The 115,343-nt window shown below is 37.3% G+C and carries 96 protein-coding genes and 3 tRNA genes (2 of these 99 cut by a window edge); 40 read left to right on the forward strand and 59 right to left on the reverse strand.

All coding sequences use genetic code 11. The features are described 5' to 3' along the window. A protein-coding gene (purU, locus tag AADJ06_RS09760; RefSeq protein ID WP_341226256.1) for a formyltetrahydrofolate deformylase crosses the window boundary here: on the reverse strand, nt 1-713 show its 5' portion. 127 nt of this gene lie to the left of the window's left edge; only the first 713 of its 840 coding nucleotides appear in the window; its start codon is at nt 711-713; its stop codon lies beyond the left edge, outside the window. Nucleotides 714-921: 208 nt separating this feature from the next. Between purU and AADJ06_RS09765 the strand changes: the two genes are divergently transcribed. Continuing rightward, the gene (locus tag AADJ06_RS09765; RefSeq protein WP_341226257.1) at nt 922-2,334 is read left to right on the forward strand and encodes a tetratricopeptide repeat protein; all 1,413 of its coding nucleotides are present in this window, start codon (nt 922-924) and stop codon (nt 2,332-2,334) included. Nucleotide 2,335: 1 nt separating this feature from the next. Here the strand turns inward: AADJ06_RS09765 and AADJ06_RS09770 are convergent, their stop codons facing one another. Then, the gene (locus AADJ06_RS09770; protein WP_341226258.1) at nt 2,336-4,369 is read right to left on the reverse strand and encodes a tetratricopeptide repeat protein; all 2,034 of its coding nucleotides are present in this window, start codon (nt 4,367-4,369) and stop codon (nt 2,336-2,338) included. Between the two features lie 191 nt (nt 4,370-4,560). Here AADJ06_RS09770 and AADJ06_RS09775 point away from each other — a divergent pair, with 191 nt between their 5' ends. Genes AADJ06_RS09775 through AADJ06_RS09795 form a run of 5 tightly spaced genes read left to right on the forward strand, consistent with a single transcriptional unit; the run spans nt 4,561 to nt 11,263 of the window. Next, complete coding sequence (locus AADJ06_RS09775; protein ID WP_341226259.1) at nt 4,561-6,276, forward strand: tetratricopeptide repeat protein; 1,716 nt, start codon at nt 4,561-4,563, stop codon at nt 6,274-6,276. Between the two features lie 9 nt (nt 6,277-6,285). Further along, on the forward strand, nt 6,286-7,104 hold the full coding sequence (locus AADJ06_RS09780; RefSeq protein WP_341226260.1) for a DUF4292 domain-containing protein: 819 nt from the start codon (nt 6,286-6,288) through the stop codon (nt 7,102-7,104). 40 nt (nt 7,105-7,144) lie between these two features. Continuing rightward, nucleotides 7,145-8,329, forward strand: a complete 1,185-nt coding sequence (locus AADJ06_RS09785; protein WP_341226261.1) for a peptidoglycan DD-metalloendopeptidase family protein — start codon at nt 7,145-7,147, stop codon at nt 8,327-8,329. Between the two features lie 57 nt (nt 8,330-8,386). Continuing rightward, on the forward strand, nt 8,387-9,205 hold the full coding sequence (gene panB, locus AADJ06_RS09790) for a 3-methyl-2-oxobutanoate hydroxymethyltransferase (RefSeq protein WP_341226262.1): 819 nt from the start codon (nt 8,387-8,389) through the stop codon (nt 9,203-9,205). Between the two features lie 36 nt (nt 9,206-9,241). Then, entirely contained in the window at nt 9,242-11,263 is a 2,022-nt protein-coding gene (locus AADJ06_RS09795; RefSeq protein ID WP_341226263.1) for a ComEC/Rec2 family competence protein, read from the forward strand. Here the strand turns inward: AADJ06_RS09795 and AADJ06_RS09800 are convergent. Next, entirely contained in the window at nt 11,260-11,811 is a 552-nt protein-coding gene (locus AADJ06_RS09800) for a cob(I)yrinic acid a,c-diamide adenosyltransferase (RefSeq protein ID WP_341226264.1), read from the reverse strand. The genes AADJ06_RS09795 and AADJ06_RS09800 overlap by 4 nt on opposite strands. A gap of 79 nt (nt 11,812-11,890) precedes the next feature. On the opposite strand from AADJ06_RS09800, the gene AADJ06_RS09805 reads away from it, so the two are divergent. Continuing rightward, the gene (locus tag AADJ06_RS09805) at nt 11,891-12,388 is read left to right on the forward strand and encodes a hypothetical protein (protein ID WP_341226265.1); all 498 of its coding nucleotides are present in this window, start codon (nt 11,891-11,893) and stop codon (nt 12,386-12,388) included. Further along, nucleotides 12,385-13,602 carry an S-adenosylmethionine:tRNA ribosyltransferase-isomerase gene (locus AADJ06_RS09810; protein WP_341226266.1) on the forward strand — a complete coding sequence of 406 codons (1,218 nt, stop codon included), beginning with the start codon at nt 12,385-12,387 and terminating at the stop codon, nt 13,600-13,602. Before AADJ06_RS09805 ends, AADJ06_RS09810 begins: the two co-directional genes overlap by 4 nt. Here the strand turns inward: AADJ06_RS09810 and AADJ06_RS09815 are convergent. Next, nucleotides 13,589-14,617: a LacI family DNA-binding transcriptional regulator gene (locus AADJ06_RS09815; protein WP_341226267.1), complete on the reverse strand. Its 1,029-nt coding sequence runs from the start codon at nt 14,615-14,617 to the stop codon at nt 13,589-13,591. The genes AADJ06_RS09810 and AADJ06_RS09815 overlap by 14 nt on opposite strands. 209 nt (nt 14,618-14,826) lie before the next feature. On the opposite strand from AADJ06_RS09815, the gene uxuA reads away from it, so the two are divergent. The 4 genes from uxuA (at nt 14,827) to AADJ06_RS09835 (ending at nt 20,050) form a co-directional block, all read left to right on the forward strand. After that, nucleotides 14,827-16,026 (forward strand): mannonate dehydratase, encoded by a 1,200-nt coding sequence (uxuA, locus tag AADJ06_RS09820; RefSeq protein ID WP_341226268.1) that lies wholly within the window; start codon nt 14,827-14,829, stop codon nt 16,024-16,026. Between the two features lie 11 nt (nt 16,027-16,037). Beyond that, a complete protein-coding gene (locus tag AADJ06_RS09825; protein ID WP_341226269.1) occupies nt 16,038-18,122 on the forward strand; it encodes an alpha-glucuronidase family glycosyl hydrolase in 2,085 nt (694 codons plus the stop codon). A 46-nt stretch (nt 18,123-18,168) separates the two neighbouring features. Then, on the forward strand, nt 18,169-18,924 hold the full coding sequence (locus AADJ06_RS09830; RefSeq protein ID WP_341226270.1) for a glucose 1-dehydrogenase: 756 nt from the start codon (nt 18,169-18,171) through the stop codon (nt 18,922-18,924). Between the two features lie 187 nt (nt 18,925-19,111). Further along, a complete protein-coding gene (locus tag AADJ06_RS09835) occupies nt 19,112-20,050 on the forward strand; it encodes a mechanosensitive ion channel (protein WP_341226271.1) in 939 nt (312 codons plus the stop codon). A gap of 102 nt (nt 20,051-20,152) precedes the next feature. Here the strand turns inward: AADJ06_RS09835 and AADJ06_RS09840 are convergent, their stop codons facing one another. The 5 genes from AADJ06_RS09840 to AADJ06_RS09860 form a co-directional block, all read right to left on the reverse strand. Beyond that, the gene (locus AADJ06_RS09840; protein WP_341226272.1) at nt 20,153-20,677 is read right to left on the reverse strand and encodes a YceI family protein; all 525 of its coding nucleotides are present in this window, start codon (nt 20,675-20,677) and stop codon (nt 20,153-20,155) included. 108 nt (nt 20,678-20,785) lie between these two features. Continuing rightward, nucleotides 20,786-21,433: a hypothetical protein gene (locus AADJ06_RS09845; protein ID WP_341226273.1), complete on the reverse strand. Its 648-nt coding sequence runs from the start codon at nt 21,431-21,433 to the stop codon at nt 20,786-20,788. 55 nt (nt 21,434-21,488) lie between these two features. Beyond that, a complete protein-coding gene (locus tag AADJ06_RS09850) occupies nt 21,489-22,595 on the reverse strand; it encodes a helix-turn-helix domain-containing protein (protein WP_341226274.1) in 1,107 nt (368 codons plus the stop codon). A 15-nt stretch (nt 22,596-22,610) separates the two neighbouring features. Next, complete coding sequence (locus tag AADJ06_RS09855) at nt 22,611-23,921, reverse strand: DEAD/DEAH box helicase (protein WP_341226275.1); 1,311 nt, start codon at nt 23,919-23,921, stop codon at nt 22,611-22,613. A 66-nt stretch (nt 23,922-23,987) separates the two neighbouring features. Next, nucleotides 23,988-24,971: a N(4)-(beta-N-acetylglucosaminyl)-L-asparaginase gene (locus AADJ06_RS09860; RefSeq protein WP_341226763.1), complete on the reverse strand. Its 984-nt coding sequence runs from the start codon at nt 24,969-24,971 to the stop codon at nt 23,988-23,990. A gap of 165 nt (nt 24,972-25,136) precedes the next feature. Here AADJ06_RS09860 and purH point away from each other — a divergent pair, with 165 nt between their 5' ends. Further along, on the forward strand, nt 25,137-26,651 hold the full coding sequence (gene purH, locus AADJ06_RS09865) for a bifunctional phosphoribosylaminoimidazolecarboxamide formyltransferase/IMP cyclohydrolase (RefSeq protein ID WP_341226276.1): 1,515 nt from the start codon (nt 25,137-25,139) through the stop codon (nt 26,649-26,651). Between the two features lie 73 nt (nt 26,652-26,724). Further along, nucleotides 26,725-28,119: an MBL fold metallo-hydrolase gene (locus tag AADJ06_RS09870; RefSeq protein ID WP_341226277.1), complete on the forward strand. Its 1,395-nt coding sequence runs from the start codon at nt 26,725-26,727 to the stop codon at nt 28,117-28,119. A 41-nt stretch (nt 28,120-28,160) separates the two neighbouring features. Here the strand turns inward: AADJ06_RS09870 and AADJ06_RS09875 are convergent, their stop codons facing one another. Together AADJ06_RS09875 and AADJ06_RS09880 are read right to left on the reverse strand one after the other, a co-directional pair. Next, nucleotides 28,161-28,907, reverse strand: a complete 747-nt coding sequence (locus tag AADJ06_RS09875; RefSeq protein WP_341226278.1) for an ATP-binding cassette domain-containing protein — start codon at nt 28,905-28,907, stop codon at nt 28,161-28,163. Between the two features lie 6 nt (nt 28,908-28,913). Then, a complete protein-coding gene (locus AADJ06_RS09880) occupies nt 28,914-29,648 on the reverse strand; it encodes an ABC transporter permease (RefSeq protein WP_341226279.1) in 735 nt (244 codons plus the stop codon). A gap of 82 nt (nt 29,649-29,730) precedes the next feature. On the opposite strand from AADJ06_RS09880, the gene AADJ06_RS09885 reads away from it, so the two are divergent. From AADJ06_RS09885 to AADJ06_RS09905, 5 genes are all read left to right on the forward strand, one after another. Further along, complete coding sequence (locus tag AADJ06_RS09885) at nt 29,731-30,435, forward strand: SDR family NAD(P)-dependent oxidoreductase (protein WP_341226280.1); 705 nt, start codon at nt 29,731-29,733, stop codon at nt 30,433-30,435. 89 nt (nt 30,436-30,524) lie between these two features. Further along, nucleotides 30,525-30,986, forward strand: a complete 462-nt coding sequence (locus AADJ06_RS09890) for a DUF5606 domain-containing protein (RefSeq protein WP_341226281.1) — start codon at nt 30,525-30,527, stop codon at nt 30,984-30,986. A 117-nt stretch (nt 30,987-31,103) separates the two neighbouring features. Beyond that, nucleotides 31,104-32,039, forward strand: coding sequence for a hypothetical protein (locus AADJ06_RS09895; protein ID WP_341226282.1), 936 nt, complete (start codon nt 31,104-31,106; stop codon nt 32,037-32,039). 1 nt (nt 32,040) lies between these two features. After that, nucleotides 32,041-33,000 (forward strand): quinolinate synthase NadA, encoded by a 960-nt coding sequence (nadA, locus tag AADJ06_RS09900; RefSeq protein ID WP_341226283.1) that lies wholly within the window; start codon nt 32,041-32,043, stop codon nt 32,998-33,000. 164 nt (nt 33,001-33,164) lie between these two features. Then, a complete protein-coding gene (locus tag AADJ06_RS09905) occupies nt 33,165-34,808 on the forward strand; it encodes a S41 family peptidase (RefSeq protein ID WP_341226284.1) in 1,644 nt (547 codons plus the stop codon). Between the two features lie 2 nt (nt 34,809-34,810). Here AADJ06_RS09905 and AADJ06_RS09910 read toward each other — a convergent pair whose 3' ends face one another. The 4 genes from AADJ06_RS09910 to rseP form a co-directional block, all read right to left on the reverse strand. Then, entirely contained in the window at nt 34,811-35,260 is a 450-nt protein-coding gene (locus tag AADJ06_RS09910) for a hypothetical protein (RefSeq protein WP_341226285.1), read from the reverse strand. Nucleotides 35,261-35,281: 21 nt separating this feature from the next. Continuing rightward, complete coding sequence (locus AADJ06_RS09915; protein ID WP_341226286.1) at nt 35,282-35,749, reverse strand: MarR family transcriptional regulator; 468 nt, start codon at nt 35,747-35,749, stop codon at nt 35,282-35,284. Between the two features lie 81 nt (nt 35,750-35,830). Beyond that, complete coding sequence (locus AADJ06_RS09920) at nt 35,831-36,328, reverse strand: DUF6702 family protein (RefSeq protein ID WP_341226287.1); 498 nt, start codon at nt 36,326-36,328, stop codon at nt 35,831-35,833. Between the two features lies 1 nt (nt 36,329). Beyond that, complete coding sequence (rseP, locus tag AADJ06_RS09925; protein WP_341226288.1) at nt 36,330-37,676, reverse strand: RIP metalloprotease RseP; 1,347 nt, start codon at nt 37,674-37,676, stop codon at nt 36,330-36,332. A gap of 274 nt (nt 37,677-37,950) precedes the next feature. On the opposite strand from rseP, the gene AADJ06_RS09930 reads away from it, so the two are divergent. Both AADJ06_RS09930 and AADJ06_RS09935 read left to right on the forward strand, forming a co-directional pair. Beyond that, nucleotides 37,951-38,916 carry a YpdA family putative bacillithiol disulfide reductase gene (locus tag AADJ06_RS09930; RefSeq protein ID WP_341226289.1) on the forward strand — a complete coding sequence of 322 codons (966 nt, stop codon included), beginning with the start codon at nt 37,951-37,953 and terminating at the stop codon, nt 38,914-38,916. A gap of 30 nt (nt 38,917-38,946) precedes the next feature. After that, nucleotides 38,947-39,645 carry a ribonuclease H-like domain-containing protein gene (locus tag AADJ06_RS09935; RefSeq protein ID WP_341226290.1) on the forward strand — a complete coding sequence of 233 codons (699 nt, stop codon included), beginning with the start codon at nt 38,947-38,949 and terminating at the stop codon, nt 39,643-39,645. 245 nt (nt 39,646-39,890) lie between these two features. On the opposite strand, the gene ilvA is transcribed toward AADJ06_RS09935, so the two are convergent. The 5 genes from ilvA to ilvD all read right to left on the reverse strand — a co-directional run bounded on the left by ilvA (nt 39,891) and on the right by ilvD (nt 46,376). Further along, nucleotides 39,891-41,138, reverse strand: coding sequence for a threonine ammonia-lyase IlvA (gene ilvA / locus AADJ06_RS09940; RefSeq protein WP_341226291.1), 1,248 nt, complete (start codon nt 41,136-41,138; stop codon nt 39,891-39,893). Between the two features lie 100 nt (nt 41,139-41,238). Next, a complete protein-coding gene (ilvC, locus tag AADJ06_RS09945; RefSeq protein ID WP_341226292.1) occupies nt 41,239-42,282 on the reverse strand; it encodes a ketol-acid reductoisomerase in 1,044 nt (347 codons plus the stop codon). A 111-nt stretch (nt 42,283-42,393) separates the two neighbouring features. Further along, nucleotides 42,394-42,930, reverse strand: coding sequence for an acetolactate synthase small subunit (ilvN, locus tag AADJ06_RS09950; RefSeq protein WP_341226293.1), 537 nt, complete (start codon nt 42,928-42,930; stop codon nt 42,394-42,396). After that, nucleotides 42,930-44,669 (reverse strand): biosynthetic-type acetolactate synthase large subunit, encoded by a 1,740-nt coding sequence (gene ilvB, locus AADJ06_RS09955; RefSeq protein WP_341226294.1) that lies wholly within the window; start codon nt 44,667-44,669, stop codon nt 42,930-42,932. The genes ilvN and ilvB overlap by 1 nt, the downstream gene beginning before the upstream one ends. A 21-nt stretch (nt 44,670-44,690) precedes the next feature. Then, a complete protein-coding gene (gene ilvD, locus AADJ06_RS09960) occupies nt 44,691-46,376 on the reverse strand; it encodes a dihydroxy-acid dehydratase (RefSeq protein WP_341226295.1) in 1,686 nt (561 codons plus the stop codon). 197 nt (nt 46,377-46,573) lie between these two features. Between ilvD and AADJ06_RS09965 the strand changes: the two genes are divergently transcribed. Next, on the forward strand, nt 46,574-47,764 hold the full coding sequence (locus AADJ06_RS09965; protein WP_341226296.1) for a dipeptidase: 1,191 nt from the start codon (nt 46,574-46,576) through the stop codon (nt 47,762-47,764). Nucleotides 47,765-47,823: 59 nt separating this feature from the next. Here AADJ06_RS09965 and AADJ06_RS09970 read toward each other — a convergent pair whose 3' ends face one another. From AADJ06_RS09970 to AADJ06_RS09980, 3 genes are all read right to left on the reverse strand, one after another. Beyond that, on the reverse strand, nt 47,824-48,636 hold the full coding sequence (locus AADJ06_RS09970; protein ID WP_341226297.1) for an SDR family oxidoreductase: 813 nt from the start codon (nt 48,634-48,636) through the stop codon (nt 47,824-47,826). A 46-nt stretch (nt 48,637-48,682) separates the two neighbouring features. Next, nucleotides 48,683-50,587 carry a sialate O-acetylesterase gene (locus AADJ06_RS09975; protein WP_341226298.1) on the reverse strand — a complete coding sequence of 635 codons (1,905 nt, stop codon included), beginning with the start codon at nt 50,585-50,587 and terminating at the stop codon, nt 48,683-48,685. A 128-nt stretch (nt 50,588-50,715) separates the two neighbouring features. Continuing rightward, nucleotides 50,716-50,789: transfer RNA gene (locus tag AADJ06_RS09980), tRNA-His, on the reverse strand. Between the two features lie 149 nt (nt 50,790-50,938). Here AADJ06_RS09980 and AADJ06_RS09985 point away from each other — a divergent pair. From AADJ06_RS09985 to AADJ06_RS10025, 9 genes are all read left to right on the forward strand, one after another. Then, on the forward strand, nt 50,939-51,715 hold the full coding sequence (locus AADJ06_RS09985; protein WP_341226299.1) for a glucose 1-dehydrogenase: 777 nt from the start codon (nt 50,939-50,941) through the stop codon (nt 51,713-51,715). Between the two features lie 14 nt (nt 51,716-51,729). Next, nucleotides 51,730-52,587, forward strand: a complete 858-nt coding sequence (locus AADJ06_RS09990; protein WP_341226300.1) for a fumarylacetoacetate hydrolase family protein — start codon at nt 51,730-51,732, stop codon at nt 52,585-52,587. Nucleotides 52,588-52,770: 183 nt separating this feature from the next. Beyond that, nucleotides 52,771-54,678 carry a mucoidy inhibitor MuiA family protein gene (locus AADJ06_RS09995; RefSeq protein WP_341226301.1) on the forward strand — a complete coding sequence of 636 codons (1,908 nt, stop codon included), beginning with the start codon at nt 52,771-52,773 and terminating at the stop codon, nt 54,676-54,678. Nucleotides 54,679-54,680: 2 nt separating this feature from the next. Then, on the forward strand, nt 54,681-55,886 hold the full coding sequence (locus AADJ06_RS10000; RefSeq protein ID WP_341226302.1) for a DUF2130 domain-containing protein: 1,206 nt from the start codon (nt 54,681-54,683) through the stop codon (nt 55,884-55,886). A 139-nt stretch (nt 55,887-56,025) separates the two neighbouring features. Beyond that, a complete protein-coding gene (locus AADJ06_RS10005) occupies nt 56,026-57,495 on the forward strand; it encodes a S41 family peptidase (RefSeq protein ID WP_341226303.1) in 1,470 nt (489 codons plus the stop codon). Beyond that, nucleotides 57,496-58,545 (forward strand): energy transducer TonB, encoded by a 1,050-nt coding sequence (locus AADJ06_RS10010; RefSeq protein ID WP_341226304.1) that lies wholly within the window; start codon nt 57,496-57,498, stop codon nt 58,543-58,545. Between the two features lie 56 nt (nt 58,546-58,601). After that, complete coding sequence (locus tag AADJ06_RS10015; RefSeq protein ID WP_341226305.1) at nt 58,602-59,291, forward strand: glycosyltransferase family 2 protein; 690 nt, start codon at nt 58,602-58,604, stop codon at nt 59,289-59,291. 1 nt (nt 59,292) lies between these two features. Next, complete coding sequence (locus AADJ06_RS10020; RefSeq protein ID WP_341226306.1) at nt 59,293-60,744, forward strand: cellulose synthase family protein; 1,452 nt, start codon at nt 59,293-59,295, stop codon at nt 60,742-60,744. 6 nt (nt 60,745-60,750) lie between these two features. Next, entirely contained in the window at nt 60,751-61,329 is a 579-nt protein-coding gene (locus tag AADJ06_RS10025; RefSeq protein WP_341226307.1) for a hypothetical protein, read from the forward strand. Here the strand turns inward: AADJ06_RS10025 and AADJ06_RS10030 are convergent. From AADJ06_RS10030 to hisIE, 3 genes are read right to left on the reverse strand one after another with little or no spacing between them, the layout of a single operon-like run. Beyond that, complete coding sequence (locus AADJ06_RS10030) at nt 61,304-61,687, reverse strand: hypothetical protein (protein ID WP_341226308.1); 384 nt, start codon at nt 61,685-61,687, stop codon at nt 61,304-61,306. The genes AADJ06_RS10025 and AADJ06_RS10030 overlap by 26 nt on opposite strands. After that, a complete protein-coding gene (locus AADJ06_RS10035; RefSeq protein WP_341226309.1) occupies nt 61,684-62,022 on the reverse strand; it encodes a phage holin family protein in 339 nt (112 codons plus the stop codon). The genes AADJ06_RS10030 and AADJ06_RS10035 overlap by 4 nt, the downstream gene beginning before the upstream one ends. A 7-nt stretch (nt 62,023-62,029) precedes the next feature. Further along, the gene (hisIE, locus tag AADJ06_RS10040; RefSeq protein ID WP_341226310.1) at nt 62,030-62,632 is read right to left on the reverse strand and encodes a bifunctional phosphoribosyl-AMP cyclohydrolase/phosphoribosyl-ATP diphosphatase HisIE; all 603 of its coding nucleotides are present in this window, start codon (nt 62,630-62,632) and stop codon (nt 62,030-62,032) included. Between the two features lie 113 nt (nt 62,633-62,745). Here hisIE and AADJ06_RS10045 point away from each other — a divergent pair. From AADJ06_RS10045 to AADJ06_RS10060, 4 genes are all read left to right on the forward strand, one after another. Continuing rightward, nucleotides 62,746-62,818 (forward strand) — tRNA-Gly (locus AADJ06_RS10045). A gap of 53 nt (nt 62,819-62,871) precedes the next feature. Then, a tRNA-Leu gene (locus AADJ06_RS10050) sits at nt 62,872-62,957 on the forward strand. Nucleotides 62,958-63,496: 539 nt separating this feature from the next. Continuing rightward, nucleotides 63,497-64,729, forward strand: coding sequence for an MFS transporter (locus AADJ06_RS10055; RefSeq protein WP_341226311.1), 1,233 nt, complete (start codon nt 63,497-63,499; stop codon nt 64,727-64,729). A 16-nt stretch (nt 64,730-64,745) separates the two neighbouring features. Continuing rightward, nucleotides 64,746-65,906 carry a mandelate racemase/muconate lactonizing enzyme family protein gene (locus AADJ06_RS10060; protein ID WP_341226312.1) on the forward strand — a complete coding sequence of 387 codons (1,161 nt, stop codon included), beginning with the start codon at nt 64,746-64,748 and terminating at the stop codon, nt 65,904-65,906. Between the two features lie 61 nt (nt 65,907-65,967). On the opposite strand, the gene AADJ06_RS10065 is transcribed toward AADJ06_RS10060, so the two are convergent. The 9 genes from AADJ06_RS10065 to AADJ06_RS10105 all read right to left on the reverse strand — a co-directional run bounded on the left by AADJ06_RS10065 (nt 65,968) and on the right by AADJ06_RS10105 (nt 77,821). Further along, nucleotides 65,968-66,960, reverse strand: a complete 993-nt coding sequence (locus AADJ06_RS10065; RefSeq protein WP_341226313.1) for an L-rhamnose/proton symporter RhaT — start codon at nt 66,958-66,960, stop codon at nt 65,968-65,970. Between the two features lie 30 nt (nt 66,961-66,990). Further along, entirely contained in the window at nt 66,991-68,019 is a 1,029-nt protein-coding gene (locus tag AADJ06_RS10070; RefSeq protein WP_341226314.1) for an aldose epimerase family protein, read from the reverse strand. 67 nt (nt 68,020-68,086) lie between these two features. Continuing rightward, entirely contained in the window at nt 68,087-69,676 is a 1,590-nt protein-coding gene (locus tag AADJ06_RS10075; RefSeq protein WP_341226315.1) for a DUF4038 domain-containing protein, read from the reverse strand. Between the two features lie 21 nt (nt 69,677-69,697). Then, the gene (locus tag AADJ06_RS10080) at nt 69,698-70,792 is read right to left on the reverse strand and encodes a mandelate racemase/muconate lactonizing enzyme family protein (RefSeq protein ID WP_341226316.1); all 1,095 of its coding nucleotides are present in this window, start codon (nt 70,790-70,792) and stop codon (nt 69,698-69,700) included. A 6-nt stretch (nt 70,793-70,798) separates the two neighbouring features. After that, entirely contained in the window at nt 70,799-72,244 is a 1,446-nt protein-coding gene (gene aldA, locus AADJ06_RS10085; protein ID WP_341226317.1) for an aldehyde dehydrogenase, read from the reverse strand. Nucleotides 72,245-72,257: 13 nt separating this feature from the next. Continuing rightward, complete coding sequence (locus AADJ06_RS10090; protein WP_341226318.1) at nt 72,258-74,771, reverse strand: sugar-binding domain-containing protein; 2,514 nt, start codon at nt 74,769-74,771, stop codon at nt 72,258-72,260. Nucleotides 74,772-74,786: 15 nt separating this feature from the next. Then, nucleotides 74,787-75,551, reverse strand: coding sequence for an SDR family NAD(P)-dependent oxidoreductase (locus AADJ06_RS10095; RefSeq protein ID WP_341226764.1), 765 nt, complete (start codon nt 75,549-75,551; stop codon nt 74,787-74,789). Nucleotides 75,552-75,571: 20 nt separating this feature from the next. After that, nucleotides 75,572-76,588 carry an alcohol dehydrogenase catalytic domain-containing protein gene (locus AADJ06_RS10100; protein ID WP_341226319.1) on the reverse strand — a complete coding sequence of 339 codons (1,017 nt, stop codon included), beginning with the start codon at nt 76,586-76,588 and terminating at the stop codon, nt 75,572-75,574. An 18-nt stretch (nt 76,589-76,606) separates the two neighbouring features. Then, nucleotides 76,607-77,821: a family 43 glycosylhydrolase gene (locus AADJ06_RS10105; RefSeq protein ID WP_341226320.1), complete on the reverse strand. Its 1,215-nt coding sequence runs from the start codon at nt 77,819-77,821 to the stop codon at nt 76,607-76,609. A 520-nt stretch (nt 77,822-78,341) separates the two neighbouring features. On the opposite strand from AADJ06_RS10105, the gene AADJ06_RS10110 reads away from it, so the two are divergent. Next, nucleotides 78,342-79,961 carry a hypothetical protein gene (locus AADJ06_RS10110; protein WP_341226321.1) on the forward strand — a complete coding sequence of 540 codons (1,620 nt, stop codon included), beginning with the start codon at nt 78,342-78,344 and terminating at the stop codon, nt 79,959-79,961. Here AADJ06_RS10110 and AADJ06_RS10115 read toward each other — a convergent pair. From AADJ06_RS10115 to argC, 7 genes are all read right to left on the reverse strand, one after another. Next, complete coding sequence (locus AADJ06_RS10115; RefSeq protein ID WP_341226322.1) at nt 79,958-81,427, reverse strand: alpha-L-fucosidase; 1,470 nt, start codon at nt 81,425-81,427, stop codon at nt 79,958-79,960. The two genes, AADJ06_RS10110 and AADJ06_RS10115, sit on opposite strands and share 4 nt — an antisense overlap. A 130-nt stretch (nt 81,428-81,557) precedes the next feature. After that, the gene (locus AADJ06_RS10120; RefSeq protein ID WP_341226323.1) at nt 81,558-82,673 is read right to left on the reverse strand and encodes a bifunctional 2-methylcitrate synthase/citrate synthase; all 1,116 of its coding nucleotides are present in this window, start codon (nt 82,671-82,673) and stop codon (nt 81,558-81,560) included. Nucleotides 82,674-82,759: 86 nt separating this feature from the next. Then, on the reverse strand, nt 82,760-83,656 hold the full coding sequence (gene prpB, locus AADJ06_RS10125) for a methylisocitrate lyase (RefSeq protein ID WP_341226324.1): 897 nt from the start codon (nt 83,654-83,656) through the stop codon (nt 82,760-82,762). Beyond that, nucleotides 83,653-85,161, reverse strand: coding sequence for an MmgE/PrpD family protein (locus AADJ06_RS10130; protein WP_341226325.1), 1,509 nt, complete (start codon nt 85,159-85,161; stop codon nt 83,653-83,655). Before AADJ06_RS10130 ends, prpB begins: the two co-directional genes overlap by 4 nt. 125 nt (nt 85,162-85,286) lie before the next feature. Beyond that, on the reverse strand, nt 85,287-86,954 hold the full coding sequence (locus AADJ06_RS10135) for a carboxylesterase family protein (protein ID WP_341226326.1): 1,668 nt from the start codon (nt 86,952-86,954) through the stop codon (nt 85,287-85,289). Between the two features lie 173 nt (nt 86,955-87,127). Further along, complete coding sequence (locus AADJ06_RS10140) at nt 87,128-88,255, reverse strand: aspartate aminotransferase family protein (RefSeq protein ID WP_341226327.1); 1,128 nt, start codon at nt 88,253-88,255, stop codon at nt 87,128-87,130. Nucleotides 88,256-88,280: 25 nt separating this feature from the next. Beyond that, nucleotides 88,281-89,249 (reverse strand): N-acetyl-gamma-glutamyl-phosphate reductase, encoded by a 969-nt coding sequence (gene argC / locus AADJ06_RS10145; RefSeq protein WP_341226328.1) that lies wholly within the window; start codon nt 89,247-89,249, stop codon nt 88,281-88,283. A gap of 223 nt (nt 89,250-89,472) precedes the next feature. On the opposite strand from argC, the gene lgt reads away from it, so the two are divergent. Further along, the gene (gene lgt, locus AADJ06_RS10150; RefSeq protein ID WP_341226329.1) at nt 89,473-90,303 is read left to right on the forward strand and encodes a prolipoprotein diacylglyceryl transferase; all 831 of its coding nucleotides are present in this window, start codon (nt 89,473-89,475) and stop codon (nt 90,301-90,303) included. A 69-nt stretch (nt 90,304-90,372) separates the two neighbouring features. On the opposite strand, the gene AADJ06_RS10155 is transcribed toward lgt, so the two are convergent. From AADJ06_RS10155 to AADJ06_RS10215, 13 genes are all read right to left on the reverse strand, one after another. Further along, nucleotides 90,373-91,719: an NAD(P)/FAD-dependent oxidoreductase gene (locus AADJ06_RS10155; protein WP_341226330.1), complete on the reverse strand. Its 1,347-nt coding sequence runs from the start codon at nt 91,717-91,719 to the stop codon at nt 90,373-90,375. A 2-nt stretch (nt 91,720-91,721) separates the two neighbouring features. Further along, on the reverse strand, nt 91,722-92,834 hold the full coding sequence (locus tag AADJ06_RS10160; protein ID WP_341226331.1) for an aromatic ring-hydroxylating dioxygenase subunit alpha: 1,113 nt from the start codon (nt 92,832-92,834) through the stop codon (nt 91,722-91,724). 36 nt (nt 92,835-92,870) lie between these two features. Continuing rightward, a complete protein-coding gene (locus AADJ06_RS10165; protein WP_341226332.1) occupies nt 92,871-93,857 on the reverse strand; it encodes a glycosyltransferase in 987 nt (328 codons plus the stop codon). Between the two features lie 6 nt (nt 93,858-93,863). Further along, nucleotides 93,864-94,496, reverse strand: a complete 633-nt coding sequence (locus AADJ06_RS10170; protein WP_341226333.1) for a hypothetical protein — start codon at nt 94,494-94,496, stop codon at nt 93,864-93,866. A 12-nt stretch (nt 94,497-94,508) separates the two neighbouring features. Further along, nucleotides 94,509-95,483, reverse strand: a complete 975-nt coding sequence (locus AADJ06_RS10175; RefSeq protein WP_341226334.1) for a ketoacyl-ACP synthase III — start codon at nt 95,481-95,483, stop codon at nt 94,509-94,511. 2 nt (nt 95,484-95,485) lie between these two features. Further along, nucleotides 95,486-96,541 (reverse strand): ketoacyl-ACP synthase III, encoded by a 1,056-nt coding sequence (locus AADJ06_RS10180; protein WP_341226335.1) that lies wholly within the window; start codon nt 96,539-96,541, stop codon nt 95,486-95,488. Between the two features lie 3 nt (nt 96,542-96,544). After that, nucleotides 96,545-96,775 (reverse strand): acyl carrier protein, encoded by a 231-nt coding sequence (locus tag AADJ06_RS10185; RefSeq protein WP_341226336.1) that lies wholly within the window; start codon nt 96,773-96,775, stop codon nt 96,545-96,547. 82 nt (nt 96,776-96,857) lie between these two features. Beyond that, a complete protein-coding gene (locus tag AADJ06_RS10190) occupies nt 96,858-98,852 on the reverse strand; it encodes a glycosyltransferase family 39 protein (RefSeq protein WP_341226337.1) in 1,995 nt (664 codons plus the stop codon). An 18-nt stretch (nt 98,853-98,870) separates the two neighbouring features. Continuing rightward, nucleotides 98,871-100,148: a DUF349 domain-containing protein gene (locus tag AADJ06_RS10195; protein WP_341226338.1), complete on the reverse strand. Its 1,278-nt coding sequence runs from the start codon at nt 100,146-100,148 to the stop codon at nt 98,871-98,873. A gap of 138 nt (nt 100,149-100,286) precedes the next feature. Beyond that, on the reverse strand, nt 100,287-101,855 hold the full coding sequence (locus tag AADJ06_RS10200) for an alanine/glycine:cation symporter family protein (protein WP_341226339.1): 1,569 nt from the start codon (nt 101,853-101,855) through the stop codon (nt 100,287-100,289). Between the two features lie 321 nt (nt 101,856-102,176). Then, the gene (locus AADJ06_RS10205; RefSeq protein ID WP_341226340.1) at nt 102,177-103,199 is read right to left on the reverse strand and encodes a type IX secretion system membrane protein PorP/SprF; all 1,023 of its coding nucleotides are present in this window, start codon (nt 103,197-103,199) and stop codon (nt 102,177-102,179) included. A 170-nt stretch (nt 103,200-103,369) separates the two neighbouring features. Then, complete coding sequence (gene gmd, locus AADJ06_RS10210) at nt 103,370-104,467, reverse strand: GDP-mannose 4,6-dehydratase (RefSeq protein WP_341226341.1); 1,098 nt, start codon at nt 104,465-104,467, stop codon at nt 103,370-103,372. 6 nt (nt 104,468-104,473) lie between these two features. Further along, nucleotides 104,474-105,010 carry a hypothetical protein gene (locus AADJ06_RS10215; protein WP_341226342.1) on the reverse strand — a complete coding sequence of 179 codons (537 nt, stop codon included), beginning with the start codon at nt 105,008-105,010 and terminating at the stop codon, nt 104,474-104,476. A gap of 202 nt (nt 105,011-105,212) precedes the next feature. Between AADJ06_RS10215 and AADJ06_RS10220 the strand changes: the two genes are divergently transcribed. The 3 genes from AADJ06_RS10220 (at nt 105,213) to AADJ06_RS10230 (ending at nt 110,322) form a co-directional block, all read left to right on the forward strand. Continuing rightward, nucleotides 105,213-106,667, forward strand: coding sequence for a capsule assembly Wzi family protein (locus AADJ06_RS10220; RefSeq protein WP_341226343.1), 1,455 nt, complete (start codon nt 105,213-105,215; stop codon nt 106,665-106,667). Between the two features lie 92 nt (nt 106,668-106,759). Next, nucleotides 106,760-108,808, forward strand: coding sequence for a gliding motility-associated C-terminal domain-containing protein (locus AADJ06_RS10225; RefSeq protein WP_341226344.1), 2,049 nt, complete (start codon nt 106,760-106,762; stop codon nt 108,806-108,808). A 98-nt stretch (nt 108,809-108,906) separates the two neighbouring features. Further along, the gene (locus AADJ06_RS10230) at nt 108,907-110,322 is read left to right on the forward strand and encodes a capsule assembly Wzi family protein (RefSeq protein ID WP_341226345.1); all 1,416 of its coding nucleotides are present in this window, start codon (nt 108,907-108,909) and stop codon (nt 110,320-110,322) included. Here AADJ06_RS10230 and AADJ06_RS10235 read toward each other — a convergent pair. The 4 genes from AADJ06_RS10235 to AADJ06_RS10250 form a co-directional block, all read right to left on the reverse strand. After that, nucleotides 110,300-112,228, reverse strand: a complete 1,929-nt coding sequence (locus AADJ06_RS10235; RefSeq protein WP_341226346.1) for a nucleoside-diphosphate sugar epimerase/dehydratase — start codon at nt 112,226-112,228, stop codon at nt 110,300-110,302. The genes AADJ06_RS10230 and AADJ06_RS10235 overlap by 23 nt on opposite strands. Nucleotides 112,229-112,297: 69 nt before the next feature. Further along, nucleotides 112,298-113,251, reverse strand: a complete 954-nt coding sequence (locus AADJ06_RS10240) for a UDP-GlcNAc--UDP-phosphate GlcNAc-1-phosphate transferase (protein ID WP_341226347.1) — start codon at nt 113,249-113,251, stop codon at nt 112,298-112,300. Further along, entirely contained in the window at nt 113,248-114,183 is a 936-nt protein-coding gene (locus AADJ06_RS10245) for an NAD-dependent epimerase/dehydratase family protein (protein ID WP_341226348.1), read from the reverse strand. Before AADJ06_RS10245 ends, AADJ06_RS10240 begins: the two co-directional genes overlap by 4 nt. A gap of 58 nt (nt 114,184-114,241) precedes the next feature. Beyond that, on the reverse strand, nt 114,242-115,343 hold the 3' portion of the coding sequence (locus AADJ06_RS10250; RefSeq protein ID WP_341226349.1) for a hypothetical protein. 188 nt of this gene lie beyond the right edge of the window; only the last 1,102 of its 1,290 coding nucleotides appear in the window; its start codon lies off the right edge, out of view; its stop codon occupies nt 114,242-114,244.

A 115,343-nucleotide genomic window follows, 5' to 3' on the forward strand; every position in this document is an offset into this window, starting at 1 on the left:
TGGTCAACCTTTTTCACGTCTTGGGCAATGATAGGTCCTTCGTCCAAATTGTTATTGACAAAATGAGCTGTAGCTCCAATAATCTTAACACCTCGGTCAAAAGCCTGCTTGTATGGATTTGCTCCGATAAATGCTGGTAAAAAAGAATGATGAATATTGACAATCTTATTTGAAAACTTGGCCACAAAGTAAGGTGTCAAAATCCGCATGTATTTTGCCAAAACAAGATATTCTGGTTTATAACAATTTACCACCTTCATAATTTCCAACTCATGGTCTTCTCTTGAGAGCCCTACATGACTCACATGATGAAAAGGAATGTCAAATTTGTCAACAAAAGGCTTAAGGCTGTCGTAATTACTAATCACCGCCAGGATATTAGCGTTCAACTCGCCAAAGTGATAGCGTGTAAGTAAATCAGAAAGGCAATGATGCTCTTTGGTACACAGAATAACAATATCCTTTTTCTTTTTAGGATTTAACCGGAACTTGATTTCTTCATTTGGCACCCTTTTTCTCAAGTCAGGAATAACTCTTTCAGTGTCAAAACCTTCCTCACTTTCAAACTCCGTTCTCATAAAAAACTGCCCCGCAGGACTCACATACTCATCTTGATTGATAATGTTGCACTCGTTTTTATAAAGAACTTTTGTCACGTGATAAACCAAACCTTTTGAGTCTGGTCCTTCCATTAAAAGGATATTTCTAGTCATTTTCTATTGCCAAAGGCTAATTTTATGCGAAACAAATAGATGGCACTACCATCAAGCAAATTATATGAACTTTATTTTTAGATATTTGTGTTTAAAGTTTCACATAAATAGCAAAAAGTTACATTTCCTTAAAATTAATTGTGATGCTAGAATAATTAATTTTAATTTCATGTTAAACAGGAAAACCCAGAAACCTTTAAGCCTATAAATGAATATTGAATTTAACGATAATTTTGATGAAGTAGGAGACAAAGGCATTAACCAAACCGCAAAGAAATTTGAGGCCATGGTTCTTAATGACGAGTCACACTACCTAAACGAAGATACTTACGAATCACTATCTGAGTTTTACATAGAAAAGTCTGATTGGGTTTTGGCTAAAAAAGCGTGTCAACTAGGCTTAAATCAATATCCTTATTCTTTAGAGCTCCTTTTAAACAGAACCCAACTTCATGTTAATGAACTAGAATATGAAGAGGGTATAGAGCTTTTGGAGAAGGCAGCCACTTTTTTTCCTGCTGATACAGAAATACTGTATATGAAAGGGGTGATATTTAATTTGATGGGCGAGCACAAAACCGCTCTTGAATTACTAGAAAGAGCCTTGCTTCTTTCTGATCAAAAAGATGACATTCACTTTCAGTTAGCACAAACTTTTCAAAATATTGGCGAATTTCAAAAGGCCGTATTTCATTATAAAGAGGCCATAAAGCTGGGCTACGACAATGAAATAGCATACTTAGAGCTTATTTATAACTTGGAATACTTGAATGTTTTAGAAGCAAGTATTCCGTATTTCAAAAATTTAACCGACGAGAAGCCATATTCTCATTATGCTTGGTATTGCCTTGGCCTAGCCTATAGCAGACTAAAAAAATACCCAGACGCTATAAGAGCTTTTGATTTTTCCGTAGTTATAAAAGAAGACTTTGCCAGTGGATGGTTTAACCTTGGACATAATTACATGAATGAGGAAAACTATGAAAAAGCAAAAGAGTCTTACGAAAAAACATTAAGCCTAGAAAAGCCGTCTGCAGAAGTATTGACTTATTTAGCCTCTAGTTTAGAAAAACTTGGTGACTTTTTAGGAGCTTTTCAAAATTTCAAAAAAGCGACAGAAATAGAAGAAAATTGGGAAGAGGCCTGGTATGGAATGGCATCGGTGCTTTTTGAGCAGAAAAAATGGATGGAAGCTATTCATTTTGCAAAAAAAGCAACCAAAATAAATGAAACAAATAGTGACTATTGGCTTATTCAAGGTGATATAGAAGCTCAACTAGGAAATGTAGCTTCAAGCATTGAAGCCTATAATCGTGCCGCTAGCATTGACCCCGAAAACATAGACATATGGTTAAACTGGTCCCTACTATATTTTGATCAAAAAGAGTATCATAAAGCCTTTGAAATTATCTATAACGCCATAGAAGAAGTTCCTGACGAAGCCGACCTTTACTACAGAGCTACCGTTTATTTAGTATATGATGGTACCTATAATGAGGCCTATAAATACCTTCAAGATGGTTTGAATTTAGACTTTGATGCTCACGAGCAGATCTATCCCTTCTTTCCAAACTTAAAGACACAAAAAGCTCTTTTCAGAATTATTGAACAATATAAATAAGCTAGAATGAAATACCATTCTGCGTTAATATATCGATAGCTTCCTGCTTACCTTTTTTTGCCGCCTTTTTATACCATTCTATGGCATCATTTATTAAACCACGGTTAGCGTGGTTAATTCCTATATTATACTCATAATCGCCACTAGGGTCCAACTCAGCAGCCTTTGCCCAATATGCCAAAGCTTCATCATTCCTACCTGTTTCGGCCAAACTTAAACCAATATTTTTATAGGCCACTAAAAAATCAGGTGCTTTCTTAATCAAAGCCTCCAATTCCTCTATCTCCTTCGTAAGGTTTCCTTCTTGTCTATAGCTAAAAGAATGATTTAGCAATAAATCAAGATTATCAGGGTTTTCTAAAATCAATTTATCATAAAGTACCCTAGCCTCTTCCCCTCTTCCTACAGAAGAAAGAATAGAACCATAAGTATGCATATATTCAAAATTATCAGGTTCAGCTTCTGCCGCTAGTTTCGCATACTGATAAGCCTCTTCATTTCTGTCAGTTTTGCTCAGAATCAAAGCCATTAACCAATCCGTTCTAGTTTTAACCGGCATGTAATTATAAGCTCGCTGTATATAAGGTAAGGCTAAATCATACTGCCCTTCGTCAATATACATAGAGCCAATGGTTCGACAAACGTCGGCATTCTTAAAACCATTATTATCTGCCTGTGTTAGGTATTGCTTTGCCAGTGTAAAGTCTTTCTCCCCTAAATGGTACCAACCAATATTACTAAGTACCATGGCATCTTGTGGGTAAACTTTTTCAGCCGGCTTAAATAGTGTGTAACCATTTTTCCAATGGGGCACTTGAACAAAAGTCAATACAGCATAAATACCCAAAAGGCCATAACTTATGTATTTCCAAGAAACGCCTTTTGCTATTTTATTTCCGAGAAATAAGCTTATCAAAAAGAGTGGCCCAATAGAAGATAAATAATAGTATCTATCAGCCACTATGGCACTTCCTACTGGTAAAATCTGTAAAACGGTAGAAATAGCAATAGTGAAGAATGCTACTGCCCACCAAACTCTTTTATCTTTTCTTCCTAAAAAATACATCACACCTAAGAAGACAGGAAGAGCGGCTGCCGCCAAATTGAAAATACCGGGGATAGCTCCGTTTGATTTTCCAGGATAAGGATAAAAAGGTAATAGATTATACGGAATCAATGTTTTAACCCAATAGAAAAGAAAAGAATAACAAGCTATTCTTGCTCGTTCTGAAACCGTGTATGCAGCCGAAATAACTGATGTGGCATCTGCCCCTGCATCTTTCTGTGCAGTGGTGGCTATATAAGCAAAAGATAAAGTGATTATGAAGTATGGAATCTTATCCAACAAGTTTTTTATTGACAGCTTTTTACCCAAAAACCACCAATCGGTGATGATTAATAAAGCCGGCAGAACTACTGCCATTCCTTTTGATAAACATGACAAAACAAAAAACAAGAGCGAAAGACCATATTGAAGTTTGTTCTTTTCGGCATCGTACTTCAAATAAGTCCATATGGAAAGAAGTAGGAAGAGTGTATAAAGCACATCTTTCCTCTCTGCCGCCCAAGCAACTGACTCTACGTGCATAGGGTGTAAAGCAAAGAAACCTGCCGTTAAAAGTGCTACCCAAGTATTCTTATTCAACTTCTTAATAAGAAGATAAACCAAAAAACTATTTAAGCCATGAAGCCATAGGTTATTAAAGTGGTAAAGCCAGGGGCTTTCCCCAACTAGTGCGTACTCTATAGCCAAAGAGAGCATAGTTAAAGGATGAAAGTTACCAACATGAAAGCCCGTCAAAAGAGCATTAAGGTCAAATGTTTTAACCGCCTCATTAAGGGTAATATAAGGGTCATCATCCCAAACCAAGCCATTTGACCAAATTTGAGCATATGACAAAAAGATTCCACCTATCAAAATAAGTAAAACCCACTTTTGATCAATTTCAAAACTAGCCTGCTCAACTGGTACTGAACTTACTTCCTTTTTAGCTTCTGAAGCCTTTTTATTCTTTTGATACCTATTTTTTGCCATCTAAACGCTGTCTTCAACAAATTGTAATTATTACAAATTTGTATAAAAATGTGACATTTCCATCCTTCCATGCCCTATAAAATCATATTTTGGCTAATTGTAACAAAATGAGGTACTTTGCGTTCTGATTTGGCAGTACTATTGCAAAGCTTTAAAAAGCTTCTGCTAACTCACTAAAAACGAAATCTTTAATGTTAAAAAGGCTTTTCTTTCTTGCTTCAATACTTACTCCTTTTATGTCTTTAGCCCAAGATATAACAGAAGATGTGGTAAAAAACGACGAAGACATTTCGGCTGAAGCCTCTTTCATAGAAGGTATGAAAGAATACATTGCCGAAAACTATGCTAAATCGGCTAATATATTTGAAGGCGTCATTAAGAAGCACACACCCACGGCAGGAATGTATCACATGCTTAGCAAAGCCTACCTCCAACTAAACAACTTGAATGACGCATCTGTAGCTGCAAAAGAGACGCTAAACCTAGAAAAAGATAACACCTACTATCAAACGTTTTATGCAGATATACTAACGCAACTTTTAGACTATGACGGTGCCATTGATTTATACAAAAAGGTAATCCGAAAAAACCCTTTAGACATAGCTACTTATATTCTTTTAAGTGAAATTTATATAGTACAAGAGGAGTATGATGATGCCATAAAGCTTTACAATCAGGTTGAGAAAAACATTGGCTCTGACGAAGAAATATCTCACAGGAAGCAAATGCTCTATTTGAGGCAAAACAAGGTAGATGAAGCCATAAAAGAAGGTGATAGACTTATGGAAAGTCAACCATTAGACCCTGAATATGTTTTAAACCAAGCTCAGATAATGATTGGCAATCAGAAATTACCTGATGCCGAAAAGCTACTTTTAAACCACCTTAAAAACGACCCAAACTTAGCTGAAGGCCACGTACTATTGGCTGATATTTATAGACGCTTTGGAGACATTAATGCCTGTCACGAACAATTGGAACTTGCCTTTGAGAATCCATCATTAGAATCTGAGATAAAACTTAAAGTGCTTGGCTCTTTTATAAAATTAGTAGAAGAAAAACCAGATACCGAAAGTATCAATAATGCTATTTCCTTAACGCAAGACCTAATTGACATTGACCCTAAATTGGCTGGAGCCTATGTTTTCATGGGTGATCTACTTATGAAAAAGGGTAGACTGGAAGAGGCTAGAGAAAATTATGTTAAGTCTACAGAGTTTGACAAGTCTGTTTTTGAAGTTTGGTTAGCCATAGTAGAATTAGACACTAAAACAGAAAATCTACAAAACTTAGTAAAAGATGCAGGAAAAGCAGCGGAATACTTCCCGAATCAAGCATTTTTCTGGTATCACTTTGGGTATGGAAACGTTTTAATTAAAGATTACGAAGAAGCTATTTATGCACTAGAAGAGGCTAGAAACCTCTCCTTTGACAAGCCTGAGCTCTTAAAACATATCTTATCTTTATTAGGAGATTCTTATAACGCCACCAAGCAATACACTGATTCAGAAAGAGCCTATGAGGAGGCACTGAAAATGGATCCTGAGTACTTACCCGTTTTAAACAACTATAGTTATTTCTTGGCTTTAAGAAACAAAAACCTCCCGAAAGCCCAAGAAATGTCTAAAAGGCTCGTAAGTCTTTCTCCTTCCAATGTCGATTATTTGGACACCAGAGCTTGGGTTTTATTTAGAGCCGAAAACTACCTACACGCTAAAGAAGTCATTGAAAGTGCTGTGATTTATGCCAAAGATGTCAACGGAACTGTCTTAGAACATTACGGAGATATTTTGTACAAACTAGGAGACAAACCTCAAGCCTTAGAGCAATGGAAAAAAGCCAAACTATTAGGTGAAAACAGCAAAACGATTGACCAAAAAATTTCAGAACAGAAATACATAGAATAATCCTTTTTCATGGCCCTTAAGTTAGTTCGCCTTCTAATTCTCTTTTGCCTTCTATTTGTACAGTTTTCCTGCAAGCGAAGTAAAATTCAAAAATCCATTGCAGAATTACCAAAATCAGATATTGCTGGAATTGACTCTACTTTAATAGCTCCCAGTGTTTCAGATTTAGTAATTCAAGAGTCCGATTTTCAATATCTTAAACTTAAGAGTAAAATTGATTTCCAATCTGAAAACCTATCACAATCTTTCCCTGCCAATATTCATATCAAAAAAGATAGTGTCATTTGGATTTCTGTTTCTGTGGGAATAGAAGCCGCTAGATGCCTAATAACACAAGACTCTATTCAGTTTTTAGATAGAATCAATCGTAAATATTACGAACTAAGCATCACAGAGCTAAGTGAACAGTTCAATTTTGACTTTAACTTTAGTATTTTACAATCGCTACTCATAGGTAACCTGCCTTTTAACAAACGAGACAAAGACCAAGTGATTTTAAATAGTTTGTACACCAGCTTGTTTCAACAAGCAAGGAATATTAAAATTGAGAACCAAATTGATAACGTTAGTCATAAACTAACTACTGTTCTTGCTGAGGATTTAGGAGGCAAAAGTAAGCTTGGCGTTTCATACTCTGACTTTTTTCAAGAAGTAAACGGTGGTGTGGTGCCTCATGCAATCTTTGCAAAAATTGATGTTTATAGAGGAGATATCATAAAAACTTCCACACTTGACTTCAAACATACTAAATTTGAATTCTTAGATAGCGAACTCCGCTTTCCTTACGCCATTCCTAAAAGTTATCAGAAGGGTGTAATAGTCTTTTAAAAGGAACTACATTCTTTAAAAATTAGCTTTAATTTTGAATATGAATTTCAATCTCAAAAAGGCAGCCCTCTTTATCACATTTTTATGTGTAGGCTTCTCTGTTTTGGGTCAAAAGTCAAGAGAACAGTTAGAACAAGAAAAAAAGGCTAACCTTGAAAACATCAAGCGAGCAGAAAGGGTTTTAAACCAAACTAGCTCTAAGAAGAAGGCCTCACTAGGGAAAGTAAAAGCACTAAATACCCAAATAATAAATCAGCAAAAGCAGATTGACCTTTTCTCTGAAGACATTAACCTTATCAATACAGAAATTAGTGAGTTAGAGCTGGCAAATGCTGAGCTTCAAAAGAAACTATCCGCATTAAAAAAGGAGTATGCCGAAATGCTTTATATAGCTTCCAAATCAAGTGGAAAGCTAAATAAACTAAGCTTTCTTTTTTCTGCAAGGTCATTTAATGACCTTATTATGCGATATAAATACCTGGAACAATACACTGATAACCGGAAAATTCAGGTGGCTCAAATAAATACTGTTTCGGAAACTCTTGCAACTAGGCAAAAGGATTTGTCACAAAAAAAAGTGCAGAAACAGAGTGTTTTAACCCAAAAGAAAGGTGAAACCAATAAATTGTCTTCTCTAAAAAGAGAACAGTCATTAACGGTAGCCCAATTAGCAAAACAAGAAAAGCAAATTAGGAAAGAGATTCAGGACACTAAAAAGTCTATTAAGAGGTTAGATAATTTGATATCTTCTATCATTAGAAAGTCTTCAAATAGTAATGTCACTAAAAATGAAGCTGTAGTAAATACAGCTTTGTCCGCCTCATTTCAAAACAACAAGAAAAGACTTCCTTGGCCTGTTCAAAATGGCTTTATCTCCGATAAATTTGGTGTTAAAAACCATCCCCTTTTGAAGAATATCAAAATTGACAATAATGGTGTAGATATTCAAACTTCACCAAACGCAAGAGTCAGTTCCGTTTTTGACGGGATAGTACTAGATATCTCTCAAATCCCTGGTTTAAACAATGTCATTGCCATTCAGCACGGCGACTACTATACCGTTTATGCCAACTTAAAGTCTGTAAGTGTAAAACTTCAGGACAAAGTAATAGCAGGGCAGCTGATAGGAATAGCAGGTCAAAAGGATGGTGAATACGAAATCAACTTCCAAGTTTGGCAGCAATTCACTAAAATGAATCCTGAGCTTTGGCTAGCTAGAAAATAGCTCGATTTGGAAAGCACAAAAAAAACTTCAATCTTCAATAATAATTAAAGCATAATCATGTCTGTACATTCCGATATTAAGAGAGTCACCACCAACATTCTTCGCAACATGAAAGACAATGGTGACAAGATTGCTTGTTTAACAGCATATGATTACTCTATGGCTGCATTAGTAGATGCCGCTGGCATTGAACTTATTCTTGTGGGCGATTCAGCTTCCAATGTAATGGCAGGCCATGAAACCACCCTTCCTATCACACTAGACCAAATGATTTACCATGCTCAAGGTGTGATACGTGCCGTAAAAAGGGCTCTAGTGGTGGTTGACTTACCTTTTGGTAGTTATCAAGGAAACTCCACGCAGGCTTTAAAGTCGGCCATCAAGATTATGAAAGAATCTGGAGCACATGCCGTAAAAATGGAAGGTGGCAAAGAAATAGAAGAGTCGATAACCCGCGTATTAAGTGCTGGAATTCCCGTAATGGGTCATTTAGGCTTAACACCACAGTCTATTTATAAATTTGGAACTTACACAGTAAGAGCAAAAGAAGAGGAAGAGGCCGACTTACTAAAGTCAAATGCTAAACTTTTAAACGACTTAGGTTGCTTTGGTGTAGTTCTTGAAAAAATACCAAGAGGCTTGGCTGAAGAAGTAACTGCTTCTATAGAAATCCCAACCATTGGGATTGGTGCAGGAAGTGGCTGCGACGGTCAAATCTTGGTAATTCATGATATGCTTGGTATAAATAAAGACTTTAGTCCGCGTTTTTTAAGACGTTATGCCGACCTACATAAAGAAATGACAAATGCTTTTACAGGCTATATAAAAGATGTAAAATCGGGAGACTTTCCGAACGAAAAGGAGAGTTATGGCTAGTGGTGGCTAAACTCCGCACACCAAAATAAAAACCAAATGGAACTTAGAGCCTATCCATATTTACGCTTAGTTCTCTTTCTAATTATTGGAATATACGCTTACGAATATCAATTCTTAAGCGAAACAGTTTTTCTATTAATTGCAGCCACTGCCGCTGTTTTTTTCACACTTGGATATTTCTTCACCAAAGCTAATATCCTTCAAAGCCTAGGAATCTATACTCTTCTATTCTGCCTTGGATTTGGGGCGGCTCAAGTCAGCAGAGAAAAACAATCTAAAGACTCCTTAAGTGAATTGGATAGCTACATGGTCAGAGTTAACGGTGCCGTTGAAACAAAACCCAAATCTTTTAAAGCAATTGCCGAAGTTTTAAAAACAAAAAATGACAGTATTTGGAAACAATCAAAAGGAGAAGTTTTACTGTATTTCACTAAAGAATTAGACAAACCAAAATACGGCGACATTTACCTTATCAATAATTCACCACGAGAAATAGAAGGGCCTAAAAACCCATTTGAGTTTAATTACAAAACCTTTCAGAACAGAAGAGGTATCCAATCACACCATTTCCTTAGAAAAGACGATTTCATTAAACTAGGCCATAAAGCTAAATACCCAATTCTAGCATGGTCTTATAAACTGAATGAACAATGCGGCAACATTCTTAATCAAAAACTGAACAGTAAAGCTGGTTTAGCTGTGGCGGAAGCTATGTTGTTAGGAACCAAAGACGAATTAGATAACGAAACCAGGGACGCCTACGCTACAGCAGGGGCTGTTCATATCTTAGCTGTTTCTGGTTTGCATGTTGGAATATTGATGTTGATGCTTAATTTCCTTTTCAGTCCTTTAAAAAGAAAGCCTATACTCTTTGGAATACTTACAGTCACGTTACTTTGGGCATATGCTGTTTTCACAGGTCTATCTCCAAGTGTAACTAGAGCTACATTAATGTTCAGTCTGTTTCAACTTGGAACAATGTTTAAAAGAGACAAAAACAGTATAAATGTTTTGGCCGGCTCCGCCTTCTTACTTTTATTGTTTAAACCCTTCTGGCTTTTTGAAGTTGGATTTCAATTGTCCTATCTGGCCATTTTTGGAATTATCTATTTATTCCCATATCTGAATAAACTCTACGAACCCAAAAACTGGCTTTTAGCTAAACTTTGGCAAATAAGTATAGTCTCGATTGCAGCCCAATTATTTACTTTCCCTCTAAGTATTTACTATTTTCACCAATTCCCAAACTATTTCCTTTTAACTAATCCTATAGTAACTGTCATGAGTTTCGCAGTACTTTTTGTAGGTATTCTTAGCTTAATTCTTACCGCCGCCCCTCTTATCTCAGATATACTTTACTGGATACTGAACTTTGTTTTAGACCTTTTGAATAAATGCATTTTTCTAATTTCTTCTCTTCCTGAATCCAAAGCTCTCGGCTTTTCTATTTCTCAAGTGGAAGTGGTTCTACTTTATTCATTCTTATTCTGTGTCATTTTGTTTTTCTTAAAAAAGGATATAAAATTCTTTTTAGCCGCGTTTATCCTGCTAGCTGGTCTATCCTTCTGGAACATTTCAGAAGACCTTAACCAAAGCAAGCAAAAGGCTTTAACCTATCATTTCATTCCTAAATCATCGGGAGTTAGTATTATTCAGGCAAAGTCCGCAGTGTTTTTAACAGACTCCACCACCGCCAACAATCCGAGAGCATATGACTTTCACCTTAAAAACTATTACGACAACAAAGGAATTCAAGACTATAAGATCGTCAGTCCTGAAAAGGAGAACACAAGCTACACTTTTGAAGTAGCTGGTTCTAAAAACCTTTGGATAAGGAAGTTTTATCGCGGCAAAGTAAGTGAGGAATTCAATAGGATATTGGTGTCAAATAACGCTGTTTACGATCTCGAAAAACAATTTAACACCTATCCTAAGCAAATAATCCTAGATGATTCTAACTCGAAATACCGAATAAGCAAACTCAAAAACCAAGCAGATTCTTTAGGAATTAACTTAATCTCACTTTATGAAAGTGGCGGAACCACTTTCAACTACTAAACCCGTGGAATCCATTTAACCTCCTCGGCATCTTCTTCTTTGCCGATGAGCCTAGACAAGACAAACAGATAATCAGAAAGCCTGTTTAAATACTTAATAAGAATAAAGTCTAAGCCAGCTTCATCATGAAGCCTGATAGCACATCTTTCAGCCCTTCTGCAGACAGTCCTAGCTAAATGAGCATAAGAAACGTTAATAGCACCACCCGGCAACACAAAATGTCTTAAACTTGGCAAATTCTCATTCATGGAGTCCATTTCCTTTTCTAAAAGTTCAATATCATCCTCAATAAGGTCAGGGAGTTTTTTGGTTCTCCCCTCTGGAATTGAAGCCAATTCTGCCCCTATGGTAAAAAGTCTATCTTGAATTTCTTTCAAAAGAGCCCTTCGTTCCATATTTTTCGAAACATCTCTCAGTAAACCAATCCAGGAATTTAATTCATCAACGCTTCCATAAGCCTCAATTCTTAATTCTCCCTTACTGATTCGCTCTCCACCAATTAAGCCGGTGGTACCATTATCACCAGTTTTAGTATAAATCTTTGACATAATTATTTTTAGAAATAATGCAGGGCTAAATTTGCACTCAATTTAATACTACCACAAGAAATTTAGGTATTTATATATTATGTACACCGTTATTTTCAATTACTGGAGAAGGGCCGCTTTTTTATTTCTACTTGGGCTTTTGCTCTTTTGCTACGTAGGTTTCCCAGACTCCATAGCATATAAACACAATGGAGTGGGTAGGCCAATTGGCTTTATCGATAAACAAAACTTCTTCTATTTATCGGTAGGAGTAATTGTTGGACTAAACTTTGTTTTCGGTCTTGTCAAATCTCAGTTTGAAAAAATAGACTTTCGAAAATTATTCCCAAACAGTCCTTGGGGAGCAAGCCAAGAATACCTTAAAAGCTTACTTTCTGGATGGTTTAATGCCATTCTTGCCTTTATAAATACCTATTTGGTTTTTGTTTTAATGGGCCTTAAAAGTATAAATATGGAAGTAGAACAAAATCTCGATAGAGATTATAGCTGGTTTTTAATCATTGGAGCTATCGTTCTAATTGGTTTAATTTTCTCTGTTCCTTTAAAAATCTTGTTTTCTAAACCTCCTAAGAATTGAAAATTCCTTCAGAAATACGAATAGAAGACTTCAATTATCCGCTTCCTGATTCTCAAATAGCGAAGTATCCACTTAGCCCTAGAGACTCATCTAAATTACTTGTTTATAAAAACAATCAAATAAGAAGTAAAGCCTTTTCCTCTCTCTCAGAAGAGCTCCCAAAGAACGCCCATTTGGTTTTTAACAATACTAAGGTTATTCCCGCTCGTTTATTTTTCAGAAAGCAAACTGGAGCCTTAATTGAGATTTTCCTTTTAGAACCAATTTTGCCAAGTAAAGTCATTTCCCAAGTAATGGAGTCTTCAGATTCCACGACCTGGAAAACGATGATTGGGAATAAAAAGAAATGGAAAGATGAAGTATTAAGCCTTGCTATTCCAATTGAAAATGGAACGAGCTTAAATGTCAAAGCAGAACTTGTAAATAGAGAAGAAAACACCGTTTCCTTCAAATGGACTGGTAATATTAGTTTCGCAGAGCTCGTCAAAGTATTTGGAGAAATACCCCTTCCACCCTACCTGAATAGAAAAACAGAAGAAGTAGATAAAGAAACCTATCAAACCGTTTATTCGGAATCTGACGGTGCAGTGGCAGCACCTACCGCTGGGCTTCATTTTACAGACAATACTTTTAAACGCTTGAAAGAGCAAGGAATAAAAACTTCCTTTATAACTCTTCATGTAGGAGCTGGCACCTTCCAGCCAGTTAAAACCGAAAATGCTCTGGAACATCATATGCATTCCGAGCAAATAGTTTTTTCTAAAAGCTTCCTTAAGACTCTTTTAGAAGACAATGGCCCCATAATTCCTGTAGGCACAACCTCCATGCGTTCTTTAGAAAGTCTCTATTGGTTTGGTTTAAAAGTTTGGGGAAACAGACAAAGTCAAATTCCATTTAAGATTGAAAAGCTTTTCCCATATGGTTTCCAAGAGAGTGACTTACTTAGTAAAAAGAAAGCCATTCAAGCCATTCTTGACTACATGGAATATCAAAGCATTGAAAAGCTAGTAGGTGATACAGAAATTTACATTTTCCCAGGCTATAAACCACGCCTATGCGAAGGTATCATAACTAATTTTCATCAACCAAAATCCACTTTATTACTACTGATATCATCTTTAGTGGGAGATAAATGGAAAGAAATATACGACTTTGCCCTGCAGGAAAATTATCGTTTTTTAAGTTATGGCGACTCGAGCCTTATTCTCCCTTAAGCCTAAGAGAACTACCTCTAGAAATCAATTCATGTCTTAACACAATAGTGTTAGTAAGCTGAACTTTGGTATCACCATTCAAATGGCTAATTAGGCTTCTTGCTGCAATCTCGCCCATTTCTTCTCCAGGATAATGAACCGTACTTAACCTAGGCTCCACAATCCTAGTTATAGGATCATCATTAAACCCAATAATTGCTATATCCTCAGGAACCCTTAAACCCTCCTTCTTTAAAGAAACCATTAAAGAAGCTGCACATGTATCATTAGTAACAAAAACGCCGTCTGGCTTATCTTTTAAATCAATAATATGCTGGCTAACTCCACTTGATGCTTCCAAACGTAGGTCTGTCACAAAAAGCATATTCTCTTTGAACTCCAGACCTGCATCCGCTAGGGCTTTTAAATATCCGTGATACCTATCTCGGTAAACATTCCAACCTAAGTCCCCGGTAAAGTGAAATATTTTTTTACACCCTTGTTCTATTAGGTGATTGGTAGCGTCGTACCCTGCCTGAAAGTTATCAATTACTATTTTAGGTATCTTTTTTATATCTAAAACACGGTCAAAGAAAAGTGTTGGTATTCCTTTCTTTAAAAAAGGCTCAATATGATTAACATCATCAGCACTGGACAAGGTAGAAACCAATAAACCATCAACCCTTGAATTGAACATTGTTTTTGCATTAGCTACCTCTTTCACCGCAGAATCTAAGGATTGCGTAATAAGCAAATTGTAACCACTTTGATTGGCTTCCTTCTCCATACCAGCTAAAACAGTAGCAATAAAGTAAGAATCTAGCTTAGGCACCATTACTCCAAGGGTCATTGTAGACTTTGCCCTTAGGTTCTTGGCAAATAAATTTGAACGATATCCTAAGTCGCTGGCGGTTTGATTTATCTTTTTCTTGGTTTTTTCATTTATGGCAGGATGATCATTAAGTGCCCTACTTACTGTAGAGGCAGAAATGTTCAATTGCTCCGCAATATCATAAATGGTAACTTCTTTGTCCATGAATAGTAGCTTAATGAATTTGTAAAAATAGTTCTTTTAAATTTCACAAAAATGAGTCGTAAGAACAATGCAATCGGTTGAATTCTTGTAAATCTTCGTATATTTCACACTCAAACCTAATATCTTTTGATATTTTGTTTTCTTTCAACTTGTTATGAAACTTCGCTTTATTTGCGAAGCAGTATAAACCTATAAAATTGAAGTAATAGATGAAACACACCATGAGATGGTACGGCCCAAAAGACGGGGTCAGTTTAATGGACATAAGACAGGCAGGGTGCTCAGGCGTAGTAAACGCCCTTCACGAAGTACCTGTAGGCGATGTTTGGTCACAGTCCGAAATTCAAAAAAGAAAAGACATAATAGAGGCCGACAATGATAAGTACACTCCACTTACATGGGACGTAGTTGAAAGTTTACCGGTTCATGAAGACATTAAAAAGGGAATTGCTTCCAGAGATAAATATATAGAAAACTATAAAACATCTCTCAGGAATTTGGCCGCCTGTGGTGTAACCACCGTATGTTACAACTTCATGCCAGTTTTAGACTGGTCAAGAACTCAGCTCAACTATCAAATGCCTGATGGTTCCTATGCATTAAGATTTGTTTACCTAGATTTTGCAGCATTTGACCTTTTCATTTTAAAGAGAGCTGGAGGAGAGGCAGATTACGACGACGAAACGCAAAAAGCCGCAAAGGAGCGATTTGAGTCAATGACAGAGGCCGATATCAAAAAACTTAAAGGTGCTATTTTACAAGGACTTCCTGGTTCTGATGACGCATTTACCTTAGAGTCTTTTCAAGCCCTTTTAGACGAGTACAAAAACATAGGAGACAAAGAGCTAAGAGAAAACCTTTACTATTTCATCCAGCAAGTTGGCCCAATAGCAAAAGAAGTTGGTGTTAATATGTGCATCCATCCGGATGATCCACCAAGACCTTTAATTGGCTTACCAAGGGTGTTTTCTACTCAAAGTGATGTAGAGCAACTAATGAACGCCTATAACGACCCTGCAAACGGAATCACTTTCTGTACGGGCTCTTTAGGTGTAAGACCAGATAATGACTTAGTAAGCATTATAAAGCAGTTTGGATATAGAATTCACTTCATTCACCTCAGAACTACCATGAGAGAAGAAACTCCTGGAAACTTCCACGAAGCTCCTCATATGGCTGGTGATGTGGATTTTTATGATGTGGTTAAAGCACTATGGCAAGAGCAATACAGAAGAGAAAGTGCTGACGAAAAAGTAAAGCTAATTCCGATGAGACCCGATCATGGTCATCACTTTTGGAGTGATATGGACAAAACATACTATCCAGGATATTCATATATGGGTAGATTAAAAGGTCTAGCAGAACTGCGTGGTTTAGAATATGCTATCAAAAGAGAGCTGAAAAACTGAACTCATTAGTAATGAAAAGATTATTTGTGTTCTTCATGCTCTGCAATTTTTTAAGCTTTGCAGATGATGGCTCTCGGCTTTGGTTAAAGTATGATTTGATTAAATCAGAAGGTCAAAGAAAGATTTATAACAAGACGTATAAAAAGATTGTTGTTTTAAATCAAACACCTGGAACGGCATTGGCGGCAAAAGAGTTACAAGACGCCTTAACAGGTCTTCTTGGCACAAATATTCCAATATCATACGAATCAAATAATGTCACTTCAAGAAAAAAAAGCATCGTTCTAGGCTTAACAGAACAAGGAGCAGAAGAAGGCTTTACCATAACGGGAGACAGCCGAAGTGCTAGAATTGAATCAAAATCTGAAATTGGTCTACTTTATGGCACCTTTGCATTTATCCGACGAATTCAAAATTTAGAACCTATCACCTTCAAATTAACTGATATTCCGAAAATTAAAGTTAGGATGCTTAACCATTGGGATAATGCCGATGGAACAGTTGAAAGGGGTTATGCCGGCTCTTCTATTTGGAAATGGCCAGAACTGCCAGAAACAATTGATCCAAGACTTATTCAATATGCAAGGGCAAATGCTTCTATTGGCATTAACGCAGTAAGCGTTAACAATGTAAATGCAAGTTCGCGTTTTCTTACTCCTGAGTACTTAAGAAAAATCAAAGGTGTAGCCGATATGTTAAGACCCTACGGAATCAAAGTCTTTATATCGGTCAATTTTAAATCCCCTAAAACCCTTGGCGGATTAGAAACTTCTGACCCACTTGATGAAGGTGTAAAAAACTGGTGGCAGAAAAAAACGGATGAGATTCACGAATACATTCCTGACTTCGGCGGATACCTAGTCAAAGCCAATTCTGAAGGAGAGCCTGGGCCGCAAGATTATGGCAGAACCCATGCAGATGGAGCCAATATGCTAGCAGCTGCTTTAGAGAAAAGAGATGGTATTGTAATATGGCGGGCATTTGTTTACAATGCAGATATTAATGGTGACCGTTTCCAAGAAGCATTCAATCAGTTTAAACCACCAGATGGAAGCTTCCATGAAAAAGTGGTGGTTCAGGTGAAAAATGGCCCGATTGACTTTATGCCACGTGAGCCATTTCACCCTATGTTTGGAGCTTTCCCAAAGACACCATTGGCAATGGAATTTCAAATCACACAGGAATATTTAGGACAATCTACCCATCTTACTTATTTGGCACCCATGTTTAAAGAAACTTTAGACTCTAAAGTAGATGCGAATTACACCGTTGCAGAAATAGTAGATGGAACCAAAGACAGATTTCCAATATCGGTAATGGCTGGTGTAGCAAATACTGGTTCAGATGTTAACTGGACAGGCCATCCATTTAACCAAGCAAACTGGTACGCTTTCGGAAGGCTTGCTTGGGATTACTCTTTAAGCTCTGAACAGATAGCAAAGGAATGGACAAACATGACTTTGAGCCACGAACCGTCTGTTGTTAATTCCATCGTTGATTTAATGACCGAATCTTTGCCAACTTATATCAAATATACCTACCCACTCGGCTTACATCACATGATGGGTGAAGGCCATCATTATGGACCTCAGCCATGGCTTGAAAAAAGTGGCAGGCCAGATTGGACGTCAGTGTATTATCACAGAGCAGACAGCAAAGGAATAGGCTTTGACAGAATCGGCAAAATGAGCAATGCCATAAGCCTATACAGCAAAGAGGTTCAAAACAAATGGAACAATCCTGCCACCTGTGATTTAAACTACCTCATGTGGTTTCATCACCTAGACTGGACCTATAAACTATCAACTGGCAATACCGTTTGGGATGAATTGATGATTAGATATTTTGAAGGGCCAGAAGATGTTAAAAGTATGCAAAGTCAATGGGAATCACTCAAAGGTAAAGTTGACAGTGAGTTCTTTGACAACGTGGCTGGAAGATTAAAAACTCAAGAAAGAGAAGCTTATTGGTGGCGAGACGCTTGTTACTTATACTTCAAAGACTTTTCAAAACTACCTCTTCCAAATGGTTTAAAGGCACCATCTAGAACGTTGGAAGACGTTAAAAACATAGAACGAATATACCATTTAAGATAAAGAGTAGTCTAAACACATTGCTTTAGACTTATACAACCCAAACCCTATGAATAAATTCTCATTAGAAGGAAAACTAGCCTTAGTAACAGGTGGCGGTGCAGGCATTGGCCTAGCCATTACAGAATGCTTTATTGAAGCAGGTGCAACAGTAGTAATCACTGGAAGACGTGAAGAGGTTTTAAAAACCACAGCACAAAACCTTGGCTCAAAAGTTCATTACTTTGTTAATGATATTACTAACCTTGACAGCCTTCCTGAGCTAGTTGAAAACATTGAGAAAAACATTGGAAACATTGACATTTTAGTAAATAATGCGGGGGTAAATCAGAAGAAACCAGCGATAGATGTCACGAATGAGGAGTTTGACCGTGTGGTTCAAACAAACCTTTATGGCGTTTTTGCTTTGACGAGAGAAGTTGGGAAAAGAATGACTGCTCGTAAGTCAGGTTCTATCATTATGATTTCAAGCATGGCGGCGTATTACGGAATTGACAGAGTAGTTTCTTATACGGCTTCAAAAACTGGCGTTGAAGGTTTAGTAATGGCATTTTCTTCTGAGTTTGGAAAAGATAATGTAAGAGTGAATGCTATAGCCCCAGGATTTATAGAAACTAACATGATGCTAACAGCCATGAACTCTGATCCTGCAAGAAAAGATAAAGCTTTTGACAAAATTCACTTAAACAGGTGGGGTAAAATAAAAGATATAGGCTACGCCGCCGTATTCTTTGCTTCAGATGCATCGCAATACATCACATCGGTATCTCTTCCGGTAGATGGTGGTAATAGTAAAGGGTTTTAGAAAAAGAGTTTCATCAAAGACATACTTTGAGGATTGTTGAAAAAACTCTACAGTTCATGAATCTGTCAATGGGTCTAGAGCCTCCTTTAAGCCATAGTCTTTAGAAGAAGGTGAAAAGCTCTCTATTCATTCAAACGGAACAAATATTTTATACTAAAGGTATTATCATACCAATTAGCAGTAAAATATGTTTGAACTCGACCTTGATTCTTATAGCGAACCAGTAAAATTAATTTTAGAAAAAATCAATAATTGGGCAGCGACCTCCATTAAAATGCTACCAAACTTCTTGGTGGCTGTTTTAACCTTAATCGCTTTTATTATAATTGCCCGCTTAGTTCGCAGATTATTAACTAAGCTCCTAGGAAAAACGACTAGCAACCTTGCTTTACAAAATCTCTTAATTCGTATAGCCTACTTTACGGTAATTATAGTCGGTTTGTTTGCGGCATTGGGGATTTTAGAGTTAGATAAAACTGTTACCTCTCTCCTTGCAGGAGTAGGAGTTATTGGTTTAGCCCTAGGTTTTGCATTTCAAGACATTGCATCCAACTTTATTTCAGGAGTAATTTTAGCAATTCGTAGCCCAATAAACATTGGTGACATTATAGAGGTCTCGGGACATATGGGAACAGTAACTGACACCAACTTACGAGTTACATCTATAAAAACATTTCAAGGACAAGAAGTGTTTATTCCGAACTCAACCATACTTCAAGATGCCATAGTTAATTATACTACCTACGGCAAAAGGCGAATCGACTTGGCAGTAGGTGTCTCCTATGGAGAAGACTTGCGAAGAGTAAAAAAAGTTGTTTTAGAAACCATTGACAAGATGCAAAATGTAATAGATCCTCAAAATACAATATTTGCTTACACAGGCTTTGGAGGCTCATCTATAGATTTTGAAATTAAGTTTTGGATAGACTATCCAGACCACCCCAGCTTCTTAGATATGCGAAGCGAAGCAATTATGTCAATTAAAGAAGCTTTTGACAATGCAGACATTATGATTCCGTATCCTATCAGAACTTTGGATTTTGGAATAAAAGGAGGAGAGAAACTTTCAGAAATGAAATTAAACTTGCTACAAAATCAAAATAATTCTGATAAGGAAAAAGATTAAACCTATTTTCTGCACTTTCCCCAAACAGCCTTTAAGCACAAAAAATCCGCTAGGTCCTTAGCAAGACCTAAGCGGATATTTGTCATTTTAAACCTATACGTATTACCCTTTTGCTAACTGTATATTCAATATCAATTTAACGTCGTCGCTAACCACAACACCACCAGCTTCTGTAATACCATCCCATGTTAGACCAAACTCTTTACGCTTAATTTTGCCTGAAATGTCGAAACCCGCTTTTTCATTTCCATAAAAGTCTACCATTTTCCCACCAAACTCAACATCAAGTTCAACTGGCTTAGTAACATTCTTTATGGTTAAATTACCTATTAACTTATAATCATCAGAATCCTTTTTCTCAAAAGAAGTTGACTGAAACTTTAATTCAGGAAATTTCTCTGCATCAAAAAAGTCACCACTCTTTAAATGACCATCTCTGTCCGTGTTCCCTGTAGAAATTGAGTTTATTTTTGCTGAAAATGAAATGTCAGCATTCTCAAATGTCTCATCTTCTGCCTTAACTTGAGCGTCAAACTCACTAAAATTTCCTGTTACACTAGAAATCATAAGGTGCTTTACCTTAAACTGAACCTCTGAGTGCATTGAGTCAATATTCCAAATATTCATATTAATTGTTTTTACATTATATGTTAATACATACATAAACCAAAAATTGAAAATATTCGTTCCTCCGTGCTTGACAATCTACTCTACAAGATTCGCAAGCCCTCAGAATTAACGCTTTGGCTTTAGATAATATCGGTACTTATAAATGAAATAGGCAATTAGTAGATAGCCAATCATAGAAGGCACAAGCTGACTATAGGGCTGCAAAGATTTATCGAGCACATTTCCTGCGGCAGCACATATTAAACCGCCAAATGATGAAATTATTCTGATTATATGATCGTTCAACCATGATTTCCTTAAATATTCGGTAGAATAAAAATATTTCCCGAAATCATAAAGCACATGAACCATAAGAATCACTGAAGTAAAGTAAACCACAGGTTTACTCATGCTTGCTTTATCAATATCAAATATAAAGAAATAGGCTAAAACGGTAATCAAACCTAAAAACTGCACAAAGGCATCAATGAACATTGGCCTTCGCCCTTTCAATTTCAAAGTTCTGTAACCAACAAAAGAAGTATAGAAAACCATAACGGTTAACAGAAACAAAAATGGCCTAAACTCAAAAAATAAGGCTCCGCACAAAGCGGTAAGTAAAACAACCGAGACGCAGTACAAATAAATCCTACCGGATAAATTATGTATTTTCTTTCCTTTTCCACTTACTATAGGCCAAAAGCCCATAAGGATGGCAAGACTTCCGAAAGTGATATGCGTTATGATGTTAAATTGATGTAATGTTTCTTTCATTGTTATTCGATTAATTTTTGAATCGAATTTCGAAAGACGTCATCAAACGAATGTATCAGCCGATAGGCTTATACAATTTTTTGCGATATTCAGACGGACTAATACCAATTTTTTGCTTGAAGGCTTTTGTAAAAGTAGACCTGGCGTTAAAACCAGATTGATATGCCAAACCCTCGTTTGAGAGGTTAGAAAATTCCTTATCATTCATCAATTTGACCACCTCCTGTATTCTCAAATCATTTATGAACTGATAAAAGGATTTCCCTTCATATTGATTTAATAGCTGTGAGAGATTATTGACCGATATTCCTAAAGATTCTGCCAACTCTTTGGCTTTAATATTCGGGTTTAAGAATGGCTTTTCCTTTTCTATATAAATCACTAGCCTACTCTGGTAAACATCAGCCAATTGGTCATTCAGTCCCGATTTCTGATATTTAGGATTATTTTCCGAAAGTGAAATTACATCAGAAAAGATAGTCGTTTGTTTAAAGCCGAAATAACCCACTACAAAAATATAAACAGTATTAAATACAGCGATAAACTGAAACGAGTACTCTCTAGGAAATAAGTTAAAACGGGTAGCTAAATAGATAGTAGGAAAAGAGACTAGCATGAAAATGACTGCCTCTAAAATCCATTTTTTCAGCCAATCAAGATTAATCTTCTCGGTGTTTGAATAGTTTTCTTTCAGGCGTTTTTCAAAAGCTTTGAAAAAGCTATAACTCCAAACAATATACAGGAACGGGATTAATACAAACAAATAACCATAATAACTGCTCACTAAAGAACTCCCATTAATAGAAAGCAAAAAACCATTATCAATCGCGAGATTATCGGCGTTTAATAAAATATAAAAGACAAACACCCCATAAGGAATGAGATGAAGAGGCCAAAAACGTAATTTAGATTGCGTAAGCTCTGCCACATAAAATAAAAAAGCAGGACCGGCCAATAAAGGAGTACAAGCCAATACTAAAATAAGCCTTTGAGATAAGGCTTCTGGATAATGATAAACCAGCAGATAGAATAACTGGCTCAAAACCATAACCAAGAGCCAAAAAGATAAAATAGAACCAGACCTTGATTTTTCCTTTTTAGAAAGTAATAGCAAAATCAAAAAAGCAGATTGAACGATACTTAGGACAATCAAGGTCTTCATCTTAATACGAAGGTATTATTGACTTTTAGGAGAAGAACTACTTCCTGAGTTACGGTTTCCTTTGTAATTATTTGACTTAGGTTTTCCCTTATAACTACCTTTACCTTTGTTAAAAGGTTTCTTCTTTCCTTTAAACCCTCCTTTTGACTTAAAATTTCCACCTGATTTTTTCTCTGGTGTATAAGCCGGGCCTTCTCCCAAGTCCTTCGGAATGTCCATTTTAGGAACATCATCTCCAATTAAGCTTTCAATTCTAAAAAACTTACGTTGGTCTTTTTGATTTATCAAAGTAATGGCGGTTCCTGCAGAACCCGCACGGGCCGTTCTTCCAATTCTATGGATATAATCTTCTGGGTCAGGTGGGCAATCATAATTAACCACAAGGTCAATTCCTGTTACATCTATCCCTCTTGAAATAATATCTGTTCCTATTAGAACTCGTACTTTACCAGCCTTGAACTCGTTCATCAATTCTTCTCTAGCCGTCTGGTCTAAATCAGAACTAAAGCCTCTTGCTCCTAGCTTGTGTTTATTAAGCTCACGCTCAATATTCTTTACATTTTCCCTTGAAGAAGAAAACACAATTATGCTTTTAAAGCTATCATCTTTCAATAATGACGTAAGAAGTGGCAGCTTCTGGGTATCATAAACCACATATGCCTCTTGCTTAATCCCTTTAGCAGGTTTAGAAATAGCTATGTTAATTTGCTCTGGGTTCTTTAATATCTTATTTGCCAACTGACGAATCTGCGGCGGCATAGTGGCCGAGAAAAGCAAGGTCTGTCTATTCTCTGGCAATTGTGAGCTAATGCGAAGAATATCTCCCAAAAAACCCATATCCAGCATCCTATCTGCTTCATCTAAAATCAAATGCTGTAGCCTTGAAAAGTCTACTTTATCAGAATTCATCAAAGCAATTAACCTACCTGGTGTAGCAATAACTAAATCTGCTCCTGCTTCTAAAGCCCTTTTTTGAGTAATAAATGTGTCACCATCTCCTCCACCATAAACAGCTATAGAACTTACTCCTGTAAAGTAAGAAAGCCCCTCTACCTGCTGGTCAATTTGTATGGCTAATTCCCTAGTCGGCGTAATGACTAAGGTATTTAAGTGTCTAGCTTCATCAGGAAGCTGAGCAATTTTATGAAGTACTGGAAGAATAAAAGCTCCCGTTTTGCCTGTTCCTGTTTGAGCACAAGCAATTAAATCTATTCCTTCAATAATCTTAGGAATAGCAAATTCTTGTATCGGTGTTGCTTTATCAAATCCGATGGCATCCAAGCCTTCAAGCAACCTCTCGTCTAATCTAAGTTCTTTAAATGTCAAATTTCTAGTGTTTTAAGGCACGTTATTTTAACAAAACTAAACAAAAATTCAGCCATAATCTCCATTCTATGCTTTTACCAAGAAATCACTGTCGTAAACCTTTGTTTCTCCTCCTTGATTAATAGCGTAGTTAAAGCCTTTCTGAATAGCATAGGCTCCGTGGTTTCCCGTTTTATCAATCGCTAAAAAACCAACTTGAAACTGCTCAAAGTCTTTCAACTTACTGGCTATTCTCTTTACGCCTTCTTCACAAGCCTCTTGTGGACTTCTTCCTTGACGCATTAATTCTACTATTAGAAATGACCCACACGTTTTCAATACTAGTTCACCAACACCAGTTGCCACGGCACCACCAATTTCATCGTCTACATACATTCCAGCACCAATAATTGGAGAATCTCCTACTCTACCATGCATTTTATAGGCCATTCCACTTGTGGTACAAGCCCCTGCCAACTTTTCACCTTTGTCAATAGCCATTAAACCGATAGTATCATGAAGCTCAATATTCGCTACTGGTTTATAATCGGCTGTTTTAACCCATTCTTTATATTGTTTTTCGGCCTCTTCTGTCAAAATATCTTCCACTTCAAAACCTTCCTCTATCGCAAATTGCTGTGCACCTGCTCCTGCTAACATCACATGAGGTGTTTTTTCCATTACTCTTCTGGCTACGGAAAGTGGATGCTTTATTCCTTGTAAAAAAGCAACAGAACCTGCGTTCATCTCCCAGTCCATGATACAGGCATCTAGTGTTACTTTACCATCTCGGTCAGGTCTGCCACCATAACCTACACTCATATCTTTCGGATTTGCCTCTGGCACACTTCCACCTTTTTCTACGCCATCTAAAGACGTTCCTCCATTATCCATTGCAGCCATTGCGGCGTCTACAGCATCTGCATTTGGTGCCCATGTAGCAATAGAAATAGGCAAACCTGGTTTTGAATTAACATTTTGAACCGGTGCTTTCTCAGTTTCACATGCTAAAACACCCGCAGAAGCCATCCCTATAGCACCCGACTTAATAAAATTTCTTCTTTTCATGATTAGTTATTTTAAAGAATATTAAAAATGAATTTAAGAAAGAAAACCATTCTAAATAAATTTAATTTCGTTAGACTTCTCAGACTAAGCAAAAAGCCCCATGATAGTCTATCTTTTTCCTTTATTTTTGCAATTCAATTTCCCATAAGAATATACTACTTAATAAGAATGGCAAAGAAAATTCAATCGGCACTCATATCTGTTTTTTATAAAGACGGATTGGACAAAATCGCTAAATTATTACACGAGAATGATGTAACCATTTATTCAACTGGTGGTACCCAAAAGTTTATAGAAGAACTTGGCATACCAGTAGTGGCTGTTGAAGATTTAACTTCGTACCCTTCCATTTTTGGAGGTCGTGTTAAAACTTTACACCCTAAAATTTTTGGTGGTATTCTTCATAGAAGAGAAAATGCGGAAGACGTGAAAACAGCGGCCGACATGGAAATACCAGCAATTGACTTAGTCATTGTTGACTTATACCCTTTTGAAGAAACCGTAGCTTCCGGTGCTTCTGAAGATGACATTATTGAAAAGATTGACATTGGAGGAATAGCCTTAATAAGAGGAGCTGCCAAAAATTACCAAGACGTTCTTATTGTTTCTTCAAGAAATCAATATGATGATGTTTATGAAACTCTTGCAGCCAAAGGATGCGGAACAGACCTAGAAGATAGAAAGAAATACGCAATGAAAGCTTTCGGAGTCAGTTCACATTACGACTCTGCTATTCATGGTTATTTCGCAGGAGCGGAAGATGCCGGAAACTTTAGAGCGGGCACCTCCAAAACATTAAGATACGGAGAGAATCCTCACCAATCAGCTAGTTTCCATGGCGATTTAGATGCCATGTTTGACCAAATACATGGTAAAGAATTATCGTATAACAACCTGGTAGATACCGATGCTGCAGTAAGATTGATTGACGAATTTGAAGACTTAACATTCGTTATCATGAAGCATAATAATGCTTGCGGTGTAGCTTCAGCAGCTACCGCAGTAGATGCTTACAAAAATGCTCTTTCCTGTGACCCTGTTTCTGCATTTGGTGGTGTAATTATAACCAATACTACTGTAGATAAAGCAACTGCTGAAGCTATGCATCCTTTATTCTTTGAAATCTTAGTCGCCCCAGATTTTGATGACGATGCTTTGGCTATCTTAACTAAGAAGAAAGACAGAAGACTATTAATCAGAAAGGCCGTTAAAACTTCCAAAAAACAATTTAGAAGTCTTTTAAACGGTGTATTAGAGCAAGACAAAGACATGACTATGGAGTCTGGTAAAGATTTCAAAGCCGTTACAACAACTAAACCTTCTGATTCGGAGGTTAAAGCACTAGAGTTTGCATTAAAGATATGTAAGCACCTAAAGTCAAACAATGTGGTTTTAGCCAAAGAAGGTCAATTACTTTCATGTGGCGTAGGTCAAACTTCTAGAGTTGATGCTTTAAACCAAGCAATTGATAAAGCGAAACAATTTGGCTTCGATTTAAATGGAGCAGTAATGGCTTCCGAAGCATTCTTCCCATTCCCAGATTGTGTTGAGATTGGAAACAAGGCAGGCATAAAAGCAGTAGTTCAGCCTGGTGGTTCTATTCGTGACCAACTTTCAATTGACTATTGTGACGAAAACGGCGTAGCCATGGTTATGACTGGCGTAAGGCATTTCTTACATTGATATTACATTTTATGGAGTCTAGTACCGCTAGACTCCATTTTTTTATACATCACCTCACTCAACCCAATATTAAATGAAAGTACAATTCTACGGAGCAGCTAGAAGAGTTACAGGTAGCAAACACCTTTTGACCACAAATAAAGGAACTAAAATCCTTTTAGATTGCGGTTTATTTCAAGGCATTGGCACTACAGAACTTAACACTTCGTTCGGGTTTAATCCTAAAGAAGTTGATTTTGTCATACTTTCTCATGCTCATATTGACCATACTGGCTTACTCCCAAAATTGGTCAAAGACGGTTTCAATGGTACTGTGTATTGTACACACGCCACTAAAAGCCTTTGTGAAATTATGCTTATGGATTCGGCCAGAATCCAAGAAAGTGATGTAAAAAGAATCAACAAGCGACGTAGAAAAAGAGGTGATGAATTACTAGAGCCACTTTACCAAGAATCTGACGCTCAAAAAGCAATTGACCTTATGGACACTAAAGGCTACCACACGAAATTTGAGATAGAAGAAGGGGTAACTTTCAGTTTCTATGAAACAGGACATATTTTAGGAAGTGCTGGCATTTATATTGAGTTTCAGGAAAACAACATCACGAAGTCCTTATTTTTCACAGGTGATATTGGAAGGCCAAATGACAAGATTTTAAGAGAACCGGAAGCTTTCCCACAGGCAGATTTCATTATTTCAGAGTCTACCTATGGCGACAAACTTCATCCACCAGAGGCTGACATTCGAGCTCACCTTTTAGAAGTGGTAAAAACTACTTGCGTAGAAAAGAAAGGAAGGCTTATTATCCCAGCCTTTTCGGTAGATAGAACACAGGAATTAATTTATGCCTTAGATGTTTTAGAAAGCGAAGGAAAACTCCCAAGAATCCCTGTATATATTGATAGCCCGCTTTCAGTAAAGGCTACGCTAGTAATGCGTAAACATGAGGAGGAATTTAATCCTGATATATTGGATTACATAAAAAGAGACGGTGACGCTTTTGGTTTTGAAAACCTAAACTACATTACCAAAGTAGATGACTCAAAAGCTATAAACAGCTCTAAAGAGCCTTGCATTATTATCTCTTCGTCTGGAATGGCAGAAGCAGGTAGAATTAAGCATCACATTAAAAACAACTGCGAAAACCCAAATAACACTATTCTAATAGTGGGTTACTGCTCTCCTAGCTCATTAGGCTACCAAATCAAAATAAAGGCTCCTGAGCTAAGAATTTTTGGAGATACTTTCAAGTTAAATGCCAATGTTGAGGTAATGGATTCCTTCTCGGCCCATGCTGATTATGCGGAAATGATCAGCTATTTAAGTTGCCAAGACACCTCCCAGGTAAAGAAGCTATTCTTAGTACACGGTGAAATTGATAGGCAAACAGCCTTTAAAGCTAGGCTTGAGAAAGTAGGATTCAGTAATATTGAGATTCCTCAGCATAGGGAGAGTTTTACTATTTGATAGTAATGGTTTTTGAAGTTTAGGTTCCAAAAACCATTAGTTTACCCCCTCAATTGCCTCAAAGCATGATTTGAGAAAACAAATTCGTCCAATTCTTGAATATGTGTCTTTAAGATAGATTGGCTATCGCCTTCCCAAATCTTTTTGCCTTTGTTCAAAAACATGATATAATCTCCAATAGAAAGAACGGAGTTCATGTCATGGGTTATAACTACTGTGGTGGTGTTATACTCTTCGGTGATTTCTTTGATAAGCTCATCTATTTTTATGGCTGTAAGCGGGTCTAAGCCAGAATTGGGTTCATCACAGAAAAGGTATTTAGGATTCATAACTATTGCTCTGGCAATACCTACTCTCTTTTTCATACCACCAGAAACCTCTGATGGCATAAGTTTGCCTGTTCCTTCTAAACCTACTCTTTGTAGACAAAGCTCTACCCTGTCTCTTTTTTCAGACTCCGACATGGTGGTTAGCATTTTCAAGGGGAATTCTACATTTTCATAAACAGTTTTAGAATCAAACAAGGCCCCTCCTTGAAAGAGAACACCCATATCTCTCCTTACGTCCTTTTTATCTTCTTCCTCTTGAAGCAAAAAACGTCTGCCATCATATAAAACTTGGCCTTCTTCCGGCTTTACAAGGTCTAGCATACACTTTAAAAGCACGCTCTTTCCTGTCCCACTAGCTCCTATAACTAAACTGGTCTTCCCTTTTTCAAAAACACCATCAATCCCGAACAGAATTTGGCGACCGTTAAATGACTTTGATATATTCTTTATTTCTATCACTACAGCTTATCCCGTTAAAAGTTGAGCTAATAAATAATCCGCTACTAAAATAGCGATACAGCTATTAGTAACAGCCGTAGTACTTGCTTGACCCACTTCCAAAGCACCACCTTTAGTATGGTAACCTTTATATGCAGAAATAGTGGTAATCAGAAAACCAAAAACAAAGGCTTTAACCAATGCAATTATTATATTGTAAGGCACGAATGAAGTTCTAATCCCATATATATACTCCTCAGAGGTTAGAATTCCAGTGAGCGTTCCTGCTAAATAACCTCCATAAATCCCTAAAAAATCAGATAGAATAGCCAACAATGGAAAAGTCACCATAGCCGCTAAAACCTTAGGAAGTACTAAGTAGGAAGAAGCATTAATTCCCATTACCTCTAAAGCATCTATTTGCTCTGTAATCCGCATGGTCCCTAGTTCACCAGCAATGTTAGACCCTACTTTACCTGCCAAAACCACACACATAAACGTGGAGGAAAGCTCTAGCAACATCATATCCCTAACCACATTACTCACAATATAATTTGGAATAAATGGGCTTACTAAATTGGCGTAAATCTGTACACAAGTTACAGCACCAATGAAAAAGGCCACAATGGATACGATAAAGACGGAATTGATGCCAATTTTGACACATTCGTCTATAAACCTTTCCCAGTAAACTTTAAAAGTTTCACGTCTTGTTAAAAGACTACCTAAGAAAAGGAAAAAATTTCCAGCAATAGAAAGCATTTTGCCTATGATTTTAGCTCTCGCAAAGTTAATAAATTGATTGGGTATGCAATATCAAGTAGATTTGTGCAAAAACCGAACCATGAACAAAGTTGCAGTAATAAGCGGGGCTTCAAAAGGAATAGGCCTAGCAATAGCAAATAAATTTGCATCAGAGGGCATTGACCTGATTATTACATCAAGAAATCAAGAAGACCTAAACAAAATCAAAATAGACTTAGAAGCGGCACATAATATTTCTGTCCATGTTTTTGTGTCTGATATAAGTCAAAAAGAAGGGGTACAAGCTTTTAGTAATTTCATCAATAGCCTAAACCGACCAATAGACATCTTGGTAAATAATGCAGGAACGTTTCTACAAGGCAACCTTCTAGATGAGCCTGAAGGAGCTTTAGAAACACAAATAGATACAAACCTCTACTCTGCATATCATTTAACTAGAGGTGTGATTTCAAGTGTAAGAAAAGCACCACAAGCTCATATTTTCAACATTTGCTCTATTGCGAGCTTACAGGCTTATAGCGGTTCTGGTTCTTATACTATTTCAAAATTTGCATTACTAGGCTTTAGTAAATCTTTGAGGGCAGAACTACTCCCTGAAAAAATTAAAGTAACCGCTGTTTTGCCAGGAGCCACGTTTACGAGCAGCTGGGAAGGAGTTGACTTACCTGAGTCTAGGTTTATATCAGCTACAGATGTAGCGGATTCTATTTGGTCTGCTTATTCGCTCTCGCCATCTGCTGTGGTAGAAGAAATAGTTATTAGACCTACAGAAGGAGACATTTAGTCTTCGCATCGAATAAAAACTTCACAAAGGTTCTCAATTGAGAAAATTTAAAATACTTACTTTTGCAGTCAAATTTAGAAAAACAATCAATGGAGGCTTTACAAGACGTAGCACACATTTCTGGAAGACCAGGATTATTTAGAATCATCAAACCAGGTCGTTCTGGCGTAATTGTCGAGAGCATGGACGGCAATAAAAAGAGAGAAATTGTCAATGTAAATGCCAAAGTCTCTGTTTTAAAAGATATTTCAATCTATAGTGAAGAGTATGACAAATCGACTCCACTTGCTGAAATATTCACAACACTTAAAGAACAACACGGAGAGAAGGTTGATTTTGACACAAAAAAGTCAACCCCAGCAGAATTCTTCACATTCTTTGAAGGTGTAATGCCTGATTTCGATAAAGAGCGTGTTTATTCTTCGGACGTTAAGAAGATTATTCAATGGTATAACCTTCTTGCTAAAGAAATGCCTGAGCTTTGGGAAACGAAAGCGGAAGAGCCAAAAGCGGAGAAAGAGCCAAAGAAAAAGCCTACCAAGAAGAAATAACTCCTAGATTATACGTCAAAAGGGTTCATCGCCTTTTTGACGTAAAATAAATTTTCAGTGTAATGCCCTAGTCTGTTTATGCATAGACTTTAAAAATTTGTATTTTGGTGGTTTACTATGAAAAAGACAAACCAAATGTCACGACTTTCTTACTTAGTCCTACTCGTTCTATCCACTGCTGCCGCAAATGCCCAGTCAGATTGCCTTTTAATTGAAAGTGCTACCTCTACATCTAAAGGATTGGAATCACAACTCAAGAACACCTTTAACAACGCAAACAAAATCACCGAAGAGTATAGGCAAATCTTAGCTTCGCCAAACGGTAGTTATACCCAAAAGAAAACTTTTGAGTACAATGCCAAAGGCTATTTAAGCAAGACAACGGAATATATTAATGATGCGGTTAAATCCGTCAAAAACAGAACTTACGATAACTTAGGAAACCTTATTTCTGAAACAGAAGGATTAGAAACTAATGGAGCAAACCTTATCAATAGGCTAACTACCAGCGGTACAGGTTCTGTCAAATTATACTTTGGCGAAAACAACGTTATTAGTGGAACTGAAATCATTGAAAAAGATGCTTCAGGAAACGTAACTAAGCACAATGTCCTGAATTCTGACAACAAGCTTAACAGCTCCAAAGAATACCGGTATGATAATGAGTCAAAAACGGTTTATGCTAAAAACAATGATGTAGTAGGCGGAATGCTGGAAGAAACCTACACAGACTATAATGCTAATGGCCAAATATCTAAGGATAGCACCTACTTAAATAACACCTTAATTGCAAAAACGTTATTTGAATACACCAACGGTTTTTTGACGACAAAAACACGAATTGGAAGAAATAACAAAGTAGATTACGAAATTATTTATACCAATGATAACGCAGGAAAAGTCATAGAAGAGCGTTTTATATATAACGGCGAGTTATTAAGCCGAGTAGAAAACAGCTATGATGATTTTGACAACCTGGTAGTTGAAAAAAGGTATAATAATGAAAATCAACTTTTAAGAACTAAAACATGGGAGTATAACTGCCCAAACTGATATGGTAGCAACAGAAATTGATTACGTGGCTGAAATCGCCAGACTTAAGAAAGAGAAAAACGCCGTTATACTAGCCCACTACTATCAAACTGCCGACATTCAGGATGTAGCCGACTATATTGGCGATAGCCTTGGCCTTTCGCAGCAAGCAGCAAAAACCGAAGCAGACATTATTGTTTTTGCGGGTGTTAGATTTATGGCCGAAACAGCCAAAATCCTTTCACCAAAAAAGAAAGTCGTATTGCCAGATATTAATGCAGGTTGCTCTTTGGAAGAGTCCGCACCTGCTGATAAATTTCTTGCATTTAAAAAGCAACACCCAGAAGCTGTGGTTATTTCTTACGTAAACTGCTCTGCTGAGTTAAAAACTTTGACTGATATTGTTTGTACCAGTACTAATGCAATCAAAATTGTAGAAAGTGTTCCTAAAGACAAACAAATCATATTTGCACCAGACAAAAACTTGGGAGACTACCTAAACAGAAAAACAGGTAGAGACATGATTTTATGGGATGGTGCCTGCATGGTACACGAAGCTTTTTCGGCAGACATGATTGCTGATTTAAAAGCAAAACACCCTGATGCTACCATCATAGCCCACCCAGAAAGTGAAAAACCCGTTTTAGACAATGCTGAGTATATTGGTTCTACTACGGGTCTTTTGAAATACACTATGAACAGTCCTTCTAAGGAGTTTATAGTAGCGACGGAATCAGGTATTCTTCATCAAATGAAGAAAGCCTCTCCAGAAAAAACATTCCATGTGGCCCCTACGGTCAAAAACGGACATCCTTGTATTGCTTGCTCAGACTGCCCGCACATGAAATTAAACACCATGGAAAAGCTTTATAGATGCCTTTTAGATGAATCTCCCGAAATTATACTTTCAGACGAAATTCTAAAACAAGCCAAAGCTCCGATTGACAAAATGTTGGAAATTTCTGCCAAGCACGGACTATAAGCTTTTATTGATACGCACTTAAAAAAACATTGTATTCAAAAATCTATAGTCTTTAAGTCGCTATCTTACGTAATGAGAATAATTGATAAATTAATGCTTTCCTTCAGAAACTAAAGCATCCCTTTTACCAGTTATCTCTACAATCTCCTAATAACAAGAGAAAAATGCAAAAAATTAAGAATAGTAAGTTCGCCATCCGAATCCCAATTATTGTTGCCATAACTTTAGTTGCTGGTATACAGATTGGTGCAAAATTTTTTGGCAACCAAAACATGGTTGGCGATGTAATAAAGTCATCAAGTAAGTTTAAAGAAATCCTAACCTACATTGACAGGAGTTATGTTGACCCTGTTGACACGGATTCACTTGCGGAGTACGGTATTGCAAAAATGTTGGAAAAACTAGACCCTCATACAGCATACCTTCCTGCAAAAGAAGCTCAACTGGCGATGTCGGAACTTCAAAATGGTTTTGATGGCATAGGCGTAGAGTTCAATATTTTCAATGACACTGTTTACGTAGTTACACCACTTTCTGGAGGTCCTTCTGAAGAAGTAGGAATTCTTAGCGGCGATGCTATTCTAGAAGCAAATGAAGTGATTTTAACAGGAGAACAGCTAAACACTCGTTTAATATTCAATACGCTTAGAGGAGAGCGAGGAACAGAGGTTAAAATGAAAATTAAACGTAAAGGTTTCAAAGAGCCTTTAGAGTTTACAGTTTTAAGAGACAAAATCCCTACGTACTCAGTGGATGCTTCCTACTTAATGGAAGACGGTAAAACTGGTTATATCAAAATCAATAGATTTTCAGAAACTACGTATGACGAATTTCTCAGTGGTTTAAAAGGATTAAAAGCAGAAGGAATGACCCAACTGGTTTTAGACTTAAGAGGAAACCCTGGAGGGTATTTAGAACGGGCTACGGCTATTGCTGATGAGTTTATTTCAGGAAACGACGTATTGGTATACACGGATGGTAAAGACGACCGTAACGACCGCAAAATGTACGCTAGGCATAAAGGAATCTTTGAAAAGGGAGCCTTGGTGGTATTAGTAGACGAGGGAAGTGCCTCGGCATCTGAAATTGTTTCTGGAGCCTTACAAGATTATGATAGGGCTTTAATAATAGGAAGAAGAACCTTTGGAAAAGGTTTGGTTCAGGCACCTATTTCTTTATCTGACGGTTCTGAACTGAGATTGACCATTTCTAGGTACTACATTCCATCTGGAAGAAGTATTCAAAAACCATATACCTCTGGCGATTTGCAAGACTACTATGGTGAGCTAAACGAAAGAAGTGAACATGGTGAATTCTTTTCTGAAGATAGCATCAAAAACGATATAAAGAATCAGTATAAAACTGTGGGCGGCAGAACGGTCTACGGGGGTGGCGGAATCACACCGGATGTTTTTGTGAGTAGAGACACTTCACACATCAGCAGATATCTCATGGAGCTTTATGGCACTAATATTATTAGAGAATATGCTCTGGAATACGCCAACGAGAACGCTGATAAGCTGAACAAAATGCAATTCAACAGCTTCCTTAAAAATTTCAATGTAAGCGATGCCATGCTTCAAGAAATCATTAAGAAGGGAAAATCTTTAGGCATTGAGTTTGTAGCAAAAGATTACGCCAAATCCAAAGGATTTATTCAAGGGCAAGTAAAAGCCTTAATAGCACGAAGTATCTGGAAAGACACCAATGGTCTTAGTAACTCTTTTTATAAGGTGATTGGAAAAGATGATGAGATGCTAAAGGCTGCAATGAGCCATTTTGAAGAAGCAAAAAACTTAGGTAAGTAAGTTTAATTACTCTTCCTAGAAAAATTGTACGCTACACCGAGTCGGGTTCTAAATAAGCCCGACTCAAAGTCGCTAGCCACATAAGGGGAAAGCTCAAATGCTACCTGTACTTGTGGATACTTCTCAAAAGGTGCAGAACGGACACCTACATTAAAGAAATACCCCTCAAATATATCTCCATCTTGAAAAGAAGCTAGATAATTAAGCCTAATGCCTCCCCCTAGATAAAATCTTCCTTTCTGGTTTTGATTAATGTTTATGGCTGGGGCTATTTCCGTGCTTAGCGACGAAAAAAAAGAGTTTGTTTGAAAACGTAAATCCCCCCAAACACGAAGATCTGGATTAGTTGAAACCGAAAGAATGGACCTAAAAGGGTAATAAGCAACACTCTGAGCTTTTGAGCTAATACTTAGGCCAATGGCAAAAGTGAAAAAGATTAGTGCTTTTTTCATAATTGACCAAAATTAGAAAACTTAAATTAATTCTAATGCCATTATCCCAGCTTTTGGATCGGAAGTTTGTACCTCCACAGCTTCCTTAATTTTATCAAGAACTTCAATAAAAACAGTCAGGTCTTTTTGAGGGATAGCATCTTTAATGGCCTTATTAAAAGCAATAACCCCTTCCCTTGCGAAAGAACGTCTTGCTTTTCCTTCCTCTGTTAAAAAGACATTAACAAAACGTTTATCCTTAACATCTGTTTCTCTGTAAATCCAGCCTTTCGCTTCTAAAGACTTCAGCATTCGAGTCAAGCTTCTAGGTTCCATTCCGATAGACGGACCTATTTTTGTAGCTGGGGTTCCGTGTTCTAAATCAATATTTAGAAGAACATAGCCTATTGACATGGTCATGTCGTTTTGAGCAGCATACACATTATACATCCTGGATACAGCATGCCATGTCCACTTGATATGGAAGTCAATAGTTTCTTCTTTCTTCATGATTCAGACTGGAATTCTAAGTAACAAAGTTAGAAGAGAAAAATTCGTATGCAAGCATACTATTCAAAGAAATTCTATGATTTAAAGAGGATAAGTCTGTAGTCTCGTGTCTTTTGCGAAAATCAAGGTGTGCCTTCCACCATCTTTTAACAAATTTAAAAGATTATTTTGGTCGTCAAAAAGCTCCATTAAAATAGTGTTTAAAATACTATAACTTTCTAACTCTTTACTATATGGCAGCTCCAAATATATCCATGAAGCATCTGGCTCCGCCTCAATTCCGAGGTAATTCGCAAACTTGACTTCCTTTCCTTTTACAAACGCAAAGTGTCTATTGATATACTTTTTCACAAAGGGTTCTATAGCTTCATCATTTAAAACAATGTTTTTCTTCCCACTGCTTTGTTCTATAGCCTCTTGAAAATCATCAGTAAAAACCCTCATCGTGATCTCAAAAGAGTTCGATGAGGGATTATAATTCATTTCGGTTAATGATGTATGAAAGTCATGTTTGACAGAGTCAAAAGAAAAAAGACCCAAGGTCATTAAAACACAAATGTACCTAAGCCTTACTTTCATTTTAGAAGAGTGCTTGCATGGTGTCATTGAACATGATATAAGCTAGAAGTCCTAGCAAAATAACCATTCCTATCTGCTGTGTACGCTCCATAAACTTAGGAGAAGGCGATTTCCCCGAAACCATTTCATAAATCAATAAAATAGCATGACCTCCATCTAAAGCAGGAATTGGCAACAAATTCATAAAGGCCAATGCCATTGAAAGCATACCTGTAATCATCCAGAACCTTGTCCAGTCCCACACACCACCATAAAACTTTCTAGCTATTCCTACAGGACCAGCCAGTGCCTTTCCTGCAGAAACCTGACCAGTAAATATTTTTTTAAAACCTTTAATATTATCCGTAATAACAGAGAATGCTCTGCCTGAACCCATCATAAAGGCCTCGCCCACACCCAAATCTACATGACTGTAATTCAAATCAGGAACTGACTGAAAGCCTAATTTGCCATCTTCTGTAAGTGTTGGATTTAAAGTAATAGTGTCATCACCTCTTTTTACCCCTAGAGCCACTTCCTTACCTTTATTTTTTGCTGCTAAAGCAGAAAATTGATGATAGAAAGAAATAGTGTCTCCGTTAAAACTAAATATTCTATCTCCCTCGGCCAATCCAGATTCCTCCGCAGGCATATCTGGAACTATCTCACCAACACTAAAGGTTTGTAAGGCATCAATGAACCCTTCACTTTCTTCATCAGAAAGCTTTTCATATAAATCGTTTGGAATAGGTACTTCTATTGATTTACCGTCTCTTTCTACTGTGTAATAAACATTCTCTCCTAAAACCACATCAGAGCCCATAGCTTCTGAAAAGTTTTCAATTTTTTTACCAGCTACGCCAACAATTTTATCTCCGGTTTTTAGCCCAATCTCCTCCGCTATTGGATGAGCAACAATTCCTAATTTATTGACCTCGTCCATTGACAAGTAATTATCACCTGCCTTATAGGTCATTCCCCAAAAAATAAGGACACCTAAAACTATATTGACAATAATACCACCGAGCATTACAATTAATCTTTGCCATGCCGGCTTAGCTCTAAATTCATAAGGTTTGGGCTCATCTGAAAGTTTAGAGGCGTCTGTAGTCTCATCAATCATACCTTCAATATCAACATAGCCACCCATAGGAAACCACCCTAAACCATATTCAGTATCACCTTTCTTCTTTTTCCAAAGTGCAAAATTCAACACATTTGGCATCGGAAATAAGAAATCAAAAAATATGTAAAACTTATTTACACGGATTCCAAAAATTCTGGCAGCAATAAAATGCCCCCATTCATGTAATCCTACTAAAACTGTTAGACCAAGCAATAGCTGGCCCGCCATAATTAATCCTTCCATATTCTTTTTCCTGTTCCCCCACAGGCATCATTATCAATTTTCCTTCTTGGGGTAAGAAGTCTTTAATTCAATTTGTCTAAAAATCTATCTTGCAAGCACATAAGAGCTTACGGGGTGCAAAAGTCGCTTTTTCTTAACGAGAAAACAATCAATAAGATTATTAGCTCCATAAAATTCAAACGCAATTAATTTCTTGCCCGTTCAGAAACAATTGACATTTTATCTTTGTTGGCATTAAAGACGGTCAAACAGTGACTATCATAATCGACGAATAATGACAGAAACGGATATAATTATTGTAGGAGCAGGCCCAATAGGTCTTGCCTGTGGAATTGAGGCTAAGAAAAACGGGCTTTCCTATGTAATAATTGAAAAGGGTGCTTTAGTAAACTCGCTATACAACTACCCTTTAAACATGACTTTTTTCAGTACTTCAGAGCGACTGGAAATAGGTGATGTTCCGTTTATGACTGTCAATTCAAAACCTACGAGAACGGAAGCTTTAGAATATTACCGTAGAGTAAGTAGCCAATGGGGGCTAAACGTCAAACTTTTTGAGGCTGTAGAAAATGTCAAATCGGAAGGCGAAAAATATATTGTCAAAACGTCTAAATCAGCATATAGGGCAAAAAACGTAATTATTTGCACTGGCTTTTACGACATCCCTCTTTTAATGGATGTCCCAGGGGAAGACCTACCAAAAGTTACACATTACTATAAAGACCCAAATTTCTACGCATTTCAAAAGGTATTGGTAGTAGGAGCCAGCAATTCTGCCGTTGATGCTGCAATGGAAACTTGGAGAAAAGGGGCAGATGTAACCATAGTAGTAAGAGACAAAGAAATAGGACAACGTGTGAAATATTGGGTAAAACCGGATATTGAGAACAGAATTAAAGAAGGCTCCATAAAGGCTTATTTCTCTTCAAGGGTAGATGCCATTAACGCAGATTCCGTATCAATAAACACACCCGAAGGTAACGTTACATTAGAAAATGACTGGGTTATAGCCATGACGGGCTATCAACCAAACCTACGTTTTCTAGAAAAAGTCGGCATTAACCTTTCAAAAGATACCATCAGAAAACCTGAATACAGCGAAACCAGCATGGAGACCAATCTACCTAATGTTTATTTGGCTGGAGTGGTTTGTGGTGGAATGAACACCCACAGTTTATTCATTGAAAACTCTAGGGTTCATGCGGAGCAAATAGTGAGGGCTATTTTGAATAAAAAATAATTATTTCAGGGATTCTATTATCTTTAAGACATGGATCCACTTCTTTTTAACATTCTTTTTCTAGATATAGAAACCGCCGCCCTTTATAAAACCTATGAAGAGCTTCCTGAAAGGTTTAAACCACTGTGGGACAAAAAAGCCTCCTATCTTAAAAACGACGAATCGCTCACTTCTGCTGAAATTTACAATGAACGAGCCGCCATATATTCTGAATTTGGTCAGGTAATCTGTATAGGCATTGGTGGCCTTTATATGAATGAAAAAAAAGAGCTAAGCTTAAAGACTAAAGTCTTAAGTGCCGGTTCTGAAAAAAAGCTTTTAGAGCAATTCTCTGATATAGTAGAAAGGCATAAGGCCAAAAATTCCCTTCAGCTTTGTGCACATAATGGTAAAGAGTTTGACTTTCCTTACTTATCTCGCAGAATGCTTATCAATGGCCTTAAACTTCCCGATGCCTTAGATTTAGCAGGTAAAAAACCATGGGAGATAAACCATATTGACACTATGGAATTATGGAAGTTCGGCGACTATAAGAAATTCACTTCGTTGGATTTATTGGCCGCAGTTTTTGATATCCCAAGTAGTAAATCTGACATTTCTGGAGCTGACGTTAATAGAGTATATCACGAGGAAAATGATTTAGAAAAGATAAAGGAATACTGCGGGCGGGATGTTGGTGTTTTGGCTCAGTTACTTTTGAAGATGAGAGGGATGGATTTGAAGCTTTGACCCTATAAATAGCATTCAACCCTTTCAGGGTTGGAGAACAAACATTTTTACTTTTTTTCTATTCAATTTGAAGCCTCTCAGGCTTCCCATACCACCAAAAAGACGCATCGCCATTGATGATTTTTCCCGAAAGAACATAAATGAAAAACCAAGCCCGAAGGGCTTAAATGTGAACAGAAGAACAAAAAACCGATGAAAAGAAGAAGCCTGAAGGGCTTCAATATATTTCTTTCAAACGCAATAACCTAAACCAAAAACTCAAACAATTCTGGCTTATCATTGATATAGGTAAACTTAATTCCCACCCTATTCATCCTTTCTATTAAGGCTTTAAAATTTTCTTTCTTTTTAATTTCTATACCCACCAAAGCTGGCCCCCTCTCTCTGGCTGTTTTTTTTGAGTATTCAAAGAAGACAATATCATCCGTGGGGCTAAGAACATCATCCAAAAACTCTTTCATAGCTCCTGACCTTTGCGGGAAACGAATAATGAAATAATGCTTTAGACCTTCATATATCAGCGAACGCTCTCGTATTTCCTCCATCCTGAGGATATCATTATTTCCGCCACCGATAATGCAAACTACATTTTTCCCTTTTATTTCATCTTGCACTTCAGAAAGAGCGGCTATACTTAATGCTCCTGCTGGTTCGGCAACTATGGCCTCCTCGCTATATAAATCTAAAATTACTGAGCAAACCTTTCCTTCTGGGACAAGAATCATTTTTGATAGGCTTTTCTTGCAAACCTCAAAGGTTATCTCGCCTACTTTTGCCACCGCCGCACCATCCACAAACTTGTCCATTTCATCCAGCACAACAAGTTTATCAGCATCAATTGAAGCTTTCATGGCAGCCGCTCCCGATGGCTCTACACCAACAAGCTTGGTTTTAGGACTCAATTGACTAAAAACAGTAGAAATGCCAGAAGCCAAGCCTCCACCGCCGATGGCAAACAAAATATAATCTATTTTAAAATCAGCATCCTCGAAAATCTCAAGACCAACCGTCCCTTGACCCTCAATAACTTGCAAATCGTCAAAAGGGTGGATAAAAGTACCGCCCGTTTTAAGCGTATAATCCTTTGCTTCTTCCGATGCCTCATCAAAAGAATCTCCAACCAACTTAATTTCTACCCACTCACCTCCAAAAAAGCGAACTTGCTTAATTTTTTGATTTGGTGTAGTGGTGGGCATAAAAATAGTGCCCTTTGTTCTTAGTTTTTGACAGGCCCATGCTACGCCCTGAGAATGATTACCTGCCGAAGCACAGATTACTCCTTTGCTTAAAACATCCTGACTTAGCGTAGCCATTTTGTTATAAGCACCCCTCAGCTTATAAGAACGCACCAGCTGTAAATCCTCTCGTTTCAAATAAATATTGGCACCAAATTTCTCAGAAAGGTTCAGATTTTGCTGTAAAGGCGTATGCGTGACTATGCCCGAAAGGAGTTCAGCAGCCGAATGAATATTATCTAATTCTGGAAGTTTCATAATTAACAAAGAAGTAAGCTGCAAATATCAAAAGCTTAAAAACAAAAAACCAGAAAGAGCGAAACCCTTTCTGGTCAATTTTTATATCGAGTTTAAACTCTTAAGCATTCTCCGGACGAAGGCTTCTTACTGTTTTACCAGCTCTCCACATTTCAGAGTCACGAAGTTCAGCTAATTCGATTTCTAATTTCTCACGGTAATCTGACTGAGAGTTACGAGTGATAGAAATTTCAGCTTCGTTTTGAGATTTTACAGATTCGTAAAGTTTCTCGAAAACAGGCTTAGTAGCATCACGGAAAGGCTTCCACCAATCTAGTGCACCACGCTGAGCTGTTGTAGAACAGTTAGCATACATCCAATCCATTCCATTTTCTGCTACTAAAGGCATAAGTGACTGCGTTAGCTCTTCTACTGTTTCGTTGAAAGCTTCAGATGGAGAGTGACCATTCGCTCTCAATACTTCGTACTGAGCAGCAAAGATTCCCTGAATACATCCCATCAAAGTTCCACGCTCACCTGTAAGGTCAGATGTTACTTCGTTATAGAAGTTAGTTTCGAACAAATATCCAGAACCTACTCCGATACCCATAGCGATACATTTCTCACGAGCATTACCCGTAGCATCTTGGTAAACTGCAAAAGAAGAGTTCAAACCTTTACCAGCTACGAACAAACGACGAAGAGATGTTCCAGAACCTTTAGGTGCTGTTAAGAATACATCAACATCTGCAGGAGGAACGATACCCGTTTTCTCTTTGTAAGTAATACCAAAACCATGAGAGAAATAAAGCGACTTACCAGCAGTAAGGTGCTTCTTTACTGTAGGCCAAAGTTCAATTTGAGCCGCATCTGAAAGTAAGTAACAGATAATAGTACCCTTTGCAAGAGCTTCTTCAATTTCAAATAAAGTTTCGCCAGGAACCCATCCGTCAGCTACTGCTTTATCAAACGTTTTACCTTTACGCTGACCCACAATCACATTAAGACCATTGTCTCTCATGTTCATTGCTTGACCAGGACCCTGTACACCGTAACCTATTACAGCGATAGTTTGATCACTAAGGATTTCTCTTGCTTTCTCTAAAGGAAATTCTTCTCTTGTTACAACTTCCTCTTCAACACCACCAAAATTTAACTTTGCCATTATTTAAATCTAATTTGTAAAACTTACTTGTTATGATACTATATAAAAATCGGTCTATCATTTCGAGCAGCAAAACTACTCAAAAAAACCTTATTAAAATTGCTAATTAACTTATACTAAATACTCCCACTCTTTCTCTTCTGGAAGGTATTCTACTAACCCTTTAGGCGTTTTACCTACCGCAATTCTTCCTGAACGAATGAATTCTAAAATCCCGAAAGGCTTGATGTATTTGAAGAAATCAAAAATCTCTTCTTCCGTTCCAGTCTTCTGAAGTACCATATAATCTAGTCCCCAATAAACTAAATAAGCTTTGTGAACACGGTTTATAGTTTCCATGTCCAGCGGTTTAGAGTCTAAAGGTGTAGGAATTTTAAACATCGCTATTTCATTATAAACGATGTCCTCATTTAAGTAGCCAAAAACAGCCAAAACCTCCACTACTTTTCTAATTTGTCTTACCAATTTCTCCACAGCTTCACGCTGATCATGCTTAATAACAATGGTAAAACGAGAGACTCCTTTTCTTTCTGTTTCAGAAACGGTCAAACTCTCAATATTCAATCTTCTGCGTGTGAAAATAATCGTAATCTTGTTTAACAAGCCGATGCTATTTTCTGTAAATACGCATATAGTATATGTCTTCATTACTTCAATCTAATTTCTGAAACACTGGTTCCGGCAGGTACCATTGGGAATACATTTTCTTCTTTTTCTACCACCACTTCTAATAAATAGGAGCCTTCTGAATTTAAAAGCGTGTCAAGTGAAGATGAAAGGTCTCCACGCTCTTCACACTTATGACCTGGAATTCCAAAGCCTTTGGCGATGGTGATAAAGTCAGGGTTCTGTAGTTCTACAAAAGAATACCTTCTTTCAAAAAACAGCTGCTGCCACTGACGTACCATTCCTAAGAAATTATTATTCAAGATAATTATCTTAACTGGTAAGCCTTTCTGAGCTATGGTTCCAAGCTCTTGAATAGTCATCTGGAAACAACCGTCACCTATAAAAGTTATGACTTCTCTATCAGGAGCACCCATTTTAGCACCAAAAGCTGCTGGAAGGGCAAAACCCATAGTTCCAAGCCCACCAGATGCTATATAAGAATGAGGCTTTTTAAAGTCATAATATCTAGCTGTGACCATTTGATGCTGTCCTACATCTACTACCACACAGGCCTCACCTTTAGTTTTGTCAGAAACCATTCTGACCACCTCAGCCATCTTTATTTTACCTTCTCCTTTTAGGTCTCTTGCAGTTACCGCCTCGTACTCGGCTTGCTCTAAATCACGGAACTCTTGTTTCCATGCGGCACGCTCTTTTTTCTCTATTAAAGGGTTAAGAAGTTTTAATGCTTCTTTAGCATCTCCCACCACTGGTGCATCTGCTCTTTTGATTTTGTCAATTTCAGCAGGATCTACTTCTATGTGGACTATCTTAGCTTGCTTTGCAAAAAGGTTAGCATCACCTGTTACACGGTCATCAAAACGCATTCCGATAGCTATCAAAACGTCGCATTCATCTGTCATTACATTAGGTGCATACATACCATGCATACCTAACCAACCCATGTAATTAGGATGGTCTATTGACAATGCCGATAAGCCAAGAAGCGTGCTTCCTACAGGGATATCCGCTTGCTCAACCAATTGCCTGAACTCTTCCATGGCCTCCGAAATCAAAACGCCGTGCCCTACTAAGATGTATGGCTTCTTTGCGTTATTGATTAGCTCTGCGGCTTTTTGAACTTGTTCTAACTTTGGAACTTTCCTTGGATGATAGCCTGGCAAGCCTTCCACCTTTTTGTATTCAAAAGGCTTATTCATTAAGGCTATTTGAGCATCTTTCGTTATGTCAATCAACACAGGGCCCGGTTTTCCCGCTCTAGCGATATAAAAAGCTTTCGCTAAAATTTCAGGAATCTCGTTAGGATCAACAATCTGGTAATTCCATTTACAAACCGGTGCGGTAATTCCAATAACATCAGTTTCTTGAAATGCATCAGTTCCTAAAAGGTTAGAGGCTACTTGTCCCGTAATGGCCACCATAGGGGTACAGTCAATAATAGCATCGGCTATTCCTGTTACCAAGTTAGTAGCACCAGGACCAGAAGTGGCCATACAAACACCTACTTTACCACTGCTTCGGGCATAGCCTTCTGCAGCATGAGAGGCACCTTGTTCGTGACGAACCAGAATATGCTCTATTCTGTCCATGTAATCATACAAGGCATCATAAATAGGCATGATGGCTCCACCTGGATAACCAAAAATGGTATCTACACCTTCTTTCAGAAAACACTCCATTAGAGCTTGACTTCCCGAAATAAATTCGGCCTTACTTTCCACTTTCTTTTCTTCCATGATTTCTGCTGTTGTTGCCATGGTCCTTTGTTTTAAAATGAATTATTTATCTGTTACGCAGCCTTCATGAGCTGGAGAAACAGTTTTATAGTATTTTCTTAATACACCGTGCTCAATAAATGGAGGAGTCAAAGGCTTCCAGTTTTTACGTCTTTCAGCCAAAACATCATCAGAAACATGTAGTTTTAATTCTCTGCTATCTGCGTCAATAGTTATCAAATCACCATCTTCTACTAAAGCCAGTGTTCCGCCTTCATAAGCCTCAGGAGAAATATGACCTACCACAAAACCGTGTGTTCCGCCAGAAAAGCGACCATCAGTAATCATGGCTACTTTATCTCCCAAACCTGCACCCATTACAGCTGCTGTAGGTTTAAGCATTTCTGGCATTCCAGGTCCTCCACGCGGGCCTTCATATCTAATTACTATTACTTGCCCTTCCTTGATTTCACCATTGGCAAAAGCCTCTAGCATATCTTCTTCTTTGTCACAAACCTTAGCAGGTCCTTCAAACTTAGTCCCTTCTTTTCCTGTAATTTTAGCAACACCACCATTCTCCGCAAGGTTACCATACATGATTTGAATGTGACCAGAAGGTTTGATTGGGTTTTCTAACGGTCTTATGATAGACTGAGCATCAAAATCCAAATCTGGTGCAGATTCTAAATTCTCCGCCACTGTTTTACCAGTTACCGTTAAACATTCACCGTGAATTAAACCTTTCTTAAGAAGGTATTTCATGATAGCTGGCACACCACCAAGCTCTAGAATATCTTCCATAAAATACTTTCCAGAAGGCTTAAGGTCGGCGATAAATGGAGTTCTGTCTGAAACTGCTTGAATATCATCAAGCGTTAGTTCTATTCCTGCAGAATGAGCTATAGCCAAATAATGCAATACTGCATTAGTAGAGCCACCCAATGCCATTACTATTGTTAAAGCGTTTTCTAATGACTTTCTACTTAAAATATCTTTTGGCAAAATCTGCTTCTCCAAAAGGTTTTTCATAGCAGCACCTAAGTCAATACACTCTTGAGTTTTCCCTTCGTGTGTGGCTGGGTACGTAGCATTATACGGCATACTCAAACCTAAAGCTTCTATAGAAGAGGCCATAGTATTAGCAGTATACATTCCCCCGCATGCTCCCTGACCAGGTATTGCATTTTGAATTACCCCTTTATAGTCTTCTTCAGAAATAGTACCTGCTACTTTTTGGCCGTAGGCCTCAAAAGCCGAAACGATATCTAATTTTTTACCTTTCCAATTTCCTGTTCTTACCGTTCCTCCATACATCATAATACCTGGACGGTTCAGCCTCGCCATGGCCATAATAGCTCCTGGCATATTTTTATCACAACCCACTACAGCTATTACTCCGTCATACCACTGAGCCGCTACTACGTTCTCAATAGAATCTGCAATAATGTCTCTACTTGGAAGCGAAAAGCTCATACCATCGTTTCCATTAGTCATACCATCAGAAACACCAATCGTATGAAAAATCAAGCCCACCATATCATTGGCTTGGATGCCTTTTTTCACATGAACAGAAAGTCCGTTCAAATGAATATTACATGGATTTCCCTCATAACCTGTACTTGCAATTCCTATTTGAGGTTTTTTCATATCCTCTTCTGTCATGCCAATGGCATAAAGCATTGCTTGTGCTGCCGGGTTACTTACTTCTTGAGTAAGCGTTTTGCTGTATTTATTAAGATTTTCAGACATTATTTCAAGTTTCGCTATTTGCGAATATTCGCTAATTATTAAAATCGTTCGGCAAATAAATCAGTCTAGCCATAATTTGCAACCTTTTTCATAGAAATTTCCTATTCTCTTTGCCCTATTTATCACTTTTTTGATTTAGTCTATAAATTTTCTAATCAGCCGATTCACTTCTACGTTTTTTTGAATTAAATTTTGAAATGAAAAAATTACTAGCATTAATCATCTTGCTTCCGATGCTGACATTCGGACAAGATAAGGCTACAGAACTAGCCCATAAGTTTATCATTACTGATGGACACGTAGATTTACCATATAGACTAAAAGTCAAAAACTTTCAACTCACCAAAGAGTTTGTAGGCATACCCGTCTCCTCAAAAGACGGCGACTTTGATTTTGAAAGAGCAAAAAAAGGCGGATTAGATGCACCATTTATGTCTATCTACATTCCTGCCAGGTTCAGTTCAGAAGAAGGAAAACTTCTAGCCGATAGTTTGATTGACATGGTCAACTACATTAGTGATGAAAACAAAGAATATTTTGAGGTAGCAAATAGCCCAAGTGATGTTCAACGGATTTTTAAAGAGGGAAAAGTTGCCCTACCAATGGGAATGGAAAATGGCTCTCCACTAAAAGAGCTATCTGATGTTGCCTATTTCAAAAAAAGAGGAATTAGCTATGTCACTTTAACTCACTCTAAAGCAAATCAGATTTGTGATTCTTCATACGACCCAGAAAGGCCATGGCAAGGGTTAAGCCCTTATGGCGAAGAAGTGGTTTTAGAAATGGCCAAACAAGGCATCATGATTGACATTTCTCATGTATCAGACAGTACTTTTTATGATACTATCGAAATCAGTCCCGTTCCTGTTATTGCTTCGCATTCGTCTTTACGGTTTTTTACACCCGATTTTGAAAGAAACATGAATGATGAAATGCTAGTTAAACTTAAAGAAAACGGTGGTGTAGTCATGATAAACTTTGGCTCTACATTCATTGATGGCGAAATTCAAAAAATCAGAAACGAGAATGGTGAACTACTCAAGGCCATTCTAGACGAAAAAGGACTTTCAAGAAGAGATGAAGAAGCAAAACCTATCATTGAAGAGTTTATTAAATCTCGCCCTTCAGCGTTTTCCGATGTAGAAAAAGTAGTAGACCACATTGACAGAGCAGTAAAGTTTGCTGGAATTGACCATGTAGGCCTTGGTTCTGATTTTGACGGCGTAGGTGATTCATTGCCTACTGGCCTTAAAGATGTTTCTGACTACCCAAACATTATCAAACTTCTTTTACAGCGAGGGTACTCAGAAAGCGATATTGAAAAAATATGCTCTGGCAACCTTTTTAGAGTTTGGCAAGCTGCATTAGATTATGCGGCTGCTCAATAAAAAGAAAGCAGCGTTACCTTACTAGGCAACGCTGCTTTTCATATTATCTTAATAGGATATTACTTCTGCATCATCTCTATTATTTCTTCCGATATACCTGTTGAAGAATAACCTCCATCATGGTACAAGTTCTGCATGGTAACCATTCTGGTTAAATCCGAGAACAAGCTCACTATATAATCAGCACAATTTTCGCCTGTTGCGTTTCCTAAGGGAGACATTTTTTCTGCAAAATCAAAGAAAGAATCAAACCCTCCTATTCCTGAACCAGCCGTAGTCATGGTAGGCGACTGAGAAATAGTGTTTACTCTTATCTTTTTAGACTTGCCTAATCTATAACCAAAACTTCTAGCAATAGACTCTAAAACAGCTTTAGCGTCGGCCATGTCGGTATAAAACGGGAAAGTTTTCTGGGCGGCGATATAAGAAAGACCAACTACAGAACCCCATTCATTTAATGCATCTAGTTTATCACCAACCTGCATAAACTTATGAAAAGACAGAGCAGAAATATCAATACTCTTTAAGAACCAATCATAATTCAAATCTCCATATGCTCTTCCCTTCCGAATGTTAGGAGACATCCCTATAGAGTGAAGTACAAAATCCATTTTACCTCCTAAAACCTCCATAGATTTAGTATATAGATTTTCAAGGTCTTCAACAGATGTAGCATCCGCAGGTATTATTTCAGCACCTATTTGCTCTGCTAATTCATTTATTTTACCCATTCGCATGGCAATAGGAGCATTTGTCAAAACTATTTGAGCACCTTCCTCATGAGCTTTAATCGCTGTTTTCCAAGCTATTGAATTCTCATCCAATGCTCCTGATATAATTCCTTTTTTACCTTTTAGTAAACCGTAAGACATATTTGAATTAATTGTTTGCCACAAAAGTAGCATATTCGGTCAAATATCAATTATTAACGCATTGACCTATTTTATTATAAAACGCTCTTTGGCCTTGAGTTGCCGACATAGGTTTCCAGAATTTAGATGGGTTTAATATCAATTCGTTTTTATCAGTCAAGATAGGACTAAAAGCTTCAACACTAATTAGCTCCTCCGAAACTAAAGGCATAATCCCTCTAAAGTTCATTAAGGAACATTTAGTTACTTCTACATGCGTATAATCAGATTGACAATAATCTGAGACAACTTTAACCTTAAGAGAAACATTTTTTGAATTTCCAGACCAAGAAAGATCCACGTAAAGCGAATCGCCTAAAGATTTGTAACTTCCTAAATATTTAAAAGCCAGAGCTCCTTCTGGTTTGCCAAACACCTCATATGTACAGGCATTACAAGCAATTTGATTTTCTATAAAAAGAGAAACACCACTTTCATTAGATTTAAAGGAGTAAATCATCGGTTTATCGAGAGCTTCACATGTTTTAAATTCAGAAAAACTAAGAGCGGGCAAACCATTTTGATTCTCAATCAAGGGCCCATTATAATTCAAACTATACGAATCCGTAAAAACCGATGGAAGGTAAGTAACAGCATCTTTTCCGAAGTCTTTAGAAAAATACAATGCCACTTCATTCCCTTCTGCTTTAACAGAATCAATAAAAGGCTCACCATTTCCATCATAAATATAGTCTTTCATTCTTCGCTGATAGTGACCAAAATCCTTAACATTTTGTACATTTAGACTTTGCCCTTCATCAAAGACTAAAGTGATTTTTTGCTGCTGATCACTTAGTACTGCTTTTTGAATCAAAGGACCGGTAACAGGAGACCCTAATTGAGCTCCATAAGTGTCACTATTTATTCCCAAAAAAATATCATCAGCAATTCCCTCATAACCAGCTCTTGCGTAATGTAAGCCATCTCCGCTAAGTTCCCTGCCAAATGCGGCATACATGCTCATTTTGGGAAAATCCTTTTTTAACTGCCGCTGAATATCTCTAAGTTTAGCAGGAGCCTCCTCAACATAGCTTGTTGTTGGAATATTGGTTTGAACCAAATAATAATATCTTGGTTCCACTCCATCAGATTTCAAGTCTGAAATGAACTTATTAAACCGCTCATTATAAGAGTCAATAGCACCTTGCACCCCAGTGTCTGATTCCCACTCTCCTTGCGAGAAAATAAAACCCTTCGGTTTCAAAGAGCTACTAGCCATAATTCTTTTCAAAAACCTTCCATAATAGGTCTCAGGGTTTTCGGGATTATTAAAATCTCGTTCAACCAATGCTTCTAAAGACTGACCACCTACCGCTCCATTTATTATTTGTACAGGAATATGATTTTCTCTAATAATATTTTCAGCAATTCTGCTTCCTATTACACCCGGCCAATTAAACTCAACACCCAAGTCATGCCAACCATTGTTAGTGGAATTTGGGTCAAAATGGTCAAAAACATAATTTCTTAAAAAAGTATCGTCGACTTCACTCCTTACCATATCAAAACAACAACCCGCTACAGCGTTCGACTGCCCATATATTAAATAAGTATCTCCACTAAGGACTTTTGACGCCGAAGCAACGGAAGAAGAATCATTTTCTAGAAATAGCTTTAATTCAAAATCGTACTCAAACAAACCCGAAACAAGCGAGGTATTCCATGAAAACTTTTTATCTCCCTCTAAATCATGCTTTTCACTGAAATAAGACTTGCCATTTTGAAGAATCGTAAGCTTTATGGCCTTGTAGCTCTCATCCGTTACACTCCCAAAAATATTGACAGCTGAAAAACCCAAAGAATCCCTTTCATAGAATTGATAATTTTTGGGAAAATTGTAGAACACATTCTGACCCGACCCAGAATAGGCGGTTAGAAAAAAAATAACTGTCAATATAAGTTTCTTTCCCAATACGGCTCTTTAAGCAAATTATATTTCCAAATTTAACTGATTTTAAACAAATTAGAGGTTTCCCGAACCCAATAGAATCTAAAATTTAGTCATAAAAAAAGCAGGTCTAAAAAGACCTGCTAAAAACGGGAGGCTAATGGGGTTCGAACCCACGACCCTCGGCACCACAAACCGATGCTCTAACCAGCTGAGCTATAACCTCCATTTTCAAACGGAGTGCAAAGGTAAATTGAATACTTAAATTCTGCAAGAGCTATTTTCAATAATTTTCAAACTAATTAATCTTAAAAAATCCTTTGTCATTTTTCTGTAAAGGATACCTAAATTGCACACGCATCAAAATAACCCAAGATGTTTAGATTAGATAAAAAAGTAGCCATAATAACAGGAGGAGCCAGCGGCATTGGACTTGAGATTTCAAGAAGTTTCGCAAAACAAGGGGCAATTGTCCACATTTTCGAACTCAATTTGAATTTGGCCGAAAGAGAGGCAGACCTAATTATTGCCTCAGGCGGAACGGCCTATTGTCATAAAGTAGACGTTTCAAAACAAGCTGATGTTCAAAAGACAATTGATAAAATTAAAATTGTCTCTCCCATTGATATTCTGGTAAATAATGCCGGTGTAGCACATATTGGCACCGCCGAAACCACTACCGAGGAAGACTTGGACAAAATTTATAATGTCAATATAAAAGGAGTTTATAATTGTATCCACTGCCTAATTCCTCATTTCAAAGAAAATGGTGGGGGTGTAATTATCAATATGGCCTCGGTAGCCGCAACTGTAGGCTTGGTAGATAGATTTGCATATTCTGTATCCAAAGGTGCCATCAAGACAATGACCCTTCAAGTTGCAAAAGATTACGTAGGCTATAATATTCGCTGCAATTCCATCTCGCCTGCAAGAATTCATACGCCCTTCGTAGATGGTTTTATAAAAAATAAATATCCAGAAAAACAGGAGGAAATGTTTGAAGAATTGTCAAAAACTCAGCCAATAGGCAGAATGGGAAAACCATCCGAGGTGGCCGCTCTAGCTGTTTATCTTGCTTCAAATGACGCCGCCTTTGCCACTGGAACAGACTATCCTATTGACGGAGGTTTTTTAACACTCAATACACCATAATTTAAACAACCAAAATGAAATTAATAAGACACGGAGAGCTAGGAAACGAAAAGCCAGGAATAATTTCTGATGACAACAGCTCGTTAGATGTTTCTGCTTTTGGCGAAGACTTCAATGAAAAATTCTTTGAAACAGATGGAATAAATAGATTGGCCACATGGCTAAGTTCTAATCAGAGTTCTTGCCCTATTTTAGCTCCAAATACAAGACTTGGTTCCTGCATAGCTAGACCATCCAAAATAGTTTGCATAGGTTTAAATTATGCCAAACATGCAGCAGAGTCTGGCATGGCAAACCCCGAGCAGCCAGTAGTATTTTTCAAAGCAACATCTGCCTTATGTGGTCCAAATGATGATGTAGTTATTCCTAGAAATTCTGAAAAAACAGATTGGGAAGTAGAATTAGCTGTAGTTATTGGGAAAAAAGCCTCTTATGTTGACAAAGCAAACGCCATGGATTATGTAGCTGGATACTGCTTACATAATGATTATAGTGAAAGAGCCTTTCAACTAGAACATGGCGGACAGTGGGTAAAAGGAAAATCAAATGACACATTTGCTCCTCTTGGGCCATTTATGGCTACAGCAGATGAAATAGCTGACCCTCAGAAACTAAATCTTTGGTTAAAACTGAATGGTGACAAAATTCAAGACTCTAATACGGACGATATGATTTTCTATATTGATGAAATTATAAGCTATTTGAGCAATTACATGACTCTATTACCTGGTGACGTTATCTCTACAGGTACGCCAGCAGGAGTTGGACTAGGTTTTAAGCCTGCTAAATATTTAAAAGCTGGTGATAAAATAGAATTAGGCATAGAAGGTCTTGGTGTTCAAACCCAAACTGCGGTGGCTTATTCCAAATAAATTTAGAATAGTTTTACAGGAAAGTCTGCCAATTGTTGTGGCGGACTTTCTTTTTTTACAATTTCTAAATTTAAGAGTGCCTATTTATAAACTTTGCCTTAAGCACTTTCTTAATCAACTCGTTTTGAGTAATTCACTATATTGCAAAAACAGCCGTCAAAACTCCACTAACATCATAACTCTATGAAAAAACACATTCTACTTTTCTTATTTACGCTTCCATTATTAGCAATTGGTCAGGAAGTAAAAGTTAACACTAAGATCTCAAAGGTCAATCTTTATTTTTCTGGTGCACAAATATCGAGAGAGGCCGAAATTGACCTAAATGGAGGAGAGAACACCTTAGTTTTTAAGGGTATTTCACCTGAAATAGACAAAAGTAGCATCAAGGTCTCCACTGACTTAAACATTAATATTGCTTCCCTGTCGCATCAAATGAGCCTGCAAAGTGATAGCACGGTCATTCAGGCAACAAAGAAAGTGAATGATGCCAATAAGAAAATCAATGAACAGTTTGAAATCCTTAAGGTGGACTTAACCTTACTTAAAAGGGAGGAGGAACTACTTTTGGCAAATCAAACCGTAGGCGGAACGTATTCAGGTATGAAGCCTGAAGACCTTAAAGTTACCGCTGATTATTTCAGAGAAAGAATGAAGCTCATACTAACTCAAAGGTTTGAACTTAGTCAGAAACTTGACTCTTTACAAGGAGAAGTCAGAAAAAACAATATTACGATTAATACTTTAAGTCAGAAAAAGGAAAATCAATTAGCCGAAATTATCCTTGTTTTGAAAACGAAAGCTCCGGTCAAGAATCAAAAGCTGACTATTTCCTACTTCGTCAAAAATGCAGGCTGGACACCGAGCTATGATATCAAAGCTACCAAAATTACAGAGCCAATAAGTCTGTTATATAAAGCAAAGGTGTACCAATACAGCGGAGAGGACTGGAAAGACATCAAACTTACCCTCAGTAATACCTCTCCAAAAAACAGTTCAAACATTCCAAGTTTAAAAAAATGGTATTGGGGAGAAAACAATTCATATAGTGACTACTTTAATAAAAAAGAAGTCCTAAACAATGACAGAACTCAAGTGTGGGGAATAGTAAAAGACTCTCAAAACCTACCACTTCCAGGAGCAAGTATAACTATAGTGGGCACCTCTCTAGGTACTACCACAGATGAAAACGGTTTTTTTAGATTAAACATCCCGCCAGACCTACAAAAGAAGACCAACATCCTTTCTATTAGTTTTGTAGGATTTGAGTCACAGAATTTAAATGCAGCTAATTCACCCTTTGATATTAGCCTCATCGAAGACACCCGAGCTTTGGAGGAAGTAACCGTTATGGGTTATACCTCTAAAAGTAAAAGGGTAACTACCGGTGCTGCACTTTTGGGAAGAGTAGCCGGAGTATCTATTAAAAATGAGTCTAGCATCAGACAATCTAGAATTACTAAAAAACTCATCTCAGAAGACGAAGCACCTACTTCCCTAAACTTTACTTTAGACAGTAAATTCACTCTACTTTCTGATGGAAAAGAAAACACGACAGAGTTAAAAGAATTAGAAATTCCTACCGACTTTGAATATAAAACTGTACCCAAAATAGACCCGGTTGCTTTTCTAACAGCCAGAATTTTCGACTGGGAGCAGTACAACCTCATTGAAGGAGAGGCCAGTCTTTATTTTGAAGGAACTTACTTAGGAAAAACAGACTTAGACCTAAGCAACAAAGACACCTTGAGTATTTCTTTGGGTAGAGACCAGGCTGTCAAAGTTCAGAGAAAACCTGTAAGACAGTTTTCAAAAAACCAATTCATAGGAGGAAACGCAATTGATACCTATGGGTATGAAATCTCTATAAGAAACACCAAAAGCGTTCCAATTAAGATTTTAGTAGAAGACCAATTTCCTTTGAGTAAATTTAAAGAAGTGGAGATTTACGACAAATCTGCCATAGGGGCAAATGAAAACCAGGAAACGGGTGAACTCCTATGGTTAAACAAAATTGAACCTTTTACTGAAAAAACATTACCATTTAGTTATACCATAAAATATCCTAAAAACGGATCAGTAAGCTATTAATCATGACTCCAAACCAAACTACCTGTCCTAACTGTGGAAATGTTTTTGATGCCGGTGAGGCACTTCAAAAACACATGGAAATTGAATTAAAGAAACGTTTTGCAGAGCAAGAGAAACAAAACGCTGAGAAACTAGAACTCTATAAAAAGCAGCTTCAAGAAGACAAAGCTAAATTTGAGCAAGAGGAAAAAAAGAAGATGTGGGCTATTGCTCAAACAGAGGCAAAAAAACGAGCTGATGAGAAAAACGCAGCTGAACTAAAAGCACTTCAAGAAGATAACAAAATTAAGCAGCAGCTCATTCTGGATGGACAAAAGAAGGAGCTTGAGCTAATGAAAAAAGAGAACGAATTAAAGTTTAAACAGGAGCAGCTGCAGTTAAAGCTAGAAAAAGAAATGCTAGAGCGTAGCCGAGGTATTGAAGAAAAAGCTAAAAAACAAAAAGACGAAGAATTTGAGCTGGTCAAAAAAGAATACGAAAAGAAGCTAGAAAACCAGATGAACTTAGTAAAAGAAATGCAGAGAAAAGCCGAACAAGGCTCCATGCAGCTTCAAGGCGAAATACAGGAATTAGAAATAGAGTCTATTCTTGGAAGAACCTTTCCTTATGATGAAATAGAAGAAGTAAAAAAAGGAATTAGAGGAGCAGATGCTATCCAGACCGTTATTAATGAGTTTGGACAAATTTGTGGTAAAATCATTTTTGAAAGTAAAAGAACACAAAACTGGGGTGGCGACTGGATTGAAAAACTAAAAACCGACCAAAGAGAAACAGGAGCCGAAATAGCTGTTTTGGTCACGCAAACTATGCCCAAAGACATGGAACGTTTTGGCGAAAGAGACGGTGTCTGGGTTTGTGGGTTTCATGAAGTGAAAGGTTTAGTTTTTGTACTTCGTCAAATATTAATCAGAACCCAGCAAGCCAAATCTGTCAATGAAAACAAGGCAGATAAAATGAGCTTACTTTATTCATTTCTTACCAGTAGCCAGTTTAAACAACAAATGGAGGCGATAGTAGAGGGTTTCTCTAATTTGAAAAGTGAACTAGACCGTGAAAAAAGAGCCATGCAACGTATATGGAAAGAACGTGAAGTGCAAATAGAGAAAGTAATAGGTAATACTATTGACATGTATGGAAGCATAAAAGGGATAGCTGGAAACTCTATTTCTAGTATCAAATCCCTTGAACTTCCTGATGGCGAAGAATAATTTTCAAAAAATACTGAACTACATTTAACTCATTTACAAACTATTAACAATACGTTAATCCCTAAAAAAACACGACAGGGAAAGTTTGGCATCGTTTTAGAGTCACGATTAATTGTAAATTTAAAATCGTGTTATCCCAATGAAAAAAATTAGCATCTTATCAGCCGCTACAGTCTTACTTAGTCTGGGCACTTTTGCTCAAGACAACCCAGAAAAAAAACAAAGCTTATGCTCCAGAAACTTTGATGCCGTCTACCAAAAAGTAGAAGACAACTATGCCGGATGGAGTGAAAAAGTAACTTCTAGAAATCAAAGGAAGTTTGACAAAATCACAGAAGAAACAAAAGAAAAAATAACAGATATTAATGAGCCTGAAGCTTGTTATCATGCCATAAATGAATGGTTAGCGTTTTTTGAAGACGGACACCTTTTCTTAAATATTCCGCCTTTTGTAAAACCTGAAGACCCAAGTGATATTGTAAAAAGAGCAAGCAAAGTAGGCTCTGTTTCCTTCAAAAACGAACCTACTTTTAAAAAATACCTTGACAAGCAGAAGAATTTACCTGAAATAGTAGGTATTTGGGAAAATGACGATAAAACTTATCGTGTAGGAATAGTAGCTAGTTCAAAGAAAAATAGATATGAAGCCTTTCTTTTAAGTGACAGAGATGAACTTTGGACCGCGGGTAAAGTTAAATTTGAGCTTAAAGAAGAAGAAAAAGACAGGTTTGAAACAAACTACTATTATGCAGACTTTACAGATGAAAAAAAGTTAGGCCGATTGGTTAAAAACTATTTTGTAATAGATGATGTATACAAACTTCAAAAGATTTATCCTGCTCCACTAGAAGAGGTGAACAATCAAGACATTCTTACGCGTATTCCCCAGTGGAGGGTTGAAAAAGTAAATAGTAATACTGCTCTCATTACCCTTCCTCCTTTTACGATTGTTGATGCGGCCGACTATATCCTTGATATGGTAAACAATAATAAAGCCGTCATTGCAAACACGGAAAACCTTATTGTGGACTTGAGAAACAATCCAGGTGGAGATGAAAACGCTTTTTCTGCCTTGTATCCCTTTATTGCCGATAAGCCTATCATAAGAAAAGGGGGTATGTTTAGGTCTTCAGAGGAAAACCTTATTCTCCTTACGCATGAACTAGAGTCTATTCAGGCTTTTCCAAAGTATAAACGTATTCTAGCTCCTAAACTTCAAGAGGTAATAGCAGGAATGAAAAACAATTTAGGAGGCGATGTACAGGGGCCAGACAAGGTATTTCAGTACCTAAGAGCTACACCTTATCCTAAAAATGTAGCAATTCTTGTGAATGAAAACACTGCAAGTACAGCGGAAAGTGTTACTTTAGAAGCCAAACAAAGTGACAAGACTGTCATTATTGGTACTAAAACGAAAGGTCTTGCAGACTACATCGAAGTTAGAGACTGGGGCTTACCTGCTTTTGGTTGGAGGTTAGCTTTTGGCCTAGCTAAAAGTGCTAGAGAAACAAGAATAGATAATAAGGGAATTAATCCTGACGTTAAAGTACCAAAAAAGGAAACTGATTGGATTCAGTTTACCACTGAGTACTTGAGCAAAAAAAGATAAATGTCTAAATATTTAAAAAACACCTCCGCCTTATTTCTTTTTATTTTTTCGATCTCTCAAATTGCCGTTTCACAAGGTACTATTAAGAAAAGCCTTCAAGGTGAATGGGTTAAAAGTAAAATCACTTTAATAGACGGAAGTCCTATTTATGACGAGAATTTAAAAAATTCCAGCTTCGGGCTGGAATTTTCTGGTGACAGCCTCATCATAAACATTGGCGGTAAAAACTCATACAGCTCATATGATGTAAAAGATAGTATCTTAAACTACCGCGATAATTATTTCAAAATTTTACGTCTAGACAAGCCTTTTTTAGAGCTTAGCCAAGTGCTAACCACAGATGAAGTGGAGCCTATAAAAATAGAGATGACCTTTAAGCCAACAGTAGATATTGGTATTACACCACAAACCTATTTGGCAAAAAACGGCGATCCTGTTTACCTTTTGATGCCTGACCAAATAGAGCCCAAGTTTATCAATTCCAGGTACACCGCCATTGATTACATAAACAGTCATTTTAGGTACCCAGAGTTTAAAAAAGGTGGTTTTGTAGTGCGTTTTGTAATTACCAAAACAGGAGAACTGGAAGGTCAAAGGATAATAGCGAGCTCTAATCAGAAATACGATCAAAGGCTATTAGATGCAGTAAATAAGACTAAAGGAAAGTGGCGTCCTGCCAAATACTTAGGTGAAGCTGTTAACTGTGAGGTAGAATATAATTTTGACCTTGGATACACTAAGCCAGACTACAGTTCTGGAAATCCGGAGGAAGACAAAAAAGCAATGGCAGAAGAATATGCCTCAAACGGTAAATACTATTTCTCTGCTAAAAACTACCGTTCGGCCATTTTCTATCTTAGTAAAGCTATAGAGAACGACCCTTATCAGATAAACTCCTATTACCTCAGAGCAGCGGCCTATATTTACAATAAAACACCTGACAATGCCTGTGCCGATTATCTTCAGCTTAAGATATTAGGTCAAAAGAGAGCGGAAGGACTTTATGACAAATACTGCCAAAACTATAAGCCTGAAACAACCGAGCATTAGCTTTTACCGTAGATAGTGGTCAATTATCTTTAATTTGCGAACAAAAAATTAGGCGATTGACTCCAAAAGGAATTTACGTTATTATTCCAGCTTTTAATGAGGCCCTTTCTATTGACAAAGTAATAGCAGAGATTCCTGATTTTGTGGAAGAAGTGGTGGTAGTGAATAATAATTCAAGCGACCACACAGCTCAGGCTGCCAGAGATGCTGGTGCTACAGTACTTGACGAACCACGGCAAGGCTACGGCTATGCTTGCCTAAAAGGCATTGAATATCTAAAAACTAAAAGCCCTGAAATAGTAGTTTTCTTGGATGCCGACTATTCAGACTATCCTGAGGAATTGACACAAATAATTGCTCCGATTCTTGAAAAAGACATGGACATGGTGATAGGAAGCAGAAACCTTGGAAAAAAAGAGCCGGGCTCCATGACACCTCAGCAAATTTTTGGCAATTGGCTAGCCACTACTTTAATAAAATTATTTTTCAAAGTATCTTATAGCGATTTAGGGCCCTTTAGAGCCATTAAATATAAAAGCTTAGTAGGTTTAGCCATGGTAGACCAAACCTACGGCTGGACAGTGGAAATGCAGCTGAAAGCAGCAAAAAAAGGATTAAAAACAACAGAAGTTCCCGTTAAATACAGAAAACGTATTGGCAAGTCTAAGGTTTCTGGGACAGTCAAAGGAACCATATTGGCCGGCTATAAAATTTTATCTTGGATATTTAAATATGCTCTGAAATAAAATGGACTTAATATTTCTACTTGCTTATTTAATTCCTCTTACCATCATATTTGTGTACTGCATCATGCAGTTTAGCCTTATAGTTTCTCATTTTAAATACAACGCTCCTAGCCAAACACAAAACGACAAAGACCTACCGCTAGTTACTGTTCAGCTGCCTGTCTATAATGAAAAATATGTGGTTAATAGGTTGGTAGACTCCGTAATGCAGCTCGATTACCCTATTTCTAAATTGGAGATTCAATTGTTAGATGATTCTGATGATATCACTACAGAATTATTAGCGGCTAAAGCCAAAGAGTATCAAGAAAAAGGTTTTGACATTTCTTTAATAAGAAGACCTGAGCGTGTCGGTTTCAAAGCCGGTGCTTTAAAATATGGATTGGAAACAGCTAAAGGTGAGTTTGTAGCCGTTTTTGATGCTGATTTTGTCCCTAGAACAGATTTCCTTAAAAAGACAATCCCGATATTTCAAGATGAAAAGGTAGGCGTGGTACAAACCCGCTGGGAGCACATAAATGAAAATTACTCGCTGCTGACAAAACTCCAAGCCTTTGGTTTAGATGCTCACTTTTTCATAGAGCAGCCTGGCCGCTCCGCGTCAAATCACTTTATAAACTTTAACGGAACTGCCGGCGTATGGCGTAAAACCACCATTGCAGATGCAGGAGGTTGGTCGCCCGATACGCTGACAGAAGACTTAGACCTTAGCTACAGAGCACAGCTAAAAGGTTGGAAATTTGAATATTTAAGAGAATTAGATTCTCCTGCTGAACTACCAGTTAGTTTACCTGCGGTCAAATCTCAGCAATACCGCTGGATGAAAGGCGGAGCAGAATGCTTTGTAAAAAATGCAAAGAAGCTAATTGCCGCCAAAGATTTAAAATTAACCTCAAAACTTCACGGTTTTTACCATTTGCTAAACAGCTCCATTTTCATAAGCGTAATGGCTTTAGCATTCTTTAGTATTCCGCTAGTTTTAAACACGCATATTTTCTCCGATTATCACACCATTGTTAATCTGACCACACTTTTTCAGGTCAATTGGCTGATTCTAGGTTCGTTTTATTGGTTGGCTTTTAAGCGTAAAAACGGTTCCTTCTTTGCTTTTGTCAAAAGGTTTTTCATGTTCTTGGTATTTATGATGGGCTTGTCCTTGCATAACACCATAGCGGTAGTAGAAGGATTAATAGGAAAGAAAACGCCTTTTGTCAGGACGCCTAAATTTAACGTGGTAGCCAAGACAGACGCTTGGAGCGGAAACGTATATTCTATGCGAAAAATAGGTTGGCTAACCTGGGTAGAGGGTTTAATCGCACTACTTTTCCTCGGTATGCTATTTATAGACGCACAAAAGCAGCTCTACGGCATGATGCCTTTTCACTTGATGGTTTTCCTTGGATATAGTTTGATAGTTTACTATACCATTAAACACGCTCTTTTTGAGGCGTAGCGATATATGCTTAACCTTTTAGATACTATTTCACATTTACTAGGATACCTTTTCTTTATAAGCTTTACTATATTTTGGGTTTACGCTGTAATAATTATCGGTCATAGCCCTAATGCTAATGGAGAGTTTTTCTTTTTTATTAGAATGCTCAAGAAGTTAAAATTCGGTGTGTTCTTTGCAACTTTCGCCCTTATGTCATTTATACTTTCTTGTTCTACCTCCTTGATTTTTGAAAAATTGATTAGGGAAGAAATTAGAGAAAAAGCATCTCCTCATTTTATAAAAAGTATTCTAATTAATGGAGAATTAGCGAAGAATGACTCACTTCTAATGGATATTAGTAACATATGGCATCCAAACACTAAAAGAAAGCCTAGTTCGATTGAAATAAACTTAACACTCATTGGCTCACAAGACTCTCTTCCAATTCGGCTAGAGAGATACGAGTATGACTCAACATTGTATTGGGTTTACTGCCCTAACTTTGAAACATCGGATTTAAATTGCGTTGGAAGGGTGAGAACGAAACATCTAAATATATACCAACCAGAACACCTCCTTAAAGCACTCCCTTCTGAAAAGTGATTTCTTTGACCAGCTTGGTGGCGTTAAAGTAAACCGCCAAAGAAGTAGCTTCCGTAGGTTTTGGGATGTTTTCACATTGCGGTCCTTTCTCTAAAAAATAAATAAACACCTTTTGGTTTCGGCTGTCTAACATTTGAAGGTCATACCTACCTAAAGTAGAAAATATATCATTTTCGCTATGCCCAAGCAGCGAGTCTTTGTTTGCCACTAAAGCATCATGTAAATCAGCTCTTAGGCCATTGCAAGCGTTTCTATCCGACCTGAAGAGTTCACTGTCAAAATCACCTCCCATATCAATCGGTTTAGACCTACAAGAAGAAACTCCTAGTATTAAGCAGAAAAATAAAAGGTTTCTCATTTTTGAAAGGAGCCAACCAAGCTATTCACAATGCTTAGAATAAAACTAAATATCAATGGCTGAATAAAACCAGTCACCACAAACCCACTAATCATAGCATCACAGATATAAACTATAAGTACTGTAATTACGAAGTAAAACAGACCTAAGGTCAGGATGGTAATAGGCAGCGAAAGAATGGTTAAAATAGGCTTTACAAAGGTATTTAGAATACTCATCACCAATGCCACAATAATGGCCGTAGTAATAGTATCCACAAATATTTCTGGCAGTATGTTAGGTATTTGGAAAACCACAAGCCCTACCAAAATCAATCTTATTGCATAATTTATCATAGCTTTTCTATTTATGTCTACTTATTAACACATCTATGACCTCGTCTAGTTCAATCTCCTTGGCTTCTAGCAGCACTAAATAATGGTACATTAAGTCGGCGGCTTCTCCCAAAAACAAGTCTTTGTTGTCGTCTTTGGCCTCTATCACTAGTTCTACAGCCTCCTCTCCTACTTTCTGAGCCACTTTATTAATGCCTTTGGCAAACAAACTACTTGTATAAGATTTCTCAGAAGGATTCAATCTTCTGTCATGAAGCGTTTTCCTCAAATGCTCAAGAAAGCCAACTTTACCTACATTTTCTTCTTGCCAGCAAGTGTCATCACCTGTATGACAAGTAGGACCATCTGGCGAAGCTTTGATAAGAATGGTATCTTCATCACAATCTATCGCTACAGATTTTAAATGGAGGAAGTTTTTAGAGCTTTCCCCCTTTGTCCACAACCTTTTTTTGCTCCTACTGAAAAAAGTAGCTTTTTTTTCGGCCAATGTTTTTTCGTAGGCCTCCTCATTCATATAACCAAGCATGAGTACTTTTAGTGTATGAATATCCTGAACCACAGCAGGTAAGAGACCATCAGAACTTTTAGAGAAATCGGGTTTTCTTGTCATATCGTTATCTTTGAGTCACAAAAGTACGTTTGCTGAAAGAGAAAAGAAGAAAAATATTGTAAAAATGTCTTGACAAATAAAAACCTTCACTTATCTTTGCACCTCAATTACAAGCAAAAGTAGCTCAGTTGGTAGAGCGTAACCTTGCCAAGGTTAAGGTCGCGGGTTCGAGACCCGTCTTTTGCTCGAAAAACAAAGCTCCCATATTATGGGGGTTTTTTTTTCAAAGGACACAGTCCGCCGGGGTGGTGGAACTGGTAGACACGCAGGACTTAAAATCCTGTGAGCCGAAACGCTCGTACGGGTTCGACCCCCGTCCCCGGTACTCAAAAGCTCTCAAGTTTCACTTGAGGGCTTTTTTTGTGCCAAAAATCTGAATTTGGGGAGAAAAAAAGATCAAGAACAAAATCTGGGGGACGAATTCTCTAAGCATAAATTTGACAAAGCCTAAAAAAGAAGAAATCAATAAGCTAGAACTTAAAGCTTTTTGCGTTTCAAACCCTCAAGCTTCTCAGCTTAACAAAACTCTTATAGCTATTAACATTTTGAATTGAGTTAGAAACTTTACTTTCAAAAGACTTATTCGAAATTCCTTTTGTCTTCACAAAAAGGTAAAACCCAAAAGACTTCAACTTGACCAGAAAGAAGCCAATCAACCTGTTGTTCAGTTTTTATTCAGTGCCTAAACTTCATTTATCTCAGAATAAATAGCACTTTTGATGCTGCTCACCTTTTAATACCAATTATAAAAAAGAAAGAAAAACTTCATAGTAAAGATGTAAATAGGTACATCAATCTTAAAACGGGAGGGCTTACCCTCTCTTTTTTTTATTAAAATAAATGATTTCAAAAAAGAGATATCAGATGTTAGCCCTAGTTTTTGGAACGGTAGTGATTAACTACCTCGACAGAACTAATATTTCAGTGGCGGCCTCCGCAATGTCAGACTCCCTAGAACTAAGCAAAGTTCAGATGGGTCTAATATTTTCTGCCTTCGGCTGGACTTATGTAACCCTTCAGATTCCAGGTGGTATTTTGGTAGACAAAGTACGCCCAAGGCTACTCTATAGTGTTATGCTTTTTTTATGGTCTATTGTTACCATTTTACAATCCGTAGTAAGTTCTTTTGCGGCATTAATAGGTTTAAGAGCCGCCATTGGAGTTTTTGAGGCTCCTTCATACCCTTGTAATAATTCCATAGTAAGCAGCTGGTTTCCTGAAAGCGAAAGAGCATCCGCCATTGCTATTTATACCTCCGGTCAATACATCGGCCTTGCGTTCCTTTACCCAGTTCTTGCTACCATCCAAGCGTATTACGGGTGGAGAGGCTTATTTGTCATTTCAGGAGCCATTGGGATAGTTTGGGCCATAGTTTGGTACATTCTTTACCGCGACCCAGACAAACACAAAAGCATCAGTAAAGAAGAATTAAATTTAATAAAAGAAGGTGGAGCCATAAACAGAAAACACAAAAGTGAACCATGGAAATGGTCGGATTTAGGAAAAGCTTTTCAGTATAGAAAGCTATGGGGCTTATACATCACGCAGTTCTGCATGACTTCGGTTACCATTTTCTTCTTAACTTGGTTTCCGACCTATTTGGTTGAATTCAGGGGTTTAGACTTTATCAAATCAGGATTCTTGGCATCTATACCCTTTCTAGCCGCGTTTTGTGGTATACTCTTATCAGGCTTTACCTCTGATTTCCTTATAAAAAAGGGTTTGAGCAATGAGCTGGCTAGAAAAACGCCAGTCCTTATTGGCCTGTTGCTGTCCATGTGTATCATTGGAGCCAATTATACTGATAGCACCACCTTAATCATTGTTTTTCTTACTATTACTTTCTTTGGTAACGGTCTCTCGTCTATCACTTGGGTATTTGTCTCTCTCATAGCTCCCAAAGACCAGATAGGCCTAGTGGGCGGTGTATTTAACCTCATCGGAGGTTTATCTGCCATCGTAATTCCTATTGCCATCGGTTATTTTGTAGACGGCGGCGACTTTGCTCCTGCACTGGCCTTAATTTCTGGATTATGTATTTTAGGCTTTGCCTCCCTACTGTTTGTAGTAGGAAAAGTAAAGCGAATAGAAGATTAAACTTTATTTAAACGCAATGAAAATCACTCAAGTTATATGTATCCCAACAAATATTGGCGGTAGAAGCTCACTCATTATAAAAGTAATGACTGACGCTGGAATATACGGTTGGGGAACCTCTGGTTTAACCGGAAGAGAATATGCTGTCATGGGTGCCATTAAGCACTTTGAAGCTGCTATACTTGGGAAAAACCCATTTAATATTGGAGCTATATGGCAAGACCTTTATCGTGGCCAATACTTTGAAGGTGGTCGCGTACTTACAGCTGCTATTTCAGCCATTGATATAGCCCTTTACGACATCAAAGGAAAGGCACTTGGTGTACCTGTTTATGAGCTATTAGGAGGAAAGCAACGAGATTACGTGGATTGCTTTGCATCCTTGAAGTTTACCACAAAAGAAGATTTAATAAACCAAGCCAACACGCTTATCAAAGAAGGTTGGGACGTACTAAGGCTAGCTCCTGCAGAATTTGAAACTGAAGGAGATGGTTCTGTCTTTGAACCAAGAGAATCTATCAGTACCATAGCCGCATGGTTAATTGAATTAAGAAAAGAGGTAGGCAGCACCATCACTATTGGGATAGACTATCACCACCGACTCTCGCCTGTAGAAACCGTTTCATTCATGAATAGAATGCCAAAAGGAACATTGGATTTTATAGAGGAACCTATTAGGGATGAATCGCCTGAGGCATACGAAAACTTACGTAAAATGATAGACATTCCTTTTGCTATTGGCGAAGAGTTTGCCAGCAAATGGCAATTTCAACCTTATATAGAAAGAGGAATTACACAATACGCCAGAATTGATGTTTGTAATGTGGGTGGTTTGACGGAGTCAATGAAAGTAGCTGCCATGGCAGAAACCCATTATATTGACTTGATGCCACATAATCCACTAGGACCAATATGTACAGCCGCCACCATTCATTTAGCTGCGGCTTGCCCAAATTTTGCATTCTTAGAAGAAATTCATACCCCCGTAGCCAACCCAGGTTTTGATGACCCAAGTTTTTACCCTGTACAACCTAAATTAGAAGGTAAACGGTACGCAGTACCTAACACTCCTGGCTTAGGTGTAGAGTTCAATGAAGAGTTAGCTTTGAGTTCGGAATTTGTCATGATGGATATTCCAAGACTAAAGAAAAGGGATGGTTCATATACCAATTGGTAAACCAAGCTCCCATGTATTAACGTCGCATTTATTTAGAAATAATGCGACGCTTTTTTATGAATTAGAAGCTATTGCCAAGAGCTATTAATACCACGCCAGTTATCATAGCTGCTAATCCCATATACAAATATCGCTTAGCAACTCCACTAGCAGATTGCCACTCGCCAGTGATAAGGCCGCTAAACATAGCCACTCCCACACTTACCGCGTTATAAATAGCGTAACCTACTGTTCCTCCTATTTTACCTAATAAATAAGCGGAATAAGCAAAGGCAACACCAGCCACAAAATTCAATACCGCCATAATGGAAGCAAGGCCAATATTTTTCCCTAAAGCCGCTGTACTAAATTTAGCCCAAAGACTCTTCTTACTTAACTGTATCACAAAATAAGGAATCACGAATAAGGCTCCCGACAAATATATTATTAGCATTATTATTACTGAGGCTACCCATGAGGCGTTCCCCTGTGCTTCGCTTGCCAGGCTTATAGCTTCTCCTCCAACGGCATTGGCATAACTAAAACCGGTAGCTAGCAAACCACCAATTATCGCTATTAAAATCCCGGTAAACATGCTTTTCTTTTCCGAAAGCCCTTCTTTTTCACGAAGCATTCCTGCCTTTCCATTAAAAATAACACCAAACAAAACAACCACAATGCCTGCAAGAATAGTCAAGAACACGTTGTTTTCTGGCAATCCATTTACCGCAAACGGAATTAAGGAACCCACCAAAATCACCGTACCAATGAAAATAGAAAACCCTAAAGAAAGGCCTACATAGTTAATAGCTTTGCCCCACATCATCACACCAACTCCCCAAAGGATTCCGCCTATAGCCATTCCCCATAGTACCTTAAGTGGTAGAGATGTAACAATTTCTCCGAGTCCATCCACAAAAACAAAAGCAGCCAAAGGAGGGACTATTAGCATGTTTATGGCAAAGAAAAGACCCCAGGTATTTTCAAATTCAAAATCCTTCGTAAATTTTTCAGGCAGAGCATACAGGCCTAACGTAAGACCAGCAAAAAGAGCAAATAAAATTCCAGTTAACATATTTTTATAGGTTAGGGTTGTTGTTCATTTTCAAAAAGAGAATTTGTAAACAGTTTCACTTAGGTATTTTTCTCCTACCCTGGTAATAGTTCCAGGTAGTTTATCATCGTTTACGCCATTCGGACATCGACCCGTTTCACAGCAAAAAGCTCTCAGACTACCATACTGTAAACCATTTTCTCTTTTAAGCTCGTTCGATGTGAAGAATCCAGTATATAGCAACATACCAGGTTCTGTACTCAGAACTTCAAGTTTCCGACCAGATAACTCGTCCTCAAATAAGGCCACTGACTTCAAGGTGTCACCTGCCTCATCAAAAATATAGTATTGAAGGATTCCTGTCTCCACTTTGTCAAAGGCCTCTGATAAGGGCGTGAGACTTTTAAAGTCACCCGGTGTATTTGACACATTAAAAACTGGACCTATGGGAGCAAAGTCTGCATCAGTTTCAAGAGCTTTAGAAGCATTAACCTGTGCTTTGTGTTTATGAATGGTTTCTTTAAAACCGTTCAAATTAAAATAACTGTGATTTGTTAGTGAAATAGGCGTGTCAATATCCGACAAACCTTCATATTCTATTGACAAGGCATTATCGTCGCTAAGTGTAAAAGTCACTTTAACATTGAGATTTCCTGGAAAACCGTTTTCTCCATCTGGGCTAAATATTGACATTTCTAGTTTGTCAGCCAATACGTTTGCCTTCCAAACTTTTTTATCAAATGCATTCGGTCCACCGTGAAGCTGGTCAAGGCCAGCATTTGGGGTAAGCTTATACTCTTTACCATTCAGAGAAAAGCTTGAATCTTTAATAATGGAAGCTACCCTACCTACAGTACAACCGAAATAAGGGGCATTATCTCTATATGCTTCCCCAAAATAACCATCTAAGCTATCAAACCCTGCCACCAACTCATCCCTGCCTCCATCGGTAGGAACAGTAATAGAAGTAATGGTGGCTCCAAAATTGGATATTTTGACTTCCATATCGTTTGCATTTCTCAAACTATACAGATGTACCTCTTGATTGTTACAAATACCAAAAACAGAATGCTGTATCATGTATTTCTCTTAATTAAAGATTTCTATGTTAAATGAGCCAAATGCACTTCTTTCCAAACCACTGATGTTATTTAATTTTCAGTATTAATATAGAATCGTCCTCTTCATACCATGGCGACTTTATACCATCTCCTTGCTTCTTATTATAAGTGTGTTCATCACTGTACTCGCCAGTAATGGTATTGAAAAACTGATAGGTAAAGGTTCCTTCTACGTGTTTAAGAACTGGCCAAAGTTTGATATGAAAATTTTCTTTTGGGAAGTAATACAAGAATGTTTTTCCATCATGGCTTTTTAAGCAATAGCCACTAGAATTAGCTTTGGGCTGCGGTGAGAAATCCTTAAAATCATACTTTTCGAAAAAGCTATTTAAGTTTTTATAATAGTCAAATTTAGGCTTAATAAAAGCCGAAGGTTGTTCAAATGGGTTATGAATAACCACATTCCAGGAGGTTCCCTGCCAATAGTACGTAGAATACACTCCCGCAAATAAACACATATAATTTCTGCGAAGGCAGACTTCAGGGCTAATGTACGCTCCTGTAAAAACAACGTAAGGCGACTCCTCGTAACCTCCATGCTCTATATTAAAGACGGGTTTGTTTGAAAACCGCTCATTCATGTTTAGCATAGAATTGTAAAGGGTGCCTGTCCAGTTTTGACTTGATATAAAATCTACCTTGTCCGGATTTCTTGAACAAAAACCATAATCATGCACAGAAAGAATTCTATCGTATTTATCAATTTTTCTTAGTCTCTCTATTCGCTCTAAAATATACTCTTCAGACGCCCTTCCATAAAAAAGAGCCTCCTTAGATATATCCCATACCATATTAGGATACGCTTGATATCGTTTTACTACATAATCAAAATAGCGATTATCGGCATCTGTGTTCATGTCAGGCCAATTCACGGCTTTGTTCCAAACATAAATCATCAAATGACTTGTAATTTCCTTATCGTGTAGAGAAGCAATTACCCTATCAAGATGTTTAAAGAACTCAACATTTAGCTTTTCAAAATCAGGTTCTTCATTATTTCCTAAAAATGGAAACATGTCCATTTTACCACCATATTCATGCTCTGGGTGCTTTTGGAGCAATACGTCTTTTTCCCAAACCACATCATGAGCATATACATTCATCACAACCTGATTTAAACCATTCTCTTTTATGGTGTTTAATAGTTGCTCTGTTTTCTTAAGCTCTTTTTGATTATAGTCTAGTGCAAATAGCCAATCGCACTCAAAAGCTAAATTAAAATAATGCGTTCCATCTTCGTAAAAGAAGCGTTTCTTGTTACTCGAGTTTAAAACTATGGCCCCATGACGGTCATCCTTCTTATTCTCCGTTACCCCTATTGTCCCTTTAGCATCGTTTTTTACGCTCCAGTCTCCTAAAACTTGATAACTATAAATACCCGTTTCTGCTGAAGAGAACCTTAGAATCCACTCGTTTCCTCCATTATAAAACAAAGGCAAGGTTTGACTTTTAGTATTGCCAGCTACATAGGCTTCAATGTTCAAATCAAAAGGATTACTACCCTTTGGAAAATCAATTTCAAAAGCAACATCTTTCACCTCCCATTGCTGAATGCTTGATTGGCCAGAAGCGTAAAAGGATTGAAATAAAAGGAAGAAAACAATTAGATTTTTCATGGTTTAGGACTAAATGTCTTTTTATAATTTTTCAAAAGGAGTGAGCTTCTCCCAAACAAACTCCACGCCTATTCCAGCCGTATCTGGAGCTATTGCTCTGTGATTTTCTACCACTAATGGCCTTTGCGTATACTCATCTATAGGAAAACTATGAACTTCTAGCCATCCACTATTAGACTGAGCAGAAACAAGGCTCACATGTAGCTCTTGCATTCCATGCGAACAAACAGGAATGTTATGTTTTCGTGAAAGTTCGGCAGCCGCTAGCCAACCACTTACACCTCCACAGTTAGAAGCATCCGGCTGAATGAATGAAAGGTTTGATTGTTCAAAAGCATATTCAAACTCGTGAATAGTATGTAGGTTTTCACCCATAGCTAAGGCCATGCCTGTGGCTTCTCCTATTTCAGCGTAACCTTTATAATTATCTGGAATAGTTGGCTCTTCAAACCACAAAATATCATACTTCTTAAAGGCATTAGCCGCTTTGATAGCTTCAGGCACAGTCATAGAATAATTGGCATCTACCATAAAAGTTACATCAGGCCCTATCAAGTCCCTAACCGCTTTTATTCGTTCTAAATCTTCATCAAGATTCTCACGCCCTATCTTAATTTTCACGGCATTAAAGCCATTGGCTAAATAGCCCTTTATGTTATTCAAAAGCTTTTCTAAAGGAAACATCAAATCAATACCTCCACAGTAAGCCCTACAGGAGTTACCAGTTCCTCCCGCCATTTTCCATAAAGGTTGATCAGCTTTTTTGCAACGAATATCCCATAAAGCGATATCAACCGCAGAAATAGCAAAAGAGGCTATTCCGCCACGACCAACATAATGAATATGCCATTCTAAAAAATCGTAGATAGCAGCTATATCATCGCCATCTTTCCCAATAAGAGCGTTTTGAAAGTCGTGCTCAATCATGGCCTTTATAGCATGACCGCCCTTACCTCCAGTGTATGTATAACCCGTTCCCACACTTCCATCTTCTAATGTGATGGTGCAAGTCACTAATTCAAAATGAAAATGGTCTCCGTGTTTTGCATCTGAAAGCACCTCGGGCAGAGGCACTTCAAACAAACGAGTCTCGATATTTTTAATTAAAGAAGCCACTGTCTATTAATATTTTACGTAAAAAGTTTTCTTTTCTAAATATTGCTCAAAGCCATACTTTCCATCTTCACCACCAGTTCCGCTCATTTTTAGTCCATTATGAAAACCTTGATGCTGTTCTCCGTGGCCACGGTTAATGTATATCTCACCAAACTCTAGTTCGTCCTGCAGCTGCATTATTTTTTTTAGGTCTTGCGTGAAAACCATGGCAGCCAAACCAAATTCGCTATCATTGGCATAGCCCACCACCTCATCAAAATCCTTAAATTTTATTACAGGTAATACTGGCCCGAAGGTCTCCTCATGGACAATTTTCATGGATTGACTCACATCTTCTAAAATAGTTGGCTCAAACCAAAAACCCTTTTCAAACGCCTTACCTACTGGTTTTTTACCTCCGTATGAAACAATAGCACCAGCTTTAATGCTTTCTTCAACAATATCTTCTAGTTGTTTTACACCAGCTGCATTCATTTTAGGGCCTATATCTGTCCCATCGTGCATAGGGTCGCCAAGTTTTAATTCTTTCACCTTGGCCATAAATATTTCCATGAACGCATCGTAGATTTCTTCATGAACATACATGCGTTCGTTACAGGTACATATTTGACCACAATTGTCAAATCGAGAATGCAAAGCCCCAGCCGCTGCCAAGTCCAAGTCAGCATCTTCAAAAACAATGCATGGTGCCTTTCCCCCTAACTCAAGCTGTACGTGAGCTAAATTATTTGCCGCAGAACGGAAAATTGCCTGACCTGTAGGAGTACTACCGGTCATTGTCACCATTTTAGTCATTGGACTTTCTACTAAATACTTGCCCACTTCTACGCCACCAGTCACCATATTAAGTAAACCAGGAGGAATTCCTACTTTATTGGCTATATCACAAAGTGCCAATGTAGCCAGCGGAGCATCAGGAGTTGGCTTAAGCACTACAGCATTACCAGCCACCAAAGCCGGCCCCAGTTTTCTTGCCGCCAAGGCTAAGGGAAAATTCCAAGCAGTTATGGCTACTACCACTCCTCTAGGAACCTTTTTTATCCAAATTTGCTCATCCGGATTGTCCGATGGCATTATGTCACCTTCTATTTGACGAGCCCAGTCACAAGCATACTCTATAAATGTTGACGTAGCTTCCACTTCGCCATACGCCCAAGAGATTAATTTGCCTTGCTCCTTAACCAAAAGCTTTGCCAAGAAATCCTTATTCTCCCTAATTTCTTGAGCAAATGCCCTCATCAATTCAGCCCTTTTTCTCGCCGGCCATTTTTTCCAAAGTTTTTGAGCATTAGTAGCTGCTTGAAGTGCCTTTTCGGCATCATCTACACCAGCTACATTTACAGTACCCACAACAGACTCGTCGCTTGGGCTAAGAATACTTTCCGTACGTTCCGAGCTTGATTGCTCCCAAACCCCATTAATGAAAAGCTTAAAATTCAGTTCTTTTTCCATCTTTATTCTTTATCTATTTTTTTGGGAAACCCACCGTCGATATTTTATCTGTTTTGCTTTCTACTTGATTCCCCTGCCCATTATATTCTGGAAAAAACATAAAGTAATTCCCATATGTATATTTTTGATTATTCTGATTCCGCTCTTCACCCATCCTTTTCATCTCGGCATCCGCTAACTTTTGGTCACCAATCAAAAACAAGTAATCATTAGCCGAAACCACTTTTCCAGTACCATCTTTTAAGCTCAGTTTTACATTAAAAGAATCCTGCACATTCCCTAAAACAGATTCTTCAATAGCGAAAAAGCGTTTAGAACTGTTCTTTTCAACCAAAGGAACTTTTTGTGACTTGCTTGCTAGAACCTGCCCTTCTTGATTCAATATTTCGTACGTGGCAGTGAGATTCTTAAACTCCTTATACAAATCGTTTACTATCCATAGCTCCCCCTTAAAGGTCTCTTCGTTTTTCCATCTTCTTTTGGTAAAATTCAAATTCACTAATAATGGTTGATAGGCCCTTTTTACATAATCGAATGACCTTTTGGGTGTTTGATAATTATCAACTATTCCCCATTTCATATCAGGCCAATACGTCATAAAGTGACATATAGCAATACCGCTAGTCTTGGGTTTATTTCTTCTAAAATGTTCAATCGTTAATTGGAAAACTGTACCCTGAGCATCTTGTGTAGCATCTACAAACTCTTCTAAAGAACCTGTTCTGGTATCGCCAAAGGTGTCAAAATTCTGCATTCTTAAATGGTCCAAATCAGCCCAATGATGACCCCAACTTAGACCTGGAGGCCACATTTCATTTTCTGGTATAAACTTCTTCAGGCTTTCTACATTTGGAACTGAAGTAACTGCCAACTCAGGAACAATAGGATAATCCATAGACTTAATCCAATCTTCCATGAGCCATCTCCCCATTCCATAAAAATATGCCAAAGCATGAACTGCTTCTTTTGGCTTGAAACCTGCCTCCAATGATGGCTCGTCTGTAAGAGGAGAATCAGGAACAAAGGGAAGGTCAACGTTTTCTTGAAGCTTCGCTCCTAACCTTTCAAGCATTCTTCTAGTAGCTTTTGGGTCAGTAGCTCTCAACATCATCTCTTCACCGCCTTCCATCATTATTAATGACGGGTTATTTCTTCTTGCTTTAACTACGTCAACAGCCTCGTCAATTATCCTATCCACAAAAGCATCTTCTTGCGGAAAGTTTCCCGTTCCTAGGGGGACAATATCCTGCCAAACAGAAATACCAGCCTCGTTGCACAATTCATAAAAAAGTGGAATCTCTGGAGGATGCCATCCAAAAATTCTGATGTTGTTCATATTGGCTTCCTTCGCCAAAGCAATCAACTTCCTATATTTATCCTCCGTAGTTCTGCCGACGAATATATCTGGTGGACCTCCCCAGCAAGCCGAACGAATAAAAATTGGTTTCCCATTTAAAACCGTGGTCCTTGGAAAACTTACTTCATCTTTAGTAAAACCGGGGTTCCACTCCATTTCTACCTTTCTTAGACCAAAGGTAGTTTCGTTAAAATCAAGTGTTTTTTCACCTTCTTTTAAGCTTACCTTAGATAGGTAAAGGTTTGGTTTACCCATGTCCCAAGTCCACCAAAGCTGCGGATTTGAAACAGGAATTGTTCGTGTGATTTTATTTAAGCCTGGTTTTAGTACAAACTCAAAAACAGTATTAATGACATCACCTTCAAAATTCTTACCTTCAATAGAAGAGCTAATCGTGATTTTTTTATCCTCATCTCCTGTATTTTCAACTTCCATTTCTAAAGAAACAGATGCTTTATTCTCATTTTCTACAAGTGGTTTTAGGTAAACATCTTTCAGTCTACTCTTCCCTGTATAAACCAAGCTAACATTTCCTGTAATCCCAAAAGGTGTTAAATCACGCCAATAATCCCCAAACCAAGGCGTTTTCCTTCCTGCCACTAAAGAATTAACCGCTGGCGGAGGAGCAAGGCGTATCATCAATAAATTAGAACTACCTAATCTATCTTTAGCAACACGAACCGCTTCGTTTATATCAAAAGAGAAAGGAGAAAACGCTCCTTCATGATGCCCTAAAAAAACACCATTTAACCAAACGTCACAAGCAAAGTCAACACCCTCAAAGTCTAAACGTACTAGCCTATCTTCAATGGCATCCGTCATATTAAATTGATAGGCATACCACCACTCATACTGCTGAACCCACTGGGCTTTTACGCTATTCCGTCCAAAGTATGGGTCTTCCAATGCTCCTACTTTCCATAAGTCTGTATATACATCTCCTGGAACCTTAGCAGAATTCCAAAAATTAGTTTCCAAATCAGTAGGAGGAAGCTGATGCAAACCCGCCTTTACGCCTTCTCCAGGCAGCATCATTTTCATCTTCCATTTGTAACCACCTAGATCTCTGGTGTGCTGGCTATTGTCTTTTAAAGACTTTTCCAAACCTGGCTGAGCCAAAACAGAAAAACTATAAACGAACAATAATAAAGTAAGAACCTTGAATCTCATGATTTGCTAGTTTAATTACCTACCCATCCAGCCCCCATCAACCAACATAATGGATCCACTCATATAGGAAGCTGCTTCTGAGCAAAGGAATACTGTTGGCCCTGCAAAGTCTTCAGGTTGCCCCCACCTACCAGCTGGAATTCTACTCAAAATAGAAGTAGAACGGTCAGCATCTTTTCTTAATGCTTCTGTGTTATCTGTGCTGATATATCCAGGGGCAATTGCGTTAACATTGACTCCTTTGGAGGCCCACTCATTTGCAAACGCCATGGTTAATTGACCAATAGCTCCTTTGGATGCCGCATAACCTGGCACTGTAATTCCACCTTGGAAAGTTAAAAGTGACGCCGTGAAAACTATTTTACCAGAACCACGACTAACCATTTCTTTTCCTATTTCTCTGGTCAATATAAACTGAGCATTTTGGTTTACTTCTACCACTTTATCCCACATCTCATCAGGGTGCTCTGCCGCAGGAGTTCGCAAGATTGTTCCCGCATTGTTTATCAAAATATCAATGACTGGGTTGTCAGACTTAACCTCTTTAATAAAAGCGTACAATGAATTCCTGTCTGAGAAATCACATGTATATGCCTTGAAAGACTTTCCTGTAGCCTTTACAGCGTTTTCCACTGCACTACCCGTTTTTTCAAGTGATGCACTTACCCCTATAATATCGGCACCAGCTTCTGCAAGAGCTATTGCCATTGCTTTCCCGATACCTCTTTTACAGCCCGTAACTAATGCTACCTTTCCGTCTAATTTGAATTTATCAATTATGCTCATATCTATTTTTTTGATTATGCCTGGCAATCCAAAAGCACTTTCATTCCGTTTGGGTTTAAATCATTTTGTTCAAAAGCTTTTTGAATATTACTTAAAGGCTGTACATCTGTAATGAGCTCTTCAAAAGGCAGTTCATTAATTGTTACTAGATCAATAGCTTTTTCGTAATCTTCTGGCTCATAAACTCTAGCCCCTATTAGTTTTAATTCTTTCCAGAAAAAGTTAAAAAGGTTCACGTTTTTCGGTTGACCATGGATAGCTACCATTACAATCCTCCCCCTTATTCCGGCTATTTCTGTCATTATATCAAGAGCAGGCTGAACACCAGCCACTTCAAAAACAACATCGGCTAACTTTTCTTCTGTTTTGCTTTCTACGTAAGATTTAAGGTCTGTTTCAACTGGGCTAACCACATCAAAACCCCAACTTTTAGCCATAGCTATTCTCACTGGATTAACTTCTGAAATAATCACCTGAGCCCCTTGACTTTTAGCGACGAATGCCACTAGCATTCCAATAGGACCTCCACCTAAAACCACCGCTGTTTCTCCTGCTTTAAGCCCAGAAAGGCGAACATCATGACAAGCCACGGCTAAGGGCTCAATTAAAGCCGCCAATTTCAAGTCCGTGTCAGACTTTAGTTTGTGAACAGTAAAATCAAAAATATTCCAATACTGCTGCATTGCCCCTGGACTATCAATACCAATAAACTTTAAGTCTCTACAGATATGGCTTATACCTTTATCTGATGGTTTTTCGGCTCTATTGTCAAGTGGTCGTACCACTACTTTATCTCCAACTTCAAAACCAAGTACTCCTTCGCCTAAAGCAGAAATCTCTCCTGACATTTCGTGCCCAATAGTTTGAGGCATTGCCACTCTTTTATCCATCATACCATGATAAATATGAACATCTGTACCACAGATTCCACAGTATGCTACTTTAATTTGTACCTCTCCAGCATTTGGAGGCGTAATCTCTTCTTCAGAGACGGTGAAGGTTTTATTTCCTTCATATTTTGTAATAAGCATGATAATTCTATTGATAAATTATTTCAAATTTCCTTTTTCGCCCACTGCTTTATGCTCCCTGATCTTACGAGATTGAAAACGCATAATACTCTGGTAATTTCCAGAATTGTAGATATGAGATAAACCCCAATCCATTATTTGAACAGGATCTTCTTCTGAAGTCAACTCCCTGTTTAAGCCAATGGCATGAGGAGCTCCTTTGATAGAAGCCATGATGTTAAAATTAATCCCATCTGGAGACCATTGTATTGTATTTTTTTCTGGGCCATCGGTGGTTATTAATGAAGCGATACCCCCATTATATGGCCATACACATATTTCATGTCCACTATTACTAATCGGATTAAACGAAGATTTTACGTAAGGACCTTTAGGGTTATCTGCTATAGCTACACCGTGACGAATCTGTCTGCCACCCCAGGTAATTTCCTCACCCATCTGCTCTCCTTTATAGTATAAGTAAAACTTACCCTTATAAGGTAAAATACAAGGGTCGTGAACTTTGTGGCTATCAAAATCACCTTTCTTTTCCACGCTAAACCTGTTTTGCTCTTCCCCTTTCCAAACTCCGTTATCCGCCGGACTTAGAATAGGTTCTGCACTTTTTGTCCATGGGCCGTTAGGCGAATCTGACCAAGCCAAACCAACTTGATTTTTTACTCTAACTACATAAGGTGATTTAACAGTCTGGTAACATAAATAATAAACACCTTCGTGTTCCATTATTTCAGTGGTAAATACACTTCTGTCGTCATAAGAACCTTTTTCCCCACGCTGAACAGCAACACCTTCTTCTTTCCACGTCCAACCATCTTTAGAAGTGGCATACCAAATATCACATCTGTCCCAAGGAAACACTTTCTCATTTTCAATATCCCCTCCAAAACCCTGGGTAGGGCCAGTACTACGAGAATACCAAACATAGTATGTATCTTCTATTTTTAAAACAGCACTCGGGTCTCTTCTCACTACTCCTTCTTCGTAGGCTAAGTCTCCCTTTAAAGGTTGTAAGCCTTGAAAATCTAGGAACCACTCGTTCCCTAGGTCTTGTGGCCATGCTAAAGCTCGTTTTGAGGCGGCACTCAGGTTAGCAGCATCAGTAATGCCAAGCTTATCTAATTGGTTTTCGGAAATTGTGGGCTCGGTCTCTTGACAAGACAGTAAAGAGATTGAGAAAGTTATAAGAACGAGGCTTAAAACTTTCTTGAATAGATGAAAGGAAAAATTATTCATTATTTAAATCGAAATAGTTTTTGTAACAATAAATGTTTGAGAAAAAAATAACGGCGTCTATAAAAAATACTACTTATTGTATTGATTATCACATTTCAAATGAAATACATTATTGCTCGTAATCAATAGAAACAGACTAATCAAAAACTGAACACGCAATAAAAAGTCTAAACTTTTAGCATCGAAAAACAAGCGGCATCTTGAAATAAACATGCAGTATAAACCGCAAACCTAGAACGAAAAAATCCTATTCTACCTTTGCGTATTAAAGATCCGTAAAGACCATCAAAAAGGCTCAACCCTCAAAATAAAGCAGGCTCACATCTAGTTTTATGAGTATAAGTCAAAACATTTCTGTCTTTGAAAATTACTCATCAACCCACCTACAAACGAAAAAGCAAAAAGCGAAAAGAACTTGACCAAAACTGAACAAATATGCTTAAAGCCCCCTAAATCTGACCTAAAATCTGAAAATGTAGCTAAATTGGATAAGCTTAACCCTAGCTTCTTACAATATCATATGAATTCTAATAGACAAGGAACCTATATTCTAATATTCATCTTTCTGATTTTCTGTTCAGTTATATCTAAAGCTCAAACCACAGAGTCTGTTTTAGAAAAATTCAAAAAGGCTAATGAAATTCGGTTTACCGACTATAACAGAAGTTTGGTCATTCTTGACCAATGCTATAAAGATTTCATCAACTTAAAAGACACACTGAATGCCGTTAAAGTGCTTAGAAGAAAAGCATATATTAATGGGCATCACGCAAAGTATAAACTTTCATATGATTGTTTATGGAAAGCCCTTTCCTTAGCCTCAAGCTCTGGAAACAAAAAAATGGTAGCTACGCTATACACAGACATTGGTCGTTACTACGGATTTTATAAAAGAAAGAAAGCCGCATTTGACTTCATGAATAAATCCATAAACATTAAAAAAGAACTTATAAATAAAGAACAAGAGAAGCCATCCATACTTGTAGAAAGCTACAATTCCATGTGTGCTTTAAATAGGGAATTTAAAGATTTTAAAGCCGCAAAACAGTATTTGGATAGCTGTTTCCTTTACGTAGATGAATCAACTTCTAACCTAATTCCAGAACTTCGATTTGAAGAAGCTGTGATTCTAGCAAACACTGGAAAAATAAATCAGTCTATAAAGTTATTTGATGAAGTGCATGAAGAATTTCTAGGCCAGAACCCTTCTTACAATGTACTTGTTTTGACCCATCAAGGCTTGGCTTATCAAGAAAACGGTCAGCTAGACCATGCTGAAAGGAATTATCGTAAAGCATTAGAAGTCTCAGAAACTTATGATAGCCATAGAGATTTTGCTAACCTCATTCATGAGTATCTCTCCAAAGTCTATTTTATGAAAGGGAATCTCCCTCTAGCATATGAAGAACTTAAAAAAGTAAAGGAACTAGACGAATTGTTCTTTGACAGCCGAAGTGAAAACAACCGAAGTCTACTAGAAATTCAAGACCAGTTCAGGGTAGAGCAAGAAAGAGCTGAGGCTTTAATTCAGAAACAAAAGCTAAATGAATTAGAGTCGGCAGAAGAGATATTATTCCTTCAACGTACTATTCTAATTATTGCTCTAGGCTCATTAATAACATTAGCGTTCTTATTTTTTAAGTATATCAGAAACAAATATGAAACAGAAAAAAGGATAGTCAAACAAAACCAAGAACTAAAGATTCAGAAGACAAATGAACTTCTTGAATTAAAAAACAGGGAAATGGCAGTCTCTGCATTAAAGGTTATCGAAAAGGAGGAGATCATTGATGAGTTTAAATCAAACCTCGAAAAGACAGACTGGAAGATTGAACCCAATAAACTTAAAAGAGCTGTTAAGTCTTTAAAAGTAAATCACAATCAGAATTGGGAAGAGTTTGAAACTCGTTTCGTAGCTATAAATAGTCAGTTTTATAAAAACCTACACACCGAATTCCCAGACCTTACCGCCGGAGATGACAAACTCTGTGCACTTATAAAACTAAATTTCAACAGTAAAGACATGTCAAAGCTTTTGGGAATATCTATAGAAAGCGTACACACCTCAAGATACAGACTTAGACGAAAGCTAGGTCTAGAAAGGGACGACAACCTTACAGACTTTATAATGAAATTTTAATACTTAAATTTAAACGCCACTGCAGGCTCGCTAAGGTTATCTTTAAGCTGAGCTTTAGTTAACCACACTTTTGTTAAACTTCCTTCCGTTTTCCACCTCAAGGGCTTTGAGTTACCTAGAAGATACACCTTGGAACCCTTCTTAGGAATGTTGCCCTCCCAAGTCACAACATTAGCCAAGGGGTTTTCTTTAGATAAGTTTAATAAAGCATAAGCATATTGACCTTTAGATTTAGTAAAATAAACCTCACCACTTTTAAAAGTTTCCATGGTTCTAGTACCATAAATTGCTTCACCAAACTTACTGGTCCATTCACCTATTTCTTCTAACCTTGAAATTTGCTCTGGCAAAAACTCCCCTTCTGCCGTAGGCCCTACTCCCAATAAAAGGTTTCCACCTTTCGCCACAATCTCAATAAGCGTATGAACCACCGTTTCGGCCGACTTAAATTTATCGTTTGGAACATAACCCCATGCACCGCCTAGCGTAATGCAGCTTTCCCAAGGGTCTTCAGATTTATCGTTTGGAATTCCTTGTTCAGGGGTTCTGTAGTTTTCAAATGGGCCATGTACTGTTCTATCCACTATTAATACACCAGGCTGATTTTCACGCATCTTTTTAGCAATTTTCGGCATATCAACATGCATATCAAACTCTGGAATAGGTGCACCCCATTTAATTACCTCCGCGGTCACCGTATTTTTGGGTCTAACCCAGCCCCCATCTAACCACACGATATCTATATTACCATAATTAGACGTTAATTCATTAAGCTGGTTGTGCGTGAAATTGACGTATTGATTCCACCTCCAAGGGTTCTTTCTGATATCATAATTGACATTTCTATTGGGTGTAGCATACCTGTTCCACCAAAAATATTGCGAGTGCCAATCTGGTTTTGAAAAATATGCCCCAATAAGAAAGTTCTCTTTTCTAAAAGCTTCAAAAACATATTTAGCTACATCAGCCCTTGGGTTTGTTTCAAACGGGCCTTTACTAATTTTAAAATCAGAAAATTGGGTATCAAACATATTGAAACCATCATGATGTTTGGTTGTAAAAACCACATACTTCATTCCTGCAGATTTTGCAGCAGCAGCCCAAGATTCAGGATTAAACTTTGTTGGATTAAAAGACTTGTTTAATCCCCAATACCACTTTTTATAATCGTTATAATTGCTTGTGCTGTCTCTGTAAATCCAATCTTCATTGCAAAGGGTCCACGATTCAATAATCCCAGGAACAGCATAAAGCCCCCAATGAATTATAATTCCAAATTTCTGGTCTCTCCAGTTTTCAAGATTCTTTGCTACCAATTCATCTTGAGGATAAATGTATTCTGCGGAAGCAGGATGAATGGTATTTTGGGCTTGAGTCTGCACTGATAACAGCACAGACATCAAAACCACTTTATATATAAATAACCTCCTGACAAAAATTAACGTTGGGGTATCTATTCTGAACATATTACTAATTTAAGATTAGCTCGCAATATGCTTTCGACCCCTTAATTCTTTCTTAATAAAACATGAATAGAAACAAGAAACACCCTTTTTTTAAGGGCGTTTCTACGAAAAAAATATGATTTTAGTAAAGTCAGTCTACTGTCCGCTGTCTCACTCCATTATATGCACTAAGTGGTCGTATTAATTTATTGTTGGCGTTTTGCTCCATAATATGGGCAGCCCAACCGGTTATTCGACTCATGACGAAAATGGGGGTAAACATTTCTATCTCAAAACCCATCATGTAATAAGCAGGACCAGCTGGAAAATCAAGATTAGGGTAAATACTCTTTTCTCTTACCATAACCTCCTCCAGTTTCGCAGCGGTTTCTATCAAAGCCTGGTTATTTGTAAATTCTGCTGTTTTTAAAGTATACTTTTTCATGGTTGGTACACGACTATCTCCATTTCTATAAACTCGATGACCAAAGCCCATGATTTTCTTTTTGTTTGACAGTGCGTCTAACATCCAGGCTTCCGCATTTTCTCTTGAACCTACTTCTTTCAGCATGTGCATTACTTGTTCGTTAGCTCCACCGTGTAATGGCCCTTTTAATGCCCCAATAGCTCCCGCAACTGCCGAATAAATATCTGAGGTAGTACTAGTAATTACCCGTGCAGTAAATGTAGATGCATTAAAACTATGCTCTGCATATAAAATAAGTGAAACATCAAAAGCTTTTATAACTTCAGGTGCTGGTACTTGACCAAAACACATGTGAAAGAAATTCTCAGAGAAACTTAAAGAATCATCAGCAGGAATGAAATCCTGCCCTTTTTTATGTCGATATGAGGCTGCAATTATTGCAGGAATTTTAGCTAATAAAGAAATATACTTATCCATATTTGTTTCTCTAGAGCTATCCCAAATTCTAGTATCCTCACAGCCTAAAACACTCACACCGGTACGTAAGGTATCCATGGGATGTGATGCTTTTGGCAGCTTTTTAAGAACACCCATTAACTCTTTTGACAGGATTCTTTGAGATTTTTCTTTGTCAATAAATGCGGCTCTTTCTTCAGCGTTTGGTAAATCATTATTCACCAACAAATACGCAACATCTTCAAATGATTTTTTCTCGCAGAGCTCTTCTACCGCATAGCCACGATAGGTTAAAGAATTGGTCTCAGGCATGACCTTGGAAATACTGGTATAGTCCACAGTTACGCCTGCTAAACCTTTAAATATTATAGGTTCTTCTTTCATTTTTATAGGGTTTATTGATGATGATTAAAAGTGGGGAACCTCACCCTAGCCCTCTCCAGAAGAGAGGGTTAAGGTGAAGTCGAGCCCTACTCCAACTTAAAATTATATATCTGACTATCAAAAGTATTGTAGTCTTCATACTTCAAGACCTCGTATAGTCTTTTTCTCGTTTGCATTTTGTCCAATAGTTCTTCCTGTGTTCCTTTCTCTTTTAAGGTATCTAAGCCATCTTCCACGGCTTTCATGGCCAGCCTTTGGGTAGTAACTGGATAAATCACCACATTAACCCCTAGGTTAGACAGCTGGGTAGTGTTCAAAAGCTTTGACTTTCCAAACTCGGTCATATTTGCCAAAATTGGTACAGAAACCGCTTTCCTAACAGCTTCAAAATCAGCCTCAGAATACATGGCTTCAGGAAATATCATGTCTGCACCTGCATCTACATAGGCTTTCATTCGGTCAATGGTCTTCTCCAGACCTTCCGAAGCTCTAGCGTCTGTTCTTGCCATTATCATAAAATTTGGGTCAGACTTTGCTTTAGCGGCCGTTTGAATCTTTTGCACCATTTCTTTAACAGGAACTATGGTCTTATTATCTAAATGACCACATCTTTTAGGATTCACCTGGTCTTCCATGTGGCAAGCTGATAAACCAGCATGCTCAATTTCCTGAATACAGCGTGCTACATTCATGCTTTCCCCAAAGCCGGTATCAATATCCATTAAGGTTGGCAAAGCCGTTATTCTTGCTATTTGCGAAGCAAACAGACATACTTCCGTCATGGTGGTAAAACCAATATCAGGCAAACCCATTGAATTTGCCATCACAGCACCAGAAACATAAACGCCTTCAAAGCCCTTTTGCTCGATAAGCATGGCCACCAGCGGGTTATAAGCTCCAGGAAAACGCAGTAACTTTCCGGATTTTAGAGCTTCTACAAAATTTGCTCTCTTATCGTAAGGACTTAATTGATTCGTTATCATCCGAAAATTCCTTTAATTTTTGATTCTACAACATAACCTTTAGGAGCTAAAACATTTAATTCTAAAACTTCCTCCGCACTTAAATTTGATAGATTTTCTACCAAACCAATAAATCTATCACGTTCCGCTTTGTCAATAATCGACTCCGTCAGCATATCAAACTTTTTGATATAGTTTTCTCTCACAAACGGAATGGCACCTGCAGGGTGAGCATTGGCTCTTTCTAATTCATCAGAAATAACTTCACCGTTATTCATAGTTATAATTACTCTACCACCAAAAGCCTTTTTATCTGGGTCTTTGTCGTGATAAAGCTTTGTCCATCTTTCTTTTTCAATGGTTTCTACCTTGTGCCAAAGCTTCACCGTTTCTGTTCGGTTGGCTCTTTCTCTAGCGTAAGATTTTTCATGATGCCAAAAACCATCTTCTAAAGCCACCGTAAAAATATACATGATGCTATGGTCTAAGGTTTCCCTAGAACTATTCGGGTCCATTTTTTGAGGGTCGTTTGCCCCGGTACCTATCACATAATGGGTATGATGCGAAGTCTCTATTAAGATACTTCTTACTTGAGAGAAATCACTAATCCTTTCACGCATTCTAAAAGCCAAATCAATTAGGGCTTGCGATTGATACTCCGCCGAATGCTCTTTGGTATAAGTTTCTAAAATTGCTCTCTTCTCCTCCCCTTTCTCAGGTAAAGGCACGGTATAATTAGCCTCTGGGCCATCTAGAATCCATGCAATAACGGAATCTTCTCCTTCATAAATCGGTGATGGGCTCCCTTCTCCTCGCATGGCTCTGTCTACTGCTTCAATGGCCAATTTAGCTCCATGAGCCGGTACATAAGCTTTCCAGCTAGAAATCTCTCCCTTACGCGACTGACGGGTACTAACACTAACGTGCAAAGCTTGCTGAATGGCTTGATAAGTAGTTTCAGTATCAAGACCTAATAAAGCACAAACGCCCGCCGCCTGAGCAGGGCAAAGGTGAGCTACGTGGTCAATCTTGTGCTCATGTAAGCAAATTCCTTTTACAAGGTTTACGTGAACTTCATAAGACGCCACTACGCCTCTTAATAAAGCTTCGCCACCAAATCCTAATTGCTGTGCTACCGCCAACACAGCAGGTATACTATCTCCTGGGTGAGAATAGTCTGCCGCCAAATAAGTATCATGATAATCTAATTCTCTTACTGCTACGCAGTTTGCCCATGCAGCCCATTCGGCATGTACTTTTATGTCACTTGGCAAACCAAAAACTGAAGCACCTTTGCCTGTTCTTACGTGAGCTAATGCTTGAGCTCTCGCATTTATGATAGGTTTTCTGTTTAAAGAAGCAATTGCCACGGATGCATTATCAATGATTCTATTGATAACCATGGCTTCTACCTCTTTACTTATGGGTACATTATCGGTAACTAAAGCTGCTAGTTTCCACGCGAGTTGATCTTCTTTTCTAAGACCATATTTAGAGGGATATACTTTTACCTCGTGGTTTTTCATATTAATCGTTTCTGTTTGTTCTTTGAAGTTTAGCAATTTAAGACCGAATTGTCCTATTTTCTAAATTAACAAAGCAAAACCTGCGATTAATATTTTGAGCGAAGCTAAAAGAGGCCTTTTAGTTCTTAGGCCAAAGAAGCTCTAGACTTCTTATCCGGATTATTTTTGACCTGACAAACATCGTTCAAAACCATGGTTTCACCATTTTCAATGGAATATCTTGGCCAAATGGGCAAACCCGAACCATTCGGATTGCCGGTTTTCATAAAATATATCAAAGAGTCTGACATCTTTTCACTTAAAGTCCTTGGCCTTGAACCACCACCTGTATGCGTGTACATAAGGTCTGTATTATCAAACCAAAAACAAATATCTAAACAATGAAAAGCCTTTAATCTACCGTTAAAGTGAGGCGGCTGCCAACCAAACCAAGCTAAGTATACAGGAGCATTTTGATTCACCTTTGCATTAGCGGTTTTAATGACTGAGGTTCTTGAACTCAATATCATTGCATAAATTTCTATAGGCGTAGATTTGGGGAAATCATCTCTAAAAGCTTGTAAAATCTCAGCCGACTTTTCGCCAAACTTTTCTTTCAATTCTATCAAAACCCCATTAAAGTCAATATTCTCTAAACTAGGATTACTTTTACTCGGCGACCACTCATGAAATGTAGTACAAATCATCATGGGAATATCAGAAGAAAGACCTTCTGGCTCAGAAAAGAACTCTCCTAAAGGAATATCAATACCGTTTTCAACAGGAACAAAACCACTTCTTCTGCCTTCTGTAGGTATTACCTCTTCTCTAAATTTTTCAGCAGCAAGCTCGCTCAAGTTCAAAAAATCTTGCCAAGGCATCTCCTGAAGGTTTTCAATGCTTTTACCTCCTTCTTTGAAAACATAGGCTCCAAGTTTTTCAGAATCTGATTTTTTCTGAGCATAAACACTCGACCCACTCAATGGAACTGCCTTATGAAAAAGTCCTTGTGCGGCAGGCATAGCCATTAAGGTGCAAACTTTAGCTCCTCCTCCAGATTGACCCATGATAGTTACGTTATCAGGGTCTCCACCAAAGTTTTCTATATTCTCTTTTACCCACTCAAGAGCAAAAACAATATCCAACATGCCAACATTTCCAGAAGAAATAAATTTAGAGCCTCCTACATCAGCTAAATTAGTAAAACCCATAGGCCCTAGTCTGTGGTTTAAGGAACAAAAAACCATGTCGCCTTTTCTACTTAAGTTTTCTCCGTGGTAACCATCTTGTTCTATAGCATTACCATTCCTAAATCCGCCGCCGTGCAACCAAACAAGCACTGGTCGTTTTACCTTATCATTTACCTCCGGAGACCAAATATTTAGTTTTAGACAATCTTCACTAAGTTCATCGTAATTCCAATGGTCAACAAAAGTTGCTCCTGGATTACTGTATCTACCTTCCATCTGCTGCGGAGCTGAATTTCCCCACCACCAAACCGGCTTTATATCTGTCCATGGTTCTGGTTTTTGCGGTGGCATAAAACGGTTTTTACCGGAAGTATTTGCCCCGTACGGAATTCCAAGGAAAGTGTTTATTCCACGAAGCTTGAATCCTTGAACACCTCCATTTGTAGTTTTAACCACAGCGATTCCATCTCCCATTTGAAGAATAGGTTCATCGCCTGTTGAAGCTTCACAAGCAACCGTATGTGGCTTATTACAAGAAGCTAAAGAAAGACCCGAAGCTGCCACTCCCAAAGTAGCGGCACCTGTGGCTGCATGCTTAAAAAACTTACGTCTGTTAGATTTCATTTCGAGTAGAACATTTATTTACCGAACGAAATCTACAAAAAGGTTTCACCTAGATTTTCATGCCAATGCTTGAAATTCAAGTAAAACAAGACAAAAGTGCTAAGAGAAAAGACCTAAGCACTCTCGAGTCGATAAAAATTAATTTTAAATGGATAAAAAACTAGCCTAACTCCTTAGAGATAACTCTTCAAAGCCATAATAAAATTATCCAATTCTTCTTTTTTCACAGCTAAGCTTGGAAGCAATCTTAAGGTATTCGCACCTGAAGCTCCTACAAAAATATGATTCTCAAAAATCAATTTTTCTCTTATTTCCTTGATTGGGCCATCTAATTCAATGCCTATCATTAGACCTTTTCCTCTAAGCTCTTTTATTTTACCTGAGTCCACCAAAGGTTTTAAACTTTCCAGCACATAGGCTCCCAGAGTTTTAGCATTTTCTAATAGACTCTCAGATTTCATAACATCCAATACAGCAATGGCTGCGGCACAGGCTAAATGGTTGCCCCCAAATGTGGTACCTAACAAACCATACTTTGCTTCAAATTTTGGTGAGATAAGAATTCCTCCTACCGGAAATCCATTTCCCATACCTTTTGCCATAGAAATAATATCTGGCTTGATATCGGTATCTTGAAAACTAAAAAAATATCCTGACCTTCCATATCCACACTGCACACTGTCATGAATATATACAGCTCCATGCTTGTCACACGCTTCTCTTATAGCTTTTTGAAATTCTTCAGTGGCAATATTTACACCGCCAACACCCTGAATACCTTCCATAATCACGGCACAGGTTTCTCCATTAATAGCTGCTTTTACCGCTTCTACATCATTAAAAGGGAGAATAGTTACATGGTCCGCAAAATTAATGGCAGCTTGAATCTTAGCGTTATCTGTAGCCGCAACTGCAGCAGACGTCCTTCCGTGAAAACCTTTTGAAAAGGCGATAATATTTTTTCTACCATTATGAAAAGATGCTAGCTTTAAAGCGTTCTCATTTGCTTCTGCTCCTGAGTTAGCTAAAAAGAGACTATAATCATGCAAACCAGATAATTCTGCAAGTTTCGATGCTAATTCACCTTGCAATGGCATTTTTACAGAATTAGAGTAAAAGCCAAGTTTAGCTACTTGTTCTTGGATACTTTTAACATAATGAGGATGCGAATGCCCTATAGAAATCACGGCATGCCCTCCATACAAATCTAAATATTCTACTCCCTTATCATCCCAAAGTTTAGAACCTGCCGCTTTTACAGGAGTGATATCATATACTGGGTAAACATTGAATGTTTTCATTTTTTAAATCGCTTAAAATAGTTTATTAGAATCCGACAGGTTTTAGATGAAGTCCAGTGGTCTCCTCTAATCCAAAAATTAAGTTCATGTTTTGTACTGCTTGACCTGATGCCCCTTTGGTCAAATTGTCAATTATACTTGTGACCAATAGCTTATCGTCGTGCTTTTGCAATTGAAGAATACACTTATTCGTATTTACCACCATTTTTAAATCAATGGTGCTTTCTGAAATGTGCACGAAAGGAGCATCTTTATAAAAAGAAGTAAACAGATCTGTAGCTTCTTCAAGTGTACCATTAAAGCTTGTATAAACATTTGCCATGATTCCACGCGTAAAGTTTCCACGATACGGAATGAAGTTAATGGCCGTATCAAAACTAGATTGAAGCGACTTCAAACTTTGTGTGATTTCTTTCAAATGTTGATGCGTAAAGGCCTTATAAACGGAGATGTTATTATTCCTCCAACTGAAATGACCTGTAGCACTTGGAGATTGACCGGCACCGGTAGACCCCGTAACAGCACTTACATGAATATCGTCCGTTAATAAACCTGCTTTAGCTAAAGGCAAAACAGCCAACTGAATTGACGTTGCAAAACAGCCTGGGTTTGCGATTTTATGACTTGCTTCTATTTTTTCTTTTTGAAGCTCAGGCAAACCATAGGTAAAGCCTTCGCTTTCATCACGAAAATCTGTACTTAGGTCAATTATTTTGACGCTTACTGGCACTTCGTTTTCTTTTAAAAACTTTTCTGATTGTCCATGTCCTGAACATAGAAAAATCACATCGACTAGACTAAAATTCTTCTCATTCGAAAAGCGTAAATCTGTTTCTCCAAAAAGGTCTTTATGCGTATCAGAGGCCAGTTTGCCTTCTTGACTTACAGAATTAATAAATTTGATTTCGACGTTAGGGTGGTTAATAAGGATTCTTAAAAGCTCTCCTCCTGTATAACCCGCCCCACCAATGATACCTACTTTGATGGCTTGCATTAGAAAATTTTAAGTTCAAAAAAAGTGAAAATGAAGTATACCGTATCTTTTATATTAGACACGGCAAATTCGTCGACTAGCGGCGAAAATTGTAGCTGATGTAATATGTAATTGACTTTTCTGTCTCATTGCGATTCAAAATTCCATAAAGCAGTCAAGAATCACAAGAATTTTATTCAATTTGTTAATAAAGGGCTAATTTTACATCAATCAAAACTTCAATATGATACTAGCTGAAATCATCTGGGATATAAACCCAACTATTGTTAAAATCGGAGAATTTGAGCTTCGATGGTATGGTCTTATGTTTGCCGGAGGCTTTCTTTTAGGTTATCAGGTAATTACCAAAATCTTTAAAGAAGAGGGTAAGCCAGAGAAAGACTTAGATGCTTTACTACTTACCATGATTTTAGCGACAGTGCTTGGGGCTAGAATAGGTCATTATGTCTTTTACGAATGGCAACACTTTGGTGAAGACCCTCTAAAGTTTATGGCTGACATGCTCATTCCTCCTTATGCAGGGCTGGCAAGTCATGGTGCCGGATTTGGTATAGTATTCGCCCTATGGTTATATTCTAGAAAAAGAGCAGACCAGTCATTCCTTTGGATTGTTGATAGGGTTGCTGTTACTGTAGCTTTGGTTGGCTTCTTTATACGATTCGGAAACCTTATGAACTCTGAAATAGTAGGAAAACCTACCGATGTGCCTTGGGCTTTTAACTTTTTAAGAAACTTTGAGTTTGCTCAAGTCCCTAGGCATCCTTCTCAGCTTTATGAAGCCCTATCTTGCTTAGTTCTTTTTGTGATTATGTATGGCCTTTGGAATAGATACAAAGCCAATTTACCTGACGGTCTTCTTTCAGGAATTTTCTTTGTTTGGATATTTACACTGAGGTTCTTTTATGAGTTCTTGAAAGAAAACCAAGAAGCTTTTGAAGAAGGGATGTCTTATAACATGGGGCAAATATTAAGTATTCCTATGGTGCTTTTTGGGGTATTTCTGCTATACACAGCAAACCAAAACGCTAAAAAGAGATTAAACGGAGTTTCTTAAAAAAACTAACGTATATACATTTTAAGAAAAGGGCTCTCGTGCGAGAACCCTTTTTTCAATACTTTATTCTCATTTGCTTTTGAACCCTATCTTACCTGATAAAGATGCTCCATAAGGCACATCAGAAGTGTCAACTCCCATAACCTTGCACGCTTCTGCAGCTACTCTGATAGAATTATTAGTGCTTCTTTCATCTGGATAAATATGTGTCATATTAGCCACATATAAATCTTCAATATCAGTTTTGCATGCAGGTACTTTTTCGGAGAAGTTTAAATCACAGACCGTAGCTGCTGTATTTGTTTTGAACACAAATACATTTTTAATCCAATCTTCCGAAAACTCTGGATTAATTTTCTTTAAAGGTGGAACCATTACTTTTTTAATCTCCTCCTCATTCATTTTGGCCAAGTCTTCACTCATGGCAAAGTACCTAGAAAGATAAACGATGTGTGAGCCACCGTATTCTTCCTTAGGAATCATATTGGTATGCTCAATAACGCCACCAAATGGGAAGCCATCATCCGCCACGTTCATCCAATAAATATCACTTATGGACTTTTTAAGCTCCAAAATGGTACAAACAGCTCCAAAGTATTCAATGTTTTCCCCTCCAAAATCCTTTGGTAGTCCTTTAACTTTATCAAAGAAAATAGAAGGGATAGTCACTAAGTACTTTCCTCCTTCAAATTCTAGCGACTTGGTTTTTATTCCTTTTATATGATTGTTTTCAACCACTATTTCCTGAACAGGTTCATTTGTGATAATCTCCACACCTAACTTTTCTAGCTCAGCTTTCATGGTATCGAGGAGTGTTTTCCAGCTTCCTTTAATATAAGCTAGCCTTTCGTCACCACCTTTCCTAGAATTTAGTCTTTGAGCCAATCGGCCAATCATCCAAGTAAGAGGTACCTTATCTGCATAAGGGCCAAACTTAATATCAAGCATAGGCTTCCAGAGGGCATTAGTCATACCTTTTCCTGCATACTTATAAAACCAATCCAGCGTTGAGACGCTTTCATTCTTGGTTGGGTCTGCTACCTTTCCTAAATAGAGCGACGTTAAGCCCCAGCGGAATTTATCAAATAGGTTTGCTGGTTTAAATTTCAACAAATCCATTATTCCGTTGAAACCATACAGTTTCCCATTTCTGAAAACCCCCATAGAGGTGTTATAGTAACCCGTTTGGTCTTCGATATTAAGTTCTTTCAGTAACCAGTGAAGCTCAGCATCTTGGGTAAAGAAATGATGATAATAATGCTCTAATTGATTCCCTCCTATTTCAAAGGTATTTAGCAGACCACCTATCTTATCACTCCCTTCTATTATTTGAACCTTTTGACCTTTTCTTGCTGCTAAATAAGCTGCTGTAAGGCCAGTCATTCCTCCTCCAATAATCGTCAGTTTCTCTGCCACTTTTAATTGTTAATTAGGTTCATGTATGTTTTTTGAAACTCCCAGATTCTTATCTCAGAAGAGTTAAGAACTCCTTTTACAGTGTTTGACTGCTCCATACCTTTTTGTACGTTTTCACAAATTTCTTTATCCTCAGCTAAAGTTGTTCTTGTAAACTCTATCGAAGAAAATTTCACAACCTCAGATATCCCTTCCGATAAAAGTTCTCCTTCTCCAAGGTTAGTTTCATACAATTCGTAAGCAAAAACAGATTCGTCGGGAGACACGGATTTAATACTTCCTATATAAACGGTAATACCGAATAGCGAACCAATTGAAAGGTTTGGAAATACTAACTGATGAAAGAAACCGTCTGGCTGAAATGGCCTTTTGGCTAAAAGTTTATGAAATTTTGCTCTTTTTTTGTCGTCTTTATGGCTGTCTGCCAAATGCAAAACCATATTAGTGTGATAACCCTGAACATCAAAGTCAACCTCCGACTTAAGATTGAAGCCTTGTTTAAAAAAGGTTGTTGGGTGCACATTAGTAATATGATATCCCTCTAGTGTGTTTTCTACTACTATCTTCCAGTTTGCCTTATTTGGAATTTCATGGTATTCTATTTTCCTACCAATCATTGTGCTAATTTCCTTTAGCTTATGGGCACTTTCACCAAGAAATTCATCCAAAGAAACATCAGAATTTGAAACATTGACAAAGACGAATTTACCACAAATGTCAACCTTAAATTCAGGCAAACAAAGTGTTTGCAAAGACTCCTTGTCTAAACCTTGAAATTCCTTTTTTAATGGAATTCCAAAAGGGATTCCGTCTTGATTATATGACCAACCATGATATGGACAGGTTAAAGAACCATTTCCGGCACGATCCGATTTTATTTTGTTAAACCTATGCGTGCAAACATTATGAAAAGCTTTAATAACTCCTTTAATGTTTTGAACCACCACAGACTTGCCTCCAATATCTGTTGTTATAAAGTCATTCTTTTCAGTCAAAGAATCCGTAAGACCAATATAATACCAGCAATCTTGGAAAATCTTCTGGTTTTCTAAGTTAAAAGCATCTTTCTCAAAATACTTTTCATTTGGAATGATGGCAGAAAGAAACTGAGACATCTAAATGTTGTTTTTTATCAAAGATATACTAAAGATTCATGACTCAGAAGGTATAAGCCCAAAAGCCTTTTTTATGCTTCTAAAGCCACCCATTACAAAAGGAGGCAACATATGATCTCTTATAAGTAATTTAAGATTTGGCACATTAGGGAAAGTAAGAAGTATGTATTTAAATATTATGGGAAAATTGCGAAAGTATCGGTTCCTATATTGCACCGAATTAAGCAACATATAATAGTACCTAGCAATATTTCTTTTAAGCCTTTTATTGTACTTGAAACCTGTCTCTGCGTTAAGTTTTTCATACATAAAAACACGATTCCATAGAAAAGATTTATCCTCATGGCTATCTGTGTGACTAAAACTAGCCAAGTTCTTTCTATAAACCGCCATAACATCAGGCAGATATTTTATTTTCCCATTTCTAGCTGCAAGAATAATAATAGGGATATCACCACTTTTAGAGGTCAAAAACCAGTCTGGTGTTTTACCATAAGCCGAGGAGCGAATCATCAAACTTGCTGTAGCAGTAAACCAGATTTCATCTTCACCTATCATGTCATCCAATGTAAAAACATCTTTTTCAATGTTTTCATTGACATAGTATGACGGGGCTTTTTGGTCAAAGAAATCAACTCTTGTGTTATGAAAACAAATAGCAAAGTCTTCATTCAGCTCAAGGAAATCTACTTGCTTTTGAAGTTTTTGTTCATCAATCCAAAAGTCATCGCCTTCGCACAAGGCCATATATTTGCCCTCCACCATATCCAAGGCTTTCTTGGAATTAGGCGTAACACCAAGATTAGGGTTATTATTATAATACCTAACTCTATAAGCTTTTGGGTGATTCTTAAGAATATTCTGAATAACATCGTCGGTTTTATCCGTGGAGCGGTCATTCCCGACTATAATTTCGTATTCAAAACTTGTTTCTTGGTTCAAAATAGAAAGTAAAGACTCTTCAATGAAAAGCTCATGATTGTAAGTTATCATGACAACACTTACCATAGGATTCGCAACCATATTTTCTTACATTTTTCTGGCTGGGCTACCAAAAACGGATTCTCCCGGTTTAACATTTTTTACTACAAGGGAGCCCGCTCCTACCATAGCTCCTTTCCCAACCTTTTTCTTTGGAACTACCTTGGCAGCCGTTTGTAACATAACCTCATCTTCTAAAACAGTAAAACCAGTAATAGTGCTATAGGAACTCATGTGAGACCATTTACCAACCTTGGCATCATGACCCAAACATGAAAAGTGTTGAAGCGAGACAAAGTCTGAAAGCGTGACATCTACAGAAACAAAGACAAAGGAAAATATTAGAACACCCTTCAGATGACTGATATCAGACCTAACATTGGCTTGTAAATCAACTAGGTTAATAAACTCGCCACCCTTGTCTAAAATAAGTTGAGCATACTGCTTTTTGGGTTGGACAGTCCCTAGAGCACAAGCAAAAACGTCATTTTCTTGAACCTCATAGCTTTCTACTCCACCTAAAATTGGAGGATAACCGTCATAAGGGTCTAAAGCATCGGACTTGTCATCAAGAAAGCCCTTGATAACGAATTCTGAATCTTTGTAGGCTTGGGTGTTTTTAGCTAGGTCAAAAACTTCTCTTCCAAAGCCTCTTGCCCCAATTATGATAAGGTTTTTCATATTAAATAATATTTAAACAACAGTAAGCATATTTCCTCCCCAAGAGTACCCTACCCCAAAACCTGCCAAAACAATTTTGTCTCCGCTTTTAAAGCTATGTTTGTGCTCTTTTAAAACAATGGGTAATGTAGAAGAAACAGTATTTCCGCAGTTTTGCATATGCATTAAAAAGTTTTCCTTTTCAATACCCACCTTCTTTCTAAGGTGATTGAGCATAAAAGAATTGGCCTGATGAAAAACAAACCAATCTATTCCTGAAACACTCTCTTCACCGTTCTTCTTTAATGTTCCGTCAATGAGACCCGGTACTGCAGCAATGGTAAAATTAAAAACAGCAGAACCATTCATGTACAAGTAATCTTCCGCCGAATCATCACCCAGTTTAGTCGACTTCATTCCTCCATTTTTTACAATCAAGTCCTCATATCCACTGCCGTCTGTTCCTAATTCAAACTCCCCTATCTCCGCAAAGCCATCGGTACTTATTAGGCTTGCAGATGCCGCATCACCAAAAATAGTTCTATTCCCCTTGTCTGATGCTTGAATGTGCTTTGAATAGACTTCTGAGGTAATTAGTAATATATTTTGAGCAATACCTGCAGCAACCAAACCTTTTGCTAAAGCAAGACCATAAACATATCCTGAACAGCCTTGATTGAAGTCTAGTGCTCCTGCGGTTTTAGGAATCCCAAGCCTATCCTGCACCAAACAGGCGGTAGTAGGTAAGAAATAATCAGGACTTTGTGTACAGAGCAAAACAAAGTCAATTTCGGAAGGGTCAATCTTATTTTCAGTAAAAAGCTTCTTAGAAGCAGAAACAGCCATGTCAGACACAAACTCATCTTTAGCCGCAATATGTCTTTGACTTATACCTACCTTCTTTGCCACCTTCTCCACAGTCCATTCTGGAAACTCTTTGACTAGTTCTTCATTCGTCAAAATGGTTTCTGGCAAATAGTAAGAAATTGCTTTTAAAAAGGCTGCCATAATTATCCGTTCAAATATCCTATCTCTGGAACTACTAAATTTTCTGTTTCAAAATAGACCGAAGCCCATGACAAACCAACACCAAAGCCACAAGCTATATTTTTCTGAGTAGTGCTTTTCAAGGTTTCCTGACGCTCACTAACCAATGTTAAAGGAATAGTGGCGGAACTTGTATTACCAAACTTGCCTAAAGAATAGGGCACTTTAGATTCATCAATCTTTAACTTCTTTCGAATTTTCTCATTCATAAAAAGATTGGCCTGATGAAAAACAAAATTATCAACAGTATCCATATCAATGTCAAAAAAAGAAACCAAGTCTTTCACACTGCTGGGGCCTTTGCTTATTCCAAAAGAAAAAACATCCATTCCCTCTAAAACCAAATCTGCGTCGGTTCTGGTTACTCCTTCACCAACCTCTTTTTTTATAAAAGATTCTGCACTAAAAGGGCTTCTAAAACCTCCATCTTTTATGATAATAGCATCTTTGCCCGAGCCGTCTGTACCAAAGCTAAATTTCATTTCGGCAGCATCGGTATCGAACTCTAATGCCGTGGCAGTACCAGCATCTCCAAAAAGCGGATAAGTACTTCTGTCTTCTGGAGAACATGTGCGAGTAATAGTGTCCCCAACTAAAAGTAACCCTTTTTTGAAAAGTCCACCTTGCATTAAGGCAGCGATATTACTTAAACCAAACACATAGCCACTACATCCCATAGCTATATCAATGGCGTAAGAACCTTTCGAAAGGCCAAGTCTATCTTGCAGTATTGTAGCTGTAGCCGGAAGTAAATAATCCGGTGTTTGTCTTACAAATATCAAACAATCCACCTCTTCCGGGTACCAGTTTAATTCTTTTAAGAGCCTTTCGGCCGCATCATGACATAAATCTGAAGCACAAATATTCTCGGAAGCTACATGTCTTATTTGAATACCCGTGTTTTTTAGAACCTTTTCAGCATCAGAAACCAAAGGGTCAGTCAAATTGTCTTTCCTCAAGGCGGGAACCGTAGCTGCCAAGCCTCGAATACGAACATTAGGTATATTTAAATGTGACATTTTTTATTTTTTTGAAGCCACTACATCCATTAAATCTTTAATCGTTGTAGAGTTTCTGATATCATCTCCACTTACTTTAACGCTGTATTCCTCATCTACCATAGCTATTATCATTAAAGCCACCATAGAGTCCCACTCTTCTAGTTCTCTGAATTCTGTTTCAGGTTTGAATTCTGAAATATCAGTTTCATCAAATTGCTCAGCAAAAAGTTGAATAAATTCTTCTATATCCATACGTTCCAGTTCCTTTTCTATGTATAAATTAATGCCACAAAGTTAACGAAAAAGACAGTAATAATTATGATGTAGATCAGCCCTATAGCTTTCTCAAATAAAACGTACTTTCTATGACTGGTGTATCTGGTGTTTGATCACCTTCGTTAAGTTTTACATCACCCTCTTTAAAAGGTATTACACCTTCAGAATAGAACAAATACTCTGCCTCTTTTGGTATAGGTTTTACAGGAGCCCTAAACGGGTGAATAGGAATTAAAGTCCTTTTAAAGTTAGCCCCCCATAAAGGATAAACATAATCTTCGTGTTCTTGTTGTGTACCTAAAGCCACAACAGCATCCTCTGGGACTAGCTTTTCAAAAGCATAGTATGCCTCTGTGCTTTCAGGACGAGTTTGTGTTAATTGTGCAATTCTATCCTGTTTAAAAATACTTCTTTCTCCTGTTAAAGGATAAAGCCCTCTGTGGGTTAATGTTAAAACCCCCGAAATTACGATTATCAAAGAACAGAATACTAAGTATACTTTACCTTTACCAAGTTCAAAGAACCAAGCTAATAAAGGAATAAACCATACCACCATGTTCATGAAATACCTGCCTTTAATAGGATCATAAGGTGCCGAAAAACAAAGCGACAAAAAGTGTAAAAGGCCAGCTATAATAAAAATTAAAGACAGCTGAACCTTCTCAGAAGTCCTGTCCTTCACGGCACGCATTAAGACAAAAAACAAAATTGGCACAACCAACAAAAAACTGACAATGCCCCAAAAAGGTCTTTCTTTATAAAAATGCATGGTTTCATTTCCCATCATTTCAAAAGGGTACACCACCCAGTATACACCCCGTTCTAAGCCAAACTTATCAAAAAACCTATTTGGCAAGTAACGGAAGACATTATTAACCTCAGAGCCTAACTGCGTGTTCCTAATACCATCTAATTGTAAAAAATCTGATGAATATCGTAGCACATTAAACTGAAAGTTCTTTAATTTTTCTACTCCAGAATAACCTTCTATACCATGCCATTTCATAACCTCCGCTGGGGCAGAAAGTGCACCCAAACTAAATTCTCCAACCTCTTTAACATTAGCAATGTAACCGTTTGGCAACACATAAATGAATAGACCAAGAAACAATAAGGCGATGGTTTTGAGAATTTTCTTTCTCACCTCGCCACTTTTCCAAATCATGAAAATAACCAAAATAGCGACTGGGGGCCCTATTAAAAGAAATGTTACTTTATGCGAAACCCAGATGGAAGAAGACAAAACGAAAAGGCTTACATTTTTCCAAGAAGCATTTTTATAAACTTTTAGAAGATATAAAACAACCAAACCTAGGTATGCAGACTGTACAATGTCCGTTTCTGTAGTAACAGCCTGAATTAAGGCAGAAGGGAGCAAAGCCGAAATTAGTCCAACAAAAATGGCTCCTCTTCTATTAGAAAAAATCTCTTGAGCTATACTATAACTCGTAATCACAAAAACCCAATATGAGAGGAAATGAATAAGTTTAAAGCCCTTTTCTCCAAAAATATGAAAACCTAATATTTGAAGAGATGGCAAGGAGTTAGGGTAAAAGTCAATAGACCAAGTGGTACCACTTAGTCTATCCATATTTCCATTTTGAATGTAATAGGCACACTTTACTAAATGTCCGGTCATACTATCCCATTCATTGGGAAAAGTGACAAAGAGAACATAAACATTAATAAATGTACATACTATTAAGCCACCAGCTAGAATAACAAAAATCAGCTTTTCAGCAAGCTTAAATTCAAACCAAATCTGTTTTTTTTCGGCTGTAGACTCTCTAAAAAGCGTTCTAAGCCTTATCCCTTCCCCCTCAGTAAAACGAAGTGTTAAAAAATATAAAACTCCACATATTAAGGAAAGGCTAATTGACCAAGATATTGCACTTCCAGTTTGACCAAAGAAAGACAATACATAACCCAAGGGTATACATATGCCCACAAGACCCAAAAAAGTAAGAAGAAAATAAGAGCTGACACTTTTAGCTAAAGCTACACCAATTTTGTGCAACAGGAAAAAGAATAATGCAAAGAATACAAGACTCACTATTATCATTTGAACGCATTAAGCACCCGCACTACGACGAATCTCCTCCAAGATTATTTCCTTCATAAGAAGCTTTCTCTTTTGAGTTTTGAGGTTGTTAAACATCATTCTATCCATGTCTCCGCTACCACTTCCTCCCACATTAGAAGTTTCTTCTAACTGCTGAAGGTCGTGACGTGCTCGACGAACAATATTCTCCATTTCACGGTACTTCGTATGGTTCTTTTGATCATCATCTAAGAAATTAAAAGTAGGGTGTTTTCTACCTACTACTTTCATCAAGTAACTTAACTCAAATATTTTATCACAAGCAGCTCTAAATCGTTCTGCAACATTTCTATCAGCTACATGAGAAGGTACTCTAATGTTTTTCCACTCATTAAGAAGCACCTTGGCTTTAACGGTAGAGTCAAATATGGCATCATTTTCTGCGGCAGCTAATCTTTCTGCCTCTTTCATCATTCTTATTTGAGCTTCTACCCGAGGGTCTACTCTTCTTTGAATCTGAATTCCTTTTGCTTTACAATATTTCTCGTAGAATCCCGTGTTCGATTTCTTAAAATTCCTATAAAGGAACTTCATCATTTTAGCTGGAAGCTCTCCTACTTCTTTCCATTCACGCTGCATGCGTTTCATGTCTTCAAAAGCATCATCCCAGTCTCTCCTTCTATGAAGGTCATAAGAAGTCTCTATCAAAGCTTCATACTTAGCCTTACGCTCATCAATGATTCTGTTTTGTTCATCAAAGAACGTTTTTCTTCTTTGATAGAATGAATCTAAAAGTGACTTAAATTCTTCTTCCTTTTCATCGTTCAGCTTTTTCTCAACAGGTCCGGTTCTAATCCAACGAGTTCTAATATCTTGAAGCTGATCGGAAACTGGTCCCCAATCATCACTATTAGCAATGGCTTTTGTCTCAGAAAGTAGTTCTTCCTTAACCTTTAAGTTATTCTTTTGATTTAACTCAATCAAGCCATTTAGATAAGCTTCCTTAATGTCCAATCTTGACAAAAGTGGAATAAAGTTTCCAATGCCATCAAAACTTTCTAATCTCTTTCTAAGTTGAAGTAATTTGGTAAGGTATGACCCTTTATTAGCAGCTTCGTCAATTTCCTTTTCCAGTTGTTCTACCTTTTTAACCGCTATATCATAACGATTAATAAAGTATTGAAAAGCTTCTTCTTCTGTTCTTTTAACTTCTCCAATTTGTCTTTCAGGTAGTTCTAAATACCCTTTTAAAAATACCTTACTGTCTTTGATGTAAGCGTATTCATTTTCTAAAGTAGCACCTTCCATTTTTTATTGTATTTGAATCAGGCTAAAGGTTGTAGGTTTATAAACCGTAAAACTCGGGGTTTTTACTCACAATCCAAAATAGCGTTGGTTTAATTCGAAATAAAGGCCATCTAAAACAAGAGGCCATATTTCTATATATTATTTAAAGAATTTTTTTACGTCAATTGCTTCTAAGTATCTATTAAGTTCCTCTTTAACCTTTGGAAACAGGAAGAAAAGGCCAAACATATTAGGGAAAACTAATGCCAAAATCATAGCATCAGAAAAACCCCAAACGGCTGACATATTAGCTGCTGCACCAATAACAATGAAGATTAAAAACATCACCTTATAAGACAAGTCAGCCATTTTACTTTTTCCAAAAAGGTACATCCAAGCTTGTAAACCATAATAAGACCATGAAATCATAGTAGAAATAGCAAACAAAACTATAGCTAATGTTAAAACATACGGAAACCATGGAATAGCGGACTCAAATGCCATAGAAGTTAATACAGCCCCTTCTACCTCCACGCCATCAATCAAAACTGTAGAACCACCATATTCAAAAATTCCAGTACTATTATAAATAATAATTACCAGAGCCGTCATAGTACAAATAACTACCGTATCAATAAATGGCTCTAAAAGTGCTACTAAACCTTCCGATGCAGGATACTTAGTATTAACCGCTGAGTGAGCAATGGATGCAGAACCTGCACCTGCCTCGTTAGAGAAAGCCGCTCTTTGAAAACCTACCATCATTACACCAAAAAAACCACCCCATCCTGCTTCCATTGTAAAAGCACTAGAAAAGATTTCGCCAAATGCGTAACCAATCATATCATAGTTAGAGAAAATAATAAAAAGGCAAGCCAAAACATATATTCCAGCCATAAAAGGAACAATCTTTTCGGTTACAGAGGCAATTCTTTTTATACCTCCAATAATTACAATACCCACCAATACGGCTATACAAACTCCTATAATTGTTCCTGAACTTCCTCCAGTAATACCCATCAGCGAAGCTAACTGAGAAGCAGCTTGATTAGACTGGGCAGCATTACCACCTCCAAAAGATGCTCCGACACACAAAATAGCAAAAATCACGGCTAAGGCTTTTCCCAAACCAGATTTACCTATTTCTGTAAAACCTTTCTTAAGATAATACATAGGCCCACCATAGACCGTTCCGTCCTCACCAATATCCCTATACTTAACACCTAAAGTACACTCCACAAACTTTGTGGACATTCCTAAAATCCCACAAACTATCATCCAAAATGTAGCTCCAGGACCTCCTAATCCTACTGCCAAAGCAACTCCAGCGATATTTCCCAGCCCAACAGTTCCCGAAACGGCAGTAGCCAAAGCTTGAAAATGACTTACTTCTCCTTGTTGTCCTTCCGCTCTTATGGTATCCACGATATCACCATCAACTACGTTGAGGTTTGATGTGGTTACCGGCTCTTCACCTTGCTCTATATGATCATATTTACCTCTAACTATATTGATAGCTAAAGGAAAACGTCGGATATTAATTACTGAAAAATAGATTGTAAAAACTAAAGCACCACCCACCAAAAGCACCAAGATAAATGGAACGTCAAAAACCCTAAAGAGAACAATGTTCCCCCAAGCCTCGGCAATAGGCGTAAACCAGTCGTTAATTATTTCGTCAATTCCTTTTTCAGGGGCCAAAAAGGCTAGGAAGTTTAATAGCATCATTTTTAAATTGGGTTATAGCTTGTTTATAAAAGGTTTTAGCTCGCAAGATAAACGAATTAGTAACACTTATTAAGAAATATCGATATCAAATTACTTATTTCAGTATTCTTCCTTCATGATTTTACTGTTTTTTAGACCAAACACAAAATATGTAGGCAATTCAAACCATTTTTAGTTGCAAACCAAAATCCAAGATAATTCAGAGAATCGCCTTGGTTAATTATTGAACTCTCTAAAAGTTGTTCAACGCAATATAAACGAAAAAAAAGAGGCTTAAAAACTCAAGCCTCTATTAATTACTACTACGTCTCGTCGCACCTCCTAGAACTTGGGGCACGACAATGACTTTTTTCTCCTTCGAGCACTTGGACTTCGTTTTGACTCGTAGGGGTCAAATTGATACGCTATTGATATTTCATGCGAACCTCCAGAAGATGCTCCTAATCCACTTATAGTTAAATCATAACTATAACCGAATGAAAAATTATCAAATCTAAAACCAGCTAATGCTACTATGGCGTCATGGTTCAAAGCATCCGTATCATTTTTCTTTACAGGAATTCCTCTGTACCATAAACCAAAAGTTAATGGACTGTAGGTTACATAAGCTCCTAAGTCTAATTGATTAAACTTCCCTTGTTGCTTAAACAAGAATGTTGGAATCAAAACAAACTCCTTGTTACTTGAGGTTGACAAATCTGCCAATGGGATATTTAAACCTCCATTAACCATAATTTTTCTAGCTAAAAAATCATTTGAGGCAGTAAAGGCAATGTCCGGCTGCGTAAGGTGGTGTACAGATACTCCTAGATAAGCTTTGGGATTATAATACAAAACACCAGCACTAAAGTCTACAAAATGCACAGTACTGCCAGTATTAGCCAATGGGTCTCCTGAAGGATCTCCTGTGTAACCATTATTATCAAACTGATCTGGAAAAGTTAAGCCATTGGAGTCAAAACTTCTGTTTGAACTGGTAGCTTGAACACCCATTCTCAAGAAATGGTCATCTATCAAATTTAATTGATAAGAATAGAATCCAGATACTTCTGTATTCTTTAATCTGCTAGCTCCCTGCTGATCACTCACTAACATTAAACCCACACCACTGTTGAATTTGTCAATATAATGATCCAAAGAAACTGCTGATGTCGTATAATTGGCCGCCAATGAGGGCCATTGGTTTCTAAAATTAAAAATAGCCCTTGGTGCATAACCACTTCCTGTAAAAGCAGGATTGTGATACATAGGAGCTGCGTAAAATTGAGAAAATTGAGGATCTTGTGAAAAGGCCTTATTCCCTAAACAACTTAGAAACAATAGTATGTAAATGCTTTTTTTCATTTAATCACTTCAGTGTTAAAGATACATTGACCTATTCTACAATTTTCATTCCAATTATATCTTTGGCTAAAATGAACCTTTTACTTAGGTATAGTTAACTGACATTTTTCTTCAAAAAGATCACATAAACCATAAACAAGCTTACTTACAACGAATTAAACGACCGTAAATTATAAAGCTTTACCTGCCTTGTTAAGACTAGATTGATTTGAAAATAAATTAACATCAGCCTCAACCATTTCTTTTACCATCATTGGTAAGTCATATTTTGGTTTCCAGCCAAGCTTTGTTTTTGATTTTGTAGGGTCACCTATTAAAAGTTCTACTTCTGTAGGTCTATAATATTTCGGATCAACCGCCACCACTGTTTGACCAATCGGTATTTGAAACTTAGGATTTGAACAAGCTGCTACTACGGCAATCTCTCCTTCTTCGCTACCCTTAAACTCTAGTGTTATCCCAACTTCGCTAAAAGACATCTTAACAAAGTCTCTTACAGTAGTAGTAATACCTGTAGCAATAACAAAGTCCTCTGCTTTGTCTTGCTGTAAGATGAGCCACATGGCTTCAATATAATCCTTTGCATGCCCCCAATCTCTTTTGGCATCCATATTTCCTAAATAAAGGCACTCTTTTGTTCCAAGAGCTATCTGAGCCGTGGCTCTAGTTATTTTTCTGGTAACAAAAGTTTCTCCTCTTAATGGAGACTCATGATTAAAGAGAATGCCATTACAAGCATACATATTATATGCCTCCCTATAATTCACGGTAATCCAGTATGCATACATTTTAGCCACCGCATAAGGTGAACGAGGGTAAAAAGGCGTTGTTTCTTTTTGAGGAACCTCTTGTACAAGACCGTACAGTTCTGAAGTTGAAGCCTGATAGATTCTAGTCTTTTCTGTCAATCCTAAAATTCTAACCGCTTCTAAAATCCTCAAAGTACCTATCCCGTCCACATTAGCCGTATACTCGGGTGAATCAAAACTAACCTGCACATGAGACATGGCTCCAAGGTTATAAATTTCATCTGGCTGAACATCTTGAATAATTCGAATGATATTAGTAGAATCACTTAAATCTCCATAATGAAGAATAAACCTTACATCTGCCTCATGAAGATCTTTATAGATGTGATCTATCCTGTCTGTATTAAAAAGAGATGCTCTCCTTTTTATACCATGAACTTCATATCCTTTTTCTAATAAAAACTCAGCCAAATAGGCTCCATCCTGACCAGTAACGCCAGTAATAAGTGCTTTTTTCAAAATACTTTAATTTATTTTTAAACCTCTTTGAACATCCACATTGTCCATTACAACCTTTGCCGAAGAAAATCTACTAACTATGGAAGAATAATATTTTTCAGCATCCATTTTCTTTAAAAAATCGCCAACCTTAATTCTATAAGTAGGCTGACTATAAGACTCGTAAATTTCTAATTCGGGAAAGTGTTGAAGAATATATGACTTTGCCTGCTCAAAACCTCCTCTACTATTCCCTGCATAAACTTGTAACCTGTACCCAGGCAATTCAGATATAGATGAATTATATTTTGAAATTTCAGATAATACACCATCAATTTTTACATTCTCACTTTTCAACTCCTCTGGAACATACGCTCTAGTATCCAATTCCTCTTCAACAAGCTCTTTAACGCTCTCGTTAAAATCATTTTTTGGACGAACTCCGCTTAATGACTCTTCATAATTAGAAACCTCATTGGAGCTACCACCGTTTTTGGAAGTAATGTTTCTTGCACACGAAAAGAGAAAGGAACTAAAAAGAAAAAAATATAGGAAGTGCCTCATATATTTGAATTAAATCCCAAAGACTTTATGATTTTTGAATTTACAAAATTATGTGATTTATTGAACATTTTATCGAAATAAGGAAAAATGACCTTCCGTATAATAAATTAAGACCTAAAAAATCAGCATTTCAAAGAGCAAAAAAACAACACTATGAATTCAATTCCATAACTTGGTCAAAACTCATTAAATGAAATAACTCTTGTTCTCCCTTAAACAAAAAATACTATTAGTTTTCATTGCCCTCTGGGGAGGAAGCGGAACATTGATGGGTCAATCGGCCAAAAGAACAACAATGTGGCTTGAGTCTAGCCTATTCCTTGCCAATGAAAATAAAGCTCCCTTTTGGCTTCAAACGAATAATTATGGAGAAACTCCGGAAACACTACCTTCCCTACAACTAAAATATTCACTTAAAACCCATTATGATAGCTCAAGAAATGTTTTGGATCAATTAAAAAAATTTGACTGGGCATATGGTGCTACCGTGGTAAACAATTTTAGTAAAAAAAATCAATTCCTCATTTCCGAAGCTTATTTAAAAGCCCGTTGGAAAGCTATAGAATTCTACGTTGGTAGAAGAAAAGAAATATTTGGATTTACCGACACCTCTAGCACTTCTGGCTCCTATATCTGGTCTGGAAACGCTTTACCCATACCTAAGATACAATTACATACCCCAGGGTATGTCCCAATTGATAAGAAAGGTGTTTTCTCCTTTAAAGCAGGAATATCACATGGTTGGTTTGGCAAAGACAGTGTAGTTTCTAGCCATCTTTTGCATCAAAAATGGTTGTATTTAAAACTCGGTAAGGAAAACAGTAAAGTGAGGTTTTATGGAGGAGTAAACCATCAAGCCATGTGGGGCGGTTATTCTGAAATATTAAAAGACGTAGGTGGAAAATACCCACCAACAATAAATGGTTACTTGGCTCCGTACCCGTTGTACTCATACCAGTACCTACTAGTTCCTTTTTTACAGAAAATTGTACCTCCAAATGGTCAAAAGGTGACTCAAAATGACGGGGGTAATGCCGTAGGTAATCAACTAGGCTCTGTAGATTTTGGCACTGAAATAATAATCAATGATTTTAAACTTTTTGTAGGAAAACAACAACCCTATGACTTTGGCCGCTCTATTAAAAACCTTAATAATATAGAAGACGGCCTTTATACCTTTAGCTTAAACCTACCATACTCCAAGCTAAATAAGCTCGCTTTCGACTTTTTCTATTCCAAAAGTCATGGAAGGACGAAGTTCGGAAAAGTGAATGCAAGTAACAGAGGAGAGATTGACAACTATTTTTTTCATGGAGTTTACCAAAGTTGGTCCTATAAAAACAGAATAATCGGCAACCCTTTTATTATTTATGAATCTGAAAATGGGGAATTAACATACAATAATAGAGTGAAATACTTTTCTGTCTTATTCAAAGGAGACTTGAAATTTGTCACTTATGAAATAAGACATGCATATTCCCTTAATTATGGAATTTACGGAAAAGAATTCTTCAAAAAACAACATTCTTCAAACTTATTGCTTCAGAAAGTATTAAACACGAAATGGCTTTTGCAACAGACAATTTCTTTTGACAGTGGCTCTCTTTATACCTCCTCTTTTGGCTCTAGAACCTCATTAAGATATATATTTAAATAGTCAATTGTTTACGTAAACAAATGCCGTTAAATAATAAAGTTAAAAGATAAGTTATAATCTACGTACATTTATAGTCTTTTGGGTGAATGGGCATGGGGAAAAATATAAAGACAAAAACATACTTTTCAATAGTTGCAAACATCTTCGTTTTGATGATGATTTGTGGCAGCACACATTCCCAAGACCTTTGTAACAGTTCTGAATCTATTCAAGATGGTTTTGAATTACTGACCCCTGCGGTTGGCTGTGGTCCTTACACGGTAAAGCTTGAAGATAAAACTGGCGGCTCTGACATAAAATACATTTACTACTATGGAGGTCAAGATAAATCTGAGTTAGATGGCCTAGGCCCACTAAACAGTCTTGAAAACACCTATTTCAAGCCAGAAGAAACATCTAATTATACTATTTTGCAGTACGGCAAAAAACCAAACGGAGAAGAATTTTATTCTTGTAAAAATGTGACAGTACGCGTAGACAATACTCCTAAGTTTAGTTACACGCTATGTAACAACAATAGCTTGACCATTGATATTCCGAAAACTAATGTAAATGATTTTGATTATTATGAAATTGAATGGGGAACTGGAGCAAAAGAAACGGTTGCAAAAACTGAATTATCATTTTCAAAAACCAAAAACGTAACAGTACCTGTTAATATCAATGTAGAGGGCTTCTACACAGGTCTTGCATTAAGCTGTGGAACTCCTAGCCCAATAACAATAAACCCAACCAGTGCGGCTGGAATAGACTTAGAGTTTCATCCGAATATTGATAAAATTGCAATGAACACGGGAAACGCAGGTACAATTACCTTTTCCGGTGCCCTAAGCGGCTCGGGGTATGAGATATATAAAACAGAAAAAAATACCCCTTATAATACGACCCCCTATTTAAGTAACCAACAGCCTGGAAATATTCCCTTTAAAATTGAGGACTCCACAAAATCATATTGTTTCTATGCTATAAGAAATATTTCATGTGGAATTGAACAATCAGCAGAAATCTGTACCATTCCTTTTTTTACACCAACCTCAACAGAGCAAGAGAATATTTTGAATTGGGATGAATATAAAGAAAGACAATTCGACTGGCCAAATCAGCCTATATATGGAAGATTTTTAGAGACTAGTACCTCTATAATGGTAAAAGAGAACCTTTCAAACATCTCTGAAGTTTTAGTGCCCAACACCCCTACAGAATACTATCATACTATTAACTGTTCTAACGACTATTGCTACAGAATAAAAGTACAGACTTCAGGACAACTTTTCAGATATAAATATGAGGGCGAAAGCATATCAAACGAAATTTGTGTTTCTCGAAAAAGCTTTAAGCCTGATAGTATAAATAATCTATTTGTATCTATTGAGAACAATTCACCCATCGTCAAATTCAGGGATGATAGTGGTTGGCTGTTAAATAAAGATAAGTATTATCTCTATAGTGAATCTAATCTTGTTGACAGTATAGATGCATCCCAAAGCTCTTTTAACCCTGACTTAGACGCCTCTTCTAAAAGTCAATGCTTCCAGGTTCAATACTTAGATGAATGTGGCAGCAAATCTAAACTTTCTCCAGAGGTTTGCTCCATTCTTCTAGAAACAGACAATGCCTCAGAACTTTTTTGGGAAGAGAGTTTTCCTTTCTCTCCAAATTCAATAGCCGCGTATGAAATTATCGCCATTGATGAAACTGATCCTAACCTGAGAACATCGATTTTATCAGGAACTAACTTTGCCAATGGGGAACACGAACCCAACCTAGAGAATAATGAATCTGAAGCACAATTCATAATACGTGTTATAACTTCATCCGGTCTTGAGTCTTACTCAAATATCGCTACGCTACCTATTGAATCAGAGCTGTTTTTCCCAAATACATTCTCCCCAACTAGTAATGTAATAGAAAATAAAACCTTTAAGGTTTATGGAAGCTTAAATGCTTTAAGTTCCTTTGAAATTAAAGTTTATGATCGCTGGGGAAGAATAGTTTTTTATAGTGCCGACCCTTACTTTAATTGGGATGGAAATTATAATGGAATAGCTTTACCTTCGGGAACTTTTACATATAGTGTTGAGGCTCTTAACAAAAGAGGCGAAGTCCTTTCTTACTCGGGTCTAATTAATATAATCAAATAATGAGAAAGGGTTTATTCTGTATACCAATTGCTCTTGCGTTCTTGTTCGTCGGAAAAAATGGTCGTTGTCAAAGTATAATTAAGAACAATAAGTATACAGTGTCATCCTCTTTGTTTCTCTCAACCACAGATAAGCTTCCTTTTTGGTTACAAGCTAACCAATATGGAGAAGTCCCTTACGAATCACAGTTTGTCCAGCTAAAAGGGTCTGTTAAACACGAATACGACAGCCTTTACACACAAAATAAAATTCTTAATAAGTTTAGTTATGGCTACGGCTTAACTGGTGCAGTCAATGCAGGAAAAATAAACCAAGGTATACTGTCCGAAGCTTACGCCAAAGTTCGTCTTGGGGGTTTTGAATTATATGCAGGCAGAAAAAAAGAAATAGTTGGTTTGGTTGACTCTGTCATGACCGCAGGTTCTTTAATTTGGTCTGGAAATGCCCTACCCCTTCCTAAAGTTCAAATCTCACTTCCAAATTATATATCTATAACAAAAAATGATCTTCTCAGCGTTAAAGCAAGTTTTGCCCATGGTTGGTTTGGAAGTGCTGATTCAGTACAGAATTACTATTTACATCAAAAATCAATATACCTTCGAATTGGGCGTCCGGTTTGGAAAGTAAAAATTTACGGTGGTTTTAATCATCAAGTACAGTGGGCAGGTAAACCCGTAAAACCTTTTTATGATCAAAAAACAGAACAATTCATCACTGATTTTCCAAGTGATTTATCTACATATTTAAAAGTAGTAACTGGGACTAGTCTAAACAAAGACCTAGATGCTGGACAAACCAAAGATGGAGTACCCTTTAACGATGCATTTAATAGAGCTGGAAATCATTTGGGCACCTTGGATATGATGTTAGAGTTTGAGCTTACCTCTGGATTTATTAAGTTATATCGAAGTAATATATATGAAGATGGCTCTTTATACTATTTAAACAATGTCAGTGACGGCCTTACTGGAATCTCCTATTCTTCTAAAAACTCTTTACCAAATTCAAGAAGATTCCAACTCAATGGTCTTAATCTGGAATACTTGAGCACAACAAATCAAGGTGGCTCTCTAAGTGCCTTGGGGTTTATTCCGGAGTTTCGTGGAGTTGACAATTATTTTAATAACGGCATCTATCAAGATGGCTATACTTATAAAAAAAGAACTATTGGAACTCCATTCATCCTACCATTAACATCTTATAGCAACCATTTTAGCGAGTCACAACTCAAGATAATTAGCCCAAATTATTTGGTAAACAATCGAATAAATGTCTTGAGCTTAGGGGCCCTAGGTAAATTGGATGAAACAATTTCAGTTATGCTTAGGTACTCCACCTCTCTTAATAAAGGCAATTACCGTTTCCCTATTTCAAAAAAGCAAAACTCTTTTCTAGTTAACATTACTAGAAATCAAAAAACAATTAGTTACCGCCTATCTATAGCTTACGATAACGGAGAACTTTTACCAAATAATTTTGGAGGAAACGTCACTATAGCGAAATCTTTTTTATAGCCTTAGTGTCTAGCACTTCATACTTAGAGTTTTGACTAGTATACTCAGGAACTATGTCTTTTAAAACCATGACCAATTCCATTGCTGTAGCACCGTTTAGAGACTTACGAAGCGAATTAATAGCACTAGAAATCTCCTCCAAAGAGTTTGGCCTAACTTGAGCAATAAGTATTTTAGGGTGATGTGTTGGTTTAGTTGACTCAGCATCATTTAATAGTTCTTCAAACAGCTTCTCTCCTGGCCTTAAACCTGTAAATTCAATATCGATATCTTCCCCAGGCTCCAACCCTGATAAACGAATCATTCTCTTAGCTAAATTAAGTATCTTAACTGGTTCACCCATTTCAAAAACAAATATCTCACCACCCTTACCCATCGTACCTGCTTCTAAGACAAGCTGACAAGCTTCTGGAATTGTCATGAAATATCTAATAATCTCAGGGTCTGTAACAGTCACAGGCCCACCAGACTCTATTTGTCTTTTAAAAAGAGGAATTACAGAACCATTTGAACCCAACACATTGCCAAACCTGGTAGTTATAAACCTCGTTGAGTTTTGCTGTAAGCTTAAGCTCTGGATATACATTTCTGCAACTCTCTTACTCGCACCCATTACATTTGTTGGGTTTACCGCCTTATCTGTAGAAACAAAAACAAACCGACTTACATTATGTTTTAGTGCTAAATCTGCTAATTGACAAGTCCCTAATATATTTACTTCAATGGCATTAAAAGGATCCGCCTCCATAAGTGGAACATGCTTATAAGCTGCAGCATGAAAAATAACATGTGGTTTATACTTTGTCACCAAATGCTCCATCCTATTTAAGTTTGTAATATTACAAACAACGAAGTCTAAGGTTGTTTTTTCATCCTCCCTATTCCTTAGCCGTTTTAGTTCAGATTCGATATCATAAATGGCCGACTCTGCTTGGTCAATTACCACAATTCTAGATGGCTCAAACTTAAGAGCCTGACGAATAATCTCAGAACCTATGGAGCCAGCTCCACCAGTAATCATTATAGTCTTATCTTTTATATAATCAGAAACTAAACGATTATTAAGTTTAATTGGCTCCCGTTGCAACAAATCTTCAATTTTAATTTGGTGAATTTCGTTAGCTTTAAGCTCTCCATTCATCCATTGTTTTATGGGAGGCAATGTTTTCAACTTAACTCCTGTTTCCAAAATTTCATCAATTATTTCATTTCGCTGTACAGAACTAATACTCTGAATGGCAAAAATCACTTCCATCTCCGGGAAAAAGGCCAAATTTTTTGCTATAAACTCTTTAAGATTTTCCTTTTTATTTAAAACGCTTACTCCCTCAATCGACTTACCCTTTAACTGAGGGTTATCATCTAAAAAACAAATAATTTTATACTTATACCTCTTATCATTCAATAGAGAATTTTTTGTTATCCGTCCTAAATGACCTGCTCCGTAAATTATAACATGTTTTTCTTTCTTATATGTAGTTATCAACTTGTCATAAACCAGTTTCACAAGAAAACGACTTGCTATCATGGAAAAGGTCAAAATGAAAAAGTCTATCAATAAAATAGATGATGGGATTGCTAGCTTTATTCCAAAAAAGGAGTTGTAAGATAAAATAAACAGCAAAACACTCGAAGAGAAAACAGCCTTAATTATGACCTTGGCGTCTTCAAAGCTAGTGTGCCTTACTATTCCTGTATAAGAACGGTAGAAAAGAAAAAAAACTAATCGGAAGAGCGAGACTAAAAAAAGATGGTACTTAAATAAACCTGGGCTCATATAGTCTAATTCAAAATTAGACTTAACCATAGTAGCTAAAGTAAAGGAAACTACTACAATAAAAACATCAATAACCAGAATGAGCCATTTAGAAACAAAATTCGTTGTGTATTTAGTTAATCTTCTCATCAAGTTGTACTTTACTTTTATCAAAATTACGTCTTAATACTCAGCTTTCTAATTACCCTATTTGAGTTTTTATTTAACGGAAACTTGAAATGTTTTTTCAAGCCTTAATCTACAATACAAGATCAAGACAAATACAGTAAGATAAGGTATTAAAAAAAACACATCCAAGATTGGATAATAAATAATCCAACAATTAAGTAAAGCTTGTACCACAGCATATAACAACGCCACCTTTAAGTGCCCAAGCCCAACTTCATTTGTTAGTAATTGATAAAAATGACGACGATGTGCTAAAAAAATATTCTCTTTATCATAAAGCCTTATCAATATTGTACTTATCGTATCCAATCCATATATAAAAATAAGAAAAATGTATTTATAATTGTTGGAAACTATTACCAACCGAAACACAAAAAATATTATCAAAAGACCTATCCCAATGCTTCCAACATCGCCAGAAAAGCCTTTAGCCCTTTTTCTGAAATTATAGGACAAGAAAATGAGTAGACTAGCTCCCACGAAAACTAAAAAATCGTTATCAACAAACTCAATAAGATACGTATTAATATAAACCAATGTCAAAACGGTAATCAGCCCGTAAGAGCCCGTTAAGCCATTGATTCCATCCATAAAATTAAATCCATTAATAATACCTACACCAAGAATGAGAAGAAAGCCAACCCAAAGAAAATGTTCGTCAAAAACACCAAGCTCAAAAAGCAAAAGACAAACGGAGACTATTTGTACCAGAATTCTCGTTTTACTTGAAATGGTGTATATATCGTCTATAAAACTAATCGTTCCTGCTAAGATCAGTCCTAGCATAAAAAATGGGTACTGAAAGTCGCTATAGATAAAATAAAAAATAGAAGAAAGTATAAAGACTATTCCTAAACCACGAATGGTTACCTCACTATGAGAACTTCTCTCGTTTGGTACATCTACAATATTAAACCTAGTTGCCATTTTAATATAAAGCATCGTAGAAAACACCATCAACAGGAGAAGTAAAAAATAAGTCATTTCTTAATATTAAGATAAAAATCCAAAATGGATCTAGGCTTCCAACCCAACTCTAAAGTAGCTAAAGAGCTGCTAAAGGTTAAATCACAAGTGATTTTGTTTAATTTGTTAGAATTAACTAAAAAACTTTTTCCTGTAACATACTCTATCAAGTCGCCAATTTTAGCCACAAACTTTACAGCAAACAAAGGTATTAAAAACGTCTTCTTTGAAACACCAAAACTTTGCTTTATTACTTTTTCTAACTCTCTAAAGGTAAAGTCCCTTCCATCCGAAAGGTTATATATTCCGCCAATTTCAAAAGCCCTAGGTATCACATCTGCAATATCAGAAGCTAACACCGCACTCTTTTGTGCCGTATTTCCAACAATTCTTGCGTAATAACCCTTTTTTATCGCAGATATCATGGCCCCTAGATTGCCTAATGGTTTATCTCCCACAATTAATGCTGGTCTCAGGATAGTTAAAACTATCTGATTTTCATCACACCACTCTTTAATAATTTCTTCACTTTTGATTTTGCTAAGACCATAAGGATCTTTTGCATTTAGTGGGGACGATTCCTCTATGGATGTGCCCTTTTCTAAGCCATACACGGCAACGGAGCTTATGTAAATAAAGTAACGAGGCCTTAGTTTCCTCTTTTGTAAAGCCAGTAAAAGATTAGAGCTGATCGCTACGTTTCTATTATAAAAATTAGCTTTATCCACTTTTGATTTAGGTATATAATGTGCCAAACCCGCACAATGAACCACCGCATCAATATTGCCTTCACCAATTTCTGGTACTTCCGCAGCCAAATCACAAACAATATTGTTCTTATTATTTGTTCTTGTCTTTCTAACTATTTCTATAATCTCATTATTTACAATCAACTGATTATAAATATGAGAACCAAGAAAGCCTGTAGAGCCTGTTAATAATATATTCATAAAAATAGAGCCTTTATTCCTAAAGGCTCTATATTAAAAATAACACTAAATATGCGAATTATTTAATAGACGCTTTAAGAGCTTCATTTTCTGCTTTTAAAGACTTAACCTCTTTATTTAGTTCTATCATGTAAAGAGTCAATTCCTCAATTTTCTCCATAAACATTTTAGATGTTTCTGCTACTTCTAAACCATTTGCAGCCATTTGGTCTGCAGAAGGAACATTAGGTAAATGATTATTTTCATTTACAAACTTCTCAACATCACTTAATGGCATTAATTTATAATCATCAGCAAAAACATAATCTGCCCAGTCAGCAGAAGAAGCTAAAGCTACTTTTACTTTCTCTGTTAAAATACCACCTTTTACTAAAAGGTTATACCCTCCAGAGGTGTTTGCAGAAGCTCTTTTTGCTGGATCCACATCTCCGATAGACACAAACTTAGCAGAGAAATCACCATATATAAGTGGGGTGGCAGTATTAGAAGCGGCTACATATAGTTTATCAGAACCGGTTTCATTATAACCCGCAGAATATCCAATTAATACATTTCTACTACCTGTAGAATTATAACCCGCAGATCTACCAATAATAGTATTATTACTACCGGTTAAGTTTTGAGACATTGCATTTTGTCCAATAGCAATATTATAAGCTCCAGTAGTATTCTTCTGAAGTGCAGCATCTCCAACTGCAACGTTTGCAATTCCTTCATTGTAAGACAATGAATTTCTACCAATCGCCATATTAAAATTACCTGGATTTGCTTTAAAGCCTAAAGCGTTAGATCCAATAGCAACGTTATAACTAACTGCACCCGCAGCCTGAAGCATTGAAAAATGACCGATAGCTACGTTATCAGTACCAGTTGTTATATTTCTCATTGAAGCATAACCCAGTGATAGGTTTCTCGAGGTAGAATTTCCGATTTTACCCGCTTCTACACCATTGGTCTTAAACATAAGAGCCTTATCATCAGTAGTTCCTATGAAATCTACTCCAGGAGTTGTACCTGCATTACCCGATTTAGTCCAATCGTTAGGATCTGCTGCAATAGACTTCGCCTCATTGTCAGTCATTGCAGACCAATCTTTACCATTAAAAAAGTAAAAACCTGCATCTTCGCCAGTTTGATACACTAACAAACCCTGAGCAGGA

Source organism: uncultured Arcticibacterium sp., from assembly GCF_964021845.1.
Lineage (GTDB): Bacteria > Bacteroidota > Bacteroidia > Cytophagales > Spirosomataceae > Arcticibacterium.

Bases quoted from the DNA above. Each gene is read 5' to 3' on its own strand.
- AADJ06_RS10030 (WP_341226308.1), bottom strand. From the start codon at position 61,687: ATGAGAAACCTTTTATTTTTCTGCTTAATACTAGGAGTTTCTTCTTGT.
- uxuA (WP_341226268.1), top strand. From the start codon at position 14,827: ATGAAACACACCATGAGATGGTACGGCCCAAAAGACGGGGTCAGTTTA.
- ilvB (WP_341226294.1), bottom strand. From the start codon at position 44,669: ATGGCAACAACAGCAGAAATCATGGAAGAAAAGAAAGTGGAAAGTAAG.
- AADJ06_RS09800 (WP_341226264.1), bottom strand. From the start codon at position 11,811: ATGTCAAAGATTTATACTAAAACTGGTGATAATGGTACCACCGGCTTA.
- AADJ06_RS10115 (WP_341226322.1), bottom strand. From the start codon at position 81,427: ATGTTCAGAATAGATACCCCAACGTTAATTTTTGTCAGGAGGTTATTT.
- hisIE (WP_341226310.1), bottom strand. From the start codon at position 62,632: ATGACAAGAAAACCCGATTTCTCTAAAAGTTCTGATGGTCTCTTACCT.
- AADJ06_RS09880 (WP_341226279.1), bottom strand. From the start codon at position 29,648: ATGCTTTCTATTGCTGGAAATTTTTTCCTTTTCTTAGGTAGTCTTTTA.
- prpB (WP_341226324.1), bottom strand. From the start codon at position 83,656: ATGATAACGAATCAATTAAGTCCTTACGATAAGAGAGCAAATTTTGTA.
- ilvN (WP_341226293.1), bottom strand. From the start codon at position 42,930: ATGAAGACATATACTATATGCGTATTTACAGAAAATAGCATCGGCTTG.
- AADJ06_RS09870 (WP_341226277.1), top strand. From the start codon at position 26,725: ATGAAAGTACAATTCTACGGAGCAGCTAGAAGAGTTACAGGTAGCAAA.
- AADJ06_RS10065 (WP_341226313.1), bottom strand. From the start codon at position 66,960: ATGTTAACTGGAATTTTATTTGCTCTTTTTGCTGGTCTTACGTTAGGC.
- AADJ06_RS09840 (WP_341226272.1), bottom strand. From the start codon at position 20,677: ATGAATATTTGGAATATTGACTCAATGCACTCAGAGGTTCAGTTTAAG.
- AADJ06_RS10195 (WP_341226338.1), bottom strand. From the start codon at position 100,148: ATGGAAGGTGCTACTTTAGAAAATGAATACGCTTACATCAAAGACAGT.
- AADJ06_RS09815 (WP_341226267.1), bottom strand. From the start codon at position 14,617: ATGGACAAAGAAGTTACCATTTATGATATTGCGGAGCAATTGAACATT.
- AADJ06_RS09805 (WP_341226265.1), top strand. From the start codon at position 11,891: ATGTACACCGTTATTTTCAATTACTGGAGAAGGGCCGCTTTTTTATTT.
- AADJ06_RS10185 (WP_341226336.1), bottom strand. From the start codon at position 96,775: ATGGATATAGAAGAATTTATTCAACTTTTTGCTGAGCAATTTGATGAA.
- AADJ06_RS09765 (WP_341226257.1), top strand. From the start codon at position 922: ATGAATATTGAATTTAACGATAATTTTGATGAAGTAGGAGACAAAGGC.
- AADJ06_RS09920 (WP_341226287.1), bottom strand. From the start codon at position 36,328: ATGAAAGTAAGGCTTAGGTACATTTGTGTTTTAATGACCTTGGGTCTT.
- AADJ06_RS10020 (WP_341226306.1), top strand. From the start codon at position 59,293: ATGGACTTAATATTTCTACTTGCTTATTTAATTCCTCTTACCATCATA.
- AADJ06_RS10070 (WP_341226314.1), bottom strand. From the start codon at position 68,019: ATGATACAGCATTCTGTTTTTGGTATTTGTAACAATCAAGAGGTACAT.
- AADJ06_RS10160 (WP_341226331.1), bottom strand. From the start codon at position 92,834: ATGTCTCAGTTTCTTTCTGCCATCATTCCAAATGAAAAGTATTTTGAG.
- AADJ06_RS09930 (WP_341226289.1), top strand. From the start codon at position 37,951: ATGACAGAAACGGATATAATTATTGTAGGAGCAGGCCCAATAGGTCTT.
- AADJ06_RS10235 (WP_341226346.1), bottom strand. From the start codon at position 112,228: ATGAGAAGATTAACTAAATACACAACGAATTTTGTTTCTAAATGGCTC.
- AADJ06_RS10130 (WP_341226325.1), bottom strand. From the start codon at position 85,161: ATGAAAAACCACGAGGTAAAAGTATATCCCTCTAAATATGGTCTTAGA.
- ilvC (WP_341226292.1), bottom strand. From the start codon at position 42,282: ATGGCAAAGTTAAATTTTGGTGGTGTTGAAGAGGAAGTTGTAACAAGA.
- AADJ06_RS09905 (WP_341226284.1), top strand. From the start codon at position 33,165: ATGCAAAAAATTAAGAATAGTAAGTTCGCCATCCGAATCCCAATTATT.
- AADJ06_RS10140 (WP_341226327.1), bottom strand. From the start codon at position 88,255: ATGAAAACATTCAATGTTTACCCAGTATATGATATCACTCCTGTAAAA.
- AADJ06_RS10000 (WP_341226302.1), top strand. From the start codon at position 54,681: ATGACTCCAAACCAAACTACCTGTCCTAACTGTGGAAATGTTTTTGAT.
- AADJ06_RS09985 (WP_341226299.1), top strand. From the start codon at position 50,939: ATGTTTAGATTAGATAAAAAAGTAGCCATAATAACAGGAGGAGCCAGC.
- AADJ06_RS09835 (WP_341226271.1), top strand. From the start codon at position 19,112: ATGTTTGAACTCGACCTTGATTCTTATAGCGAACCAGTAAAATTAATT.
- AADJ06_RS10110 (WP_341226321.1), top strand. From the start codon at position 78,342: ATGAATTCTAATAGACAAGGAACCTATATTCTAATATTCATCTTTCTG.
- AADJ06_RS09990 (WP_341226300.1), top strand. From the start codon at position 51,730: ATGAAATTAATAAGACACGGAGAGCTAGGAAACGAAAAGCCAGGAATA.
- AADJ06_RS10135 (WP_341226326.1), bottom strand. From the start codon at position 86,954: ATGAAATCTAACAGACGTAAGTTTTTTAAGCATGCAGCCACAGGTGCC.
- AADJ06_RS09850 (WP_341226274.1), bottom strand. From the start codon at position 22,595: ATGAAGACCTTGATTGTCCTAAGTATCGTTCAATCTGCTTTTTTGATT.
- AADJ06_RS10055 (WP_341226311.1), top strand. From the start codon at position 63,497: ATGTTAGCCCTAGTTTTTGGAACGGTAGTGATTAACTACCTCGACAGA.
- AADJ06_RS10090 (WP_341226318.1), bottom strand. From the start codon at position 74,771: ATGAGATTCAAGGTTCTTACTTTATTATTGTTCGTTTATAGTTTTTCT.
- AADJ06_RS10060 (WP_341226312.1), top strand. From the start codon at position 64,746: ATGAAAATCACTCAAGTTATATGTATCCCAACAAATATTGGCGGTAGA.
- aldA (WP_341226317.1), bottom strand. From the start codon at position 72,244: ATGGAAAAAGAACTGAATTTTAAGCTTTTCATTAATGGGGTTTGGGAG.
- AADJ06_RS09995 (WP_341226301.1), top strand. From the start codon at position 52,771: ATGAAAAAACACATTCTACTTTTCTTATTTACGCTTCCATTATTAGCA.
- AADJ06_RS10205 (WP_341226340.1), bottom strand. From the start codon at position 103,199: ATGAAAAAAAGCATTTACATACTATTGTTTCTAAGTTGTTTAGGGAAT.
- AADJ06_RS09785 (WP_341226261.1), top strand. From the start codon at position 7,145: ATGAATTTCAATCTCAAAAAGGCAGCCCTCTTTATCACATTTTTATGT.
- AADJ06_RS09915 (WP_341226286.1), bottom strand. From the start codon at position 35,749: ATGAAGAAAGAAGAAACTATTGACTTCCATATCAAGTGGACATGGCAT.
- purH (WP_341226276.1), top strand. From the start codon at position 25,137: ATGGCAAAGAAAATTCAATCGGCACTCATATCTGTTTTTTATAAAGAC.
- AADJ06_RS09895 (WP_341226282.1), top strand. From the start codon at position 31,104: ATGAAAAAGACAAACCAAATGTCACGACTTTCTTACTTAGTCCTACTC.
- AADJ06_RS09775 (WP_341226259.1), top strand. From the start codon at position 4,561: ATGTTAAAAAGGCTTTTCTTTCTTGCTTCAATACTTACTCCTTTTATG.
- AADJ06_RS09780 (WP_341226260.1), top strand. From the start codon at position 6,286: ATGGCCCTTAAGTTAGTTCGCCTTCTAATTCTCTTTTGCCTTCTATTT.
- lgt (WP_341226329.1), top strand. From the start codon at position 89,473: ATGATACTAGCTGAAATCATCTGGGATATAAACCCAACTATTGTTAAA.
- AADJ06_RS10215 (WP_341226342.1), bottom strand. From the start codon at position 105,010: ATGAGGCACTTCCTATATTTTTTTCTTTTTAGTTCCTTTCTCTTTTCG.
- AADJ06_RS10035 (WP_341226309.1), bottom strand. From the start codon at position 62,022: ATGATAAATTATGCAATAAGATTGATTTTGGTAGGGCTTGTGGTTTTC.
- AADJ06_RS09885 (WP_341226280.1), top strand. From the start codon at position 29,731: ATGAACAAAGTTGCAGTAATAAGCGGGGCTTCAAAAGGAATAGGCCTA.
- AADJ06_RS10120 (WP_341226323.1), bottom strand. From the start codon at position 82,673: ATGAAAGAAGAACCTATAATATTTAAAGGTTTAGCAGGCGTAACTGTG.
- AADJ06_RS09795 (WP_341226263.1), top strand. From the start codon at position 9,242: ATGGAACTTAGAGCCTATCCATATTTACGCTTAGTTCTCTTTCTAATT.
- AADJ06_RS10175 (WP_341226334.1), bottom strand. From the start codon at position 95,483: ATGGCAGCCTTTTTAAAAGCAATTTCTTACTATTTGCCAGAAACCATT.
- AADJ06_RS09825 (WP_341226269.1), top strand. From the start codon at position 16,038: ATGAAAAGATTATTTGTGTTCTTCATGCTCTGCAATTTTTTAAGCTTT.
- AADJ06_RS09965 (WP_341226296.1), top strand. From the start codon at position 46,574: ATGAAAAAATTACTAGCATTAATCATCTTGCTTCCGATGCTGACATTC.
- AADJ06_RS09935 (WP_341226290.1), top strand. From the start codon at position 38,947: ATGGATCCACTTCTTTTTAACATTCTTTTTCTAGATATAGAAACCGCC.
- AADJ06_RS10180 (WP_341226335.1), bottom strand. From the start codon at position 96,541: ATGTCACATTTAAATATACCTAATGTTCGTATTCGAGGCTTGGCAGCT.
- ilvA (WP_341226291.1), bottom strand. From the start codon at position 41,138: ATGAAACTTCCAGAATTAGATAATATTCATTCGGCTGCTGAACTCCTT.
- AADJ06_RS10165 (WP_341226332.1), bottom strand. From the start codon at position 93,857: ATGGTTGCGAATCCTATGGTAAGTGTTGTCATGATAACTTACAATCAT.
- AADJ06_RS10170 (WP_341226333.1), bottom strand. From the start codon at position 94,496: ATGAAAAACCTTATCATAATTGGGGCAAGAGGCTTTGGAAGAGAAGTT.
- AADJ06_RS10100 (WP_341226319.1), bottom strand. From the start codon at position 76,588: ATGCTTATTACAAAATATGAAGGAAATAAAACCTTCACCGTCTCTGAA.
- rseP (WP_341226288.1), bottom strand. From the start codon at position 37,676: ATGGAAGGATTAATTATGGCGGGCCAGCTATTGCTTGGTCTAACAGTT.
- ilvD (WP_341226295.1), bottom strand. From the start codon at position 46,376: ATGTCTGAAAATCTTAATAAATACAGCAAAACGCTTACTCAAGAAGTA.
- AADJ06_RS09910 (WP_341226285.1), bottom strand. From the start codon at position 35,260: ATGAAAAAAGCACTAATCTTTTTCACTTTTGCCATTGGCCTAAGTATT.
- AADJ06_RS10240 (WP_341226347.1), bottom strand. From the start codon at position 113,251: ATGACTTATTTTTTACTTCTCCTGTTGATGGTGTTTTCTACGATGCTT.
- AADJ06_RS09845 (WP_341226273.1), bottom strand. From the start codon at position 21,433: ATGAAAGAAACATTACATCAATTTAACATCATAACGCATATCACTTTC.
- argC (WP_341226328.1), bottom strand. From the start codon at position 89,249: ATGCAAGCCATCAAAGTAGGTATCATTGGTGGGGCGGGTTATACAGGA.
- AADJ06_RS10225 (WP_341226344.1), top strand. From the start codon at position 106,760: ATGGGGAAAAATATAAAGACAAAAACATACTTTTCAATAGTTGCAAAC.
- AADJ06_RS10025 (WP_341226307.1), top strand. From the start codon at position 60,751: ATGCTTAACCTTTTAGATACTATTTCACATTTACTAGGATACCTTTTC.
- AADJ06_RS10105 (WP_341226320.1), bottom strand. From the start codon at position 77,821: ATGAATAATTTTTCCTTTCATCTATTCAAGAAAGTTTTAAGCCTCGTT.
- AADJ06_RS09770 (WP_341226258.1), bottom strand. From the start codon at position 4,369: ATGGCAAAAAATAGGTATCAAAAGAATAAAAAGGCTTCAGAAGCTAAA.
- AADJ06_RS09890 (WP_341226281.1), top strand. From the start codon at position 30,525: ATGGAGGCTTTACAAGACGTAGCACACATTTCTGGAAGACCAGGATTA.
- AADJ06_RS09970 (WP_341226297.1), bottom strand. From the start codon at position 48,636: ATGTCTTACGGTTTACTAAAAGGTAAAAAAGGAATTATATCAGGAGCA.
- AADJ06_RS10005 (WP_341226303.1), top strand. From the start codon at position 56,026: ATGAAAAAAATTAGCATCTTATCAGCCGCTACAGTCTTACTTAGTCTG.
- AADJ06_RS10200 (WP_341226339.1), bottom strand. From the start codon at position 101,855: ATGATGCTATTAAACTTCCTAGCCTTTTTGGCCCCTGAAAAAGGAATT.
- AADJ06_RS09830 (WP_341226270.1), top strand. From the start codon at position 18,169: ATGAATAAATTCTCATTAGAAGGAAAACTAGCCTTAGTAACAGGTGGC.
- AADJ06_RS10010 (WP_341226304.1), top strand. From the start codon at position 57,496: ATGTCTAAATATTTAAAAAACACCTCCGCCTTATTTCTTTTTATTTTT.
- panB (WP_341226262.1), top strand. From the start codon at position 8,387: ATGTCTGTACATTCCGATATTAAGAGAGTCACCACCAACATTCTTCGC.
- nadA (WP_341226283.1), top strand. From the start codon at position 32,041: ATGGTAGCAACAGAAATTGATTACGTGGCTGAAATCGCCAGACTTAAG.
- AADJ06_RS10075 (WP_341226315.1), bottom strand. From the start codon at position 69,676: ATGAAAAATCTAATTGTTTTCTTCCTTTTATTTCAATCCTTTTACGCT.
- AADJ06_RS10245 (WP_341226348.1), bottom strand. From the start codon at position 114,183: ATGAATATATTATTAACAGGCTCTACAGGCTTTCTTGGTTCTCATATT.